We start from the raw sequence: 111278 nt of genomic DNA on the forward strand, positions 1-111278 counted from the left end.
CGCGCGCGAGGGCGGCGGAGGGTGCGGTCATTGCTCTCTCACTCGGTCGGGATGCGGTGGGCGGCGCAGGCGCCGAAGCCTGTCTACCGCACACCGCCTCCTGCGCACCCTCATGTTTCGGAGTGAGACGCGCTCGCTCTTCCCAGGGGTCTTTGCTAGCCTCGTGCGGGTATGCAGCCCGGAACCCCCGCACCTGAGCACGGCCGCCGCTCGGCGGTGCGTCGTGCTGCGGTCCCGCTGCCGATGATCCGGCTGTCCCTCCGGCAGCGCATCGCGGTCGGAGTCACGGCTCTGAGCCTGGTGGCCGGGCTGTCGATCGCCCCTACGCAGAGCGCCCAGGCGGCGGCCGCCCAGGACGCGCCGGCGCAGACATACCAGCTCGTCGACGGTCAGGCGTACACCGTCGACGCTGACGTCGTCGCACCGCCGGTGACCCGCGACCAGCTCGCCGCCACCGACGGCGTGCAGACGCTCGCCTCGAACGGCACGAACCAGGACTGGGCGAAGCTGGTCCTGCTCGACGGCGGGTGGCCGCAGACTGAAGCGAACGTCACCGTGATGCTGCGCTGGATGCGTCAGGAGAACGGGCCGCCCGATTGGTGGAACCGCAACAACCCGCTGAACAACGGCTACGGCTCCGGCGGTGGCGCCGGTCTGGGCAGCTATCCCGACCTGAAGACGGCGGCAGAGTACGCCGCCGAGAACCTGCAGCGCGGGTACCCCGACATCGTGGCCGGCCTGGCCGCCGGCACCTCGGCCGATGTGACCGCCGCCGCGATCTGGGCGTCTCCGTGGTCGGCCAGCCACTATGCGAATGGGGCCCACTGGAGTACTGCGCCGGTAACGATCGTGACGGCCCCCGCCTCTGCGTGGTAGTCGCGCGATGCGGGCCGGAACAGCTCCGCCGGCGGGCCGGATGCGGGGTACGGTTTGACCATGGGCGAGAACTCGGCAGGGTGAACCGGTATGGCTGACGACTATGCCCAGACTCTCGCAGCGCTCGCGGGGCAACCGGGGCGCGAATCGGAACTCAGCGGACCGCTCAGCGAGCTGCTCGCGGTGAGCGGCGTCGCGATCTCCACGCTGGGTGCCGTGCTCGGCTCGGCGACGGTGTCGGCCAGCGACCGTCAAGCGGCGCGCATCGACGAGCTGCAGTTCGACCTCGGTGAAGGTCCGTGCTGGGATGCGCTCCGAACGGCCCGACCCGTGTTCGAACCGGATGTCCGCCACCGGCCGCAGCAGCTCTGGCCGGCCTTCTCGCCGGCCATCGCCGACGACGAGGTCGGCGCGATCTTCGCGTTCCCGCTGCTCCTCGGCCCGCTCCGACTGGGGGCGCTCGACCTTTACACGGTGAAGCCGTGCACGCTGAGCGAGGTGAGCATCCAACGGTCGCTCGTCTGCGCCGAGATCATCAGCCGCGCCCTGCTGCGACGCGCCCTGCGTGATCCCGATGCCGACGACGCGGACGAGACCGACCCGTTCTCGCGGCGCCTGGTGCACCAGGCGACCGGAATGGTGATCGCCCAGGCACGTGTCTCGCCGGAAGACGCCCATCTGCTCATCCAGGGGCGCGCATACGCGACCGGTCGAACGATGCGCGATGTGGCGGTCGACCTGGTGGAGAGGCGGTTCAGCTTCTCACTGGACAAAGACGGAATCGGGGACTCGCTATGACGGCGCTGACACGGCAGGAAAGACTCGTCGACACCTTCGCCACCCTCGCCGACACCCTCGTGGTCGGGTACGACGTGGTCGACCTGCTGCAGACCCTGGTGGAGCGGTGCCGGGAGGTGCTCGACGTGACCGCCGCCGGAATCTTGCTGGCGGACGGCAACGGAGAACTGGATGTCGTCGCCTCCACGAGCGAAGCGGTGCGGCTGGTCGAGCTGATGCAGCTGAGCGCCGCCGCCGGCCCCTGCGTCGACTGCTTCACCTCGGGGCAGATCGTGTCGCTGCCCGACATCGACGGCAGCCCGCCGCGGTGGGAGCGTTTTCGCGCGAGCGCGCTCGAACAGGGTTTCGCCTCGGCTTTCGCGGTGCCGCTGCGCCTGCGGGAGACCACCATCGGCACGTTGAACCTGCTGCGGGAGCAGCGGGGCGAGCTCGGCGAGGCGGATGTGCGCGCGGCCCAGGCGCTCGCCGATGTGGCGACCATCGGCATCCTGCACGAACGGATGCTGCGCGAAAGCGATGCGGTGCGCGAGCAGTTGCAGGGAGCATTGAACTCCCGAGTGGTGATCGAGCAGGCGAAGGGCGTTCTCGCGCATACGCACCGGATCTCGCTCGAGGAGGCGTTCGACATCCTGCGCTCGTACAGTCGCAGCCGGTCATTGCGGCTGGCCGATGTGGCGCGGGCCGTCGTGCAGCTCGAGTTGACGATCTGAGGGTGCGCGGCGGGCGCTTCTCCCCTCAGCCTGCGATCCGCCAGAATGGGAGCTGGCCCCGCCGCGGCGGGCAGCCGCACGCGGCAGATGGTGCCGCCCGGCGAACGACCGAGAACGGATGCGGATGGCAGAGGCAGGATGGTACCCGGATCCGGGCGTGACCGGCCGGGCGCGCTATTGGGACGGTTCGCAGTGGACCGAGCGGGTCTCGGTCGTGCAGACCCCGGTCGAGACCGAGGTCGTTCCGTTCGCTCCGCCGGCGTACGCCACCGACCCGACGCCGGGTCTCGACGCAGCCGCGTCGCCCAAGAACACCAAGGCGACCGTGGCCCTGGTGCTCGGTGCCGTCTCGTTGCTGATCAACCCGTTCTGCGCTCTCTCGATCCTGGCGATCGTGAACGGAGTATCTGCTCGGTCGCAGGCGGCGCGTCTGCGCGCGGCCGGATATCCGCCCGCGGGCGGGGTGGCGGCCGCCTGGGGGATCGCGCTCGGGGTCATCGGCACGATCGGGTTCGTCGTCATCGTGGCGAACTCGTTCAACCAGTTCAACTGACGCCGAAACGCTGAGCCGCGCCGCCGGCACGCACCGGATGTTCAGGGCGCGTTAACCTGGCCGTTACCCGTTTCGGCGGGTAACATCCGGGGAATGGGTGACAGTGTCGATCGCGCCCGAGCCTGGCGCGGAGTAGGAATGGGCGTCTTCTTCGCCGTGCTGGCGTTGCTCGCGACGGTGGCTCTCGCCGTCGCGATCCCGACCGAGGGCGAGAACCCGCGCGCGTGGGGTGTGATCGGCTGCGGACTGCTCACCGTGGGGATCTGCGTGCAACTCGTGCAGCGCAATTGGCGGAGACTCCGGCACTTCCGCGGGGATGATTTACCGAGAGTTCACTGAGTCGAAAAAAACCATGCGCCCGGTTAGTGCTAGCATCGCTGAGACGAGGCGCCGACGTTGGGTTCGCCGTCGGTACGGGGGTTCTGATGGCCCCGTCGGCGCCTCGCATCCCTTTTCGGTCCCTGCCGCGGCCTCCCTCTTCTGCCGTGTGCCTCTTCCGTTGACGGGCGGGCGGATCAAGGGATGAGGAGCGGTTTGCCCGCTGGGTGCGCGGTCTCGATGAGGCGGTGGGCGTCGGCGGCCTCCGCAAGCGGGAAGGTGCGCCCGATGTCGACCTGGAACTCGCCCTTCGCCAGGAGGTCGAGCACCACCTCGTAGGACTCCGTGCGCAGCGACTGCTGTTCGGTGGTGAGCGGCACGGGTTTCCGCCCGCCCACGCCTGAATGCCGAGGTCGGCGGCCCGGGCGCCGACTACGATCGTGCCGATGTGCGAGCGGTCGGCGACCAGCTCGAAAGACGATTCGAGCGCTTCGTCGGTGCCGATCGCATCCAGCACCCGATCGACGCCGTTCGGGGCGGCCGCGCGCACGCGGTCGGTGAGGCCCGGGCCGTATGCGACCGGAACGGCGCCGAGCTCTCGCAGCCGTTCATGGTTCGCATCGCTCGCGGTGGCGATCACGGTCGCACCCCAGCGGTGGGCGAACTGGATGGCTGCGCGCCCGACGCTGCCGGAACCCCCGTGGATGAGGAGGACTGTCCCCTCCTGCACGCCGAGGGAGCGTAGCGCCTGGTAGGCGGTGCTGACCGGGACGCCGATGGCGGCGGCCGCCTCCCAGGTGACGCCGGCGGGCTTGCGGACGAGCTGCTCCGCGGCGGCGACGAGATGGGTCGCGTAGGCCCCGTATGCGCCGCGCACCACGACCTCGTCGCCGACGGCCCGATCGTCGACGCCGGGGCCGACCTCCGTCACCACGCCCGCGGCGTCGGAGCCGACGCGGCGCGGCTCGGTGATCGGAGCGCTCGGCCGGATGTTGGCGCGGAGCTTGGCGTCGATCGGGTTGACGCCGGCCGCCTTCACGGCAACCACGACGCCGCCCTCGGGCGCGTGCGGGGTGGGCACCTCCCGAAGGGTCAACACCTCGGGGCCGCCGAACTCCTCGTACTGCACAATCGTCGCCACGGGGCTTCCTCTCGTCGTGTCTCCCTTGTGAACGGCGATCGGGGGGTGCGGATTCCCGATCGCGCCACGTTAACGAGTTGTGAACAGTTGTTTCACAACCAAGATTTTCATGAACGAAGCGTTCATCAACGCATAAGCTGCACTCGTGAACGACGCACGTGCCCCGAAGAAGCCCCTCCTCGTCCTCGACTTCGACGGGACGGTGTGCATCGGCGATGCCCCGGTGTGGGCGTATGCGGAGGCCGTGATCGCGAGCATCCTCGACGACGCGTCCGGCTCATCCGTCGACCTCGACGCGCCGCTGCGGGCACGCCTGGGCGCCTTCCTCGACGGCGAGCCAGGATCTCCCGCCTACATCGACGGGTATGCGGCCGTCGCGGCGCTCGCCGCCGGCCACGCCAGCGAAGAGCTGCTGCAGCGGGCGTATCGAACGAGCCGACGGGCGCTCGCCGACGGGACGGTCGCCGTCTCGGCCCCCGACGGACTCGCCGCTTTTCTGAACGCGCTGGGGGAGCGGGTCGAACGCGTGCTCGTCACCAACGCTCCGCTCGACGGCGTGCAGGAGACACTGTCGGCGATCGGGCTCGCCGACAGCATCGACCGCATCGTGACAGACGCGGGAAAGCCCGCCGGATGGGCCACCGCGCTGCCCGAATTGCTTGCCGGCCGCCTGCCCGCCGAGCTGCTCTCCGTCGGCGACATCTGGGGCAACGACCTCGAGCAGCCACTGGCGGCCGGATGCGTCACCGCCCTGATCGACCGGTTCGGCCACCGCGCGGGGCCCGCCCACCTGACCGCGTCGGACTTCCCCGGGCTGTACGACGGCATCCGCGCCTGGTCTGCCGACCCGGTCGGCTTCGCCGAGGCCCACCGGCCGACGGCCTCCTCCACACTGACCGCTTGACCTGACCTCGTCACCGAACGCACCACCCACCTTTTCCACAAGCTCGACCCGCACAGAATGGGAACGTCATGAAACTCAGAAAGATCGCCGTCGCGGGCGCCTCCGGCGTCGCGCTCCTCACCTCGCTCGCTCTCAGCGGCTGCGGTGTGCAGCAGCAGACCGACGCCGGCTCCACCAGCACCGCCGGTGCCGGCTCCTCGGTGTGCACGGGCACCTCCGACGAATCCGCCAAAGCCCCGACGCAGCTCACCCTCGCGCTCGTCCCCTCGGGCGACGCGAGCAAGCTCGTCGAGACGGTCAAGCCGCTCGAAGACGCGCTCACCAAGCGACTGGGCATCCCGGTCAAGGGCGTCATCACGCAGGACTACCAGGCCGCGGTCGAGGCCATCGGTAGCAACCAGGCGCAGATCGGCATGCTGCCGAGCCTGCAGATGAGCCAGGCCTGCGACAAGTACGGCGCGGTTCCCGCCTTGCAGACCCAGCGCGCGGGCAAGAGCTCGTATGCGGCCCAGTTCTTCACCAACGACCCCAAGAAGTACTGCTCCGACACCCCGGTCGCCGGCGCCAACGGCATGCTCTACTGCAACGGCACCGAGAAGGGCGCCGGCCCCGCCGGGCTCGACAGCATCAAGAAGATCAAGGGCGCGACCGTCTCGCTGCTGCAGGCGGCCTCGCCGGCCGGCTACATCTTCCCCGTCGCCGCGATGAAGAAGGCCGGCATCAACGTCGACTCCGACATCAAGACCGTGCAGGTCACCGCGAACGACGCCAGCGTGCTCGCCGTCTACAACGGCGACGCCGAGGTCGGCACGAGCTACTGGGATGCGCGCAGCGTCGTGAAAGCCGACACTCCCGACGTGGGCGAGAAAGTCGTCGTGTTCGCCCTGACCGACGAGATCCCGAACGATGGCGCCTCCATCAGCAGCAAGCTGAGCAAGGCATGGCAGACCAAGATCGCGGATGCCATGAAGGACTACGCCGGCACACCGGAGGGCGTGAAAGCGCTCACCGCCATCTACCAGATCACCGGTCTCGTCGACGCGAACCCGGAGAGCCTGAAGAAGACGCAGGAGGCCGCCGCCTCCATCGGGCTCGGCTGATCCCGACCCGCTGAGACAGAGCGGTCCGCGGCTTTCGTCGCGGGCCGCTCCCCGGCATCCAGCGCACCACAGGGCGCACCGAACCACACGAGGCTGAGAGAAGAGACGAGATGACGCAGAACACGAGGGCGCGGTCGGCAGGGGCGGGCATCCGCTTCGACGGCGTCGGGGTGACATACCCCAACGGCTTCTCCGGCCTGCGCGACGTGAGCCTGACGATCGAGCCGGGTGAGATGGTGGCGGTGGTCGGGCTGTCGGGCGCCGGCAAGTCCACGCTCATCCGCACCATCAACGGTCTCGTGCCGATCACCTCGGGGGAGATCACGGTCGGCGACTACCAGCTCTCGGGCCTGCGCGGCCGTCGCCTGCGCACGCTGCGCAGCGAGGTCGGCATGGTCTTCCAGAGCTTCAACCTCGCCAAGCGCACCACCGTGATCAACAATGTGCTGATGGGCCGGCTGCACCACACCTCCGCATGGCGCACACTGCTCGCCGCCTGGTCGAAAGACGACGTCGAGCTGGCCATGCAGGCGCTCGAACGGGTGGAGATCGTGTCGAAGGCTTACTCCAGTGCGGCCGAGCTCTCGGGCGGGCAGCAGCAGCGGGTGGCCATCGCACGCACGCTCGCCCAGCGCCCGAAGGTCATCCTGGCCGACGAGCCGGTCGCCTCGCTCGACCCGCCCACCTCCCATGTGGTGATGCGCGACCTGCAGCGCATCAACGCCGAACTCGGCATCACGGTCGTGGTCAATCTGCACTTCCTCGACCTGGCGCGGCGGTACGGCACGCGACTGATCGGCCTGCGCAACGGCGAGGTCGTCTTCGACGGCCCGGGGGCCGACGCCGACGAGTCCGTGTTCGAATCCATCTATGGCCGCTCGCTCACCGCCGAAGACGTACTCGACGCCCCGGCGGTGCTGCCGTGACCAGCGTCGCCGACCGGCTCGGCGCGCCGGCCGCCGTCAGCCGACCGAGCAAACCGCGCTCGGGGTGGAAGATCGCGATCGTGCTCGTGGTGATCGCGGGCATCACGGTCTGGTCGGCCGTCGCCGTCCAGGTGGATGTCGGGGCACTGTTCGCCAACGCGCAGAACGCCTCGAACACCCTCGTGCAGCTCTTCCAACCCGACTACAGCTTCTTCCCCCAGACTCTCCCGGCGCTGCTGCAGACCGTGCAGATGGCAGTGATCGCCACCGCGGTCAGCGTGATCATCGCCCTTCCGCTCTCGTTCCTCGCCTCCCGCGCGACGAACCCGAACAGCGCCGTGCTGCTCGTGGTGCGGTTCGTGATGAACATCGTGCGCAGTGTGCCCGACCTGCTCTACGCCTCCCTGTTCGTGACCGTCGTGGGAACGGGTGCCCTGTCCGGCATCCTGGCGCTGGTGCTGTTCAATGTCGGCATCCTGGTCAAGCTCGTCTCCGAAGCGCTCGACGGTCTCGACCGCGGCGGTCAGGAGGCCGCGCTCGCCGCGGGCGGAACGTGGTTCAAGGCCAATCGGGCGGCCATGGTCCCAGAGGTCGCTCCCACCTACCTGTCGCAGGCGATCTACGTGCTGGAGCTGAACATCCGCGCGTCCACCGTGATCGGTCTGGTTGGCGCCGGCGGTCTCGGCATGCTCATCGACAAGGTGCGCACCTTCTACCAGTATCACTACCTCAGCATGATCATCTTCGAGATCCTCATCCTCGTGGTGCTGCTCGAACTGCTCAGCTCGTACACCCGGCGGAGGCTGCTCCGATGAGCGCGATGCTCGTGCGCGAGGCTCCGGTCGACCGCGGAACCCCCGCGCAGCAGCGACCGCGCAGACCGCTGCGCGTCACCCGCACGGTGGTGTGGGTCGTCGTGACGGCGATCGTCGTCGTCGCGTTCTGGGGCGTCGACATCTCGTGGGATGCGCTGCTGCAGCTGCCCCAGAAGCTCGCCCACTACCTGGGGCTGATGTTCCTTCCTCCGGCCTGGGACAAGCTCCCGGATGCGCTCGGCGCCACCATGCTCTCGGTCGCGATGGCCTGGTTCGGCACGGTGCTCGGTGTCATCGTTTCGTTCCCGCTCAGCCTGCTCGCCACCCGCGGGCTCACCCCGGCGGTGGTGCGCTGGCCGTTGCGGGCCGTGTTCGCCGTGCTGCGCGCGGTGCCAGAGGTGGTGATCGCGGTGCTGATGCTCTCGGTCACCGGTCTGACGGCCTACACCGGCGCGCTCGCGATCGCCATCGGCTCCATCGGCACCCTGGGTAAATGGGGGTACGAGAGCTTCGAGTCCGTCGACCGTGGCGCGATCGAGGCGGCGACGGCCGCCGGAGGCTCCCGCGTGCAGATCATGCGCTGGGGGGTCTGGCCGAACGCCAAACCGGATGTGCTCGCTTTCTGGCTCTACCGGTTCGAGATCAACGTGCGCGCCTCGGCGATCCTCGGGCTCATCGGCGCGGGCGGCATCGGCAAGATGCTCATCGACAACATCCAGTTCCGGGTGTGGGATGTGGTCGGCATGCTGATGCTCGTCGTCGTGGTGGTGACGATGATCATCGATCAGCTCTCCGGCCTGGTGCGCCATCGCATCATTGCGGGGCAGTGGGAGCTGCCCATCGTCACGGCCGTCCGCCGGCGATCGGCGCGTCGGGCGCGTGCCGAGAGCGTCGAGCTGAAGGCGAGCGAATAGGGTGGGCGCGTGACCTTCCTGACCGCGCCGGCCGAGCGTGGTCTGCGCATCCTGCACCTCTCCGACACCCACCTCTTCGGTGACGGGAGCCTGCACTACGGCATCGTCGACACCCTCGCCGCACTCGACCGCGTGCTCGACCGGGCCGGTGAGCTCGCCGCGGTGGATGTCGTCGTCGTCTCGGGGGATCTCTCCGACGACGGAAGCGAGGAGTCGTACCGGCTGCTCGCCCGCCGCATCGTCTCGTGGGCGAACGCCCGGGGCGCTGCCGTCGTCTACGCGATGGGCAATCACGACCTCCGCGCCGGATTCGAGACCGTGCTCGGCGCGCGCGAAAGCGCCGTCGAGGTGGCCGGGTTCCGTATCGTCACGGTCGACTCCTCGGTGCCTGGCGCCGGCTACGGTGCGGTGGACGCCGCGCAGCTGCAGATCCTCAGCGGCATCCTGCGCGAGCCGGCGCCGCACGGCACCGTCGTCGTGCTGCATCATCCCCCGGTTCCGGCCGCGAGTGCGCTGCTCGCCGCCCTCGAACTTCAGAACCCGGCCGAACTGCTCGCGGCCTGTTCCGCCGGCGATGTGCGGCTGGTCCTCGCGGGGCACTATCACCACGCGCTGGCGACCGTGGCCGACGGGATCCCGGTAGTGGTCGCCCCCGGTGTCGCGAACACGGCCGACGCCATCGCCCCCGCGGGAACGGAACGGGCGACCGTCGGTTCGGGGTTCGCCGTGATCGACCTGCCGCTGAGCGGTGAGCCGCGCGCACTCTTCATTCCGGCGCCGAGCGTCGACGACGGCACCGAGATCTTCGACCTCTCCGCCGCCGAAGTGGAGCGCATCGCCGCGGCGGCCGGGCCGGCCGCATGACCGACCGCCGCCCGGGCGAGGTCATCGCCACCATCCGCTCCCTCCTCCCTTCCCTCCTGCCCACCGAGCAGGCGGTCGCAACCGTGCTCCTCGAACGATCAAGCGAGATCGTCGAGCTGAGCTCACAGCAGGTGGCCGAGTTGGCCGGTGCTTCGCGCGCAACAGTCGTGCGAACGTGCCAGAGCCTCGGTTTCACCGGATACCAGCAGCTTCGGGTGCTGCTGGCGCGCGATGCCGGTTACCGCCCCGTCGAGCCGGCGCCGGCTCCGGACGGGGCGGCCGGCATCGTCGCGCAGACGTTCACACACATCGCCGGCCGAGCGAGCGACATGCTCGCCCTGCTCGACGCCGATGCCGTTCTGCGGGCCGTCGAGACGCTCGCGACCGCTCGGCGCGTGGTCGTGGTGGGCAACGGGCTCTCGGCCCCGCTGGCCCTGGACGCCGCCGCGCGCCTCACGAGCATCGGCCGCGCCGCCGAATCCCCGCTCGACGTCATCGGCCAGCAGATCACCGCACGGCTGCTCGCGCCGGAGGATGCGGTGCTCATCGTGAGCGGCAGCGGATCCAACGCCTCAACGCTGCGCACCCTCCACGCCGCCACCGCGGCCGGCGCCACGGTGATCGCGCTCACCGCTTTCGCCCGTAGCCCCATCGCCCAGGCCGCGGGCATCAGCCTGGTGGTCACCATGCCCGATCTGACCTTCGCCGACGAGATCACGCTGACCTCGCGGCTGCCCCAGGCCATCCTCATCGAGGGTCTGGTGGCCGCGATCACGCACCGTCTCGGCGACGCGGCCTCGCGGGCGCGCAGTCTCGCCCTGGATGCGATCAGCGACAACCTCGCCGAGTAGCCCCGCGCCTCGGAGCTGCGCCGATCGGAGCCAGTCGATCGGAGCCAGTCGATCAGAGCCAGTCGCGCCACTTGAAGGTGGCGTAGAGGCCGAGCGAGATCACCACGATCAGAGCGCTCGACCACCAGAACCCCCACTCGGTGGCGAAGCCGGGGTAGGGGAGGTTCTGGCCGTAGAAGCCGGTGATCGCGGTCGGGACGGCGATGATCGCAGCCCAGCTGGTCACCTTCTTCATCACCAGGTTCATCCGGTTGCCCTGCAGCCCGATGTTGGTGTCGAGGATCGTGGTGACGAGGTCGCGCAACGACTCGGTCCACTCGGTGGCCCGAAGCACGTGGTCGTAGACGTCTTGGAAGTAGGGCACCATCGTCGTGTCGATGGTCTCCAGGTCGCGGCGCATGAGCGTGTTCACCACTTCGCGCATCGGCAGGACCACGCGCCGCAGCATCACCAGCGATTTGCGCAGTTCGAAGGAGTGACGCTGCACCTGCGGAGTCTTCGGTTTCGGGTCGAAGAGCTCGTCTTCGAGCTGCTCGATCTCGGCATCCATCTGCTGCACGGCGACGAAGTGGCCGTCGACCACGCTGTCGAGCAGCCCCCACAACAGGAAGGAGACGCCGTGACCGGCCAGGTCGGATTGGTTGTCCCAGTGTTTGACGACTGGCGCGATGTCGAAGTCTGACTTGTGCACGGTGACGAGGGCGCGTCTGGTGATGAACGCCTTGATCTCGTGGGAGCTGAGCTCGCCGCTCGCCTCGTCGAGCGAGACCGCGTATGCGGCGAGGAAGAGGTGGGAGTCGTAGCGGTCGAGCTTGGGGCGCTGGTAGGCGTGCACAGCATCCTCGACGGCGAGCCGGTGCAGGCCGAGCTCTTCCTCCAGAGCGGCGAGGTCGGCCATCGTCGGGTCGGTGAAGTCGACCCAGACCGTGGCGTTCTCTTCGGCGATGTGGTCGGACACATCGGCGAGCGGGAAGTCCTCGAGTTCGAGCTCGCCGTTGCGGTAGAGGCGCGTGTGGATCATCCGCTCATGCTAGGCGGTTGGCCCTCCTGTCGCCCGGATCGCCGAGACCGCGGCGCTCACTCCGCCGTTCCAGGGAGCCCCGTGACCGGGGAGGACCCAGGTCGCCTTCACCTCGTCGAGACGGCTCAGCGAGTCGAGTGCCTCGCCCGGTTCGTCCGTGAACGGTGCCGGCTGGGGGCCGGTCTTGCCGGTGAGGACGTTGCGGGTCGTCAGCGCGTCGCCGACGAAGACTGCGTCGACGGAGGGCACGAACACGGCGATGCTTCCGGGGGAGTGGCCGGGCATGCCGACGATGCGGGGGCGACCCGGCAGGCCGAGTTCGTCTCCGTCTTTCACGGTGCGCACCTCGGTGAGATAGTGGTTGCGCATCCCGCCTTTGCGGATCGTGTAGGCGAGGAAGCCGATGGTCGCGCCCAGCGAGTATTTGCCGAACGAGCCGCTCGACTTCTCTTTGCCCTGCGCACGGGCGGCATCCGCCTCGTGGATGTAGAGGGGCACGCCGAACTCGTCGTGCAGCTTCTGGGCAAAGCCGATGTGGTCGGTGTCTCCGTGGGTGAGGATGAGGCCGCGGATGTCGGCCGGCGTGCGGCCCATGGTCTCCAGTTCGCGGGTGAGGTCGTGCCAGTGGCCGGTCAGCCCGGCGTCGATCACGGTCACCCCCGTCTCGTCTTCGACCAGATAGGCCGCGACGATGTCGTTACCGACGCGGTGGAGCGATGGCCCCAGCTTCATGTGATTCCCTTCCGTCTGCTTCGGATGTTCCCACTCCCTGAAGTGTGGCCGCGGATCGCGACGAAATCGAGAGCAATTATTGACACTAGCCTATCAGCTAATTACATTAGCCACTATGACCACCACGAAGAACTCCCTCAGCGCCGCACTCCGCGGGGCGAACAGCGTGCTGCGCTTCCTCCTCGAACTCGCCGCTCTCGCGTCGCTGGGCGTGTGGGGCTATCAGGCGACGAGCATCCTCGCCGCGCAGCTGCTGCTCGCGATCGCTGCTCCGCTGGCCGCAGCCGTTCTGTGGGGCGCATTCATCGCGCCCCGCGCCCCGATCGTCCTACCCGCGGCAGGCCGCACGGCGCTCGAAGTCGTCGTGTTCGGCTCCGCGACGCTGGCCCTCGTCGCGCTCGGCGAGCCGGTGCTCGCGACCGTGCTCGCCGCACTCGCGGTCGTGAACATCGTCTTGCTCACGGTCTGGGGGCAGTGGGCCGCGGCACGTGCCGCCCTGGTGCGGCCCCCGGTCGGCGCGTCGCCGGCCGCCCGCCGACGCGCCGCCTAGGGCTACGAGCTCAGAGCGGAGGTGGGCGGCGTGGCGGAGGCGCGCATCGCCGGATACAGGCCGGCCGCCGCCCCGATGACCAGCGTCGACACCAGTCCGATGCCGATCGCCGCCGGAGGGATCGCCACCGGCCAGCCGTTGAGGATCGCGATGACGGCCGTGACCGCCGAGCCGAGGAACGCCCCCAGCACGCCGCCCAACGCGGACAGCACGAGGGCCTCGGCGAGGAACTGGGCCCGGATGTGCCCTCGAGTCGCGCCGAGCGCCCGGCGGAGCCCGATCTCGCGTCTGCGTTCGATGACCGAGATGATCATCGTGTTCGCGACGCCGATACCGCCGACGAGCAGGGCGATCGAGCCGAGCCCGACGAGCAAACCGGTGAAGGCCTGGTCGGCCGCGTTCTTGGCGGCCAGGGCGTCCGAGGGGCGGGAGACGGCGACGTCGCCGGGCGATTGGGGGCTGACCGTTCCGGGAAGGAGCCGGCGCACCGAGCCGACCGCCGCATCCGCCGACCGTTCATAGACCGTCGTCGGATTGCCGGCGAACTCGAAGGCCGATGCCGCCAGCGGGAGGCCGACCAGCGCCGATGTGTCCAGTTCGGGTGCGAGGGGCACGGGGTCGAGGATGCCGACGACGGTGAAGTACCGTCCGCCGAGCCACACTTGGGCACCCGGCGCGACGACCCCGAGACGGGAGGCCGCCGTCGAGCCGAGCACGACGACCGGGAACGTCCCGGTGGCCTTGTTCAGCCAGACGCCCGACCTGACGGTTCCGCCGACGACGTGGAGGAGGTCGAGGTCGGCCGCGGCCACCTGGATGCCCCCGGTCGCGGACGGGTCGACGAGCTCGCTCCGGAACACGTTCACGCCCACGAGCAGGCCGATGGAGCTGGCGCTCTCGACCCCCTCGACCAGCCGGATCTTGCCGACCGTGTCGGGCGGAAGTATGGTCTGTTCGCCGAACATGGACATGCCGGCCCGGGCGGTGAGGAGGTTGGTGCCGAGGCTCGCGAGCTGGTCATTGAGCCGGGCCTGACCGGATGCGGAGATGCCGACCACCGCGAGCATGGCGGCGATCCCGATGGCGATGCCCAGCGCGGAGAGCACCGCCCGCACCGGCCGTGCCCGGAGACCGGTGGTGCCGAGCCGCAGGAGGTCGGCGAAGCGAACGGTCGAGCGCTGCCGCGGAATCCGCCCCGCCCCGGCTGTCGTCGCGGTCATGAGACCACCGTCGCAACGGCGGAGTCGTAGACGACGCGGCCGTCTCGCACGGAGATCTGCCGCGGGAACTGTTCGGCGATCTCCACATCGTGGGTGATCAGCACGATCGTCGTTCCGCGCGCGTTGAGTTCGTGCAGCAGTTCGACGACGGCGGCGCCTGACTCGGAGTCGAGGTTGCCCGTCGGCTCGTCGGCGAGCAGCAGCGGCGGGTCGCCGATGACGGCTCGCGCGATGGCCACGCGCTGGCGTTCGCCGCCGGAGAGCTCGTGCGGCCTGTGCGTGTACCGGTGCGAGAGTCCGACCCTGTCGAGGGCGAGGCGCGCACGACGGCGGCGCTCGGCGCGCGGCACACCGCTGTAGAGCAGACCGTCGGCGACGTTGTCCACGGCGGTCACCCCGTCGGCGAGGTGGAACTGTTGGAAGACGAACCCGATCCGATGGGCGCGCAGGGCCGAGAGAGCCGCATCTGAAAGGGTGTGCACATCCACGCCGTCGATCAGGGCGCTGCCCGCCGTCGGCCGGTCGAGGGTGCCGATGAGGTTGAGCATGGTCGACTTGCCCGACCCGCTCGGCCCCACGATGGCGACGAGTTCACCGGTCTCGATCGTGAGGCTCACGCCGTCGCAGGCGCGCACCGGTGGCTGCCCGTAGGTCCGCTCCACATCTCGGAGCATGACGATTTCGCTCATAGTGACGGCACCACGACTTCCTGGCCCTCGGCGAGGCCGGTCGCGGAGACCTCGACCCGGCCGCCGGCGAACAGGCCGGTCGTCACGGGAATGCGTTCGGTTGTGCCGTTCTTCTGGACGACCTCGACGCCGAACCGGGAACCAGTGAGCGCCAGGAGGGCGCCGACGGGAACCGAGAGCACGTTCTTCCGGACATCGGAGGGGAAGTTCACGGTGACGCTCGCCTGCTGCAGCTCGCCCGCCGCCGCCGGGTCGTCGAGGATGATCACGACAGGGATGCTGACCGCGGATCCGCCCGTATTGTCCTTCTGCTCCTGGGGCGTGCCCACGGAGGTGACGGTGCCGGCGGTCTGCTTGCCGCCGGGCAGGTCGATCGTGACCCTGCCGCCGGTCTTGGCGAGCTGCTGGTCGGAGAGGCGCAGACCCACCGAGACCTGCTTCACGGTGTCGGTGACCGACACCATCGGCGCGCCCGGCGATGCGTTGTCCCCGATCGCGACCTTCAGCCCGGAGACACGCACATCCCCGCGCTGGAAGACGATCCTTCCCAGGTCGACGCTGCCGGTCTGCTCCTGTCCCGTCGCCTTCTGCCACGCCTTGATCGCGCTCAGGGTCCGCTGGCCGAAGGAGCCGTCCGGTTCGCCGGTGAAGTAGCCGAGCGCCTTCAGATTCTGTTGGAGCTGTTTCACATCCGGTCCGTCGTCCATGCCGGAGGAGAACCCGCGCCAGGCGGGCAGCCCGCCGTGGAACAGGTACACCGGAACGTTGTCGACTGCGAAGAGGGACGTGCCTGCTGTGATAGTCGTGCCGGGCTGCGGGAGCGCTGTCACCACCCCCGCCGAGCCCGAGGCGATGTCGTGCGGGTCGGCGAAGGCGAGCGAGCCGCTCGCCTTGCTGCTCCCGGTGAGCGTTCCGCGCTCGATGGGCGCCGTGGCCGGTCTGATCGGACTCCTCGCGGTCGGGCGGTCGGTGGCGGAGAACGCGTACGCGGCGGCCGCCCCGCCTCCGGCGACGAGCAGCGCGACGATCACCACGGCGGCGATCCAGCGTCCGCGGTGCTTCGGGCGTGCCGGCACGTCGACCGTGTCGTCTGCTTCCGGCATGATCACTGGGCCGGTGTCGTGACGGACAAGCCGCCGCCGCACTTCTGGACCACGTCGTCGGGTGCGCCGGTCGGCACAGCGACGCCCTCGCCCGGCCGGGGGTCGGGAACGTCGAAGCCGCTGTCGCGGTAGCACTTGGCGATCTTCAGCATCGCCTTCTGCGCGTCGGCCTGCATCTTCTTCTGCTCGTCCGGACTGAACGGTGGAGGGGTGCCGATTTTCTTCTCGCAGGTCGTCAAGGCGGCGGTCATCGCATCCTGATTTCCCGCGTCGAGCGAGATTCCGGGCGCGTTCGCGCCGCCGGGGTCGGGAAGGTCGACGCCGTTGTCGCGCATGCACTGGTTGAACTTCAACTGCCAGGACTCCCGCTCGCCCTGACCGGAGGCCGACGACCGACCCCCGTCGCCCGAGCCCGAACCCGAGCCGGAGCCGGGATTCGCCGCGCAGGCCGTGAACGCGAAGAGCAGAGCGGGGATGGCGAAGAGGGTGGCGGCGGCCTTGGCCCGCCGCGTTCTGAGCAGAGACATGACGTCGTCCTTTCGATCGGAGCGAGCCGGGGCCCGCTGAGACGAGTCCACCGGCACGGCCGTTATGAGGACGTTCAGGAAAACCTTTACGTTCTGGTGACAAGCTGCATGCTTGGCTTCATCCCGGGGGGAAGCCCGGTCGGCGTCGGTTCGGCTCGGCGCCGACCGGGCACCGGATGAGCAGTGAGGAGAGATGGATGCGCGCGCTCATCGTCGAAGACGAGGTGTACCTGGGCGAGGCCGTGCAGACGGGTTTGCGCCGCGAGACGATCGCGGTCGACCTGGTGAACGACGGCGGGACCGCCCTGGAGTTCCTGAGCGTGAACGACTACGACGTCGTCATCCTCGACCGGGACATCCCCGGGGTGCACGGCGACGATGTGTGCGCCTGGGTGACGGCGAACAAGCCGGAGTGCCGGGTGCTCATGCTGACGGCGGCCCGCACGCTCGACGACAAAGTCAGCGGGTTCGAACTGGGCGCCGACGACTACCTGTCGAAGCCGTTCGACTTCCCCGAACTCGTGGCGCGGCTGCGCGCGCTGGAGCGACGGCCCGCCGCCTCCCGGCCGCCCGTCATCGAGGCTGCCGGTGTCGCCCTCGACCCGTTCCGCCGCGAGGTGTATCGCAACGGCAGGCTCGTGCGGCTCAGCCGCAAAGAATTCGCGGTGCTCGACGTGCTGATGCAGGCCGAGGGCGGCGTGGTCAGCAGCGAGAGCCTGCTCGAGAAGGCCTGGGACGCCAACGCCGACCCGTTCACCAACACGATCAGGGTCACCATCTCGAACCTGCGGAAGCGGCTCGGCGAACCGTGGGTGATCCACACCGTTCCCGGCAGCGGCTACCGCTTCGAGGCGTCGCGGTGACCGCGGGCCAGGATGCCGTGGCCCTCCGCAGCAGACGGCACTTCACCATCCGCGCACGCCTCGCCCTGACCTACGCTGCCCTGCTCGGGGGCACGGGCGGGCTCATGCTCGGCGTCGTCTACGTGTTCATGCGCTTCGTTCCCACCTACGACCTCACGAGCGCGACGATGGCCGGAGTCGTCTCGCCGGCAGCATCGGCGGGCACACATTCGATCACCCTCCAGAAGAATCTGGAAGGCACCTCCCTGTCGTCGTCGGCACCCGTCGTGAGTAGCACCAATGAGCTGCTGAACCTGCTTCTCTTCGTGTCGATCGCCGCCTTCGTCGTGCTCGGCCTGGTCGGGGCGACGATCGGCTGGGTGGTCTCCGGTCGCGTGCTGAAACCCCTGAAGGCCATCAACGCGGTCGCCCAGCTGGCCGCCGCCGGCGACCTCGAACAGCGGGTGGCGGCCACCGGGCCGCGGGACGAGATCCGAGACCTCTCCGACACGATCGACGACATGCTCGCCCGGCTTGAGCGCTCGTTCAAGGAGCATCAACGGTTCTCCGCGAACGCCTCGCACGAACTGCGCACGCCCATCGCCACTACACAGACCCTGCTCGATGTCGCGCTGTCTGACCCCGATCTCGATCTGCCGACGCTGCGCACGGTCGCCGAGCGGGTCTACGCGACCAATAAGCGCAACATCGAGACCGTCGAATCGCTGCTCGACCTGGCGGAGGCCGGGCGGGCCCCCGAGTGCCGGGATGAGATCGAGCTCGACGAGCTGGTGCGCTCGGCGCTCGCCGAGGAGGCAACCGCCGTCGCCCACTCCGAGCTGACCGTGACCGACGGACTGTCTCCGGTCGCGCTCCGAGGCAACAGTGCCCTCGTGCGTCAGGCGGTGCGCAACCTGGTGCAGAACGCGGTGCGTCACAACGTCGAGGGCGGCACGATCGAACTGTCGACAGCTACCGTGCCGGGTGGCGCCCGGTTCGTCGTCACCAACAGCGGGCCGACGATCGGCCCGGCCATCGTCGAGTCCCTCGTGGAGCCCTTCGTCCGCGGATACGGCCGCACGACCGGACCGGGCGTTCCCCGCGGACACGGGCTCGGACTCGCCCTGGTGAAGAGTGTCGCCGACGCCCACCACGGCAGCCTTGTCGTGACCGGCCGGCCCGCCGGCGGCCTGCGAGTCGAACTGCTCCTTCCTGTCGACCCGGCCTGACCTCCCGTATCGTTGTCCTGACCGGAATCGACGGCCCCTTCGGCCGCCTCGGTCCGCCGATCAACCGGATCGAATGGGAGACCGACATGCCCGATCACAACCGACCTTCGCGATGGAGGGCCTTCTGGGACCACGGAACCTGGTGGAAGGCGCTCCTCGTCGTCGTCGTCTACCTGGCCCTGTACCTCGGCGCCGGCCAGCTGAGCGGGCTGATCGGCGGCTCGCTCGTCGACACCAAGAACATCTTCGCCACCCCGGGCAGCGTGTTCTTCGCACTGACGTTCCCCTTGGTCATCGGTGCGATCGTGCTCGCCGTCTTCGTGGCCTCACTCGGATGGTTCGCTCCGCTCTTCGAGCGGCAGCCGATTCGGGGGCGCTGGTGGATGTGGATCGCTGTCGCCATCCCGGTGATCGCGATCGTGCTGCGGCTGTTCGGGATCGACTATGCCGCATACACTCCCGGCGTCGTCGTCCTCACCATGGTGACCGGTCTGTTCGTCGGGTTCACTGAAGAAGTGATCTCCCGCGGGATCGCGGTCAAGCTCCTGCGCGACTCCGGCATGCGCGAGTGGGGGGTCGCCGTCATCTCGTCCGCGCTCTTCGCGCTGATGCACGCGACCAATCTGCTCTCCGGCATGAGCATCCTCACCGTCGCGACGACCGTCGGGTACACCTTCTGCTTCGGCATCCTGATGTACCTCGTGTTGCGGGTGACCGGCAGCCTGATCTGGCCGATCCTGATCCACGGTTTCACCGACCCCTCCCTGTTCCTGTCGACAGGCGGGATCGACCAGGCCGGCACCACCCAGAACGTGTTCCTCGCGCTGGCCGGGCCGGCCAACATCCTGACCATCGTGTTCGCGATCATCGCGCTGATCTTCATCCGCGGCCGCGTCGGCCGTGCAGGGACCGTCGATGGGCTCACGGCTCCCGAGGCCACGATCGGCTGATCCGTTCGCGTTTCACTCGACGAGCATGCCGCGCATCTCGATGTCGATCTGGGTGGCATCGAGGGTGGCCAGCGCGCTGGCGAGCACATCGGCGTCGAAGGTGCCGTTGTCGCGCGCATCCAGCAGCGCCGCACGCTGTGCTTCGATGACCGCGAGCCGGTGCTGCTTGGCGACGGCGAACGTCTCCAGGTTCGGCTGACCCTCGGGCTGCGGGGGTTCCGGAACCGTCTCGGCGCTCGCCTTCAGCAGCTCGAAGATGCGTTTCACCTCGGAGTTGGTCTGCTCTTTGGCGGCCGCCTCGTCGACCTCCGGCGCGATGGCGCGCAGCAGCGGCCCGATGGTTCCGCCCTGCACCAAGAGTGACAGGGCGGCGACGGCGAACGCGATGAGCACGAGCACCGAGCGCTGCGGCGTCTCGGTCGGCAGGGTCTGAGCGGCGGCCACGGTGACGGCACCGCGCATCCCGGCCCAGACGACAGCGGTTCCCTCGCGCCAACCGAGCGGTGCGCGGAGGAAGTATTCGGCGTCGGCGATGAGGCGTGTGATCCTCGTCGCGAACCGGTCGAGATCGCGTTCCGAGGTGCGCCGACCGCGCGCGGTGGCCTTTTCGAGCGTCTCCTGTTTGCCCTCCGGGGTGCTCATCTTCTCGTGCATGCTCTGCATGCGGGGCTGCATCCGTTGACGCAGCTTCGCGCGGCTGGAGAGGAAGCGGAGCAGCGGGGCCACGTAGGCCGCGCGCACCAGCACGGTCAGCACGAGGGCGCCGACGGCGACGAGCAACGCGGGCCAGACGCCCGCATGATCCTGCTCGACGTTGAGCACGATCGTCTTGATCTGGATGCCCATCGTCAGGAACACGACGCCCTCGAGAACGAGTTCGATCGTGCGCCAGTTCTGCGAATCGGACAGACGGTTCTGGGGCGAGAGCATGCGCGGCGCACGAACCCCCGTGACGAGGCCGGCGACCACGGCGGCGACGAGCCCGGACCCGCCGAGCAGGGTGGCCGGAACGGAGGCGAGAAACGGCACGGTGAATGAGATCACCGTGTTGACGGTCGAGTCGGTCACACGTTTGCGCACGGCGAGGTTGGCCCAGCCGACGGCCAGGCCGATCGCGATCGCGACGATCACGGAGTAGCCGAAGGTTCCGAGCGCACCCCAGAACGAGAACGATGCGGCGGCCGCGACGATCGCGGTGCGCAGCAGCACAAGCGCGGTCGCGTCGTTCAGCAGGCTCTCGCCGTCGAGGATCGCGACGACCCGCCGGGAGACCGAGGTGCGTTTGATGATCGACGTCGCCACGGCGTCGGTCGGACTGACGATCGCGCCGAGGGCGACGCCCCACGCGAACCCGAGCTCGGGGATGACGAGCATGAAGAACACGCCGAGCAGCAGCGCACTGCCGACGACGAGGAGCACCGACAGCCCGCTGATCGCCCCGAACTCGCGGCGGAAGTTCATGGTCGGCATCGAGACGGCCGAGGAGTAGAGCAAGGGCGGCAGGATGCCCTCCAGGATCCACTCCGGTTCGATCTCGATCGAGCCGAACATCGGCAGAAAGCTCGCCGCAACCCCGATCGCGACGAGCACGAGGGGAGCGGCGATGCCGAGTCGGGGCCCGAACACGGTCGCGGCGGCGATCACCACGAAGCCGACGACGATCACGACGAGGAGTTCGGTCATGTCTTCACCCTGGCAGCATCCGGTGCCGGACCGCCAGACGTAGATGCTCAAAAGAGCGGGCCGCCTGCCCGACTGTTCTACCCCCGTTCACCCGGCCTCAAACTGTCGGCTCCGTGCCCTTTCTACGGTGGCCGAGGACACATCCGTCCGAAGAATGAGGAGAACCATGTTGAAACGAATGGGCAGAGCGTGGCACGTCGCCACCGCCGCCATCGTGGGTGCCGGCCTCGCCGCCGGCCCCATCGCCGCGCTCCCCGCGCAGGCGAGTGCCGATGCCACCGGCGTCGTCATCAATGAGGCGTATCTCTCCGGTGGAAGCGCCGGAGCCGCATACAAGAACAAGTTCGTGGAGCTGTACAACCCGGGCGACGCGGCCGTGCCGCTGTCGGGCTGGTCGCTCCAGTACCGTCCGGCAACGCAGACCGGTGCCTCCAGCACGGTCATCGCACTCACGGGAACCATCGCCGCCCACGGCTACTACCTCGTGCAGGGCGGCTCGAACGGTGCCAACGGGGCCGCGCTTCCCACCGCCGACCTCGTCGCCGCCGGTCTGAACCCGAGCGGAACCACAGGGACGCTGCTGCTGGCCTCCACGGCCTCGGCCGTCACTGCACCGGTCGGATCGGTCACCGGCTTGGAGACCGCGGCCGGCATCGTCGACCTGCTCGGCTACGGCACCTCGAACACGTTCGAGACCGCCGTCGCGACCGCGCCGCTGAGCAACGCTGACGTGAAGTCCATCACGCGCACCGACTTCAGCGACACCGACGACAACCACACCGACTTCGCGCTCAGCCCCACGATCACCCCGCAGGGCGCGGCCGGAACGACCGACCCCACCGACCCGGGCACCGACCCCGGAACACCGACCGACCCGGGCACCGGTGGTGACCCCAGCCCACCCGCCGACAGCATCCCCATCTCCGAGATCCAGGGCGCCACCGACACCAGCCCCAAGGCGGGCACCACCGTCACCACGAGCGGAATCGTGACCGCGGTCTACGCGACCGGCGGCTTCAACGGCTTCTACATCCAGACCCCGAACACCGGCGGCGACATCGACCTGGCGACGCACACCGCATCCGACGCGCTCTACATCTACGGCAGCAGTGTCGCCGCGGCCGTCACAGCCGGCGACTACGTGCAGGTCACGGGCGCGGTCAGCGAGTTCAACGGCCTCACCGAGCTGACCCCCGCGAAGACCGCCGATGTGGTCAAGCTCGACGCGAAGACCGTCACCGCCCCCACCCCCGCTGCTGTGGCCCTTCCCGCCACGGATGCACAGCGCGAAAGCCTCGAAGGCATGCTGATCGCCCCGCAGGGCGCGTTCACCGTCACCGACACGTACTCGACCAACCAGTACGGCGAGATCGGGCTCGCGAGCGGATCGAAGCCGCTCGTGCAGGCCACTGAGACCGCCCGCCCCGGAACGCCGGAGTACACGGCCGCCCTCGCCGCCAACGCCGCTCGCGCCGTCATCCTCGACGACGGCGCCTCGACCAACTTCCTGAGCGCCGCCAACAAGTCGAAGCCGCTGCCGTACCTCACACCGACCTCCTCGATCCGGGTCGGCGCCGCCGTGACGTTCACGCGTCCGGTCATCCTCGACTACCGGAACGACGCGTGGAAGTTCCAGCCGACCACCGAGCTCACCGCGGCGAACGCCGCGACGGTGCAGCCGGCGACCTTCGCCCAGACCCGTCCCGCCGCCCCGGCCAATGTCGGCGGCGACCTTCGGCTCGCCACATTCAATGTGCTCAACTACTTCCCGACAACGGGCGACCAGCTGAGCGGATGCACATACTACAAAGACCGTGACGGCAACAACATCACGGTGAACACCGGATGCGACGCCCGCGGCGCCGCCGACGCCGCCAACCTGAAGCGCCAGCAAGACAAGATCGTCGCGGCGATCAACGGCCTCACCGCCGACGTCGTCTCGCTCGAAGAGATCGAGAACTCGGCCCGGTTCGGCAAGAACCGCGACGATGCGCTCTCGAAGCTGGTCGCGGCCCTCAACACGGCAGCCGGTACCGCGGTGTGGGCGTTCGTGCCGTCACCGGCGAGCCTTCCCGCCTCGGAAGACGTCATCCGCACCGCCTTCATCTACAAGAAGGCGAACGCGGCACCGGTCGGTGCAGCGCGCATCCTCGTCGGAAACACCGCGTTCGACAACGCCCGCCAACCGCTGGCGCAGGCGTTCAAGAAGGTCGGTGTGGCCGACTCGGCCGCGTTCATCGCCATCGTGAACCACTTCAAGTCGAAAGGCTCCGGCACGGGGGCCGACGCCGACCAGGGCGACGGGCAGGGCGCATCCAACGCCTCCCGGGTCGCGCAGGCCAACGCGCTCGTCTCCTTCGCCGACTCTCTGAAGGCGTCGCTCGGCCTCGACAAGGTGCTGCTGATCGGTGACTTCAACTCATACCTGAAAGAAGACCCGATCAAGGTGCTCACCGACGCCGGCTACGTCGACCAGGTGACCAGTCGCACGACCAAGTACACGTATGCGTTCGGCGGCACCGTCGGCTCGCTCGACCACGTTCTCGCCTCCCCGGCAGCCAACGCGGCGATCGCGGGCGCCGATGTGTGGAACATCAACTCGGGCGAGTCGATCGCCTACGAGTACAGCCGCTACAACTACAACGCGACGAACTTCTACGCCGCGGGACCGTACCGTTCCAGCGACCACGACCCGATCGTCGTCGGTCTCCACCTCGGCTCGGCGCCCACCACCGTCAACCTGCTGAACATCAACGACTTCCACGGTCGCATCGACAGCAACACGGTGAAGTTCGCCGGCACCGTCGAGAAGCTGCGGGCCGCGGCCGGTGAGGACAACACGCTGTTCCTCTCCGACGGCGACAACATCGGCGCCTCGCTGTTCGCCTCGGCGACGGCGGGCGACCTCCCCACCATCGAGGTGCTGAACGCGCTCGGCCTGAAGACGAGCGCGGTGGGCAACCACGAGTTCGACAAGGGACTCAGCGACCTCACCGGCCGGGTGACGGGTGCGGCCGACTTCAGCTACCTCGGCGCCAATGTCTACAAGAAGGGCACGACCACTCCGGCGCTCCCCGAGTACGCGGTGTTCACCGTGAACGGTGTGCGGGTCGGCGTCATCGGCGCCGTCACCGAGGAGACCCCGGCTCTCGTCTCCCCGGGCGGTATCGGTGCCCTCCAGTTCGGCGACCCCGTCGTCGCCGTCAACCGGGTCGCGGCCCAGCTGACCGATGGTGACCCGTCGAACGGCGAAGCGGATGTCCTCGTCGCCGAGTACCACGAGGGGGCCGGTTCCGGCGCGCCCGACGGTGCCACGCTGGCGAAGGAGATCGCCGCCGGCGGCGCCTTCGCCGACATCGTGACGAAGACCTCCCCGAAGGTCGCAGCGATCTTCACCGGCCACACCCACAAGCAGTACGCGTGGGATGCGCCCGTTCCGGGCGACGCCACCACGACGCGACCCGTCGTTCAGACCGGCAATTACGGCGAGAACATCGGGCAGGTCGTGCTGACGGTGGACGGCGACACCAAGAAGGTCACCGGCTACACCTCCGGCAATGTCGCGCGCACGACCGACGCCGACACGGCGCTCGTCTCGGCCTACCCGCGGGTCGCCCAGGTGAAGACGATCGTCGACAAGGCGCTCGCCGATGCCGCGATCATCGGCAATCAGCCGGTCGGCACGGTCACCGCGGACATCACCACGGCGTTCCTCGGTGCGAACCGCGACGACCGGATGTCCGAGTCGACTCTCGGCAACCTCGTGGCCGATTCGCTGCTGTCGACCCTGTCGCCGGCCGAGCTGGGCGGAGCCGAGATCGGCGTCGTCAACCCGGGCGGCCTGAGGGACGAGCTCCTGAAGGGCGCCGACGGCACCGTGACCTACGCCCAGGCCAACGCGGTGCTGCCGTTCGTGAACAACCTCTGGACGACGAGCCTCACCGGCGCGCAGTTCACGTCCGCTCTCGAGCAGCAGTGGCAGCGCAACGCCGACGGCACCGTGCCGTCGCGGGCCTTCCTCAACCTCGGTCTGTCGAAGAACGTCAGCTACACCTACGACGCGACGCGACCCGAGGGGAACCGCATCACGAGCATCCTGGTGAACGGCGCGCCCGTCGATCCGACCCGGTCGTACCGCATCGGATCCTTCAGCTTCCTCCTCCAGGGCGGAGACAACTTCCGCGCCTTCAGCACAGGGACGAAGACGAAGGATTCCGGCCTCATCGACCGCGACGCGTGGATCAGCTACATCACGAAGAACAGTCCACTGTCGCCGAGCTTCGAGCGCCGCGGAGTCGCCGTCTCGGGTGTTCCGACCGGAACGCTCGCCCGCGGTCAGCAGTTGACCTTCCAGGTCTCGAAGCTGAACCTCACCTCGTTGGGCACCCCGACCACCACCAAGCTGGCGCTCACCTGGCCCGGCAGCACGGCGGCGATCGCCGACGTGCCGGTGGATGCAACCGGGACGGCGACCGTGTCGCTCACGGTCCCGGCGGATGCGGCCGGCACGAGCACCCTCGTGCTGCGGGCCGCTGAGTCGGGCACGACCGTGCGGGTTCCGCTCAGGGTCGAGGCCGCGCCCGGGGGCAACCCCGAGCCGACCACCCCGCCGACCGCCGCCGACGAGTCGGCGTTCACCGGCGCGCTCGAGGGCCTTGCCTCGGTGGAAGACAAGGTCTTCCACCCGGGCGATGCGGTCACGGTGACCGTCGGAAGGCACCTCGCGGGTAAGTGGGTCTCGGTGTGGGTGCACTCCACGCCGCGGAACCTGGGCGGCTGGCTGCACGTTCCGGCCGACGGCACGCTGCGCGTGACGCTCCCGGCAGACCTTCCGGCCGGCGCCCATCGCATCGTGGTGCTCGATGCGAGCGGCGCGGTGCTCGGCTGGACGTCGATCACGGTCGCCGCGGCCACCGGCCCCGGAACCGGTGGCGGCACCGGTGGCGGCACCGGCGGAACTGGCGGCACCGGGGGCACCGGGGGCACCGGATCGTCTGCGGCCGGTACGGGCGACGGACTGTTCCAGCAGGGGCTCGCCAACACGGGCTCCGATCTGGCCCCGGCGTTCGGTCTCGCGGTGCTTGCGCTCCTGGCCGGCCTCGCCGCGGTCGTGCTCTTCGGGCGCCGGCGCGCTTCGCGGGCCTGATGGCGTAGTCGAGCAGAAGAACAACAGGGTGGGGCCGTCCGTCAGGGCGGCCCCACCCGCTGTCTCCCGTCGACCCCACTTTTTGGGGGTAGGGCCGAATCCCATGTAAATACCGGGCGCCCGGTCGTGTCACCCGTACCGGGTGAGACGTCCCCGCGCAGGCCGGTATATCCTCACCGAAAGCAGGTGTTCTACGCAGTGATGACGGTTGTGAGGACGAGCTGGCCGGAAGCGAGTACGACCTTCCCCGGTCCCACACCGACCTCGTGGACCGGCGCCGGCTCCGGCATGTCCTCGATGACGTCGCGGCCCGCGGCGGTGCGGTGGTGACCGTCACGGCCGGGGCCGGGTGGGGGAAGACGACCCTCCTCGAACAGTGGAGTGCGGGTGCGCGACGATCGTATCCCGTCGTCAGCGTCTCGGCCTCCGATCCCGAGGATTCGCACCGTTCGTTCGCCGCAGCGCTCGATCGCGCGTTCCACCGCGATGCCGGGGGAGCCCCGGGCTCGCAGTCGGGACCGTTGGCGATCGTGGTGGACGATGTGCATCTCCTCGAGTCGCACGCCGATCGGGAGACGCTGGAACGATTGGCGGTGTCGCTGGGTCGGCACGAGACGCTCATCCTGTGCGGTCGTTCGCAGCCGCTCAGTGCGAACGTCGTCGCCGCCGGCCGGCGCCTCACCCTTCTCGGATCCTCCGACCTCGCCCTGACCTTCCGGGAGGTCGACGACCTTCTGCGCCTGGCCGGCGTCGCGCTCGATCCGGCCGACCTCGGCGACCTGGTCGGCCACACGCAGGGGTGGGCGTTCTCACTCGCCCTGTTCCGGCACGTCGTCGCCGATGCGGCCGACCCGAGTGCCGAGGTCGCCCGATTCACCCGGGACTCCGGCCTGCTCGCCGACTACCTCGTCGGGGCGCTGCTGGAATCGCTTCCGACCGGAACCCAAAGTGCGCTGCTCGCGCTCGCGGTCGTGGACGAGGTCAGCATCCCGCTCGCCGTCGAGCTCACGGGGATGCCCGACATCGGCACGGTGCTCGAACGTCTCTGCGTCGCGACCTCGCTGCTGCGACGGAGGCCGGGGGCTGCCGACGGCCCGCACTACGACTACATCGATCTGCTGCGCGAGCATCTCGTCGCCGAACTCCGCCGCCGCGACGCGGCGCGGGTGCTGGAACTGCACGAGACCGCCGCAGGGTGGTTCGTCGAGAACGGGGAGTTCCGGCTCGGGCTCGAGCAGGCCGTGCGCGCCGAATCGGTCGAGCTCGTGCATCGGTTGCTGCGGCTGCACGGGCTCGGGCTCGTCTTCAGCGGTGACACCCCGACCGTGCACCAGGCGCTGGCGATGCTCGAGGACCGCGGCATCCTCACCCACACCACCGGAATGCTGGCCGTGCTGCTCAACGCCCCGTACCTGCTCGACTCCGTGCGGATCGACCATTTCGTGCGCCTGGCTGGGGAGGCGATCGAGAGCAACACGGCGACCTCCCGTGTGCTCTACCTGGCCGTGCTCGTCATGCGCGCCCACACCGAGCCCGAGATCCGCGAACGGATGCAGCAGCTCGCCGACACCGTCGCCGAGGCCGGTTCGTCGCCCGACGACTCGGCGAGCGCGGTCAATACTCTCGACGCGAGAATTTTCGCCGAGGCGGCGCGGGCGCTCGGCCTGCTGCGACTCGGCGAACCGGGTGAGTGCGTACAGGTCGCGGTCAGCGCAGCCGGGAGCGCCGACGCCACGGGGCGGCCCTGGCTGACGATGATGCTGCTCGACATCGCCGCCAACGCCGCCGCGCAGCAGGGTGCGTGGGCCTTGCAGCTCTCGCTCGAGAACCGTGTCGCCGCGCACACGCGCGAGGGGGCGACGCCACACGATCTCGTCTCCGCCCACTCCCAGTTCTCCGTCGCCTCAGCCGCGTACCAGGCTTGCGAACCGTATAGTGCCGCCCGGCTCACCGACATCGTGCAGACCGAGTGGCGTTCCCTCGACCCGGGGCTCTCGCTGCCTCCTCGGGTGCTGCAGGTGCTGTTCCAGCTCGACAGCGAACCAAACCCGCGCCCCCTCTACGACGAGATGGAGCGGCTGCTCGGCATCAGCCTGACGAAGCATCCCCGCACTCTCGCCGCCGGCGCCTTCCGGTACATCGACCTCACCCTGCGGTATCGGGGGAGGGCGAGTGCGCGCGAGGCCGTCGGCACACTGAGTGGAGTGCTCGGCGAGGCGGCGTTCGAGGTGCAGCTGGCGAACGCCCAGATCCGGGCCGGGAGCGCCCTGCAGGAGGCGGAGGAGGAGACGCTGCTGGCCGCACTCGTCGGACATCCGTTGGCCTGGCACGGCAGCAGTCTGGTCTTCGGCTGGACCCTGCTGGCCGGATGGGCGGCGGAGTCCGGCCGGGAGGAGCAGACGCTGTCGTGGCTGGGCAACGCCCTCGCGCTGGCCGAACGGATGAACGCCAGGCGGCCGTTCCTCGCCGCAGGAGGAGAAGCCGCTCGCCTCGTCGAAGAACGACTCGGCGCGTTCGGCGCGAGCGAAGGTTTCGCTGCATCGGTCGTGGAGGCCGCCCGGCGGGTGCTGCCCCCCGCCCCGGCGATCACGCTCACCCCGGTGCTTCTCACCCCGCGCGAGCACGACCTGCTGCGCGAGCTGCCCCTGCACCAGAGTGTCATCGACATCGCCCGCAAGCACAGTGTGAGCCCCAACACGGTCAAAACCCACCTGCGCTCCATTTACCAGAAACTCGGTGCCGGCGACCGCTCCTCCGCCGTCGAGAACGCGCGCAAGGTCGGCCTGCTCTAGAGAATCTCACCCCTTTCGGACGATGGCTTCGACTCTCGTGTCGCGACAGCATCGCAAGCACGTTCCTACTGGGGGTTGCGCTTATGTTCGTCGGTCTCGTCCGCCACTCGACTGCTCGTCACCGTGCGGGGGGTGAACATCCCAGGTTCGTCCGGTCTGCCGCGTTCGGAACCGCTCTCGCGCTCGCGCTGGTCGGCACCTCCGCCCTCTCGGCCCAGGCCGCGCCCGGCGACACGTCGAACGCCACAGGCCAGTACCTGAGCGGTTCGCTGCTCGGGCTCGATGCCGGCCTCCTGGTCTCCCTGGGTGGGGAGAGTGCGACGAGCGCGGGCTCCGCCGACCAGACCAAAGCGAACAATCTGAATGTGGGCGTGCTCGGCGCGGTGAACCTCACAGCGCCGGGCGGAATCCAGCTGCCGATCAACCTCGGCAACGTCGGCGTCGTCGAGCAGTACGCCTCGGCGCTGCAGAACGGATCGTCGGTCGGCGCCTCCGGGCTCACGTCCGCCAGTGGCGACATCGGCACGGGAATCACGCCGGCCCCCGGGGTGGCCCCCGGCCCGCTGAGCCTGAATCTCGCGCAAGCGGTCGGCTCCCTCGGGTTGCCGCCGGCCACGATCAACCAGATCGCCCAGCTCAGCCTCTCCGCCGGTGTCTTGGCCGCGCGGGCGGCGCAGACCGCTCCCGGAGTGCCTGCCGGATCCTATTCGCTCGCTAATGTCGGGCTCTCGTTCCAGAGCCCGACCCTCGCCGGGCTGACCACGGCCATCAACAACCAGGTGACGACCGTGCAGAACACGGTCAACGCGCTCGCCGGCCCGAGCGGGACCATCGCCGGTGCGCTGAACCTCCTGAACCTCGGCGGCCTCACGAGCACGACCGTGTCGGTGTCGGCCAACGATCTTCATGCCGCCGTGGCGCCATTGCTCGCCGGGCCGATCACCAGCGCGGCGTACCCGGGCGTCAGTATCGATCTGTCCACCGGAACGGTGACGATCGATCTCTCCGCCCTGACCGCGCTCGAAGGTCTCGGCGCGAACACCGATCTCCTGACCGACGCCGTCATCACGGCGATCGGCACCCGGATCTCGGGTGTCGTAGGCTCGCTGCTCACCCAGGTGCAGAACACGCTCACCTCTGTGACGAACGCGATCACAGTCTCGGCCACGACGCAAGTGCTCGGCTTGTCTGTGCTGACCATCAACGAGACGATCGCCCAGCTTCTCGCCGGCAACACCTCCGGCATCACCCTGCTCGGTGTCGGTCTGGGACTCCCCGGTGGCCTCACGACGGTCGTCTCGGCGCTCACGTCGCCGCTCGGCGCGCTCGGAACGGCGATCTCGGCGCTCGGCCCGGCGGTCATCGCGCCGGTGACGGGCACCCTCATCCCGGCGATCAAACCGGTGCTCAACGGTGCGTTGACGCTGACGGTCAACAACCAGTCCACGGCGGCCGGCGTCTTCAGCGAGACCGCGCTGCGCGCGACGGTTCTGCCCGCTGCGGCCGCTCTTCAGCTCAACGTCGCGAGCGCGACGGTGGGGGTCAACGCCCTGGCCGTCGCTCCAGTCGTCACCGGTCTGACGCCGACGCATGGCCCGGCTGCGGGTGGCACTGCGGTGACGATCACGGGCACCGGGTTCACCGGGGCCACGGGTGTGACGTTCGGTGGCACGGCCGGCACTTCGTTCACGGTCGTGAATGACACGACGATCACGGTCACGACCCCGGCCCACGCTGCCGGTGCGGCGGATGTGGTGGTGCAGTCGCCGAACGGCGATTCGGCTCCCGGCACGTTCACCTTCGACGCAGCGCCGGCGGTCACGAGCGTGAGCCCGACGCACGGCCCTGCGGCGGGTGGCACGGTGGTCACGATCACCGGCACCGGGTTCACCGGCGCGACGGGGGTCACCTTCGGTGGAACGGCCGGTACGACGTTCACCGTGGTGAACGACACCTCCATCACCGTCACGACGCCCGCGCACACACCCGGCCCCGTCGATGTGGTGGTCCAGTCGCCGAGCGGCGACTCTGCACCGGGCACGTTCACGTTCGACGCTTCGCCGACGGCCCCGGTCATCACGGGCTTGACACCGACGCATGGCCCGGCTGCGGGTGGCACTGCGGTGACGATCACGGGCACCGGGTTCACCGGGGCCACGGGTGTGACGTTCGGTGGCACGGCCGGTACGACGTTCACGGTCGTGAATGACACGACGATCACGGTCACGACCCCGGCTCATGCGGCGGGCGCGGCGGATGTGGTGGTGCAGTCGCCGAACGGCGATTCGGCTCCCGGCACGTTCACCTTCGACGCAGCGCCGGCCCCCGCCATCACCGGTCTCACGCCGACGAGCGGTCCTGCGATCGGCGGAACCGTGGTGACGATCACGGGCACCGGTTTCACCGGTGCGACCGGCGCCACGTTCGACGGGACCAGCGGCACGACGTTCACCGTGGTGAACGACACGACGATCACGGTCACGAGCCCGGCGCACGCGCCCGGACCGGTGGACGTCGTCGTGCAGTCGCCGAACGGCGATTCGGCTCCCGGCACCTTCACCTACGACGCGGCGGCCCCGACCATCACGGGCCTGAGCCCGACACACGGTCCGGCCGCGGGCGGAACGGTGGTGACGATCACGGGCACCGGCTTCACCGGGACCGTGGGCGTCACCTTCGGGGGCACCGCCGCCGCATCCTTCACCGTCGTGAACGACACGACGATCACCGCGACGACGCCGGCGCACGCGGCCGGCGCGACCGACGTGGTCGTCACGACGCCGAACGGAGCCTCGAACGCGGGCGCCTTCACCTTCGACCCGGCCCCGCCTGCGATCACGACGATCGTGCCCGACCACGGCCCGGAGACCGGTGGAACGGTGGTGACGATCACGGGCACCGGGTTCACCGGGGCCACAGGCGTGACCTTCGGCGGCACCCCGGGCACGGGCTTCACCGTCGTGAACGACACGACGATCACGGTCACGACCCCGGCCCATGCGGCCGGTGCGGCGGACGTGGTGGTGCAGTCACCGAACGGCGATTCTGCTCCCGGCACCTTCACCTTCGACGTGGTCGTGCCCCCGGTCATCACGGGGCTGACGCCCGTTCATGGGCCGGAGGCCGGCGGCACAGTGGTGACGATCACCGGAACCGGCTTCACCGGCGCCACCGGCGTGCTGTTCGGAGTGAGTGCCCCGGTGGCGCTGTTCCGGCTCGCGACGCCGAGTCTCGTCCTGCCGACGGGCAGTGTGCCGGGCACCCATTTCGCCGTGGTGAACGACACGACGATCACGGTCACCTCACCGGCTCACGCACCGGGACCCGTCGACGTGACGGTGCTCTCGCCGAAGGGCGACTCGGCTCCCGGCACCTTCGTCTTCGACCCGTCGACGACGATCGACACCGTGGATCCGGGCTCGGGCCCTGCGGCGGGGGGCACCACCGTCACGATCAGCGGCCACTGCTTCACGGGAGCCACCGGCGTGCTCTTCGGCACCACCCCGGCCACGAGCTTCACCGTGGTGGACGACACGACGATCACCGCCGTGAGTCCGGCCGGAACGGGCACCATCGGGATCACCGTGGTCGGCGCCCCCGCCTGTGGCACCGGCACCCTGCCGGACGCTTTCGCCTACACCACGTCGACCGCTCCCGCCGGGGCATCCGGAACGTCGGGCGGATTGGCGGCGACCGGATCGGATCTCGGCCCCTCGCTGGTGCTCGGCGGCTTCGCCGTGCTCCTGCTGATCGCCGGAGTCGGGGCGGTCGCGCGCCGCACGAAGAGCAACGCCTGATCGGGCCCCTGCCCGAACGGTTCGTCCAAACAGAAGGAGCTGTCATGACTGACACGGACGCGGTGCCCGCCGCCGGGCCGACCCGGTCGCGCAAACGCAGGACGATGTCGCGCAAGGTGAAGGCGATCCTCGCGGGAGGACTCGTGCTCGGTGTCGGGGCTGCCGTCACCCTGGCCGCCTGGAACGACTCGGAGTTCGCGCAGGGCACGTTCACCGCGGGCACGTTCAACCTCGTCGGCAGCACGGACGGCACGACCTTCACCGACCACGCGACGGCCGGTACCGCTGCGACGCTCGGGTTCACGGTCAATGCCGCTTCGCTCTCCCCGACGGCGGTGACCGCCGCACCGTTCGCCGTCGAACTCGCGGCCAACACGACGAACAACGCCGTGGTCACGGTCTCAAGCGCGGGCACGACCGGAACGGTCACCCAGATCACCTACGAGCTGCTGCAGACGACGACATTCGGCTGCACGGCCGCGACGACCGGAACAGATCTCGTCCCCGCGGGAACCGCCCTCACGACCGTGCCGGGGTCGGTGACGTTCCCGCTGGCCCAGGGCACGGGGGGAGCAGCCGGCGCGCCGGTGTTCCTCTGCTTCAAGATGACGGCGGGGGCCGGTCTCGTCCAAGGGCAGACCGGTTCGGCGACCTGGCAGTTCACCGCGGCATCCCAGTAGGCGAAGCCGTGTCTCAGGTGCGACCGCACCGCAGCCGGAGTGTTCGGGCCCTCCGGCTGCGGGCGGTCCTGGCCGGCGGGCTGGTCCTCGGCGTCGGAGCGACCGTCACCCTCGCGAGCTGGACCGACAACGAGTTCGCCACCGGCACTTTCTCGTCGTCGGTGTTCGACACCCAGTCGAGCGTCAACGGCGCCGCCTACGCGGACAACGCGACCGCCCCCGGAGCCACCTTCACCCTCGCCGGGCCGTTCGCGCCGGGCGTCTCGAGCTACTTCCCCGTCCTCATCCGCACCAAGGCGAACTCCGTGGCCGGGACTGTCGTGCTGAACGGTGCCACGCTGGGCGGCACGGATGCGGCGACCCTGGGCGCCGCGCTCGTGTACCGGGTCGTGCTCACCACCGGAACCTGCTCGGCCGCCGCGTTCACCGGATCGCCCTCGTTCGTCGTGGGCGCCGCCGGCGTCACGCGAGCGCTCACCGCCGGTCAGGAAAGCGGGGTGAACACGGCGCTCGCCGCTGCGACCGGCGCGGCGCCGGGCGCGGCGACCGGGTATTGCTTCGAGGTGACCCTGCCCGCCTCCGCGCCCAACTCCCTGCAGGGCAAGACCGCTACCGCGACCTGGCAGTTCGCCGCCACCAGCAGCTAGGAGCACCGAATGTCGAACGATCTCCGCCCACGGGCGACACCGGCGCGTGCCGACCCGGCCACCTCCTCCCGTCTCGCCTCGAAGGCGGGCAATGTGCTCCTGACCGTCGCGGCGATCGGCGGCGTGCTGTGCATCGTCGCGGTCATCGCCGCGACTGTGTTCCACGTGAGCCTCATCCTGTTCAAGACCGGATCGATGAGCCCCACGATCCCGACGGGCTCGGTGGCGGTGGTGCGCCAGGTGCCCGCTGCCGACGTCACGGTCGGCGACGTCGTCACGGTCGACCGCCCCGGCGAGCTCCCGATCACCCACCGCATCGTCGCGAGTGCTCCGGCCGCGCACGGGCTGACGTCGTTGACCCTGCGCGGGGATGCGAATCCGCAGAACGACCCGCAGCCCTACCTGGTCGAGCATGTGCGCCTCGTGATCGCGAGCGTGCCCGGCGGCGCCCGGGTGATCGTGTTCGCCTCTAACCCGGTGGTGCTCGGCGCCGTGACCGTCGGCGTTTCGCTGCTGGTCGGCTGGGCTTTCTGGCCGCGCCGTCGCGACGACGGCCCAGGCGGGGGCGCCGGCGGCGCCCCAAGCGACGAAACGTCGGGCGATGACCGCGACGACGGCCGTTCCGGCGATCGGGGGCCGGCCGATGCGACACGGTCACGCGGCCGACACGCGGCCGGTGGGTCGACTGATGCCGTATCCGGTGCGGCCGCATCCCGTGCTGGCACCCGGAACGCCGACATCGCGACCGGCCCGGCGCTGCCCCGGGTCTTCGGGCTGATCGCGCTCGCGGTCTTCCTGCCCCTCGCCGCCGCTCTCAGCGCCGCCGGTGTCGCGCAGGCGGCGACGGCCGAGACCGTCGTCGCGAGCAGGTACCTCACGCTCACGTCCCTCGGCGATCCGGAGCAGCTGACCGATCTGACGCCGGGGCGGCCGGCGCTCTGGGTGGTCGGTGTCGCCGCGCATCCGCCCGAGCCGGCCCCCGTGAGCATCGGGTTGAGTGCCACGGGTGCACTGGCCGGTGTGGGGGGTCTGCGGGTGGCCGTCGTCGAGTGCAGCGAGCGCTGGGCGAACACGGTGTGCCCGGGCCGGCGGCTGCCCGTGCTCGACGCTCAGCCGCTCTCCGCCGTGCTCACCGGTGCGGGCACCGACGGCGTGCGCACCCTCACGGTGATGCCGTCGACCGAGCAGCGCTGGCTTGCCGTGACCGTGACGTTGCCGGCTGGATGGGCGCCCGGCAGTAGCGCGGATCTGCGCGTGCACGCGTGGGGAGCGGGCGACGACGCAGCGACCGCGGGGGCGCCGGCCGGGCTGGCCGACACCGGCACCCGCGTTCCCGGTCTCGCGGTCGGTCTGGCGGCAGGCGCCCTCCTGCTGGGGATCGCGGCCGCGGCCGCGGAGCGCCGACGGCGCCGTCGCGCCGACCGCGTGCGGGAGAGCAGGGCGGCGCAATGAAGCGTGTGGCCGTCGCGCTGGGGGCCGTCGGCTTGCTCCTGCTGAGCCTCACCGCCCGGCCGGCGCCGACGCAGGCCGCCTGGACCCGCCCGGGATTCAGCACAGCGACGGCGGCCTCCGGTGTGCTCAACCCGGTGCCCACCCTCAGCTGCGGAGCGGCGTCCGGCCTTCTCGCCGTCAGCATCCCGGTCTCCTGGACCGCGCCGCCGACGACGGGGAATGGCGTCGCCCCGACCGGATACTTGGTGACCTACAGCGGAACGGCCGGCTCGGGTTCGACGACCACGACGGCGCCGACGACCTCGGTGGGCATTCCGGGTTCGGTGCTCACGATCGCCGGCTCGATGACGGTCACGGTCTACGCCACCTACGGCAACTGGGTTTCGCCGGCCTCGCTGCAGACGCGCACCATCACGACCACCCTCGGTGCCCTCGGCATCATCATCGGCTGGACCTGCGGCTGATCCCGGCGACCGTCAGGCGCTTTCGGCTGCGCAGGCGAACGTCTTGCGATAGCTCGTCGGGGGGACGCCGACCTCCTGGTCGAAATGGTGACGGAACAGCGTGGCGCTCCCGAACCCGCACCGCCGGGCCACTTCATCGATGGGTAGATCAGTCGTCTCCAGCAGCAGCCGGGCTTGAAGGATGCGCTGCCGGGTGAGCCACTGCATCGGCGGCACCCCGGTCTCTGCGACGAACCGGCGGGCGAAGCTGCGGGTCGACATGCGAGTGCGCTGTGCGAGCCCTGCGACCGTGTGCGTCTCGTCGAGCCGTTCGCTCAGGTCGTCGAGAAGCGCGCTGAACGTGTCGTCGGTGCATTCGGAGACCGGCCGTTCGATGTACTGCCGCTGCCCGCCGTCGCGCTGCGGGGGCACGACCATGTTGCGGGCGATCGTCGTGGCGACTGCGCTGCCGAGCTCGCGACGCACCAGGTGAAGGCTCGCATCCACACCGGCCACGGTTCCTGCGCTGGTGACGAGGTCGCCGTCATCGACGAAGAGCACATCCGGGTCCACCCGGGATTTCGGGTAGCGGGCGGCCAGCTCATCCGCATACCGCCAGTGGGTGGTGCACGCGCGGCCGTCGAGCAGGCCGGCGGCGCCCAGCACGAAGGCGCCCGAGCACACGCTGAGCAGAATCGCTCCGCGGTCGCTCGCCCGTCGCAACGCCGCGAGCAGTTCTGTCGGATAGTCGTCGCGGATGCGCGCGGCCGGCACGGCGATCAGGTCGGCGTCGTCCATCGCCTCCAGACCGAACGGCGGGGTCACGGTCACCCCCGTCGGATTGGCGAGCGGGACTCCCGTTTCGACGCCGCAGACGCGGAAGTCGAACCGGGGGAGCGCCGCATAACTGCGGTCCACTCCGAACACCTCGCAGACCACGCCGAACTCAAACATCGCGAAGTCGTCGATGAGGGGCACCGCCACGGAGTGCAACATCCTTCGAGTGTAGTGGCGGTATCTTTACGAAGATAGTCCTGGGGCCATCTCGTGGCCGGATATTTTCGTCCATAACGTTGGGGACATGGCAAACGACTTCTGGACCCTCGGCATCGAACACGGCTGGATCGCACGCCCGATCCGCGCAGAGCATGACGATCACCGCATCCCCCGCCGTCACCGCTTCACGCTGAGCGACTGGCTTCCCGCCTCGATGCTCACCCACCGTGCAACTGTGACCCGCGACGAGGAGCGTGCCGTGCCTGGTCTCCGGGCTGCGCGCGACGCCCGCGAATCCGGCCGCTGACTGTGCCGCCCGAAACGTCCGGACTCTAGAACGCGAACATCTGGCCGAGCACGATCACCAGGATCAGGAACACGACGACGACTCCGCCGATGACGGCGAGCGTGCGGCTCGAAAGCTTCGCGATACCGAACCCGACGATGAACGGGAGCGCGATGCACAGCAGCGCGAGGATCCACCAGAACGCCTGGTAGCCCGCCTGCGAAGCCGACTCCAGCCGGCCGCCGAACAGTTTCTGGGTGGCAGGATGCGTGGCGAACGCGATGCACGCCGAGAGCGGATAGGCGATCAGCACCGCCACGATCAGCCCGGCGAATGCGCCCCAGTGCCCCCGACCGACCCGGACATTGAGGGTGGTCTCCCGGTGCGGTCCCTGCTTGCTCTTTGTGCTCATGGCCACAGCATAGGGTGTGGCCGCGACGCTGCCCTAGGGTGGGCACATGCCGCAGACCGCCGCTCTGTCCCGTCGGCCGGCCGACCCCGTGCAACGTGCGCTGCGGGTGGTCGTGCCGGCGGCCGTCGCCGTGGTTGCGATGCTCGCGCTGCAGGCGGCGATCTCGCTCGGTTACGTGACTGCGTCGGTCGGCCTGCTGAGTTTCGCACTCAGCGGGGATGCCGGCGGCAACTTCGTGCTCGGCGTACTCGACAACGCGTTCGGTGCCGGCGGTGTGAGCGTCACCGTCGTGTTGCTGCTCGCGGTTCCGTTCTTCGTGGCCTGGCTGGTCTTCGCCGCCGTCGACCTGTGCTTCGGCCACCGCTGGTGGGCGCTCCTGCGGGCGCTGGCCCTCGCGCCGATCCCGGTCGTCTGCGGCGTGCTGCAGTTCGGCGGGTTCCTCGCCTCGATCGCCGGCGATGGGTTTCTGCCCGGCGCGCCCTGGAACGGGCCACTCACCATCGTGCTCGGCGCTGTGCTCACGGCGGCCATCGCCACCGCGCTGTATGGGATGCGCGGCTCGCCCGACTGGGTGCCGCGCCGCCGCGCCCGCCCCGCCGACGCTGCTGCTGTCGACCCGGCGGGCGCATCCGGGGCCGACGGCGATGCCCTGGGCGAGCTCTTCCCTGTCGAACCCGACTGATCCCCGCAGCTCAGCTCAGCACGCGCCCGGCCTCCACGAGGGAACGGAACCATTGGGTGCGTTCGGCAACCGCACGGGCCGACGCCGGAAGCGCGGCGAACCGCAGCTCCACCCCGCGGCCCGCGAGCTCGCGATCGAGATCTTCGAACGTGTCGAGGATGGTCACCGACACCTCTTGCAGGCGTGCGGCGTCGAGAGTCAGCACCCGCAGATCCGGCATCGTCTCGGCGAGCGCGAGCACGGCTTGCTCCGTCGAGAGCACGTTCGCCGTGTACAGGGGCCCGAGCAGGGTGACCGTCAGGTCGCCGTCCACCGCATCCGTCACCCCGATGCGCGGCTTGTTCAGCGCCGCCAGCACGAGGATGAGCGTGAGCACGACTCCGGCCGCCACGGCGACGAGCAGCCCGGCCGTCAACCCGATCGCCGTGGTGACCATCGCGATCCAGAAGTCGCGACGGCTGATGCGCCACAGGCGTCTCAAAGCACCCACATCGATGAGGCCGAACACCGCCACGAACACGAGGGAGGCGAGCGTGGCCTGGGGGAGCAGGCTCAGCACCGGCCCGAGGAACAGCCCGACGATCACCGCCAGCACCACCGTGACCAGACCGGCAAGCTGCGACCTCGCCCCCGCTCCCTTGTTGACGGCGCTCTGCGAGAACCCGCCCGCCGCCGGGAGGGTCTGGTAGAAGCCGCCGATCACGTTCGCGGCCGCGGTCGCCAGCAGCTCCTGGTTGCTGTCGATGGCCGTCTCGCCCGGCTCTCGGATGCCGCGGGCAACCGCCGTGGATTCCAGGAACGCCATCACGGCGATCGCGAAAGCGCCGGGAAGCAGCCCGAGCACGTGATCGAAGCTCGGCAGCACCGGGAGGGGGAACCCTTGGGCGACAGCCGGGATGAGCTTCACCCCGGCACCCGAGAACACGCCGAGCGCCACCAGCACGATGCTCACGGCCACGACCAGCAGCGGTCCGGGGACCTTCGGCAGGAACCGTTTGACGAGGAAGAGCGCTGCCACCGAGCAGACCGAGAGCACGACGGTCGTCACGTTCGCCCCCGGAATCGCGTGGACGACCGCGAGCAGGGAGCGGATGAAACCGCTACCGGTCGGCTCGTCGCTCTCGCCGAGGAGCTTCGGAAGCTGCCCGACCGCCACGGTCGCCCCCACCCCCACCTGGATGCCGACGAGCGTCGGCCGGTTGATGATCTCCACCAGCGATCCGAGCCGCAGCAGCCGCGCCAGCAGCAGGATGACCCCCACCAGCAGCGTCAGGGTCACGAGGTCGCTCGGGATGTCGTTCGAGTTCGCGACCACCCCCACCGACACGAGGGTGGTCGCGGTGAGCGTGGCGATCGTGGAGGTGGTCGACACGCTCATCGCCCGCGAGCCGCCCAGCAGCGCATAAACGAGCATCGGGACGATGCAGCTGTAGAGGCCCGCCTGCACTGGAAGGTTCGCGATGGTGGCGTAGGCCATCGCCTGCGGGATGACGACCGCACCGGCCGAAAGCCCGGCCAGGATGTCGGGGCCGAGCGACGTGCGGCGGTAGCCGCTGAGGGTCGGCAGCAGCCAGGATCGTCGAACGGGGGCGGTCGCGGTCACCGGGCGGCGCCGTCGGCCGGGGTGCGCCGCACCGTCGTGTCGAGGTGCGGCGGAAGCAGTTCGGCCACCGCTACTGCCTCGTCATCGCGATCTGCATCCGGTGTTCCGGATCGATCAGATGGTCGTGACTGTCGTCTCCCGCGTCGAGCTGCACCTGCTTGATCCTTCCCGTGAAGGCGTTGCCCGTCGCACCGTAGTCGCTCGACACCGGCGAGGCGAGGTCCTCCCCGATGTCGACGGTCTCATCCATCGAGAAGAAGAAGGGCAGGGTGCGCTCCACCGTGCCCGCGGCCACGACCGTCCCGCCGTCGGAGATCGTCACGTTCCCGCCCTTGCCGAGTCCGCCTCCGGCGTAGGCGAAATGGACGACCAGCTCGTGGTCGCCGGCCGCGAGTGCGCTGCCCGAACGGGTGAAGTCGGTCTTGATTCCCATGATGTTGTAGGCGAACGCGGGCTTGCCCTCGGTGAGATAGACCGACCAGCCGCCGTAGGAGCCGCCCTGCGCGATGATCACCCCGCTCGCGCCGCCCTCGGGAACGGTGATCGACGCCGTGACCGTGAACGACTTGTTCTTCACATTGACCACGGAGTTCTCGCTCAGCCGCTTCATCCCCGGGTAGAAGGTCTGTGAGGTCCCCCGCACCAATTCGGGCCGACCGGCGAGCTCGGCGTTGAAACGCTCCGCCGAACGGATGTCCATCGGCAGCACATTGAACCGCGCCGCCTGGATGAGGAACAGGCGTTGCAACTCGGCCAGCTTGGCGGGCTCCTGCGCGGCGAGATCGTGCGACTGCGTCCAGTCCTCCTCCACGTTGTACAGCTCCCACACATCGTCGTCGAGTCCCCGGTCGGAGGCCAGCCACGGCTTCTTGTGCAGTGCTACTGCCGTCCACCCTTTGTGGAAGATCGCCCGGTTGCCGAGCATCTCGAAGTACTGGGTGGTGTGCGCCTCGTCGGCGTCGGCCGAAGCGAACGTCGAGTTCATCGGCGTACCTTCGTACGGTCGCTGCGTCACGCCGTTCACCGTCGACGGTTCCGGGATGCCGGCGGCCGCGAGCACGGTCGGCGCCACATCGATCACATGAGCGAACTGGTTGCGGATCTCGCCGCGCGCCGCGATGCCGTTCGGCCAGCTCACGATCGTGCCGTTGCGGGTTCCGCCCCAGTGTGAGGCGACCTGCTTCGTCCACTGGTACGGCGTGTCCATCGCGTGAGCCCAGCCGATCGCGTAGTGGTTGTACGATTTCGGCGTTCCCAGGTCGTCTTTGTGGGCGATCTTGTAGGCGTCGTCTTCCATCTCGGTCATGTGGTTGATGGTGAACGCCTCGTTCGTCGTCCCGGTCATCGTGCCCTCGGCCGATGCGCCGTTGTCGCCGATGATCACGTAGACGAGGGTGTTGTCGAGCTCACCGATCTCTTCGAGAGCGTCGAGCAGCAGCCCGACGTGGTGGTCGGCGTACTCGAGGTAGCCGGCGTACACCTCCATCTGGCGGGCGAGCACCGGCTTGAGCTCGTCGCTCATCTCGTCCCAGGCGGGGATGCCATCGCTGCGAACCGTGAGTGTCGCGTTCTCGGGGATCACCCCGAGCTCCTTCTGGCGCGCGTACGTCTCGTCGCGGATAGCGTCCCATCCCTGGTCGAACCGGCCTGTGTACTTGTCGGACCACTCCGGCGGAACGTGATGGGGCGCGTGGGTGGCGCCCGGCGCGAAGTAGGTGAAGAACGGCTTGTCGGGCGCCAGCGATTTCTGCTGCTTCGTCCAGACGATGGCCTTCTCGGTCATGTCGGCCATGAAGTGGTAGCCCTGCTCGGGCGTTCCCCAGGGTTCGACCGGTGTCGTCCCCTCGTAGATCGCCGGGTACCACTGGTTCGTCTCGCCGCCGATGAAGCCGTAGAAGTACTCGAAGCCGCCGCCTGGCGTCGGCCAATGGTCGAACGGTCCGACGGCGCTCGACTCCCAGACGGGAACTTCGTGGCACTTGCCGAATTGGGCGGTGTTGTAACCGTTGAGGCGCAGGGTCTCGGCCAGCGGTGCGCAGTTGTTCGGCCGCAGCGAGTTGTATCCCGGTGCACTCGTCGCGATCTCGGTGATCCCACCCATGCCGACGGTGTGATGGTTGCGCCCGGAGAGCAGGGCGGCCCGGGTCGGCGAGCAGAGCGCGGTGGTGTGGAAGCGGGTGTACTTGAGTCCCTGCGCGGCGACCCGTTCGAAGTTCGGCGTGTGGACGGGACCGCCGAAGGCACTGGAGGCCCCGAACCCGGTGTCGTCGATCAGCACGACGAGGACATTCGGCGCACCCTCCGGTGGCAGCAGCCGTTTGATCGGCGGATAGTGCGTGTCCGGATCGGTGGCGTCGTATGTGACGGTTCCGGTATATGCCAGATCGGGAATAGGCAACGTCGACCGCTGCACTTCATCCTTCGCACTAGCCATGATTGACCCCTCCGTCGTTCGTCCGTGTGGCACGTTCGAAGCGAGGCGTGGTTCGGGAAGCGTGGCGGCGGCGCAAGGGTCACGTCGGGGCAACGCACCAGGTTTCCGCTTCGACCCCGACAGTAGCCCAGCGCCCCCCGTCCGCAATAGAGGGGGCTAGACGCGATACCGGCGACGCGATACATTCAGCCCACACCCAGGCTCACTCCGGGCTGGGGGTATGGAGGGGATTTTCGATATGAACTTTTGGGACAACTTCTGGAACATCATCTGGATCTTCTTCTGGAGCTTCGCGTTCATCGCCTACCTGTTCGCTCTGTTCGCGATCGTCGGCGACCTCTTCCGCGACCACAAGCTCAACGGCTGGTGGAAGGCGCTGTGGATCGTCTTCCTGGTCTTCGTCCCCTTCCTCACGGCGCTGGTCTACCTGATCGCGCGCGGACCGGGCATGGCGGAACGCAGCCAGAAGCAGGCCGAGCAGGCGCAGAAAGCCGCCACCTCCTACATCCAGCAGGTGGCCGGGTCGAGCCCGGCAGACGAGATCGCGAAAGCAAAGAGCCTGCTCGACAACGGGACGATCACGCAGCAGGAGTTCGACCACCTCAAAGCGCGGGCCCTCGCGCATGACGGCACCGCACCCTCGGCGGCCGCAGCTCCCAGCGCTCCGGCCGCACCCACCGCCTGACCACGCGCGTCGATCGACGTGACGTGACCGACCTCACGCAGACCGCGCCGACGCCGCCCGACCCGGCGGCGTCGGTGCGTCGCGCCGGCATACGCCCGCTGGCCGGGCTCACCGGCAAGAACGCCGTGCGGGAGGTGCTCGCAGGGATCACCCTCCTCGCGATCGCCGTGCCGCTCAACATCGGCTACGCACAGATAGCCGGGTTGCCGCCCACCGCCGGGCTCTACGCGCTGGTCATCCCGAGCATCGTCTACGCGCTGACCGTATCGTCGAGACAGTTGGTGGCGTCGCCGGATGCCGCCGCGGCCGCACTCGTCGCCTCCTCGCTCGGCGGCCTGGCCGTCGCCGGGGGCAAGGACTACATCACACTCGCGCTTGCGCAGGCGCTGATCTGTGGCGTGATGTTCCTGCTTTGTTCCTTCTTCAAGCTCGGCTTCCTCGCCAACTTCTTGTCGAAGCCCATCCTCATCGGCTTCGTCGGTGGACTGGCTCTGGACATCCTGGTCAGCCAGGCGGCGAAGATGCTCGGCGTCAAAATCGATAGCGGCGGCGAGTTCGTCGACAAGGTCACCGGCCTGATCTCCGGGCTCCCGAAGCTCAACGGCTGGTCGCTGGTGATCTCACTGGGCGCGCTCATCGTGCTCCTCGGGGGTCGCCGGCTCGCCCGCGCCGTACCGTGGGCGCTCATCGTACTCATCGTCGGAACGATCGTCGTGGTGCTGACCGATGCCGAGAAGGCCGGGGTGTCGGTGCTCGGGAAGGTGGATGCAGGGCCGCCCACCCTCACCTGGCCGGTGATCGACTGGACGACCTGGCTCACCCTCATCCCGTCGGCGATCGCGCTCACCCTCGTCACCATGGGAGAGGGCCTGCTCGTCTCCCGGTCCTACGGCGAGAAGCGCGGCTATCCCACCAAGCCGAACCGCGACCTGTTCGCGTTCGGGGTGGCAAACCTGGGCGCCGGGGTCTCCGGGGGGTTCTCGGTCGGCTCCTCCACCTCGCGCACGGCCGCGATGGACCAGGCGGGCTCGCGCACGCAGCTGCCCACCATCGTCACCGCCCTCGGAACGCTCGCTCTGCTCATCTTCGGCACAGCACTGCTCGAAGACATCCCCTCCCCGGCGATCGGCACGATCGTGGCCGTGGCCGTGGTGCCGTTGCTCGGCATCCCCGACCTGGTCGCGCTCTGGAAGCAGGACAAGTTCGAGTTCGTCATCGCCGCGGTGTGTTTTCTGGGTTCGCTGCTGCTCGGACCGATCGCGGGCATCGTGATCGCCTTCGTGCTCGCCGTGATCAACGTCACCCGCCGCGCGGCCAACCCGGCGATCGACACGCTAGCGGCCGACGGCGATCCGAGCAGCTCGCTGCTCGACGCGGCCGAGCCTGGCGCGCCGACCGCACCGGGCGTCGTCGTCATCCGGCTTGCAGCCCCGCTCTTCTTCGCCAACAGCGCCCCGTTCGAGGAAGCTGTGAAGCGCGCCGTCCGCGGGGCGTCGGCGCGGCACGTCGTGCTCGACATGGAGGCGGTGACGGATGTGGACGTCACCGGCGCCGACTCCTTCCGCAGCGTGCGTGCCTGGCTGGCCGACCGCGACGCCGATCTCGCGCTCAGTCGCCTGCGTCCGGGGCTGAAAGACCGGCTCGAGCATCTCGAGCTGATCGACGGCGTCGCCGTCTACGACACCAACCGCACTGCCCTGGTGGCGCTGGCGAACGCGGGAGGAGCCCCCCATGTCGACGCCGGTGCCTGACCCGGCTCCGCCCGCTGAACCCGCTCGGGCCGGCGGGATCCCCGGGGGTCGGCGGCAGGGCGTCTGGCTGCTCGTCGGGCTCGCCGCGGCTACCATCACTGCGTTCGGGATGGCCGGGATCGGCAGCATCCTCGCCCCGGTGCTGCTGGCGCTCGTGCTCACGATCTGTGTGCATCCGGTGCGGCGCTGGCTCGAGAAGCACGGGACTCCGCGCGGCCTCGCGACCGGCTCCGTGGTGCTCGTCGTGTTCGTGCTGCTCGCGGCGTTCGTTGTCGTGCTCGTCATCGCGTTCGCGCAGTTCGCGACGATGCTGCCCCGCTATGCCTCGCAGCTCGCGCAGCTGGGACAGCAGCTGGGCGACTGGCTGGCCGGCATCGGCATCGGCCAGCAGCAGGTGCAGCAGATCGTCAGCGGGTTCGATCCGTCGCAGCTGCTCACCGTGATCACCGGATTCCTGGGCGGCGCGTTCAGCATCGTCACCTCGCTGGTGATCGTGCTCACCATGCTGATCCTCATGGCCGCCGACGCCGGCTACGCTCCGACGGTGCTCCGGCAGCTGGGCGGCACCAAACCCGAATTGGTGCGCGCCCTCAACGGGTTCGCCGGCGGGGTGCGCCGATACATGGTCGTCACGACGGTTCTCGGGGTCGTGCAGGGCGTCATCAACGGCGTCGCCCTGTGGCTGCTCGGTGTTCCCGCTGCGCTGCTCTGGGCGATGCTGTCATTCCTCTGCAGTTTCATCCCGAACGTCGGCTACTTCATCGCGATCATTCCGCCCCTCGTGTTCGGCTACTTCACGGGCGGCTGGGGAACGGTGATCGCCATCATCGTGATCTACGGGCTGATCAACGCGGTGGTGCAGTCGATCATCCAGCCCAAGGTCGTCGGCAACGCCGTGGCGCTCAGCCAGACGCTCACGTTCTTCTCGGTGCTCTTCTGGGCGATCGTGATCGGACCGATCGGGGCGATCCTCGCGGTGCCGCTCACCCTGCTGGTGCGTGCCGTGCTCGTCGATGCCGACCCTGGCGCCAGCGCCTGGCGCCCGGCGATCGGCGACCTGGCCGGCACCAAGGCGATCATGAAAGAGGAGACGGCCGCGCGCAAAGCCGCCCGCCACCCCGATCCGGCACCGCCGGAGTGACTGGGCGTTCATCGACCGCTCGACCGCTCGGCGTCACGGCGCCGGGCATCCGCGACTGATCAGCCCGCCTGGCGTTGCAGCAGGCCGGACCGTTCCGGATGCGCGTCGAACCACTGCGCCACATACCAGCACATCGGCACGATCTTCAGGGATGTCGTGGCCCCGATGTCGTCCACCGCGAACTCGACGAGCCGGGCCGCCAGACCGCGTCCGCGCTGGGCTGGAACCGTGAACGCCCGCGTCAGCGAGATCGCCTCGCCCAGGATGCGGTAGTCGAGCACCCCCACGAGTTCGCCATCCACTCGCATGGTGTACCGATTCGCATCCGTCTCGTTGCCGAACTCCGTGACCATGGCCCAATGCTACGTCGGTCACGGGGCCGCGGGGTCGCGGAGTCGCGGGGTCGCCGGGTCGCGGGGCCGCCATCGCGGCAGAGTTCGACGAGCGGTAGGGTGAAGCCGTGGGATCCCGACCCGCACCCCGGGAACCCGCGCACCGCATCCGCTGACGCCACAGCAGGCCAGGCCGCGGCGACGACCGTCGCATCGCGAACCGAGAACCTGGAGCCGTTGTGACAATCGATTCCCCCTCGCCGTCCCTGTCGCCCGCGCACGAGGCGCTGCTCGCTCAGGTGCCCATCCGCGACCACACGGTCATCGAGGCCGAGACGCTCAGCTACGAGCACGAGGGGCTCGCGCTGGAAGGGTACCTCGCACGGGATGTGCAGGCCGACGATCGCAAACCGGCCGTCCTCCTGCTGCACGACTGGCTCGGCGTCGGCGACACCGTGCGGATGCGCGCCCAGATGCTCGCCCGCCTCGGCTACGTGGCGCTCGCGGCCGACCTGTACGGGGCGGATGTGCGGCCCACCCGCGAGACCGCCCCGGCCGAAGCCAACAAGTACTACAACGACCTCCCGCTGCTGCGCGCGCGGGTCGCGGCAGGGTTCACCTCGCTGCTGCAGCATCCCGCCGTCGACCCGGCCCGCCTCGCCGTCGTGGGCTACTGCTTCGGCGGAACCGCAGCGCTGGAGTTCGCCCGCACCGGTGCGCCGGCCCGCGGCGTGGTCTCGTTCCACGGCGGCCTCATCACCCACGACCCGAGCGACGCCGCGGCGATCGCCGCCTCCCTGCTCGTGCTCACCGGCGCCGACGACCCGGTCGTGCCCGACGAAGACGTCGTCGCCTTCGAGAACGAGCTGCGGGCCGCCCCCCACGTCGATTGGCAGGTCACCAGCTACTCGGGCGCGGCGCACGCCTTCACCATCCCCGGAACCGACCGCTACCGCCCGGTGGCCGACGCCCGCAGCTGGCGCGCCCTCGTCTGCTTCCTCGACGAACTCTTCAGCTGAGCGCCGCGCCGCGCTGCGCTGCCCCTCCCCTCCGGTTCGCGAGAGCTGCCGGATGCGCCCCATTCCACGCGAATGAGACACATTCGGTAGCTCTCGCAGAGCGGCCGCCGGCCAATTGGCGGTCCTCGACGGCATCATGTAGGCTCTAATCCGGCCCGAGAGCGTAGTGCTCATGTGTCATTGCGCCCGTAGCTCAACGGATAGAGCATCTGACTACGGATCAGAAGGTTGGGGGTTCGAATCCCTCCGGGCGCACTCTGGTTGAGACAGATGACACGACCCCCGCTTCGGCGGGGGTTTTGTCGTTAATGCCTTCGGCCAGCCATTCAAGCGGCTGACCAGTCACGTGCGCCCATCGCACGAAGTTCGTCGCGCTCGGCTCCGTTCTGCCAGTCTCCCAAGCGCTGACGGTGGTGCGTGCTACACCGAGCCTCGCCGCGATCTCTGCTTGCTCCATGCCTGCGAGGAGTCGCGCATACTTGAGGCGATCCAGCAGGGTCCATGCCGGGTTCTCGATCATCGTCATGCCGGTACTGTATCGCACCCCGTGATAAATAACGCGACACGCCGACCATCTTGCGCTCTTTCGTCGCGTCGCCCGGTTGCATGTCCACATGACAACAAACGCGACATCGATAGAGCCCCGGCTCATTCGTCGCCGCATGCGCTTCGAGAGCAACTTCACGCAGTTGCCGAACTCGTGGCTTCGAGACTCTGCCCTGTCGTTCCGTGCACGCGGACTGCTTGCACTACTCATGAGTCACGAGGACGGCTGGAACATCACCCTCAAGGGATTGGCCGATGAGACCACCGAGGGCATCGATGCAGTGCGAACAGCTACCAATGAGCTAGAGAGCTTGGGCTACCTCAAGCGCACACGGTTGCAGGGGCGTGGCGGCAAGTTCGAGGGTGACACGTGGGAAATCTGCGACCCTCACGATCTTGGCGGGGCAACGCTCTTCACCGCATTGGATAAGCCAACGCGGTCGCGCACCGCGTTGGATAAGCCAACGCGCACCGCATTGGATAAACCAACGCCTATAAGAACACCATCTAGAACATCTAAAGAGAGTTCTAGAGGTAACCACATAGCGCACCCGAATGACGCCGGCACCGAGTGCCACGGTGAGATGATCACCGAACGCCACTGCATCTTCGGTCACATCGTGATCCCGAGCGCTGAGCAGGTGACCGCATGAAGCCCTACGTCACCAAGCTCCTCGGGATCCAGTGGGTAGTCGTGACCGCATGGTCGGTCACCAACCACGACAGCCATGCGGAGGCGTTCGCCGCCGCCCTCGACCGCGCCATGATCAGTGAGGCAACAGCATGAGCACACCCGACTTCGACACACCCGTGTGGCAGCTATTCATCGCCGCCGCTATGCTCTGGACACTGTGGGGGCTCATCGTCCTCAGCGAGAGGAGACACCGCCGTGAGCGAACAGCAAGAACTCATCCGGACCTACTGGGGCAACAAGAAGACGCACGAGCAGATCATGCGCCGGCAGATCAACTGGATCGTGGGGTTGCTCTCGGCCATCCTCGTGGCAGTAGTCGGCTCGACTCTCGCGATCCTCTCGGCACTCCCGCACTAGACCGACCTCGACGGGCCGCAAGGTAGCGGCCATGTCACAGCACCACAAGAACCAGAAGTGGAGTACGCACAGCCCGAAGCTGCGCAAGCTCATTGAGCCGATGCTCCCGGCTCAGTGCCTGAACTGTCCTCACCCGGTCACGCCCGAGGACAAGTGGCAGGTTGGCCACCGTCGTGACGCCGCGCTCGGTGGCGAACCCACCATCGAGAACGCGGGCCCGACGCACGCATGGTGCCCGGCCTGCCGGCGGCGCTGCAACCAGCGAGCCGGCGGCCAGCTCGGCGCGCGCATCCGCACCGCGAACAACGTCAGCCGATCCCGAGCGCAGAAAGATATCCGCTCATGGTGACGGCGACGACGGTCGCGGCCCCGACTTCCTTTGAGAATCGCGTCGGAACCCCCGCCATAGGCAGTACGGAATTCTCTCTAAATCTGTGGAGTGCGGTGAGAAACCGCGGGATCAAGCCGACGTTCACCGGGCGTCTGTCGGAGGACGAGGAACTCCGCCGGGAGTTCCTTGCGGGGTCTCGTCGGATGGGCTACGAGCTGGTGGACCTGGACGACCGGGAGCACATCGCCGAGCTGAAAGCGATGACGCCGCCCCGCTACCCGATCCAGCCGCAGCAGCTCTGGATGGTAGACGCGCTCAACGCCGAGGACTACGACACGTTCACGGTCGAGGTAATGCGGCGAGCGTCCAAGACCACCACGATATTCTGCTGGCTCGTGGGCCGGTGCGAAAGCCGGCCCGGCTATGAGGTCACCTTCTCGGCGCAGTCCGGCGTGAAGTCGTCAGCGCGTTTGCGCGAGTGGAAGCTCCGCCTCGACGCGATCAATCCGCCCGATGACCTCGACCTTCCGCCGTGGCTGCGCAATCGGCCCCGAACCACGAAGCGCGCTGAGCGCGCGCTCGCCCTGTTCGACCTTGACATCACGACCGAGGCCGAACATCTGACCGCTGGCCGCGGGTTCAAGGTCATGATGGGGGAGGTCGGCAAGGGCATCTACTGGGACAACGGGTCCAAGTTCCTCGTGCTCAAGCCGTCGTCCGACGCCTACCGGGGCGAAGCGGGTGACATCTCGTGGTTGGACGAAGCCCAGGAACTCGACCCCGAGGAGGGAGCCGACCTGCTCGCCGGTCTCGCCCCGCTCCAGGACACCAAGGAGAACGCGGCCACCGTGATCAGCGGCACGGCCGGCGAGGCACGCGTTGGCCCGTTCTGGGAGGTCGTCGCCAAGCTCCGGGCCGGTGACCCAGATGTCGGTGGTGTGGACTACTGCGCATCCGACTCCACACCCTGGGAAATCATCGAGGACGAAGACCAAGCGATCGCACTGCTAGTGACTCTGCACCCGGGCATTGGGACGCTCACGACCGAGGAGAAGATGCGGAAGAACTGGCGCAAGCTCGACAAGCCCAAGTGGGCGCGCGAATATCTGTCACTCTGGCCGGAGTCGTTTGGGACCACCGCCGTCAACGCTCTGCTGTGGGAAGACGCAGCCCTGGCCCGCAAGAAGGCGAAGCCCGACCGTGTTGCGTTCGGGCTCGACATCCGCCCCGGCGGGTTCTCGGCCGCGATCGTCGTCGCCTGGCGCGACTCCCGCGGCGTCGCCTACGTCGAGGTCGTTGAGCACCGGCAAAGTACGTCGTGGATTCCCGAGCGCATGCAGGAGCTGACCCGCACGTATCGCGGCTCAACCATCGCGTTTGATGACATCTCGGAGGGCAAGGCCACCGCCACCGAGGCCGACCGGCTCAGCCCGAAACCACGACTGCGGATGCAGACCTATCGCGAGCACGCCGCCGGATGCGTCCAGTTCCTCCGCGACCTCGAACGCGGCAAGCTCAAACACTCCGGACAGGTCTCCCTAGACACCGCAGTTGCCGTCGCCGTGAAGCGCGACGTGCGCGGATCGCAAGGCGTCTGGATGTGGGGCGCACCCGTCGCCGGCGGCGACATCACCCCGCTCGTCGCCGCGACACGCGCGCTGCGCAATTGGGACCAATATTTCGCGCGAGGAACAGGAAGCACAGGAGTGGTGATCGCAGCATGAGCGTATTCGTGGATGGGTCGATTGAGACATACGTGTATGGATGCGACGAGTGCCCGTGGTGGCGGGGGATCGCGCTCAGTATCGACGCCGCCGACGAGGCCGCAATCCGCCATGAAGAGGCTCAACACGACACGCACAACCGTCGTCGCACCAGGGACGCTCGGATTGCTCGCCTAAAACGAAAACTGGTTCCGACACCGTAAATGTTCCTATGCCTCCCCGAGCATCTAATGCATGGGGTTCCGAAGTCAGATGAAGCTCGCCGCGGCCGGCGCGACCGTCGCCCGCGGCGAGCTTCTGCCGTTCCCGCGCAAGACGACCGCGATTAGCTCTCCGTGGGCGGACAGCTCCAACCTTGTCCCGATGCTCGTCGCGAAAGACGTCTTCGGTGTGGACAGCGCCGCGGTCTCGCGTCTCGAAGCGCTCAAGGTGCCAGTAATCGCGAAAGGCCGTGCGCTCCTGCACAGCCTCATCGCATCGAACCCGCTCGTCGCCCTCAACGCTGAAGGCAAGCTCCCCGACGAGAAGCAGCCGACCTGGCTGTATCGGTCCGACACGGGCGTGAGCCCGTACCAGCGCACCTGCGCAATCCTCGACGATCACCTGTTCGAGTGGGCGTCGCTGCTCGCCGTAAGCCGCGGCGCCAAGGGCGACATCCTCGATGCTGTGCACGTACCGTTCGAGCGTTGGAGCGTCAACGAGCACAACGCGATCATGGTTGACGGCGAGCTTGCCCGAGACGATCAAGTCTTGCTCATCCCCGGCCCCGGCCCGGGACTCCTCACGATCGCGGACGAAGCTATCCGGGCAGCTCGCGCCACCGAGCAAGCGTGGGTCTCTCGCGTTCGAAACCCGTTCCCAGCGATGGTGCTCCAGGAGACCGCCGACTACGGCATGAATCAGGACGAGGCAAAGCCGTACGTCGAAGCCGTCGCGAAGGCGCGCCGGAATCCCGATAGCGCCGTCATGTTCATCCCTTACACGATGTCGCTCACAGCACACAATGCCGACAAGACCGACCTGTTCGAGAACGGTCGCAACGCGCAGCGCCTCGACTTCGCGAACTACATGAACATGCCGGCATCGGTGCTGGAGGGCTCGCTCTCGACCGCCTCGCTGACCTACTCGACGCAGGACGGCAAATACAACGAGGTTTTCGCCTTCACCATCCCGTACTGGACGCAACCGCTGGAGCAGGCGCTCTCGATGGACAACGTGGTGCCCCGTGGCCAGCGCATCCGGTTCGACCTCACCAACCTTCGACCCGACCAGGCCTCGCCCACTGGCGCGGCAGAACAGGACTAGACCCATGACCACCGAACTTGGCACGTTCTCCGTCAATATCGAGGACCGCACCGTTGAGGGAATCCTTCTCCCGTTCGGCGAGACCTCGCGACTCTCGATGTCGAAGACCGAACCGATCTACTTCTCCGCCGATGCCGTATCGCTCCCGGCCGACGCGTCGGTCGTCACGCTGAACCGCGAGCACGACCAGTTCTCACCCGTTGGCCGGGCCATCGTCCTGGAGAAAAGAGACGAGGGCGTCTACGCCAAGTTCGCCATCGCCCGCACACCCGAAGGTGACGAGTTCCTCACCAAGGAATACCCGGCTGGGAGGTTTAAGAAGCTCTCTGCCGAGATCCTCGGCATCGTCCGCGACACCGCCGATAAGGCCAGAGCCGTTGCCGGCAAGATCACAGGCGCAGCGCTCACCACCGAAGGTGCGTTCGAGTCCGCGGCCCTGTTCTCGGCCGATGGATCGGGGGAGACAGTCAGCTCCTACGAGTCGAAATCGGCTTACGCGGATGGCTCCGAGTACTCGGACAAGACCGAGACGACCGAGGAAGAGGAAGACCTGGGGGATGGGCACAAGCGCATCACCCGCACGACCGTGACCGTCACGGAAGTTAAGCAGCCTGTCCAACAGGCCACAGAGAATGGAGACCCCGTGGGCGTCGCAACCGTACCCGCAACCCTGGCCGCGTCCGCGGCCAATCTCATCACCCCCGCCGGCGAGCTGAACGAGCCCGCCGCCCGTGACATTTTCGCGCTCATCACCAAGGTGCGAGAGGGCGACCGGGAGGCGGAGAACATGCTCGCCGCCCTGACCGACATCAAGCTCACCGGAGCTGGCGCACTCCCGGCCAACGGGCTGATCCAGCCCAAGTGGCTCGGAGAGGTGTACGCCGCAGCGGCGTACAACCGGCGGTACATCCCCCTCATCGCCACCGGCGACATCACGGCGATCACGGAGATGGGGTTCAGCGTCTCTACCAACAGCCCCGAGCCCGTGCAGGCGTGGGCCGGGAACAAGGCCGAGCTGCCGTCGTCGGGTGGTTCGACCGCGGCCATCAGCTCTGTGTTCCAGAAGTGGGGCTGGGCGGCCGACATCGCCCGCGAATTCTTCGACATCCCCGGCAACGAGCAGTTCGTCGCCGCGTTCCTCCGCCTCGTCGCCAACAGCTACAAGCGCGTCACCGACAAGTGGCTCCTCCAGCAGCTCGTCGGCGCATCTACGCTCGTCGCTCCCGACGCATACCCGACCGCGGGAAACCCCGCGTACCCGGCGGCAGTCGGCATGCTCATCCAGGGCATCGACACCGTTTCGTCGGACCCGATCGACGGCACGCCGACATTCGCCGTCGTGAACGCCGCGGCGTGGAAGCAGCTCATCTACTCGCCCAAGGACGCCCTGCCCGAGTACATCAACCTCAATTTCGGCATCCAGGACGGCACCGGCCTTGCCGGTAAGGTCCAGGTCGTCAAGGGCGACATCGGTATCGCGAGCACGCCCGCCGTGCTCGTTGGAGCCCGCGACGCCGCGCACTACAACGAGCTGGGCGGCGCATCTCCCCTGAACCTCGACGCTCTCGACATCGCCCGCGGCGGCATCGACAAGTCCGTCATCGGTTACTCGCAGTACATGACCGACTACGCGCCCGCCCTCGTCAAGATCGGCGTCGCGGACGCTTAGCCGACAGCTCGCCCCGCCGCAGCCCCCGCAGCGGCGGGGCGAGCCCCACCCACTCGAAAGGAGGCCGACATGGCACTCATCCCCGAAGCCACCGCCGGCCCCTACTGGGTAAGCGACATCCCGGCACCGATCCGCGTCACCTTGGTCGACGAGGACTACGAACCCGTACCCCTGGCCGGCGCGACCATCTCCGCAGCGCTCCGCGTGCTCGGCGTACACGGCACGATCCCGCTCACGGTGACCCTCGACGGCGACACCGCCCTGATCGGTTTTCCCGCCGGCCCGTCTCCGCTTGGGATGCCAAGCGTCTACGACATCGAGCTGCGCGTCACCACCGACACGTGGAGCCAGGAAGCCGAACCGCTCTCGTTCGTCGTACAGGCTCATGACGGCTGGCTCACCCTCTACCAAGCCCGCAAGCAGTGGGCCGACGCGAAAGACCTCGATGACGTGCTTCTCTGGGGTCTGCTCGACTCAGCGAAGCGCGCATGCACGATCTTCGCGCCCGCCATTCCTGTGGATGACGACGGCGACGTGATCCTTCCCCTGCCGGCCGGGTACACCCAAGCGCAGCTCCAGCAGGCCCGGAACACTTGGAACGCGACCAAAACCGATCCGTCGAACGCAGGCGACGACGCCTTGTTCGTCATCCGGCCGTACCCGCTCGACAACTCGATCAAACAACTGCTGCGCCCGCGCCGCGGAATCCCGGCGGTCGGCTGATGTCTGTTCGCTCCGAGCTCGCCGCCGCTCTCACCGCGGGTCTGCACAAGCAGCGGTACACGGTCATCGACGTACCCCGCACGCTCGATGAACTCTCGCCGTCGCGCCGCATCGTGCAGCTCTACCGCGAGGAAATACAGCCGAACTCGAACGCGATGGGGAACTACAAGGAGCAGTTCGTCGTCTGGGTGCTCAGCCCCAAGAAGGACCAGCCGGCCGCAGAGGACGACCTCGAAGAAGGCCTATATGCCGTTCTCGGCATTCTCGACAGCCTGGACTGGCTGACCTGGACGCGCGCCTCGCGAGCGAACCATGTCACCGGCGCTCAGGCGTACAAGATCGACCTCACCCTGTTCACCAAGAAGGAGTAACACCATGCCCGCACTCGACGTCAAGCCGCTGATCCTCAAGAACGTCATTCTGTCGCTGAAACTCACCGACGATGCCGGGGAGCCCCTGGAGTTCCAGAAGCACGTCTCAGCCGTGCAGTTCACCCCCAAGTCCGACACCAAGACGTGGAGTGGGCTCGGCGGCAACACGCACACCGACACCGGCCCGTCCACTTGGACGTGCGACCTCACCTACATTCAGGACTGGAAGAGCGCCGAAAGCCTCTCGCGATTCCTGTTCGAGAACGAGGGCAAGACTGCCGACGCATCGTTCACCCCGATCACGGCCGGCCCGGCGTTCACGTCCAACGTGTCCATCACCCCGGGCGCGATCGGCGGAAAGGTCGGGGAGTTCGCGGAGCAGAACGTCTCGCTTGGCTCCGACAAGCCGCAGCTGGTGAACGACTGAACCATGACGCAGCCCGGTCTCTTCACCATCGACAGCGACGAAGCCCGCGAGGCGGCGGCGCAGCTCCAGCGTGCCGGGACCGAAGCTAACGCCGCCATCATCGACGCCACCCGCGGAACGATGTCGCAAGCGTTCGGAGAGGAACTTGCCGCATCCGGCGGTACAACCCTCCAACACCAGATCATCGCGACCGGTGCCGAGTCCTACGGGTCGGGGTTCGGCATCACGATGCGGGCCGCGACCACCGCGACGCTCAGCGGCGGCCTCGTCGCCTCAGACGGGCCCGGGCGTGCGTTCGAGTTCGGTAAGTCCGTCGAGCGCACCCGCACCTACCTGACGCATTCGCGGAAGGGGACGCCGTACTCGATCACCCGTGTGACGACTCGGCAACTCCCAACACGTTCCCGGTCGGGGTGGGTCGCCTACCCAGCCGCCGGACGCACGTTCGATCGGCTCGTTCAGATGTACCTGCAAATTCTCGTCAAAAAGGCACACGACGCAATCGAAAGGAGCCTGTGATGGGCGGACCTATCGTCATCAACTACTCCGCGAACGTCAAAGACGCAGTATCGGGAACCGACCAGCTTTCAAAGGCCGTGGAGAAGACCGCGGACTCAGCCGACACCGCGCAGAAGGGCATCGGGAAGTCAGCGGACAAGACCCTCCAGGCGCAGAAGGACGCAGCGAAGGGCATCGTGCGCGCGTCGGCGGACGCTGCCAAAGAGCAGGTGACCGCATGGTCGAGTGCGGCAATAAAGCAGGGTAAGAGCGTCCACGACGTGCAGGAGGTTGTGGAGACCGTCTACAACAAGATCGACGCCGACGTGCAGCGCACCAACAGCACCATCGAGTCCAGCAGCGCGCAGAGCTGGGACAAGGCCGAGCAGGCCGTACGCGACTTTGGAGGCAACACGGAAGGTGTACTCCAAACCGCCGCTAGCGCTCTCGGATCGTTTGACGGGTCTATCGGCTCGCTCGGCACAACGATCTCCGGCCTTGCTGCTCTCATCCCCGGGGTCGGAGGCCTAATCGGTGGGGCACTCGGAGGGATCGCCTCGAAGCTGTTTCAGGACTGGGACGAGAACAGCAAAAAGTCAGCCAAGGCCGTAGCTGACATGTATGACGATATGACCGCGAGCGGAGACAAGTACCTGTCGGAAGACTTTCTCAAGACGAAGATTCACGACATCATCAAGGACGCCGAGCAGCTCAAAGTCGTGAAGAACAACGCCGATATCGCCGGCGTGAGCCTCCAGACCGCGCTGCGCGCCGAGGCGAACGACCCAAACGCTATTGCGGCCGTACTGAAAGCCGCGAACAAGGAACTCGACGCCCTGAAAGCGTCCACCCAAGACCCGAGTGCTCTAAGCGTGCGCTCGACGCAGAACCTGATCGACCACTACAAGGAACTGCAGAAGCAGTTTGGCAGTTCCTTGTCGGGAATCGACCTGTTCAACCAAGCGACATCGAAGACCGCCGAGGCTGCCGCCAAGGCGGGCGGCTCGGCGAGTACGGCGGCCGGCCAGGTGGACGGGTTGAACAAGAAGCTCAAGGAGACACCCGACTCGAAGACGATCAACGTCAAGCTCACCGGCCTCACCGACGCGGAGAGACAAGTCGGAAATCTGATCCGTGAGCGCAGCCTGACGGTGAACGTCAAAGCCCGCGTCGGCAACCAGGTGTTCTGATGGCGGAGACGATCAGCGACGGAACTACCACGATCACTCCGTATCTTGTTCTCAGCTACGAGGCGCAGCAGGCCGGCGGCAACGTACTTCACGACGTGATCGGGCGAGGCGACCCGGATGTGACGCTACGGCCGGCCGGCACACGCGCGGGCTCGCATGAATTCTTCTTCCTCACCGCAGCGCCGGCCGAAGCGTGCCGTGTGCTGCACGCTCGGGCCGGCGTCTTCTCGTTCAGCTCAGACGCGGAACCGACAACATCCATGACCTACGTCCTTGACGAAGGTGGGGTTACCACGGCACTGGACGACAGGAAAAAGCGATGGGTCGTCACAGTGGCCTACCGCGAGGTGTCGCGATGACGATCAGCATGCATGCGGCCTCAGCGACGATCGCCGTCGCTGGAGTTCCGACCGCGCTTGACATCAAGTCTGGGTCGATCACGCTCGATGAGGGTTGGGCACCGTACGCCCAATCGAGCCTGACCGTTGCCATGCCGTCGCAGGCCGTGTTCGACGCGATCGACCCGCGTGTCACCCCGCGTCCGCGTGTGGTCGTCGTCGCGACCCGTGACGTGCCGGCGCTCGGCATCCACCAGACACGGACGTTTGATCTTGCTCTGACCGACCGGCGGCTAAGCCACCGTGAGGCGACGATCGATATTGCTCTTGCCAGTGATGAGGCGTTGCTCCAATCAGGTGGACTCGTCGCAACCGCCCCGAACACGTCTGCGCTGGCGAGGCAGACGAGCGTCCGAGCGATCGTCAACAGCAATGTGCTCGCAACGATCGGAGCTGCGCTAGAGCCCGGGACGATCGACGCCGACTTCACAACCCTCACGAGCCTGACGAACATGGTTGTCAATCCGTCCGCTGAGGTGGACGTTGCCAATTGGCTGGCGCAGTCGTCCACGCTCGCCCGCACGACGGCGCAGCACCAGAGCGGGGTCGCAGCGTTCCAGATCACGGGTACGGGCTCGGGCATATCCGTGTTCGCGTGCCCGAACACAACGGGCTATCCGGCCACGCCGGGCGTGACGTACACGTTCAGCGTGTACATGCGCACCGCAGCGGCGGCTCGGCTCTTCGCCGCTCGGCTAATCTTCCGCAACGCGACCGGCGTGTCGATTCAGGACACACAGCAAGCACCGGTCGCGCTCAACACGGGCGGCTGGACTCGGCTAGCGTGGACGGCCGTAGCGCCGGCACTCGCCGTAATGATTGCCCCTCTCATTACGACGGCCACCAGCGCGAACGGGGAAGTCTTCTTCGCGGACTCGGCCATGCTCACGGCCGGCAACGGGCTGGAGACAGATGGGGTAGCGCCGCTCGCCTACTTCGACGGTTCGACCCTCCACACTGACCTGTACAACTATCAGTGGTCTGGCATCGCGCACGCCTCGACGAGCTCGCGCACGCCGGTCTTCCAGCGCGACCCCCAGACGCTCTCGTGGGCGCCGGGAGAGTCCGCCTACGATTTCATCCAGCCGGTGCTGGAGCAGGCCGGGTTGCGCCTGTTCTGTGACGAACACCGGGTCTGGCGGCTTGTGGACTCGTCCTACTCGGTCGAGGGGCTCGTGACGGTGGCGACGGGATACAACGTCTACGACGCATCCGACACGATCAGCCGCAGCGCCACGTCGGACGATGGTGTGCCGCTTTGGTTCGACGCGGTTGTCCTCAAGTACGTCTGGAACGACACCGAGAACATCGAGCAAGTGCGCTACGACATCGCCGGTCCGCTCAACGCGTCGCAGGTGTACACACGCGAGATTGCACGACCGTACCCCGGGCCAGGGGCAGCCTCCTACATCCTCAGCCGTGTGAACGGTCGCGGCCGGATGCTCGACCTCACCGCGGCGATCGACTATCTGGCCACTCCCGGGATGGAAGTCTCGGCCTCACTGCCGGGGACCCTCGCGCAGACCGGGTATACGAGTTCGGTCACTTGGGACTTCGACGACGACACCATGAAGGTCGGCTCGCGCGGCCTCACCGATACGCCCGCGAACAGTTGGTATTTCACCTCCGGATCGTGGGCGAGCCAATCGTCCACCTGGGCAACGGCAACAACCTAGGAAGGAACGGAAATGGCAATTGGAGACAAGGCAGCGTCCAAAGGCCTGGCGGTCTTTCCCAGCACGCAAAACCACGGGCTCGGATACCAGAACGACAACCAGCGCGGCGACGACATCGCCGACGTGATCGACCTCATCGAACGTCGCTTCACAGTGCAGAACGCCACACCATCGGGGACCGGGCACGTCATCGGTGACGTGTGGATCAAAAGCGCGACGTAGGGCTGAATCATGGCATCCGTTCATACCGCGCACGCGACCTACAACCTTGACGTTTCTCTGGTCAGCCAGAATCGGGCGGGCAACTACTCGACGCTGAGTGTCCACGTGTATGCCGTCGCGGACGCAGGTTGGTCGGGCTCCGCGTCGGGCATCGGGTTCAGCGCGACCGGATACGGCAACGGCACGTTCGGTTTCAGCGGCACCAGGGCGGAGGTCGTCACATACACCTTCAACGTCGGCCACGACGCGGCCGGCAACCTCACGGGCTATGCCGTCTCGGCGCACACGAACGACACCGGAACGAGCACCTACGGCGGCCCGGTCGATATCTCTCAGGCCGTCATCGTGCCACGCATCCCGAAAGTGCCGAGCGTGCCGGCCGCGATCACGGCGACGGCGCAGCCCGGCTTGAAGGTCGCCGTGACGATCACTGGAAGCGCGGACAACGGCGGCAGCGCCGTCACCGCCTACACGGTGCAGTACAGCGCAGACGGCGGCGCGACGTGGACCGGAAACCAGAACATCAACAGCGGAAGCTACACCTACGCCGGCCTCGCCCCGGGCAATTACATCTTCCGTGTGTGGGCGACTAACGCGATCGGTAACAGCGGCTACCGCGTCTCGGGCACCGTCACCGTGCTCGCTGGCGGCTACGTCTGGAACGGCACGAGCTGGGTCGCGTCGCTCGGCGTGTACGTCTGGAACGGCACCGGTTGGGTGCTCTGCCAGGGCGTCTACGTCTGGAACGGCACGAGCTGGGCGGCGGCACTATGACCACTCAATCGAAAGGAATCCGACATGCAGCTCGTTGATCCGTTCCCCGGCAAGTACGACGCATCCGACCCGTTCGGCTCGCACGGTTACGGCCGCACGAACGGCCACACCGGCTCCGACTGGATCGTGGGCGCCGGCTCGCCTATCCCCGCCATCGGAGACGGCGAGGTCGTCGCGGTCGGCTGGCATCCCGGCAACGGCAATTACCTCGCCGTCCGCCTCGAGGACGGCCACGTCTACGCCTACCTCCACATGGACCGCCCCGCGCCGGTCACGGTCGGCCAGAAGGTCACTCGTGGGCAGACCATCGGTTACGTCGGCAACACCGGTACGAACAGCCAGGGCAGCCACCTGCACATCACGATCAGCGATGCCGTCACGGCCTACATCGGCCTCGGGCATCTGATCGACCCGTGGCAGTTCATCCAAGACCACCTCACCACCGCACCCCTATTCGAAGGAGACACCGTGTTGTTCATCCGCATCCAGTCCACCGCCCGGGGAATTGCCCTCATCGGTCCCGGGTACTTCCGACAGCTCAAGACCGACGAGGAGGTGCAGCAGTCCGACCCGCTCATCTCCAAACACCTGACCGGGAACGATCGCCAGTTCGACTTGTGGCGCAGCATGGCGGTAGCCGGCCAGGAGGCGAAGAGTGCGTAGCTGGCTCCGCACCCGGTGGCGAGGCTGGCTGTGTGCCATCGGTCGCTGCCCACGTGGCCGGGCCGGCTACTGGTGCAACGGAGGGGCGGGGGAGTGCGGGTGGTCGGATGCCTGAATGGCTCCTTGCCCTCGGCGTCGCAATCGTCGCCGCATCCGGGGGCGTGCTCGCGTCCCGCTATGGCCGGGTGGCCGCGCTGGAAAAGCGGGTCGCCCGGCTCGACGCCCTCAACCGCAAGCTTTGGGTGTACCTCCGGGCCCAGATCGACCACTCATACCGCAGCGGAGTGCAACCGCTACCGCTCCCCGATGACCTCTTTGGAGACGATGAATCATGAGCCACGCAGCGCCTGAAAGCACCGAAACGAAGCCGACCCTACCCAGGGTCGCCCGCATCGTGATCTACGCGATAGGTACACCCCTGGCCGCGTCCGCCGCGTTCCTGGCCGGAACCGACGTGTTCGGCCCGGTCGTGTCCACGGTGGCCGGCGCGATCGCTGCCGGCGCGGTCGCCGCCGTGGGGACGACCGCGCTCGGCAACCTCAACCGTTAGCCGGCGGCAGCGAGTACAGCCCGCCGCAGCGACTCGTCGGCCACTTGCACGTACAAGCGTGTGGTGGCCGGCGAGGCGTGCCCGAGCAGCGATTGCACAACGAAAACGTCGGAGTGCTGATAGGTGCGGGTGCCGAACGAGTGCCGCAGCGTGTGCAGCGTCCATTCGTCGGGCAGCACGACGGTCGCCAGCTTGCCGACCCACCGCGGCGAGAGGTGCCCACCATCCGAGCCGGGGAACGCCCATCCGGGTGGAAGCGTGCGCAGCTCCAGCGCGAGCCGGGGCGTCAGCGGCACGTCGCGCTCCTTGCTCCCCTTGCCGTGGACGCGCAGCGACCAGCCGTGCAGGTCCTCGAACAGGTCGGACGAGTTCACCTGAGCGATCTCCGAGCGGCGGAGACCTGCGTCGTGCGCCAGGCGCAGAATCAGTTTCAGGCGGGCATCAGAACGGGCAAGGGCGTGCTCGTAGACCCGCTCGGGTGTCGGGCGTGCTTTCGCCTGTCCCGGCTTCACACGGGGCAGCGCAAGCGCCGTGTTCGCCTCGGCGCGGCGGACCGTGACAGCCCACCCCCAGAACGAACGAAACGTGGTGCGCCGGCCTCGCCGGGTCTCGGGTTTCCACGCCTGATCGCCGGCATAACTCACGAGCTGATCGCCCGTGAGAGACCAAGGCCCGGCGTCTACACGCCGGGCCAGGTGTTCGAGGTGCTGCCGCCTCGTGCTGCAAGTGGTGTCTGGGAAGCCGGCGGCGCGCTGCGCTGTGAGGTAGTCGCGGATAGCCTCGGCCCACGACTCTGAGTGAACGTTCATGCTTCGACTTTGCCGAAATCAGACCGAGCGGTATGGACGCGACTCACGCCCCCAAGCGGGTGTCGTCCGTAGCGCTCCTGTGCGCTCTGCCGCTTGATACCGAGCGCCGCGCCGATGTACGCCCACGAACGCCCGATCGAGCGCTGACCGTGCACGGCCGCCGTGATCGCCCGTTCGATGTCATCCCGGAGACTCACCAACTCGGCAAGCTCGAACTCATCACCGTCGCCCACACGCTCGCCACCCTTCCGGATAATGCGCCGCGCGAAGTCGATGTAGTCGAGCGTTTCGACCTCTCGACGGGCGCTCATACCGACCCCGCTGGGTTCGCGATTTCGGTGTCAGGATCTTCCTGACGGCCACCGATCAGGTGGTCTGGTGTCGCAGGCATCGGGTCCGCCTCGGTCACGCTCACGAGGGAGAAACTGTGCGACCAGAACTTGCGGAAGTCGTCGTAGGTGGCGCTGTGCGCGACGCGCCCCTTCGTGACGGCCTCGCTGAGGTTGTCTGCGAGGATGCTCGCCGCCGAGGTGCTATCGACGCGATCCCCGTACACGTTCAGCTTCTGGACAGTCAGCTCGAATCGGAACATCAGGCGCTCACCAGCTCTCGATTCGTCGGGCACGCGAGGTTGAGACACCCGTCCGCGCCGAACGTGTACGAGCGGCACGTGATGCAGATCGCCTCGACGTGGAACATGTGCGACTGGAACGCGCAGTAGTCCACGCCGTCGCGGTAGACGTAGCCGCGCGGGTTATGGTGCAGCCACACGTCGTACGCGCCGGCCGCTGACTCGCAGCACGGGCACACCCCGGCGAGGCATTCCAGCTCGTGGGCCGGCCCGTCGCCGCCGTCGATGTGGTGGCCGCACGGCAGGGTCGCGACGACCTCGCCGCGCTGGTCGAGGTCGAATAGGGCGTCCATCACGCCCCCTCGGTGAACTTGTCGCCGCACTCGGTGCAGCGGAACACGGCCAGCTCGTAGCCCTCGGCGTCGGTGGCCGGGTACAGGTACACGGCGTCCGGGTGCGGGCACTCGGTGCGCGCGTTCATGCGGGCACCAGCTCGTCGGAGGCGTACGGCAGCCGCTTGACTTCCTGTGGCCCGTTCGGGGCGAGGATGAACTGAGGTCCGGTGAACTCGACGGTGAGCGCCGGACCACGGCTCCCGATGACGACGCCGGTTCGCCCGCCCCAGATGCCGCTCATGATGCGCACGGCGTCGCCTACGCGGATCATCGGGTGGCCCGCTCTCGCATCAGCGCGAGCAGCGCAACGACCAGCAGGCTAGGCGCGGAGGCTACAGACCAGAAGGTTGGGGGTTCGAATCCCTCCGGGCGCACTCTGGTTGAGACAGATGACACGACCCCCGCTTCGGCGGGGGTTTTGTCGTTAATGCCTTCGGCCAGCCATTCAAGCGGCTGACCAGTCACGTGCGCCCATCGCACGAAGTTCGTCGCGCTCGGCTCCGTTCTGCCAGTCTCCCAAGCGCTGACGGTGGTGCGTGCTACACCGAGCCTCGCCGCGATCTCTGCTTGCTCCATGCCTGCGAGGAGTCGCGCATACTTGAGGCGATCCAGCAGGGTCCATGCCGGGTTCTCGATCATCGTCATGCCGGTACTGTATCGCACCCCGTGATAAATAACGCGACACGCCGACCATCTTGCGCTCTTTCGTCGCGTCGCCCGGTTGCATGTCCACATGACAACAAACGCGACATCGATAGAGCCCCGGCTCATTCGTCGCCGCATGCGCTTCGAGAGCAACTTCACGCAGTTGCCGAACTCGTGGCTTCGAGACTCTGCCCTGTCGTTCCGTGCACGCGGACTGCTTGCACTACTCATGAGTCACGAGGACGGCTGGAACATCACCCTCAAGGGATTGGCCGATGAGACCACCGAGGGCATCGATGCAGTGCGAACAGCTACCAATGAGCTAGAGAGCTTGGGCTACCTCAAGCGCACACGGTTGCAGGGGCGTGGCGGCAAGTTCGAGGGTGACACGTGGGAAATCTGCGACCCTCACGATCTTGGCGGGGCAACGCTCTTCACCGCATTGGATAAGCCAACGCGGTCGCGCACCGCGTTGGATAAGCCAACGCGCACCGCATTGGATAAACCAACGCCTATAAGAACACCATCTAGAACATCTAAAGAGAGTTCTAGAGGTAACCACATAGCGCACCCGAATGACGCCGGCACCGAGTGCCACGGTGAGATGATCACCGAACGCCACTGCATCTTCGGTCACATCGTGATCCCGAGCGCTGAGCAGGTGACCGCATGAAGCCCTACGTCACCAAGCTCCTCGGGATCCAGTGGGTAGTCGTGACCGCATGGTCGGTCACCAACCACGACAGCCATGCGGAGGCGTTCGCCGCCGCCCTCGACCGCGCCATGATCAGTGAGGCAACAGCATGAGCACACCCGACTTCGACACACCCGTGTGGCAGCTATTCATCGCCGCCGCTATGCTCTGGACACTGTGGGGGCTCATCGTCCTCAGCGAGAGGAGACACCGCCGTGAGCGAACAGCAAGAACTCATCCGGACCTACTGGGGCAACAAGAAGACGCACGAGCAGATCATGCGCCGGCAGATCAACTGGATCGTGGGGTTGCTCTCGGCCATCCTCGTGGCAGTAGTCGGCTCGACTCTCGCGATCCTCTCGGCACTCCCGCACTAGACCGACCTCGACGGGCCGCAAGGTAGCGGCCATGTCACAGCACCACAAGAACCAGAAGTGGAGTACGCACAGCCCGAAGCTGCGCAAGCTCATTGAGCCGATGCTCCCGGCTCAGTGCCTGAACTGTCCTCACCCGGTCACGCCCGAGGACAAGTGGCAGGTTGGCCACCGTCGTGACGCCGCGCTCGGTGGCGAACCCACCATCGAGAACGCGGGCCCGACGCACGCATGGTGCCCGGCCTGCCGGCGGCGCTGCAACCAGCGAGCCGGCGGCCAGCTCGGCGCGCGCATCCGCACCGCGAACAACGTCAGCCGATCCCGAGCGCAGAAAGATATCCGCTCATGGTGACGGCGACGACGGTCGCGGCCCCGACTTCCTTTGAGAATCGCGTCGGAACCCCCGCCATAGGCAGTACGGAATTCTCTCTAAATCTGTGGAGTGCGGTGAGAAACCGCGGGATCAAGCCGACGTTCACCGGGCGTCTGTCGGAGGACGAGGAACTCCGCCGGGAGTTCCTTGCGGGGTCTCGTCGGATGGGCTACGAGCTGGTGGACCTGGACGACCGGGAGCACATCGCCGAGCTGAAAGCGATGACGCCGCCCCGCTACCCGATCCAGCCGCAGCAGCTCTGGATGGTAGACGCGCTCAACGCCGAGGACTACGACACGTTCACGGTCGAGGTAATGCGGCGAGCGTCCAAGACCACCACGATATTCTGCTGGCTCGTGGGCCGGTGCGAAAGCCGGCCCGGCTATGAGGTCACCTTCTCGGCGCAGTCCGGCGTGAGTCGTCAGCGCGTTTGCGCGAGTGGAAGCTCCGCCTCGACGCGATCAATCCGCCCGATGACCTCGACCTTCCGCCGTGGCTGCGCAATCGGCCCCGAACCACGAAGCGCGCTGAGCGCGCGCTCGCCCTGTTCGACCTTGACATCACGACCGAGGCCGAACATCTGACCGCTGGCCGCGGGTTCAAGGTCATGATGGGGGAGGTCGGCAAGGGCATCTACTGGGACAACGGGTCCAAGTTCCTCGTGCTCAAGCCGTCGTCCGACGCCTACCGGGGCGAAGCGGGTGACATCTCGTGGTTGGACGAAGCCCAGGAACTCGACCCCGAGGAGGGAGCCGACCTGCTCGCCGGTCTCGCCCCGCTCCAGGACACCAAGGAGAACGCGGCCACCGTGATCAGCGGCACGGCCGGCGAGGCACGCGTTGGCCCGTTCTGGGAGGTCGTCGCCAAGCTCCGGGCCGGTGACCCAGATGTCGGTGGTGTGGACTACTGCGCATCCGACTCCACACCCTGGGAAATCATCGAGGACGAAGACCAAGCGATCGCACTGCTAGTGACTCTGCACCCGGGCATTGGGACGCTCACGACCGAGGAGAAGATGCGGAAGAACTGGCGCAAGCTCGACAAGCCCAAGTGGGCGCGCGAATATCTGTCACTCTGGCCGGAGTCGTTTGGGACCACCGCCGTCAACGCTCTGCTGTGGGAAGACGCAGCCCTGGCCCGCAAGAAGGCGAAGCCCGACCGTGTTGCGTTCGGGCTCGACATCCGCCCCGGCGGGTTCTCGGCCGCGATCGTCGTCGCCTGGCGCGACTCCCGCGGCGTCGCCTACGTCGAGGTCGTTGAGCACCGGCAAAGTACGTCGTGGATTCCCGAGCGCATGCAGGAGCTGACCCGCACGTATCGCGGCTCAACCATCGCGTTTGATGACATCTCGGAGGGCAAGGCCACCGCCACCGAGGCCGACCGGCTCAGCCCGAAACCACGACTGCGGATGCAGACCTATCGCGAGCACGCCGCCGGATGCGTCCAGTTCCTCCGCGACCTCGAACGCGGCAAGCTCAAACACTCCGGACAGGTCTCCCTAGACACCGCAGTTGCCGTCGCCGTGAAGCGCGACGTGCGCGGATCGCAAGGCGTCTGGATGTGGGGCGCACCCGTCGCCGGCGGCGACATCACCCCGCTCGTCGCCGCGACACGCGCGCTGCGCAATTGGGACCAATATTTCGCGCGAGGAACAGGAAGCACAGGAGTGGTGATCGCAGCATGAGCGTATTCGTGGATGGGTCGATTGAGACATACGTGTATGGATGCGACGAGTGCCCGTGGTGGCGGGGGATCGCGCTCAGTATCGACGCCGCCGACGAGGCCGCAATCCGCCATGAAGAGGCTCAACACGACACGCACAACCGTCGTCGCACCAGGGACGCTCGGATTGCTCGCCTAAAACGAAAACTGGTTCCGACACCGTAAATGTTCCTATGCCTCCCCGAGCATCTAATGCATGGGGTTCCGAAGTCAGATGAAGCTCGCCGCGGCCGGCGCGACCGTCGCCCGCGGCGAGCTTCTGCCGTTCCCGCGCAAGACGACCGCGATTAGCTCTCCGTGGGCGGACAGCTCCAACCTTGTCCCGATGCTCGTCGCGAAAGACGTCTTCGGTGTGGACAGCGCCGCGGTCTCGCGTCTCGAAGCGCTCAAGGTGCCAGTAATCGCGAAAGGCCGTGCGCTCCTGCACAGCCTCATCGCATCGAACCCGCTCGTCGCCCTCAACGCTGAAGGCAAGCTCCCCGACGAGAAGCAGCCGACCTGGCTGTATCGGTCCGACACGGGCGTGAGCCCGTACCAGCGCACCTGCGCAATCCTCGACGATCACCTGTTCGAGTGGGCGTCGCTGCTCGCCGTAAGCCGCGGCGCCAAGGGCGACATCCTCGATGCTGTGCACGTACCGTTCGAGCGTTGGAGCGTCAACGAGCACAACGCGATCATGGTTGACGGCGAGCTTGCCCGAGACGATCAAGTCTTGCTCATCCCCGGCCCCGCCCCGGGACTCCTCACGATCGCGGACGAAGCTATCCGGGCAGCTCGCGCCACCGAGCAAGCGTGGGTCTCTCGCGTTCGAAACCCGTTCCCAGCGATGGTGCTCCAGGAGACCGCCGACTACGGCATGAATCAGGACGAGGCAAAGCCGTACGTCGAAGCCGTCGCGAAGGCGCGCCGGAATCCCGATAGCGCCGTCATGTTCATCCCTTACACGATGTCGCTCACAGCACACAATGCCGACAAGACCGACCTGTTCGAGAACGGTCGCAACGCGCAGCGCCTCGACTTCGCGAACTACATGAACATGCCGGCATCGGTGCTGGAGGGCTCGCTCTCGACCGCCTCGCTGACCTACTCGACGCAGGACGGCAAATACAACGAGGTTTTCGCCTTCACCATCCCGTACTGGACGCAACCGCTGGAGCAGGCGCTCTCGATGGACAACGTGGTGCCCCGTGGCCAGCGCATCCGGTTCGACCTCACCAACCTTCGACCCGACCAGGCCTCGCCCACTGGCGCGGCAGAACAGGACTAGACCCATGACCACCGAACTTGGCACGTTCTCCGTCAATATCGAGGACCGCACCGTTGAGGGAATCCTTCTCCCGTTCGGCGAGACCTCGCGACTCTCGATGTCGAAGACCGAACCGATCTACTTCTCCGCCGATGCCGTATCGCTCCCGGCCGACGCGTCGGTCGTCACGCTGAACCGCGAGCACGACCAGTTCTCACCCGTTGGCCGGGCCATCGTCCTGGAGAAAAGAGACGAGGGCGTCTACGCCAAGTTCGCCATCGCCCGCACACCCGAAGGTGACGAGTTCCTCACCAAGGAATACCCGGCTGGGAGGTTTAAGAAGCTCTCTGCCGAGATCCTCGGCATCGTCCGCGACACCGCCGATAAGGCCAGAGCCGTTGCCGGCAAGATCACAGGCGCAGCGCTCACCACCGAAGGTGCGTTCGAGTCCGCGGCCCTGTTCTCGGCCGATGATCGGGGGAGACAGTCAGCTCCTACGAGTCGAAATCGGCTTACGCGGATGGCTCCGAGTACTCGGACAAGACCGAGACGACCGAGGAAGAGGAAGACCTGGGGGATGGGCACAAGCGCATCACCCGCACGACCGTGACCGTCACGGAAGTTAAGCAGCCTGTCCAACAGGCCACAGAGAATGGAGACCCCGTGGGCGTCGCAACCGTACCCGCAACCCTGGCCGCGTCCGCGGCCAATCTCATCACCCCCGCCGGCGAGCTGAACGAGCCCGCCGCCCGTGACATTTTCGCGCTCATCACCAAGGTGCGAGAGGGCGACCGGGAGGCGGAGAACATGCTCGCCGCCCTGACCGACATCAAGCTCACCGGAGCTGGCGCACTCCCGGCCAACGGGCTGATCCAGCCCAAGTGGCTCGGAGAGGTGTACGCCGCAGCGGCGTACAACCGGCGGTACATCCCCCTCATCGCCACCGGCGACATCACGGCGATCACGGAGATGGGGTTCAGCGTCTCTACCAACAGCCCCGAGCCCGTGCAGGCGTGGGCCGGGAACAAGGCCGAGCTGCCGTCGTCGGGTGGTTCGACCGCGGCCATCAGCTCTGTGTTCCAGAAGTGGGGCTGGGCGGCCGACATCGCCCGCGAATTCTTCGACATCCCCGGCAACGAGCAGTTCGTCGCCGCGTTCCTCCGCCTCGTCGCCAACAGCTACAAGCGCGTCACCGACAAGTGGCTCCTCCAGCAGCTCGTCGGCGCATCTACGCTCGTCGCTCCCGACGCATACCCGACCGCGGGAAACCCCGCGTACCCGGCGGCAGTCGGCATGCTCATCCAGGGCATCGACACCGTTTCGTCGGACCCGATCGACGGCACGCCGACATTCGCCGTCGTGAACGCCGCGGCGTGGAAGCAGCTCATCTACTCGCCCAAGGACGCCCTGCCCGAGTACATCAACCTCAATTTCGGCATCCAGGACGGCACCGGCCTTGCCGGTAAGGTCCAGGTCGTCAAGGGCGACATCGGTATCGCGAGCACGCCCGCCGTGCTCGTTGGAGCCCGCGACGCCGCGCACTACAACGAGCTGGGCGGCGCATCTCCCCTGAACCTCGACGCTCTCGACATCGCCCGCGGCGGCATCGACAAGTCCGTCATCGGTTACTCGCAGTACATGACCGACTACGCGCCCGCCCTCGTCAAGATCGGCGTCGCGGACGCTTAGCCGACAGCTCGCCCCGCCGCAGCCCCCGCAGCGGCGGGGCGAGCCCCACCCACTCGAAAGGAGGCCGACATGGCACTCATCCCCGAAGCCACCGCCGGCCCCTACTGGGTAAGCGACATCCCGGCACCGATCCGCGTCACCTTGGTCGACGAGGACTACGAACCCGTACCCCTGGCCGGCGCGACCATCTCCGCAGCGCTCCGCGTGCTCGGCGTACACGGCACGATCCCGCTCACGGTGACCCTCGACGGCGACACCGCCCTGATCGGTTTTCCCGCCGGCCCGTCTCTTGGGATGCCAAGCGTCTACGACATCGAGCTGCGCGTCACCACCGACACGTGGAGCCAGGAAGCCGAACCGCTCTCGTTCGTCGTACAGGCTCATGACGGCTGGCTCACCCTCTACCAAGCCCGCAAGCAGTGGGCCGACGCGAAAGACCTCGATGACGTGCTTCTCTGGGGTCTGCTCGACTCAGCGAAGCGCGCATGCACGATCTTCGCGCCCGCCATTCCTGTGGATGACGACGGCGACGTGATCCTTCCCCTGCCGGCCGGGTACACCCAAGCGCAGCTCCAGCAGGCCCGGAACACTTGGAACGCGACCAAAACCGATCCGTCGAACGCAGGCGACGACGCCTTGTTCGTCATCCGGCCGTACCCGCTCGACAACTCGATCAAACAACTGCTGCGCCCGCGCCGCGGAATCCCGGCGGTCGGCTGATGTCTGTTCGCTCCGAGCTCGCCGCCGCTCTCACCGCGGGTCTGCACAAGCAGCGGTACACGGTCATCGACGTACCCCGCACGCTCGATGAACTCTCGCCGTCGCGCCGCATCGTGCAGCTCTACCGCGAGGAAATACAGCCGAACTCGAACGCGATGGGGAACTACAAGGAGCAGTTCGTCGTCTGGGTGCTCAGCCCCAAGAAGGACCAGCCGGCCGCAGAGGACGACCTCGAAGAAGGCCTATATGCCGTTCTCGGCATTCTCGACAGCCTGGACTGGCTGACCTGGACGCGCGCCTCGCGAGCGAACCATGTCACCGGCGCTCAGGCGTACAAGATCGACCTCACCCTGTTCACCAAGAAGGAGTAACACCATGCCCGCACTCGACGTCAAGCCGCTGATCCTCAAGAACGTCATTCTGTCGCTGAAACTCACCGACGATGCCGGGGAGCCCCTGGAGTTCCAGAAGCACGTCTCAGCCGTGCAGTTCACCCCCAAGTCCGACACCAAGACGTGGAGTGGGCTCGGCGGCAACACGCACACCGACACCGGCCCGTCCACTTGGACGTGCGACCTCACCTACATTCAGGACTGGAAGAGCGCCGAAAGCCTCTCGCGATTCCTGTTCGAGAACGAGGGCAAGACTGCCGACGCATCGTTCACCCCGATCACGGCCGGCCCGGCGTTCACGTCCAACGTGTCCATCACCCCGGGCGCGATCGGCGGAAAGGTCGGGGAGTTCGCGGAGCAGAACGTCTCGCTTGGCTCCGACAAGCCGCAGCTGGTGAACGACTGAACCATGACGCAGCCCGGTCTCTTCACCATCGACAGCGACGAAGCCCGCGAGGCGGCGGCGCAGCTCCAGCGTGCCGGGACCGAAGCTAACGCCGCCATCATCGACGCCACCCGCGGAACGATGTCGCAAGCGTTCGGAGAGGAACTTGCCGCATCCGGCGGTACAACCCTCCAACACCAGATCATCGCGACCGGTGCCGAGTCCTACGGGTCGGGGTTCGGCATCACGATGCGGGCCGCGACCACCGCGACGCTCAGCGGCGGCCTCGTCGCCTCAGACGGGCCCGGGCGTGCGTTCGAGTTCGGTAAGTCCGTCGAGCGCACCCGCACCTACCTGACGCATTCGCGGAAGGGGACGCCGTACTCGATCACCCGTGTGACGACTCGGCAACTCCCAACACGTTCCCGGTCGGGGTGGGTCGCCTACCCAGCCGCCGGACGCACGTTCGATCGGCTCGTTCAGATGTACCTGCAAATTCTCGTCAAAAAGGCACACGACGCAATCGAAAGGAGCCTGTGATGGGCGGACCTATCGTCATCAACTACTCCGCGAACGTCAAAGACGCAGTATCGGGAACCGACCAGCTTTCAAAGGCCGTGGAGAAGACCGCGGACTCAGCCGACACCGCGCAGAAGGGCATCGGGAAGTCAGCGGACAAGACCCTCCAGGCGCAGAAGGACGCAGCGAAGGGCATCGTGCGCGCGTCGGCGGACGCTGCCAAAGAGCAGGTGACCGCATGGTCGAGTGCGGCAATAAAGCAGGGTAAGAGCGTCCACGACGTGCAGGAGGTTGTGGAGACCGTCTACAACAAGATCGACGCCGACGTGCAGCGCACCAACAGCACCATCGAGTCCAGCAGCGCGCAGAGCTGGGACAAGGCCGAGCAGGCCGTACGCGACTTTGGAGGCAACACGGAAGGTGTACTCCAAACCGCCGCTAGCGCTCTCGGATCGTTTGACGGGTCTATCGGCTCGCTCGGCACAACGATCTCCGGCCTTGCTGCTCTCATCCCCGGGGTCGGAGGCCTAATCGGTGGGGCACTCGGAGGGATCGCCTCGAAGCTGTTTCAGGACTGGGACGAGAACAGCAAAAAGTCAGCCAAGGCCGTAGCTGACATGTATGACGATATGACCGCGAGCGGAGACAAGTACCTGTCGGAAGACTTTCTCAAGACGAAGATTCACGACATCATCAAGGACGCCGAGCAGCTCAAAGTCGTGAAGAACAACGCCGATATCGCCGGCGTGAGCCTCCAGACCGCGCTGCGCGCCGAGGCGAACGACCCAAACGCTATTGCGGCCGTACTGAAAGCCGCGAACAAGGAACTCGACGCCCTGAAAGCGTCCACCCAAGACCCGAGTGCTCTAAGCGTGCGCTCGACGCAGAACCTGATCGACCACTACAAGGAACTGCAGAAGCAGTTTGGCAGTTCCTTGTCGGGAATCGACCTGTTCAACCAAGCGACATCGAAGACCGCCGAGGCTGCCGCCAAGGCGGGCGGCTCGGCGAGTACGGCGGCCGGCCAGGTGGACGGGTTGAACAAGAAGCTCAAGGAGACACCCGACTCGAAGACGATCAACGTCAAGCTCACCGGCCTCACCGACGCGGAGAGACAAGTCGGAAATCTGATCCGTGAGCGCAGCCTGACGGTGAACGTCAAAGCCCGCGTCGGCAACCAGGTGTTCTGATGGCGGAGACGATCAGCGACGGAACTACCACGATCACTCCGTATCTTGTTCTCAGCTACGAGGCGCAGCAGGCCGGCGGCAACGTACTTCACGACGTGATCGGGCGAGGCGACCCGGATGTGACGCTACGGCCGGCCGGCACACGCGCGGGCTCGCATGAATTCTTCTTCCTCACCGCAGCGCCGGCCGAAGCGTGCCGTGTGCTGCACGCTCGGGCCGGCGTCTTCTCGTTCAGCTCAGACGCGGAACCGACAACATCCATGACCTACGTCCTTGACGAAGGTGGGGTTACCACGGCACTGGACGACAGGAAAAAGCGATGGGTCGTCACAGTGGCCTACCGCGAGGTGTCGCGATGACGATCAGCATGCATGCGGCCTCAGCGACGATCGCCGTCGCTGGAGTTCCGACCGCGCTTGACATCAAGTCTGGGTCGATCACGCTCGATGAGGGTTGGGCACCGTACGCCCAATCGAGCCTGACCGTTGCCATGCCGTCGCAGGCCGTGTTCGACGCGATCGACCCGCGTGTCACCCCGCGTCCGCGTGTGGTCGTCGTCGCGACCCGTGACGTGCCGGCGCTCGGCATCCACCAGACACGGACGTTTGATCTTGCTCTGACCGACCGGCGGCTAAGCCACCGTGAGGCGACGATCGATATTGCTCTTGCCAGTGATGAGGCGTTGCTCCAATCAGGTGGACTCGTCGCAACCGCCCCGAACACGTCTGCGCTGGCGAGGCAGACGAGCGTCCGAGCGATCGTCAACAGCAATGTGCTCGCAACGATCGGAGCTGCGCTAGAGCCCGGGACGATCGACGCCGACTTCACAACCCTCACGAGCCTGACGAACATGGTTGTCAATCCGTCCGCTGAGGTGGACGTTGCCAATTGGCTGGCGCAGTCGTCCACGCTCGCCCGCACGACGGCGCAGCACCAGAGCGGGGTCGCAGCGTTCCAGATCACGGGTACGGGCTCGGGCATATCCGTGTTCGCGTGCCCGAACACAACGGGCTATCCGGCCACGCCGGGCGTGACGTACACGTTCAGCGTGTACATGCGCACCGCAGCGGCGGCTCGGCTCTTCGCCGCTCGGCTAATCTTCCGCAACGCGACCGGCGTGTCGATTCAGGACACACAGCAAGCACCGGTCGCGCTCAACACGGGCGGCTGGACTCGGCTAGCGTGGACGGCCGTAGCGCCGGCACTCGCCGTAATGATTGCCCCTCTCATTACGACGGCCACCAGCGCGAACGGGGAAGTCTTCTTCGCGGACTCGGCCATGCTCACGGCCGGCAACGGGCTGGAGACAGATGGGGTAGCGCCGCTCGCCTACTTCGACGGTTCGACCCTCCACACTGACCTGTACAACTATCAGTGGTCTGGCATCGCGCACGCCTCGACGAGCTCGCGCACGCCGGTCTTCCAGCGCGACCCCCAGACGCTCTCGTGGGCGCCGGGAGAGTCCGCCTACGATTTCATCCAGCCGGTGCTGGAGCAGGCCGGGTTGCGCCTGTTCTGTGACGAACACCGGGTCTGGCGGCTTGTGGACTCGTCCTACTCGGTCGAGGGGCTCGTGACGGTGGCGACGGGATACAACGTCTACGACGCATCCGACACGATCAGCCGCAGCGCCACGTCGGACGATGGTGTGCCGCTTTGGTTCGACGCGGTTGTCCTCAAGTACGTCTGGAACGACACCGAGAACATCGAGCAAGTGCGCTACGACATCGCCGGTCCGCTCAACGCGTCGCAGGTGTACACACGCGAGATTGCACGACCGTACCCCGGGCCAGGGGCAGCCTCCTACATCCTCAGCCGTGTGAACGGTCGCGGCCGGATGCTCGACCTCACCGCGGCGATCGACTATCTGGCCACTCCCGGGATGGAAGTCTCGGCCTCACTGCCGGGGACCCTCGCGCAGACCGGGTATACGAGTTCGGTCACTTGGGACTTCGACGACGACACCATGAAGGTCGGCTCGCGCGGCCTCACCGATACGCCCGCGAACAGTTGGTATTTCACCTCCGGATCGTGGGCGAGCCAATCGTCCACCTGGGCAACGGCAACAACCTAGGAAGGAACGGAAATGGCAATTGGAGACAAGGCAGCGTCCAAAGGCCTGGCGGTCTTTCCCAGCACGCAAAACCACGGGCTCGGATACCAGAACGACAACCAGCGCGGCGACGACATCGCCGACGTGATCGACCTCATCGAACGTCGCTTCACAGTGCAGAACGCCACACCATCGGGGACCGGGCACGTCATCGGTGACGTGTGGATCAAAAGCGCGACGTAGGGCTGAATCATGGCATCCGTTCATACCGCGCACGCGACCTACAACCTTGACGTTTCTCTGGTCAGCCAGAATCGGGCGGGCAACTACTCGACGCTGAGTGTCCACGTGTATGCCGTCGCGGACGCAGGTTGGTCGGGCTCCGCGTCGGGCATCGGGTTCAGCGCGACCGGATACGGCAACGGCACGTTCGGTTTCAGCGGCACCAGGGCGGAGGTCGTCACATACACCTTCAACGTCGGCCACGACGCGGCCGGCAACCTCACGGGCTATGCCGTCTCGGCGCACACGAACGACACCGGAACGAGCACCTACGGCGGCCCGGTCGATATCTCTCAGGCCGTCATCGTGCCACGCATCCCGAAAGTGCCGAGCGTGCCGGCCGCGATCACGGCGACGGCGCAGCCCGGCTTGAAGGTCGCCGTGACGATCACTGGAAGCGCGGACAACGGCGGCAGCGCCGTCACCGCCTACACGGTGCAGTACAGCGCAGACGGCGGCGCGACGTGGACCGGAAACCAGAACATCAACAGCGGAAGCTACACCTACGCCGGCCTCGCCCCGGGCAATTACATCTTCCGTGTGTGGGCGACTAACGCGATCGGTAACAGCGGCTACCGCGTCTCGGGCACCGTCACCGTGCTCGCTGGCGGCTACGTCTGGAACGGCACGAGCTGGGTCGCGTCGCTCGGCGTGTACGTCTGGAACGGCACCGGTTGGGTGCTCTGCCAGGGCGTCTACGTCTGGAACGGCACGAGCTGGGCGGCGGCACTATGACCACTCAATCGAAAGGAATCCGACATGCAGCTCGTTGATCCGTTCCCCGGCAAGTACGACGCATCCGACCCGTTCGGCTCGCACGGTTACGGCCGCACGAACGGCCACACCGGCTCCGACTGGATCGTGGGCGCCGGCTCGCCTATCCCCGCCATCGGAGACGGCGAGGTCGTCGCGGTCGGCTGGCATCCCGGCAACGGCAATTACCTCGCCGTCCGCCTCGAGGACGGCCACGTCTACGCCTACCTCCACATGGACCGCCCCGCGCCGGTCACGGTCGGCCAGAAGGTCACTCGTGGGCAGACCATCGGTTACGTCGGCAACACCGGTACGAACAGCCAGGGCAGCCACCTGCACATCACGATCAGCGATGCCGTCACGGCCTACATCGGCCTCGGGCATCTGATCGACCCGTGGCAGTTCATCCAAGACCACCTCACCACCGCACCCCTATTCGAAGGAGACACCGTGTTGTTCATCCGCATCCAGTCCACCGCCCGGGGAATTGCCCTCATCGGTCCCGGGTACTTCCGACAGCTCAAGACCGACGAGGAGGTGCAGCAGTCCGACCCGCTCATCTCCAAACACCTGACCGGGAACGATCGCCAGTTCGACTTGTGGCGCAGCATGGCGGTAGCCGGCCAGGAGGCGAAGAGTGCGTAGCTGGCTCCGCACCCGGTGGCGAGGCTGGCTGTGTGCCATCGGTCGCTGCCCACGTGGCCGGGCCGGCTACTGGTGCAACGGAGGGGCGGGGGAGTGCGGGTGGTCGGATGCCTGAATGGCTCCTTGCCCTCGGCGTCGCAATCGTCGCCGCATCCGGGGGCGTGCTCGCGTCCCGCTATGGCCGGGTGGCCGCGCTGGAAAAGCGGGTCGCCCGGCTCGACGCCCTCAACCGCAAGCTTTGGGTGTACCTCCGGGCCCAGATCGACCACTCATACCGCAGCGGAGTGCAACCGCTACCGCTCCCCGATGACCTCTTTGGAGACGATGAATCATGAGCCACGCAGCGCCTGAAAGCACCGAAACGAAGCCGACCCTACCCAGGGTCGCCCGCATCGTGATCTACGCGATAGGTACACCCCTGGCCGCGTCCGCCGCGTTCCTGGCCGGAACCGACGTGTTCGGCCCGGTCGTGTCCACGGTGGCCGGCGCGATCGCTGCCGGCGCGGTCGCCGCCGTGGGGACGACCGCGCTCGGCAACCTCAACCGTTAGCCGGCGGCAGCGAGTACAGCCCGCCGCAGCGACTCGTCGGCCACTTGCACGTACAAGCGTGTGGTGGCCGGCGAGGCGTGCCCGAGCAGCGATTGCACAACGAAAACGTCGGAGTGCTGATAGGTGCGGGTGCCGAACGAGTGCCGCAGCGTGTGCAGCGTCCATTCGTCGGGCAGCACGACGGTCGCCAGCTTGCCGACCCACCGCGGCGAGAGGTGCCCACCATCCGAGCCGGGGAACGCCCATCCGGGTGGAAGCGTGCGCAGCTCCAGCGCGAGCCGGGGCGTCAGCGGCACGTCGCGCTCCTTGCTCCCCTTGCCGTGGACGCGCAGCGACCAGCCGTGCAGGTCCTCGAACAGGTCGGACGAGTTCACCTGAGCGATCTCCGAGCGGCGGAGACCTGCGTCGTGCGCCAGGCGCAGAATCAGTTTCAGGCGGGCATCAGAACGGGCAAGGGCGTGCTCGTAGACCCGCTCGGGTGTCGGGCGTGCTTTCGCCTGTCCCGGCTTCACACGGGGCAGCGCAAGCGCCGTGTTCGCCTCGGCGCGGCGGACCGTGACAGCCCACCCCCAGAACGAACGAAACGTGGTGCGCCGGCCTCGCCGGGTCTCGGGTTTCCACGCCTGATCGCCGGCATAACTCACGAGCTGATCGCCCGTGAGAGACCAAGGCCCGGCGTCTACACGCCGGGCCAGGTGTTCGAGGTGCTGCCGCCTCGTGCTGCAAGTGGTGTCTGGGAAGCCGGCGGCGCGCTGCGCTGTGAGGTAGTCGCGGATAGCCTCGGCCCACGACTCTGAGTGAACGTTCATGCTTCGACTTTGCCGAAATCAGACCGAGCGGTATGGACGCGACTCACGCCCCCAAGCGGGTGTCGTCCGTAGCGCTCCTGTGCGCTCTGCCGCTTGATACCGAGCGCCGCGCCGATGTACGCCCACGAACGCCCGATCGAGCGCTGACCGTGCACGGCCGCCGTGATCGCCCGTTCGATGTCATCCCGGAGACTCACCAACTCGGCAAGCTCGAACTCATCACCGTCGCCCACACGCTCGCCACCCTTCCGGATAATGCGCCGCGCGAAGTCGATGTAGTCGAGCGTTTCGACCTCTCGACGGGCGCTCATACCGACCCCGCTGGGTTCGCGATTTCGGTGTCAGGATCTTCCTGACGGCCACCGATCAGGTGGTCTGGTGTCGCAGGCATCGGGTCCGCCTCGGTCACGCTCACGAGGGAGAAACTGTGCGACCAGAACTTGCGGAAGTCGTCGTAGGTGGCGCTGTGCGCGACGCGCCCCTTCGTGACGGCCTCGCTGAGGTTGTCTGCGAGGATGCTCGCCGCCGAGGTGCTATCGACGCGATCCCCGTACACGTTCAGCTTCTGGACAGTCAGCTCGAATCGGAACATCAGGCGCTCACCAGCTCTCGATTCGTCGGGCACGCGAGGTTGAGACACCCGTCCGCGCCGAACGTGTACGAGCGGCACGTGATGCAGATCGCCTCGACGTGGAACATGTGCGACTGGAACGCGCAGTAGTCCACGCCGTCGCGGTAGACGTAGCCGCGCGGGTTATGGTGCAGCCACACGTCGTACGCGCCGGCCGCTGACTCGCAGCACGGGCACACCCCGGCGAGGCATTCCAGCTCGTGGGCCGGCCCGTCGCCGCCGTCGATGTGGTGGCCGCACGGCAGGGTCGCGACGACCTCGCCGCGCTGGTCGAGGTCGAATAGGGCGTCCATCACGCCCCCTCGGTGAACTTGTCGCCGCACTCGGTGCAGCGGAACACGGCCAGCTCGTAGCCCTCGGCGTCGGTGGCCGGGTACAGGTACACGGCGTCCGGGTGCGGGCACTCGGTGCGCGCGTTCATGCGGGCACCAGCTCGTCGGAGGCGTACGGCAGCCGCTTGACTTCCTGTGGCCCGTTCGGGGCGAGGATGAACTGAGGTCCGGTGAACTCGACGGTGAGCGCCGGACCACGGCTCCCGATGACGACGCCGGTTCGCCCGCCCCAGATGCCGCTCATGATGCGCACGGCGTCGCCTACGCGGATCATCGGGTGGCCCGCTCTCGCATCAGCGCGAGCAGCGCAACGACCAGCAGGCTAGGCGCGGAGGCTACAGACCAGAAGGTTGGGGGTTCGAATCCCTCCGGGCGCACTCTGTGATGAGTCGGGACATCGTTGATAGATGTGTCGAGACATCGTTGATATTAGGAAGAGCCCGGCCATCGGCCGGGCTCTTTTGTTTGGTCGCGCCAGTATTTTCTGTCGGGTTCGATGTGGTGGATGCTGAGGATCTCGCCGGTGTCGAGGTGAGTGACTGTGGCGCTGGTTTCGTCGACGAGGATGAGCACGGCTGTGCCGGCGTGGTTGTGGCCGATGCCGAGGTGGTGGAGGTTCCCGGCTCGGCGGAGGGTGAGTTTGCCGAATCGGTCGACGGTGTCGAAGCGGACGCGGTAGTGGGCGCTGAGGGTGTTCGGGTTCGGGTGGGCTTTGATGGTGGCGGCGTAGGCCTGGGCTGGGGTTAGCCGGTCGAGAGCGCGGTGCGGGCGGCGCTCGTTATAGATGACCCGGAACTGGTCGAGCTGAGTTTGCAGTTCGGCGATCGTCGCTGCCGGAGGCTGGCTGGCGAGCCAGCGTTTGAGGGTTTGGTGGAAACGTTCGATCTTGCCTTGGGTTTGCGGGTGATAAGGGTGCCCGTTCTTCTGCTGGATGCCGAGGGCGGCGAGGAGGTATTCGAATGCGTTCTTTCCGCCGGTGAAGCGGGCAGTGTAGACGGTGCCGTTGTCGGTCAGTGTGGAGGCGGGCAGCCCGTGGGTGTTCGTCGTGGCGGTGAAGGTGCTGACGACGTCGGGACCGGTGACCCGGTCGTGGGCGGTGCAGGACAGCAGCATGCGGGAGTGGTCGTCCAGCCAGTTCAGGATCTCGACATCGGTGCCGTCGGCGAGAGGCCAGTGGGTGAAGTCGGACTGCCAGGTCTCGTTGGGTTGGTGCGCTTCGAACCGGAGGTAGGAGGACTTCGGGCGCTTCTTCGGTTCCGGGGTGATCAACCCTGCAGTGTGGAGGATGCGGCGGATCGTGGAGGTGGAGGGGACCGGGAGATGTTCCTGGTCGAGGTGCCAGGCGATCGTGACCGGTCCGGCATCCAGCCCGTCCGTGGTCAGCTGCTGGCGCAGCGCGATGATCCGCGTCCGGACGTGCTCGGGCGTGCTCGTCGAGGAGGCGTGCGGGCGGCGGCTGCGCGGTTCGAGTGCGTCGAGCCCACCGGTCTCGTAGCGGGTGACGAGGGTGTGCACCCATTGCCAGGAGACGTCGAACTTGCGGGCGGCCTCAGCCTTGGTGAGCCCCTGGTGGACCACGGACAGGACGATCACGCGCGCCTTCGACATGCCTCATCGTCGACCGCGGACCACTATCAACGATGTCGCGACTCATCTATCAACGATGTCCTGAACCCCAACACCTCCGGGCGCACTCTGGTTGAGACAGATGACACGACCCCCGCTTCGGCGGGGGTTTTGTCGTTAATGCCTTCGGCGAATTCGAGCGACTGGCCGGTGATCTTCGCCCACCTGACGACGAGCGAGAACGTCGGCTCGGAGTAGCCGCGTTTCCTGGGCCGAGGGGTCACCGCCTCGATCGAGGACCGAACGATCACCGGTTCGTGTTCCACGCCGGATCGATCACCCCGGGAGCGTGACGTCCGAGGATGGAGCGGGTGCCGCCGATGGTGAAACCGGTGTGGTTCGTGAGCTCCTTCTCGTCGTAGTCGTTGCCTGCAGCCTTGGCCTGAGTCTCAGCTCCGTGAGTACGTCCCTGCGCTACATGAGTTGGGTCAAGTGCGGGCTCGATATTCAAGTCACGTCCCCACTGGATCTCATTTCGTTTACGGCAGAACGCGACGAGTTCGCGGACGGAGCCCGCGGTCGCGAGCCAGGTCAGCCGCAGATCCGCGCCGAATCGGTGGAGCGCTCGCCGAAGAAGCACAGCCACCTCACTCGATGTGTACGGATTGTACGTACAGCCGGTACAGTAGACCTGAAGGTGTGAGTTGGGGTGCCGAAGCCCGAGTGATCGCCTTCGTGCGGCAAGAAACTACCGAAAGGACATTGCATGCCCCTCGTCAGCGGTCTCGACGTCATCAGCGAATGCACTTCGCGCGGGTTCGTGGCGGGAGCGTTCAACACCACCAACATCGAGACGACGATGGGAATCATCGCCGCGGTCGAGCGCGTGGGGGTCCCGACGTTCATCCAAGTCGCGCCGACCAATGTCGCGCTCTCCGGTTACGAGTACATCTACGACATGGTCAGTCGCCGCCTCGCGGACACGGATGTCGCGGTGGCGCTCCACCTCGACCACGGCAAGTCGATCGAGGCGGTGGAAGGGGCGCTGGCAGCCCGATTCACGTCGATCATGATCGACGCCTCCGAGGCGCCGTACGACGAGAATGTCGCGACCTCGCAGCACGCCCGCGAGCTCTGCGGGGCCGGCATCGCGCTCGAGGCGGAGCTCGGCAGCATCGGCGGCAAAGAAGACGATGTGTCTCCCGAGTTCGCGAGCACGACCGACCCGACGCAGGTCGCGCCGTTCGTCGATGCGGTGGGCTGCGACATGCTCGCCGTCTCGGTCGGAAACGTGCACGGCTACGCGCCGAACGCGCGAATCGACTTCGAGCTTCTCGACCGTGTTCGCGCGGCGAGCCCGGTTCCTCTCGTCATCCACGGCGGCTCCGGTCTGCCGGCCGAACAGTTCGGACGGCTGCACGCGTTCGGCGTCGTGAAGGTCAACATCGCGAGCGATCTTCGCAACGCGATGATCCGCACCTTCGGCGAGGCCTACGTCGCCAACCAGAACGAGGACTCCCTGATCCGTGTTTCGAAAGACGCTGTGGCTGCGATCGCCGAGGTCGTCGAGGAACGCATCCGCGTCTTCAACCCGTCCGTCGCCTAGCGGAGGCATCCGGTGCTACCAACGCTCACGATCGATATCGGAACCACCAGCGTCAAACTCCGCCTGTTCGGTGTCGACGGCGACACGCTCGCAGCGACCCTATTCGCGACGCCGACGCGCAGTGACGCGTTCGGGGAGATTTACGATGTCGAGTCCCTGAAACGGCTGATCGGGGATTTCGTCCGGGCGCTCGACCCTCGACACCGTGAGCTGACCGAGCGCATCGCGATCGCCGGCGTCGGCGAGTCCGGCGGGCTCGTACGCTCGGACGGGTCGCTGGCATCGCCCATGATCCTTTGGCACGACCATCGTGGCGCAGACCGGCTCGCGGCACTGGACACGGTCGATCGCGCGCTCGTCTACCGGGTGACCGGGCTGCCGGTCAACGCGAACTACGGCCTGTCGAAAGTGGCCTGGGCCGTCGACAATGCGGGCGGGGACGCGGCCGGCGCGCAGTGGCTCAACATCGCGGAATACCTGGCGGCCTGGATGAGCGGTGTGCGCTGGTCGGAGTATTCGCTCGCCAGCCGAACGATGGCGCTCGACCTCGCGACGCGAACGTGGTCGCGCGAGGTCTGCGCACTCGTCGGGCTCGATCCGTCCGTCTTCCCCGAACTGAGACATGCGGTCGACGGTGAGCCGCTGCGCCGGGCGTTCGCCCGAGAGCTCGGTCTCGGCCCGGAGGTGCGGGTGCATGTCGCCGGACACGACCACATGGTCGGCGCCATTGCTGCCGACCTCCGCCGAGGCGAGCTCCTCAATTCCACAGGGACGACAGAGGGCCTGCTCGTCGTGGCGGGCGCACCGAGCACGGGGGAGAACACCGCGCAGGCGCGACTCGCCAACGGTGTCTCGTGCACGGGCGCCGACTTCACCTTGTTCGCATCGATCCCCACCGGAGGCTCGGCCTTCGCGACGCTGCAGGAACTGCTCGGCATCGACTCCGCGGCGCTCACGGCGTGTGTCGAGGGGCTGGCGGAGCGTTACGTGGCCGGGGGCATCGACCTCGGGCGTATCCCGCTCGTGCTTCCGCAGTTCCGCGGCAGCCCGCCCCCGGAGAAGCGCGCATCGGCTCGCGGGGCGATCGCCGGACTCTCGACCGACACCACCGCCGACGAGGTCGTGTTCGGCTGCTTTCTCGGGTTGGCACTGCAGTTCCTCGATGTGCTGGAGCTGTTCCCCGACCGGGCCGAACGGATCAAGGTGATCGGCCCGGCCAGTCGCAATCCGCTCTGGCTGCACCTGAAGGCGGACCTGCTCGGTACGCCGCTCAGCGTGTCGCGGGTTCCCGAGGTCGTTTCGCTGGGCGCGCAGGCGCTCGCTTCGGGGGAGCAGGCCGGATGGGATCTCTGCGATCCGCACGAGGTCGCCGTCGATCGCGGTCGACACGAACGGCTGGTGGAGTGGCGTGACCGGGAGCGCGCGCGCTGGGAACACCTCAAAGGCATGCCCGCGTGAGCGCGACACACGCGCTGTGGGGCGGCGCTCACGACTTCACGGATTCGAAAGGCGGGGCGATGACGCTCGTCGCTGGCATAGATTCATCCACCCAGGCGTGCAAAGTCACGGTGCGAGACCTCGCGACGGGCCGGCCTGTCCGGGAGGGGAAGGCGTCCCACCCCCAGGGCACGGTCGTCGATCCGAACGCGTGGTGGGATGCGCTGCTCGTCGCGGCGCGTCGCGCGGGGGGTCTCGACGATGTCGTCGCCGTCTCGGTGAGCGGTCAGCAGCACACGCCGGTCTTCCTCGACCGTGCCGGCGCGGTCGTCTGCGCCTCACCACAGTGGAACGACACCGGATCGCACCCGCACATGGTCCAGCTGAACGACGAACTCGGCCGCGACGAATGGATCCGCCGCACCGGTCTGCCGTTGACGCTCTCTGACACCGCGACGAAGCTCCGGTGGCTGCGCGAACTGCATCCGGAGGCCGCCGCCCGAACGGCGGCGGTTGCTATCGTGCACGACTGGCTCACCTGGAGGCTTCGCGGGTTCGGGCCCGCCGTCGGCGGGATCGACCAGCTTGTCACCGATCGGTCCGAGGCGAGTGGGACGGGGTACTGGACGGGGGAGACCGGTGAATACACCGTGGACCTTTTCGAACTCGCGTTCGGACGCCGCGTCTTGCTGCCCCGCGTGCTCGATCCGCTCGATCGGGCGGGTCTGACCGGTGACGGCATCCCCGGCATCCCCGCGGGCATCCCGATCGGGGTCGGCAGTGGCGACAACGCGGCCGCGGCCCTCGCTCTCGGGCTCGCCGCCGGAGATGCGGTGCTCTCGCTCGGGACCTCAGGAGTCGTGTATGCGCGGTCGACGCACCCCGTTCACGACTACGCCGGATATGTGTGCAGCTATGCCGACGCGACCGGCGACCATCTGCCTTTGGTCGCGACACTGAATGCGGCGCGCAATCTCGATGTCGCCGTCGAACTGCTGGGGTGCTCGTACGACGAGCTCTCGGCTCTCGCCCTCACCGCCGCGCCTGGTGCTGACGGCTTGACGCTGCTGCCGTATTTCGAAGGCGAGCGCACACCGGATCTTCCGGACGCACGTGGGTCGCTCCACGGCGTTTCCCTCGCCAACTTCACGCGGTCGAACTTCGCGCGCGCCGTCATCGAGGGCACGCTGGCCAGCCAGGTGGACATGCTCGACGCGCTGCACGCCTGCGATGTGCCCACTAACCGTCTGCTGCTGATCGGCGGGGCCGCCCAGAGCGCAGCGGTGCAGGTCGTTCTCGCCGAACTCGTCGACATCCCCGTCGCCGTGCCGGCGCCGGACGAGTACGTGACGATGGGGGCAGCCATGCAGGCGGCTTCCACCGTGCTCGGATCGTTCCCGGAGTGGCATGTGGACATGACCGAACTGCCGGCGACCCCGCTGGAATCGCAGATCCGCGACCAGCATGCGGCCGCGAAGGAAGCACTCGGCTATGGTGCTCCGCTTCCGGGCGAGGCGACCGGACGGGCGTAGCGGATCCGCTCCTGGGCGCCATGAGGGCACCGTGTGTATAGTGCACCGGGGGTATCGCGGAGGTCGTCACGGCAATGGGCAACTCGAAACGCATCGCTGTCGCGGCCGGCGTCGACGTCGGGTCGAGCAACACCAAGGTTGTGATCCTCGATTCAGACGGTGCCGTTGTCGCCCGGGTCATCCGACCGACCCCGCGCGACGGCCTGCTCATCGACGCTCTCGCGTTGTTCCTGGCCATCGAAGAGATGATCGCCACCGCGTGTGGCGGCCTCTTCGAGGTGCACGCGATCTGCTCCGCCGGAATCGGCGAGGATGGTGTCCTGGTCGACGGCAACCTTAGACCGCTCACCCGGGGTTTGGCCTGGTTCGATCCCCGAAGGCACAGTGTGTTCGACGAACTGCGCCCGCACCTCGAAGACGGTGAGCCGTTCGATGCAAGCAGTGACGCCGGACGGACCTTCGTCGGCTGGGCCTGGGCTCGCGATCAACCCGGCGCGTCGTCCGCTGTGGCGTGGGTGGCGATCACCGATCTCGTGAGCGTCCACTGGACGGGTAGACCGTTCCTCAGCGAGACACTCGCCTCCCGCACATCGGCCTGGCGCACATCCCGTCGCGCCTGGGACGAGAGCCGGGTTCAGCTCGCGCTCGGATCACTCGGTCTCCTCCCGCCGGTGATGGCGACCGGGGAGGTCGTCGGGGCAATCGACTCTCCGAGACTGCGAGAGCTGGGTGTTGTCGCTGCGGACGCCGTCGCCGTCGTCGGCGGACACGACCACCCGATCGCGGGTTGGGGTGTCGACCGGATGTCGCCGGGTGTCGTTCTGGACTCGATGGGGACCGCCGAGGTCGTCGTTGCGCAGTCGCGGTCGCAACCCGGCGAACGCGTGCGCGACATCGACATCGCACCAGGCATCCGCTCCGGCGGGACCACGCTGTTGCGGGTCGAGGAGCTTGCGCGCAATGTGCAGTGGGCTTCGCGGGACGCCGAGGTGGCCGGGCACATCCGCTCAATGCTCGACGGCAGCGTGGCGGCACTGCCTGTGCTCGACTCGAAGTACTTCATCCCGGGACGACGTGGAGGCGGCACACCGGGCTACGCACCGGATACTCCCGCCGATCCCCGCGTGCGCGCGTCGGCCGTGCTCGGTGCCCTCGCACACGCCGGACGCGATGCCGTGAACGCCGTTCGTGCGGCCGGTGCTGATATGGGGGAGGTGTGTTTCGCCGGTGGGTGGGCGCGTTCGTCGGGGTGGCTCGAGATCAAGACCGCGGTGAACGGCTATCGGGCGGCGCCGATCCTTGAACCGCAGGTCACGGCGGTCGGTGCGGCACTTCTGGCCGCGGAGGCACGGGGCTGGCGGCCGGATCCTGTCCGCGCTTTCGCGGGGTTCGCAGCGCCGCTGCTGAGCTGACCGCTTTCGGGAAGTGCCCGCTGGTTCCTCAGCTCGCCGAGACGTTGACCTCGAGAGGAATGATGTCGGTCAGTACCCAGGTCTCGTAGTAGTCGAAACGTCGTTCCTCGTGGTCCCACGAAAGGGATCGCACGCGCAGGGCCGGCTGGTCGGCGCCGATCTGCAGTCGGGTGGCGATGCTTTCCGGAGTGCGGATGGCACGCAGCTCTCGGCGTGCACCGCTCGTCACATGGCCGGCTGCGCGTAGCGTTTCGTTCACCGAACCGGATCCGTCGAGCACGTCCGGCGCCGCCGCGATCATCCTGCCGATATCGGCGGGGAACCAGTTCGTGCTGAACATGGCGATCCGCCCGTCGAGCGAGCGAACGCGCTGCAGCGCGAACACGTCGTCGCCGGGATCGATGCCGAGCGCTTCGGACACGTGCTGTGGTGCCGCCACGAATCGGGCGTCGACGACTTTCGTGTCGATGTCGGTGCGGCCGTGCCGCACCTGCGACTCCAGGAAGCCCTCATGAACCGTCCACACCGTCGATTGGTCCGGCGACGAGGCGAAGACGCCACGCCGAGGGATGCGGTGCGCGTACCCCTCGGACTCCAGCTTCGACATGGTCTGCCGCACGGTCGCACGCGAGAGCCCGAACTCGCGGCACAATTCCATCTCGCTCGGAAGCCGCTCGTCAGGCCGGATGTCACCTGCGGCGATCCGGTCCCTGAGGATGCCGAACAGCTGCTCGTAGTAGGCGACCGGCGAGTCCCGTTCGATGGTCTGTGACACGATTGTTCCTCCCATTCGACTGATCGTACAGCCAGATGTGTGCATACAGTCGTTGCAGAAGAAGGCGAATGTACGTACCGTCCGTACATGGTGTAATGTATGGGCATGCTCCCGATTCGAGGAGTGGACAAGGGTGTTCATGAAAGGTCCCGAAATCATGCGTCTGAAAGTGTCCGCGACCATCGTCGCCGCCATCGGCACAGTGGCCATCCTCACCGGGTGCGCCGCCGGCAGCCCCGGCAGTGGTGGTCAGAAGTTCTCCTACTCCCAGCCCGCGGTCGACCCCTACCAGAGCGCGGAGTCCAAGGGTGTCATGGCCGAGTACGCGCGGCTCGGCCATGGCACCATCCCCGCTACCAACGCCAACGGAAGTGCATCGCAGCAGCTGGCCGATGTGCAGACCCTGGTGAATCAGGGAGCGAGCGGAATCGTGATGTCCGTGCTCGACGCCCAGGCGATCGTTCCGGCAATCCAGTACGCGAACAAGAAGAACGTTCCTGTCGTCGCCATCGACGAAGCGCCCAAGGGGGGCAAGGTCTCCATGATCGTGCGCGCCGACAACGTGAAGATGGGCGAGCTGGCCTGCGAGCAGATGGGCGCACTGGTCAAGGCCGGCCAGGGTGTCGTGACCCTCGACGGGGATCCGACCAGTTCGAATGGTCGCGACCGCACCGACGGCTTCAACGAATGCATGGCCGCGAAGTTCCCCGGGGTGAAGCTCTACCACGTGGCGACGAAGTGGAGTGCGGCTACCGCTGCCACCGGCCTCCAGACCGCCTTCAACCAGCATGACGACGTCGCTGGGGTCTATGTGCAGAGCGACACGACCTTCTACCCGACCGTGCTCGACACGCTCAAGAAACTGGGCAAGACCGCGAAGGTCGGCGAATCGGGTCACGTAGCACTCGTCTCCGTGGACGGTGGCCCGGCATCACTCGCCGCCATTCGCTCGGGCCAGCAAGACGCTGTGGTCGAGCAGCCGCTGTCGGACTACATCACGTTCGGGGTGCCGACGAAGTGTCAGAGCTCTGCGACAGCGCGACGGTGCTCCGGGACGGCAAAGTGCTGTGGAGCCGCCCTGCCTCTGAGATCGGACGCGACGATCTGGTGGAGGCCGTGCTCGCGGGCGCCGAGAAGGGCACAGCGCGCGTCCCCTCCCGCGCAGACCACTCGGCGCCCGCCGTGCTCGATGTCACCGGGCTCACCGACCGTGCCGGAGCGTTCCGCAACATCGGATTCCAGGCGCGTGGTGGCGAACTCGTCGCCATAGCCGGCCTTGCCGGTTCAGGGAAGAACGAGCTGGGCGATGTCATCGTCGGGGAGCGGAAACGCGGCGACGGTGAGATCACCGTGTCGGGCCGATCGCTGGACGGGCGCTCGATCAGGGCCGCACAGCGTGCCGGCATCGCCTCAGTGCCGCCGGATCGTCACCGTTCGGGCTATGTGCCGCAACTCGACGTGGCCGAGAACATGACGATGAGCATCGTGCAGCGCCTCGGCCGTGGCGGCTTTGTGCTGCCGCGCACCCGGCGCGAGGCGTCGACGTCGCTCATCCAGTCGGTGAGTCTCGTGCCGCCACGGCCGGAACTGCACGTCGCCGGCCTCTCCGGCGGGAACCAGCAGAAGGTGGTGTTCGCCCGCGCGCTGGCGCTGGACCCGTCGGTCCTGGTGCTCTCATCACCGACGGCAGGCGTCGACATCGCCGCGAAAGACATCATCTACGCCCTCATCCAGGAGGCTCTCGAGCGGGGGGTGGCGATCGTCTTGATCTCCGACGACCTCGACGAGATCCAGCTCGCGAGCCGTGTGCTCGTGATGTTCCGAGGAGAGATCGTCGCCGAACTGCACGAACCCGCGGAGTCGCAGGTCGTGCGCGCCATGGAAGGAATGGAACAGGAAGCATGACCACGACACCGAACACGACCTCGGCGGGACCGGAGGCACGCAGAGCCAGGGTCTGGCATTCACTCGGGCGCAGCGTGCGAGAACTCAGCGTGTTCCCCGGCCTTGTGGTGCTTGCGATCGTCGGTGCGGTAGTGAGCCCGATCTTCTTCCAGGGGACCAATATCTCGCTGATCTTCCAGCAATCGTCCGAGCTCGGGGTGATCGTCGTCGGTCTGGTCTTCATCGTGCTGACCGGTCGCATCGACATCTCGCTGGAGTCCACTGTCGGCTTCGCGCCGATGGTGGCTGCACTGCTCATGGTCAGTCAGGGTGGCTGGGGGAGTCATCTTCCCGGCTGGGCAGGCATTCTCATCACTCTCGGGATCGGCGCTCTGATCGGCCTCATCAACGGCCTTCTTGTCGTCAAGCTCGGCCTTGACTCGTTCATCGTCAGCCTCGCCATGCTCATCCTGCTCCGCGGAGTCACCACCGGCCTCAGCCAAGGGCAGACCCTCGCGAGCCTGCCTGAGAGCTACACGTTCCTCGGTTCTGAGAGCGTGTTCGGCATCCCCCTCGACATCGTTGTGACCGTCGTGCTGTTCGTGGCGGCTGGTCTCTTCCTCAAGTTCCACTCGTGGGGGCGCGCGCTCTATGCGATCGGCGGCAATGAGAACGCCGCCCATGCCGCGGGTGTGCCCGTCGACCGAGTGCTCATCACAGCGTTCGTCGCCGCGAGCACGCTTGCAGCGCTGGCGGGAATGCTGCTGGCCGGCCGGCTGAGCGCCGTCACCGCCGACGCCGGGCAGAACATGATCTTCAGCGCATTGGCGGCCACCGTGATCGGCGGCATCGCCCTGATCGGCGGGCAGGGTCGCATTCTCGGCGCCGCGCTCGGCGTGCTGTTGCTCGGTGTGCTGACCAACGTGCTCACGCTCGCCGGTGTCAGCACATTCTGGATCGATGCGGTCTACGGTGCTGTCATCGTGCTGGCTCTGCTGGTCGGCCGTTTCACTGGCAGCCGACGCTCCTGAACCGTCAGGAACGCCGGTACGGAACCTACCCGAGAGGACACCTGTAATGGAGTATCAGGAACTGCGCGGCGCGGTGATCGCCGAACTCGACGACGCCCTTGGACGTGTAGATGGCGACAGCCTCACCGCCGCGCTCGACGCCATCGACGATGCCCCGCGCATCTTCGTGATGGGCATCGGCCGCGAAGGACTTGCGAGCAAAGCATTCGCCATGCGGCTCACGCACTACGGCAAGACCGTGCACTGGGGTTGGGACGACACCACCCCGAACGTCTCAGCCGGTGATCTGTTCATCCTCGCCTCCGGGCCGGGGAACATTCCGCACCTGCACTACATCGCCGAGCAGGTGAAGAAGACCGGTGCGACGCTCCTGGTGGTCACGGCCTACCCGGACAGCCCGACTCCCCTCCTGGCCGACCTCGTCCTCAGGGTTCCGGCGCACACCTACGGAGCCCCCGACGGGGATGTGGCAGCGTCCATCCAACCGATGGGCACGCTCTTCGAGCAGTCTCTCTTCGTGTTCTGGGATCTCCTCTACGGACTTCTCGTGCGAAGGGCCGGAGTCGACTTCTCCGACCTCGCCGCACGGCACCGCAACTTCGAATGACCGGCGACCCGCGGTCGGCATGGTCGTGAGCCTCGGCGGGCAGCGATGATAGACGGCATGGATGCATCGATCGCGATCGTCGGGCCTGGCTCTATCGGCACGACCGTGGCCGCCGCGCTGTATGAGGCGGGGCACGCCCTGTTGCTCTGCGGACGGACAGCACGCGAACAGCTCGTCCTCGAGCACCCGGACGGCACAGTGGTCGTGCCCGGGCCCGTCCTGACGGATCCGGGCGCGGTCGACTCGCCCGTCGACCTGGTCTTCCTCGCCGTCAAGGCGACTCAGACGAACGCAGCCACTCCCTGGTTGCGCGCTCTTTGCGGGCCCGGCACGACCGTGTGCGTTCTGCAGAACGGCGTCGAGCAGGTCGCCTCGGTCGCGCCCCTCGTGCCGGAATCCTCTGTGGTACCCGCTGTGGTCTGGTTTCCCTCCGAAGCCCGAGACGACGGCTCGGTTCTGTTGCGAGCTCCCGCCCGTCTGACCGTCCCCGACACTGACGCGGCGCACCGCATTCGCGACGCATTCGACGGGACTCGATGCGCGGTCGAGACGACCGACGACTTCACATCGGTCGCCTGGCGCAAACTGCTGCAGAATGCCCTCGCGGGATTCATGGTGCTCACCCGCCGCCGAGCCGGCATGTTCAGCCGAGACGACATCAGCGTGCTTTCTTTGGCCTACGCCGAGGAGTGCCTGCAGGTCGCACGCGCAGACGGAGCCGTACTCGGCGGCGAGGTCCCGCAAACGATCCTCGACGGTTTCCGGTCGTCACCGGCCGACCTCGGCACCTCGATCCTGGCCGACCGCGAAGCAGGCAGACCCCTCGAATGGGATGTCCGTAACGGAGTCGTTCAACGACGAGGCCGAGCCCACGGCATCCCCACTCCCCTCAGCGACATCCTCGTGCCACTTCTCGCCGCCGCAAGCGAAGGACCGGGCTAGAAGGATCGGCACCGGTCCACGGCAGATCGTACGCGTGGGGGAATCCGGGTCGAGCTGTGCATTAGGGTGGTTCGCTGTGATGCCGCGCCTGATTGCCTTTGACCTCGACGACACGCTCGCACCGTCCAAGTCTCCGCTCCATCCACGCATGGCGGCGCTGCTTGGCCGGCTGCTGGAAGTGACGGAGGTGTGCGTCATCTCCGGTGGGCGATTCGAGCAGTTCCGGGACCAGGTGATCGTGCCGATGCCGGAATCGGCGCGCTTCGATCGGCTCCATCTGATGCCCACCTGCGGCACGCAGTACTTCCGCTGGGACGGCACGGAATGGGTGCAGCAGTACGCGGAGAATCTCGCCGATGACGAGAAGGTCGCGGCGCTGACCGCCGTCGAGGAGGAGGCGCGTCGCCTCGGACTCTGGGAGTCGGACACCTGGGGCCCGGTGCTCGAGGATCGCGGCTCGCAGATCACGTTCTCGGCACTCGGCCAGTCGGCCCCCGTGGCCGCCAAGGTCGCCTGGGACCCGGCGGGCGAGCGCAAGAACGCGCTGCGCGCGGCGGTGCAGCAACGGCTGCCCGAGCTGGAGGTGCGCTCGGGTGGATCGACGAGCGTCGACATCACGCGCCGCGGCATCGACAAGGCCTACGGGATGACAAGGCTCGCCGCGATCACCAGCATCCCCTTCGGTGAGATGCTGTTCGTCGGCGACCGGCTCGACCCGAACGGGAACGACTTCCCGGTGATCGCGTTGGGTATCCCGACCCGCGCTGTGGAGGGCTGGGAGCAGACGGCGGAACTGGTCGAAACGCTGCTCGTGGGCTGAGCGGCTGGGACGCGGGGTGTGTGGGCTGGGTACAGTTGCCGCATCCGTTCGAGCGAGGGGAGTGGGGAGGATTCGTGGCCGATCATCGAGTGACCATTATCGACGTGGCGAACAGGGCCGGAGTCGCGATCAGCTCGGTTTCCAGTGCGCTCAACGGCAGACCCGGCGTGTCGGAGGCCACCCGCGAGCGCATCGTCCAAGTGGCGAACGAGCTCGGTTTCGTTCCCTCGCTGCACGGGAAGAGCCTTTCCGGCAAGCGCTCGTACACCGTCGGTCTCGTGGTGCAGCGAGACCCTGAAGTCCTCGAGCTCGACCCGTTCTTCGGTGGATTCATCGCGGGGGTCGAGGAGGCGATCGATCCGCGCGGGTATGCACTGGTGCTGCAGGTCGGCGCGCGTCCGGCGGAGATCCTGCAGCGTTACCGCAAGCTCACAGCCGACCGCCGTGTCGACGGCATCTTCATGCTCGACCTCGAAGTCGACGATCCGAGGATCCCTCTCGTGCAGGAGCTCGAGCTGCCGGCCGTCGCGGTGAACCCCGACGATGACTTCCCGCTGCCCGCTGTGCGACAGGATGCCGATGGAGGGGTCCGGGCGACCGTTCAGCACCTCGTCGGGCTCGGTCACCGGCGGATCGGCTATGTCGGCGGACGCGCGCAGCTGATCCACTCCGTGCAGCGTGAACGGGCCTGGCGTGGTGCGTTGCTCGAGGTCGGGCTGGAGCCCGGGCCCGTCATCCCGGGCGATTTCAGCTACATCGGTGGTGCCGCAGCAGCGACGGCGATGCTCGCCCTCGATGAGCCTCCCACGGCGGTGATGTGCGCGAACGACCTCTCCGCAATGGGTTTCATCGCCCGGGCCGAGGATCTCGGTATCGATGTGCCCGGAGGCCTCTCCGTCGCCGGATTCGACGACATCCGGCTCGGCACCTACGTGCGGCCGGCCCTCACCACCGTCCGCACCGCTCCGCGCGAGATCGGCCGTGAATCGGGCCGTCTGCTGATCAATCTGATCGAAGGCCATGACGTCGGCGATACGCGGATCGCGGATGCCGAACTCGTGGTGCGCGATTCCACCTCCGTCGTGCCGCCGGGACGCTGACCGCCGGGATTCCCGCTTGCGCAGAGGTCGGCTGCATGTCATACTCCGTTTACCGAAACGTTTCGGTAATCCCGATGCACTCAAAGAGGAGACCACAGATGGCAACAATGAGGTTGCGGGGCAACGCCGCGATCCGACGACTATTCGCAGGCGTCGCCGTGGTGGCGACGATCGGCGTCCTCGCCGCCTGCTCGAGCACGGACGCAGGGTCGTCGAACGGTGAACCGAGCGGGAAGCTGCAACTGCTGGTCTCCAGCAGCGATGCGACCGACGCGGGCTTCCGTGCGGTCAACGACGCCTTCAAGAAGAAGTATCCGGCGGTCGACGTGGTCTTCTCCACCGTGTCCAACGACAACTACCCGGCCACCAAGTCCTCGCGCTTGACCGCCGGAAACCTCGACCTGTTCGTCGTCAAGGGCATGACCGAAACGCCAACGTACGCGAAAGACTCCGCCACCGACGACGCCCGTCTCGCAGCGGCCGGTGGACTCGTCGATCTCACCAAGGAGAGCTTCCTGAAGAAGTTCACTCCGACTCTGCTGGCGTCCCAGGCGATCGACGGCAAACAGTATGCGGTCCCGACCGGCGTGAGCTACTACACCGGGGTCTTCTACAACAAGAAGATCTTCGCCGACAACGGCCTGGCCGTGCCGACGACGTGGAGTCAGTTCACGACCGTGGTCGACGCGCTCAAGGCCAAAGGAGTGACGCCGTTCGGTCTCGGCGGCAAGGACAGCTGGCCGGCCGGCCTGCCGATGCTCGCCTCGGTGGCCTCGCTCTATCCGACCGCCGCCGACAAGCAGCAGTTGGCAGAGAACCTCTGGACGAACACGGCGAAACTCACCGACCCGACCGAGGTGAAGGTGCTCCAGCAGACCGAGTACGTGCTGCAGAACTCGCAGCAGGGCGCTGCCGGCGCGGACTACACGACGATCCCGTCCGGATTCGCGGCCGGCGATTTCGCGATGACGGTCGACGGCACGTGGGACCAGCCGACCATCGCCGCCGCGGTCGCGGGCAAGTTCGACTACGGCTACTTCCCGTTCCCCGGTTCGGACAAGGCCGCGGACAACGCGCTCCTGAACGGAAAGACCGAACTGCAGCTGGCCATTCCGAGCTCGGCCAAGAACAAGACGGCCGCCCTCGCCTGGCTCGACTTCTTCTCGCAGAAGCAGAACTACGAACTGTTCCTCGGAAAGTCGGGCTTCTCGCCGGCGCAGCCGGACATCTCGACCAGTGACTTCCTGCAGTCCATCGGCCAGTACACCGCGACGTACCAGCCGGCGTGGGATCAGATCTGGTTCGCCAACAACAAGGCCGGTCAGGATGCGGTGTTCCCGTTCAACTATCCGGCACTGACCCCGCTGGGCTCCGACACCCCGGAGCAGGCCGCCCAGGCCGCCCAGAAGGCGTGGACGGCGGCGGGCTGACCGATATCCGCCCGGGGTGGGCTGCGACGCCCGGCGATGCGGCCCACCCCGACGTGAATCGAACGAGACATGGCTGACACTTTTCCCTTCCCCCGCCGCACGCCGATGCGGATCACTTTCGGCATCGCGATGCTTCTGCTCGGCGTGTTCGGGTTCATCCCGGCGATCGGCGTGCTGGTCGCGTCGTTCACCGACCTGCGCGGCCTCCCCGGCCTGCCGATCAACTTCGTCGGCGTCCAGAACTACGTCGACTTCTTCTCACCCGCCAAATGGGCGGACAGCGCGAACGCGCTCACGAACACGGTCGTCTTCGCCTTCGCCAGCACGGTCATCCAGATCGTGGTCGCACTCGCGATCGCCATCCTGCTGAACCGCAAGCTCAAAGGCCGCAACTTCTACCGCGCCGTCGTCTTCATGCCGACGATCCTCGGCGTCACCGTCACCGGTCTGGTCTGGTCGCTGATCTTCAACGTCAGCGGTGGCCCGGCCGCCTCCGTGCTCGGCCTCTTCGGCAAGCACTCGGCGTTCTTCGGCGACCCCCATCTCGCGCTCGCGCTGGTCATCCTGGTGCAGGTGTGGATGGTGCTCGGCGTCTCGGTGATCATCTTCCTGTCTGGTTTGCAGGCGGTTCCGGAAGAGCTCCACGAGGCAGCCGAGATCGACGGGGCGAGCGCCTGGCAGCGCTTCCGCAATGTCACCGTCCCCTTGCTGGCACCCGCGATCACTGCGAATGTGCTCCTGGGCATCGTCAACGCGCTGCAGAGCTACCAGCTCATCTACGTGCTCAGCGGCCCGAACAACCGGTCGACCCAGGTGCTCTCACTGCTGGTCTACGTGCAGGGCTTCGGAGGCGCATCCGGCACGACCCTTTCACAATCCCAGGGCTATGCGGCCGCGGTCTCGATGGTCCAGTTCGTGCTGGTCGCGATCATCTCCATCACCGCCCTGGTCATCCTCCGCCGACGGGAAGCCAAGCTGTGACGACGACAAACACGAGCACCGGAACCGACGCCACCACAGCGCCCATGCCGGATTCGCGCGCGGAATCCGTGCCGCCACGGGAACCGGGCCGCCCCCGACGTATCCGGCGGATCCCGATCGGCGCATACCTGTGTGCGCTGATACTGCTGGTGCTGTTCCTCTTCCCGCTGCTGTACCTGCTGAACACCGCGCTCAAGTCGCAGGCCGAGTTCGTCTCCGACCCCGTCGGTCTCGTCAGCGACCCGCAGTGGGGCAACTTCGCCGCAGCCTGGAACAAGGGCAACTTCGGCGCGTACATCCTCAACAGTGTTCTCTACACGGCAGCGGGCTCGGCCATCGGCACCGTGCTGACCCTACTGCTGGCCTTCCCCGTCGCTCGCGGCTACATCCGCGGCGCCAGGGTCTGGTCGATCGTGTTCGTGCTCGTGCTCTTCCTGCCGAATGCGCTGATCACCCAATTCCAATTGCTGCTCCGTCTCGGGCTCTACGACACGCAGCTCGGCTACATTCTGCTGGTCGGCGTCGGGGTGGGGGTCGGCCCGCTGCTGCTGAGCGGTTTCGTCAAGTCCATCCCGCGCGAGCTCGATGAGGCGGCCGCGATGGACGGCGTCGGCTACTGGCGCTACCTCTTCGGCTTCGTCTTCCCCCTGGCGCGACCCGCCCTGGTGACCATCTTTATTCTTCAGGCCGTCTGGATCTGGAACGAGATCATCCTCGCGACCGTTCTGCTGGCCGACCCCACCAAGTTCCCTGTGACGGTCGGCCTTTACGCCTTCAAAGGCACCTACGGCAACCAGTGGCCCCTGCTGGCCGCCGCGACATTCATCGTGGCGGCGCCGCTGATCGTCGGTTACATCTTCATCCAGCGCTACCTCGTCAACGGCGTGGTGGGCGCCATCAAGGGCTGATCCGCCCGCCGCCATCCACTCAACATCCATAAGAAGGGTCTCGTGTCCACGACCACCACCACCTCGACCACCATCAGCACCGACATCCCCTACGCTCTCGAGCGCGTCGGCATCGTGATGGAGCCGGACCCCCGGGATCCGCGCCAGGTCGAGGGTGTCCTGAACCCGGCAACGGTTCAGACGCCCGACGGGGCCGTGCACCTGTTCCCGCGGCTCGTCGCCGAACGGAATGTCTCCCGGATCGGGCGGGCTCCGATCGTCATCGCCGACGGAGTTCCGGCCGGTGTGGGCGAGGTGGCGATCGTGCTCGAAGCAGACCGCGGGTGGGAGCACGGCACCGACCACGGCGGCGTCGAGGACCCGCGGATCACGCCGCTGAAAGACCTCGGCGTGTACGTGATGTCGTACGTTGCATTCGGCCCGCTCGGGCCGAAGCCGGCCCTCGCGATCTCGACCGATGGGATCGACTGGCGGCGCATCGGGCCGATCCAGTTCCAGTACGATGACGACCTCGACACCGACCTGAACCTCTTTCCCAACAAAGACGTCGTCTTCTTCCCCGAGATCGTTCCCGGGCCCGACGGAGTGCCGAGCTTCGCGCTCCTGCACCGGCCGATGTGGGATCTGTCGTTCACCCGGCCGAACGAGAACCCGCCGCTTCCGGCCGGGATGCTGGACGACCGCGCCGGCATCTGGATCTCCTACGTGCCCGTCGACGAGGCCGAGCGCGACCTGTCCGCCCTCGTTCGGCCGCGTGGACACCGCTTCGTCGCCGGACCGGTTCACGACTGGGAGGCTCTCAAGATCGGTGCGGGACCCGCTCCGCTGCGCGTGCCAGAGGGCTGGCTGCTTCTGCACCACGGCGTCACCGGCTCGCTCGGCGCCGGGGCTTTTGTGCCGCATGCCTTCGACGTGCACTACGTGGTCGGCGCGATCCTGCTCGACGCCGACGACCCCTCGCGCGTGCTCGCCCGGACGAGCGAGCCACTCATGACGCCGGAGACGGCCGAGGAGACCGCGGGCACGGTGGCCAACGTCATCTTCCCCACCGCCATCGAAGAGATCAACGGCGAGCACTTCGTCTTCTTCGGCGCCGCCGACACCCGAATCTCGGTGGCCCGCCTGATTCGCACCGCCGACTGACCAACACCCGACCGAATCGCTCCACTCACCCGAATAAAGGAGTCTGCGCAATGACGCGTGACAGAGAAACACGGAACATTCCGGCGCCACCCGACGAGCGCCGCGTCCAAGGCGGGCGAACGCGAAGCCGAGTGGCGCGCGTCCGCTCCCGTCTCGCCTCGGCGACAGCCATGATCGTCGTCGCCGTGCTCGGCGCCGTGGGCCTCGCCGCGGCTCCTGCCGCCGCTGCGGCGAATCTCGACGCTGATGTCTCCACGATCGTCTCCCGTCTGCAGGACTACTTCCTCGGCCAGGGCGACGAGGTGCAGATCGCCAACGGCATCTACCTTGCGCAGACCTCGAACGCGCTGGAGTACGTCGCCTCGCAGAACGCGGACGGCTCGTGGTCCGACGTCAACTATCAAGACACCACGAGCTCGGCGAACGGCAAGACGTGGGATGCGTACAAGGCGCTCTACCGCATGGTGGCGATCGCCCAGGCCTACCAGGACACGAGCGCGAAGGGCTACCACGATGCCGCGCTGGTCGCCGCCGAAGAACGTGCCCTCGCCTACTGGGACAAGGTCGACCCCGGCAACACCAATTGGTGGGAGACCGAGATCGGGGAGTCGATCGCCATGGGGCGGATCTCCATCTTCCTCGGCGATGTGCTGAGCCCGGACGCGGCCGCGCTCGCGATCAAACACAACCAGGGGAAGCTCGACCCGGCGGGCGCGAACGGGGCCTGGCGCACCGCCGACTACCTGTACAAGGCCATCGCGACCCGAAACGCAGACCAGATCACGGCCGGCTTCGCGACGATGGTTCAGACCGTGGCCGTCGACGACTCCGGAACGGTGCAGGAGGCGGTGCAGCCCGACGCGAGCTTCTGGGCGCACGGAGCACAGCTCTACAGCGAGGGCTACGGAATGGCCCTGTTCACGACCGTGGCCATGTGGGCCGACTCGGCGCGCGGCACGAGCCTCGCGTTCACCCGCGATCAGCTGGACACGATCGCCTTTTACATCATCGACGGCACCCGCTGGATGATCCGCGGCGAGATCGGGATGCTCTACCTCCTCTACCGTCCGGCGACGACCGTCGACGGCGTCACCAGTTACAGCGATGTGTTCCTCGACCCGCTGGACATGATGGCGCGCACCGACCCGCTCTACGCCACCGACTACCGCGAGCTCGCCGACAACATCCGCGGGAAGACCGCCGGAAGCGGGCAGCTCGGCGACAAGTACTTCTGGCGCTCCGAGTTCTCGTCGCACCAGCGGGCGGACTACGGGATCTTCACCAGCCTGAACTCAAGCCGCACCGTCGGAAGCGAGTACCGCTCGACCCTCCGCAGCGATGTCGGCAACGAGATCGTCTGGAGCAAGGCGGGGGCCACGGCGATCCAGGTCACCAATAAGGAGTACACCGCCCTCGGCCCGGCCTTCGACTGGTACCACTATCCCGGGACGACGGCGCCGTATGTGAAGGAGACCACGCTCGGGCCGAGCGGCCGATCGAGCAACGGTGGCAGCTTCACCGGCGGCGTCTCGGATGGCACCTATGGCGCCAGTGTCGAGAGCCTCGACCGGGTGGGAACGCAGGCGCAGAAGAGCTACTACTACTTCGACAATGAGATGGTCGCCCTCGGATCGGGCATCCAGTCCACCTCGCCGGCGTCGATCCACACGACCGTGAACCAGGTCGACGCCAAGAGCAACGCCTCCGTCAACGGCAAGCCCGTCGCGGCCGGCACCGACTCGAAGGTCGTCACCGACCCGAGCTGGGCCTACAACGACAAAGTCGGTTACGTGTTCCCGTCGGGCGACCCGGTGGTGGTCTCCGACAAGACGCAGACCGGCAGCTACTACGGTGACAAGCCGCAGAGCCACGACGCCTTCACGCTGTACTTCGACCACGGCGTCAAACCCAGTGCTGCGAGCTACGAGTACATCGTGCTTCCCGCGGCCACGCCCGCGCAGACCGCCGCATACGCGGCCAAGCCGGCCGTGACGATCCTGCGCAACGACACCGCCGTGCAGGCCGTGCAGAACCCGGCACTGAAACGCACGATGGCGACGTTCTATCAGGCGGGATCGCTGGCGCTGGGCGACGGCCGGACCCTCACGTTGAGCCAGCCGGGCATCGTCATGCTCGACGAGTCGAGCGGGATCCCGGTCGTGAGCCTCTCCAATCCCGGACAGCCGGGACTCCTGGTGACGGTGTCGCTGAGCGGGCCAGGTTCCGCCTCCACGGGGACGTTCGTTCTCGGATCCGGCGCGAACCTGGGCAAGACGGTGACCGCGCCGCTGGCCGCCGACGACTCGAACGGTTCGCCGTACACGGCGAGCGGCTCCGCGGCCGGGCACGGCCCCGACCTCGCCGGCGACTCCGACCAGAGCACGACCTGGCAGTCGACCGGCGGATCGCCGTGGCTGCGCAAGCAGCTGTCGGCCGGATCGTTCGCCACGGGAGTGGACATCGACTGGGGTACGGACTTCGCCACGCGCTACCTGGTGCAGACCTCCACCGACGGCACGACCTGGACGGACCAGAAGCTGGTCCAGAACGGGGCGGGAGGTCACGAGCACGTGAGCTTCCCGGCGACTGCCGCGAACTATGCGCGGATCCTGCTGCTCGACGGCGCATCCGGAACCTACTCCGTGAGGGAGTTCGACGTCGACGCCGGAGTGAACCTCGCGCTCGGCGCCCCCACCACGGCGTCTGACGGCGTCGGCCCGGGCAGCGCCACCGACGGGAACCTCACCACGCGATGGATCGCGGACAGAGCGGCCGCCAACCCGGACAGCTCCTGGATCCAGGTCGATCTCGGAAAGTCGCAGCCGATCGGTGCCGTGCGGCTGTGGTGGGAGGCCTCGTATGCGAGCCAGTACAAGATCCAGGTCTCGGACGACGGGATCACCTGGCGCGACGTCTACGCCACCAGCGGCGCCGGAAGTTCCGGAGGCACCGATGTCGTGAAGCTCAGTGCGACCGGCCGCTACGTGCGGATGCAGACGGTCAAGCGGGCGCTGACGGCGTACGGTGTTTCGCTCTGGGAGTTCGAGGTCTTCGGGAATGACACCGTCGCCACGGCGCCGACGGCCGCGGGACGGGTGAACCTTGCCCTGAACAAGCCGACAACGGGCGACAGCACCTACAACAACCTCACCACTGTCGCGCCCCAGATGGCGACCGACGGATCGCTCGCGACCAAATGGTCGTCGGCGCGGCCGACGGGTTCTGCACCGTATACGAACACCAACTGGCTCCGAGTCGATCTCGGAACCGTGCGGTCCGTCTCACAAGTGGTCGTCGACTGGGAGACCGGTAACTCGACCGACTACCGGGTCGAGGGCTCTACCGACGGTTCGACCTGGTCGCCGCTCGCTCACGTTCAGAACACGGGGACGGCGGACCATCGCCGAGACACCGTCGACTTCCCGACGGCGGAGGTGCGCTACATCCGTGTCATCGGCTCGCCGGCGACGAAGTACGGCCTCAACATCTGGGAGTTCGAGGTCTACGGCGGCTACAGCCTGAGCTGCCCGGCGACTGTCACCGCCGAGCGCGACAGCACCGTGGCGATGTCCGCCGACATCTCGCCCGCGGACGCCGGAGACAGTGTGTCCGCGTACCCGCTCGACAGCAGTGTCGCGACCGTCGTCGGTTCGCCGAGTCTGAGCGCAGACGGGAAGATCCAATTCGAGCTGAAGACCGGCAACGCCGGGTCGACGACCGTGTTGGTCACGCACGCGAACGGTGACGAGTTCGCCTGGTGCTCCGTGGCGATCGCGGTCGACCTGAGCATCCTGCAGGGGCTCGTGAACCAGGGGAACGGGCTCGACAGCACCCGGTACACACCCGCGAGCTGGGCGCCGCTGCTACCGGCTCTTGAAGCGGCCAAGACGGCGCTGAAGACCCCCGGTGTCTCCCAGTCGCTTGTCGACGCGAGAGCGGAGACGCTCCGTGGAGCGCTCGCCGGATTGCTCGAACCGGCCGATCCGACGCTCACCCTGAGCGGTGATCCCGTGGTCGGCGGCGCGGTCACCATCGACGGCGGCGGCTTCGATCCCGGGGCGGTGCTCACCATCGAACTGCACTCGACCCCGGTAACGTTGGCCACCGTCACCGCGGGGAGCGGCGGCAACTTCAGGTCGACCGTGCGCATCCCCACCGACACCGCGCCAGGACAGCACACGATCGCAGTGCTCGAGAACGGCGTCCAACTCGCCTCCATTCCGGTCGTGGTCCGCGCAGCGGACTCCACCGGTGGAGGTGGGACCGGCACGGGATCGGGCACAGACCCGGCGGCGTCTGCCCCGGGCGACCTCGCGAACACGGGCGGTGATTCCTCCGCCCTCGGGCTGGGCGGCGGAATCGCACTGCTCCTGCTCCTCTGCGGTGTCGGTCTGGTCATCATCCGCCGCCGACGCGCGGAGGGATGACCGGTGGGGCTCGGCGGAGGACGCGCCGCCGAGCCCCGTTCCCGCCGACCGTTCCCGCCTACCGTAAGCGTCGTGCAGCTCAGCGGCGGTCATCGGTGGTGAGGGCGACGAGAGGGTTCACGCCCCCGCCCGGAGCAGCTCCTTCTTGCGGTCGTCGCTGAGGAAAGACGCCTCGATGGAGGTGCGGGCGAGCAGGGCGAGTTCGTCGGCGGTCAGGGAGAAGGCCCGGCGGGCGGCCTCGACGTTGTCGTCGAGGTAGCCGCCGAAGTAGGCGGGGTCGTCGGAGTTGAGGGTGACGCGCAGGCCTGCGTCGAGCATCTGCCGCAACGGCAGCTCGGCGAGATCGTCGACCACCCGCAAGCGTTCGCTCGACAGTGGGCAGACGGTGAGCGGGATGCGGTCGGCGACCAGACGCTGCACCAGCCTCGGGTCGTCGAGTGCGCGGATGCCGTGGTCGATGCGTTCCGCGCCGAGAAGGTCGAGGGCTTCCCAGATGTATTCGGCGGGGCCCTCCTCGCCGGCGTGCGCCACGCGGTGCAGGCCGGCCTCGCCTGCCCGTTCGAAGACGGAGCGGAACAGGCTCGGTGGGTAGCCGACCTCGGCGCTGTCGAGCCCGAGCCCGATCACCGGGACCCCGGAGTCGAGCACGGCGTCGAGCATCCGTTCGGCGGAGTCGACGGGTTGGTCGCGCACGACGCAGGCGATGATCGAGGCGGAGATGCCGTGCCGTTCGGCGGCCTCGTCGATGGCGCGCTGGAGCCCGCGGAGCACAACCCGTTCGGCGATGCCGCGCTCGGAGTGGGCCTGCGGGTCGACGAACATCTCGACGTGCGCGATCCCGGCCGCGGCCGCCCGGTCGAGGTAGGCCTGGGCGAGGAGGGAGAAGTCGTCTTCGGTCCGCAGCACGACCATGTTGGCGTAGTACAGGTCGAGGAAGGATTGCAGATCGGTGAACCGGTATTTCGCCGCGAGTTCGGCTTCGTCGGCGTACGGCAGTTGCAGCCGTTGCCGCCGCGCGAGGTCGAAGATCGTCGCGGGTTCCAGCGTTCCCTCGATGTGGAGGTGCAGTTCGCAGAACTGCGGGCGCGGGGCGGTCACGAGGCGAGCTCCCGGGTTACGAGGTCGAGGAACCGACCGTAGTCGAGGTCGGCGGCGACGGTGATCTCGGGCAGGTCGGTCCACTGGTGGTGCATCCGCCGGTCGACGACCGTCATTCCGCGGGTGAGGCGGTCTTCGGTCGCCACATCGCAGCGCAGGGTGGTCGTGGTGACGAGGCTGTCGTCGATCGCGGCCGCCACAGCGACGCTGTCGATCAGGGAGCAGTACGACTGGTATCCGCGACCGTTGACGAACTCGACGACGCGCACGGCGAGGGCGGCCTCCGGCGTTGTCGAGGCCCGGAGGGCGTCGAGGTGTCCGGGGGTGAAGTTGATGCTCGGATGCGTCGCCACGTCGAGCCCGATGGCCAGCAGGTCGAAGCCGGCATTGAAGACGAGGTGGGCCGCCTCCGGGTCGACGAAGATGTTCCATTCGCTCACCGGGTTGTCGCCGGTCGCCTGCGACCAGGCGTACGGTGTCTCGCCGAAGGAGCCTCCGATGATGATCAGGCGGTCGACTTTGCTCGGCAGCTCGGGGTCGATCGCCAGCGCCTCCGCGATGTTGGTCAGCGGGCCGAGCGCGCAGATGGTGATGTCGCCGGCGTGTTCCGCCACGGTGTCGACGATCAGCTGGGCGGCCCCGCGGCCGTCGAGGATGCGTTCCGAGGTGGGGAGGTTCGACTCGGCGAGTCCGTCCGAGCCGTGGGAGAAGGGGTCGGACGGGTAGGAGCCGCCCGACGGCATGAGCGGTCCGCGGGCGACGGGGATGGCGGGCGCGGCGAGCAGGTCGAGGACGCGGAGCGCGTTGGCCGCGGTGCGGTCGGCCGGCAGGTTGCCGGTGACGGCGGTGATCGCCCGCACGGTGAGGGCGCTCGACTTGAAGGCGAGGGCGATGGCCAGGGCGTCGTCCATGCCGGGGTCGGTGTCGATGAGCACGTTCTTCATGCCTTCTCCTTCGAGTGCTGGTGCCGGCTCGCTATCCGAGCAGGTCTATGGGTAATGTAAGCATAACAATAAGAGGACTAGCCAAAGGAGGCTCATGGGCACGACGGCGATCCTGTCCCATATCGTGATCGACGAGATCCGCACCCCGGCCTCCGAAGAGCCTGTGGTGGAGGTCGGCGGCGCCGGTGCCTATGCGGCCGTCGGCGCCAGCCTCGCAGGGTCGCCGGGGAGCTCGGCTCTGGTCGCCGGCATCGGGCGCGACGACCAGGAATCCCTCTCGGCCTGGTGCCGTGACCGCGAGATCGATCCGGCGGGCCTGTTCGTCGTCTCGGAGGCCAGTCCGCGCACACGGATCGAGTACTTCGCCGACGGGGAGCGCGTCGAGACCCCGGTGTACGGCCTCGAGCACTTCCACGCCCACACCCCGTTGCCGCGGCACATCCCGTACGAACCCGACAGGATCGCCGCCGTCTACCTTTTCCACGCGCACGAGGATGCGTACTGGGCCGAGGTCGCGGACTATCGCCCCGCATTCGGAGGTCCGCTGCTGTGGGAGATCTCGAGCGACTCCTGTCTTCCCGAGCATCTGGCGACGGTCCGCGAGCGTCTCGCTTTCGTGGATGTGCTCTCCCTCAATCGCACGGAGGCGCTGTCTCTCTTCGGTGTCGCGACCGTCGATGAGGTGACGCGGTTGCTCGGCGGCCTCGGCATCCCTGTTCTCCTGCGCCTGGGCTCCGAGGGCTCGCTCGTCATCGACGGCGACGATGTGCACCGCGTCTCGCCGGTGACAGTGACGGTCGCCGACCCGACCGGCGGAGGCAACAGCTATTCGGGAGCCTTCCTCGCCTCCTATGCGTCCTCCGGAGATCTCGGAGCCGCGGCGTCGGTGGCGGCTGCCGCCGCGAGCCTCGTGATCTCCCAGCCCGGCGCCCCGCTCGTTTCCGACCGTGCGCGCTCGTGGGTCGCCGAGGCGGCCCGGAGCAATCCCGCCACGTCCATTCGATGAAAGGAACCACATGACCGACACCTGGGACCCCTCCGCCCTCTACGACTCGTACGCTTACGCGGCGAACCTGCCCAAGCGGGGCCTCCTGGTCGAGGGGCGGCCGGCCCTCTCGCAGTTCGACCCCGCCCGGGTGGCGCGGTATGTCCTGCTGCTCGTTCGCGACCCGCTGTGCGCCTACGACGACGACCCGGCGACCCAATTGGCTCACCGGCTGGATGACGCCGAGCAGATCGGCCGCTCCGGGATGTTCACCAGCTGGACCGGAACCTACCGCGGCGTGCCCGTCACCGCCATCTCCGGGGGAAGCGGCTCGCCGGAGGCGGAGCTGATCATGCATGAGCTCTTGGAGTTCACCGAAGCGGACACGTTCCTCCGTGTCGGCGGCTCGGGCGGCATCCATCCCGCCGTCGTTCCGGGGGAAGTGGTGATCACCTCCGGCGTCGTGCGCGACGAGGGGATGACGCGTGCCTACGTGCCGGCGTCGTATCCGGCGGTCTCCTCGTATGAGGTCGTCGTCGCCCTGTCGCGGGCTGCGGAGCGCACCGAGCGTCCGTACCGGGTCGGTGTGACCCGGTCGAGCGACAGCGACTTCTGCGGGGTCGGCCGGCCTTCCGTCGGCGGCTACTTCCAGCCGTGGCACACCGACATCCTCGACACCTGGGCGCGGGCGGGGGTGTTGAACGGTGACCGGGAGTCGGCTGCCGTGGTCACTCTGGCCGCCCTGTTCGGCAAGCGCGGTGGCTCGGTGTGCTCGGTCGCCGACAATGTCATCGCCGCTGCGCCGTTCGTGGCGGGTGCCGGCCACGCGGCCGCCACCGAGATCGCACTCGAGGGCATCGTCGAGCTGGCGGCGATGGATGCGGCGGTTGCGGCTCAGGGGCGTGCGCGCTGGGTCCGCGACGGCGATTGACACATAGGTATGAAGGTTATAGAGTCCATACAACCAAACCAATGTGACGCAGCGACGCGTCGCATCGGACCCGAGTGGAGGAGCTTGGCAATGAAACGAAAGAGGCTCGTCATCGCTGCGGTGAGTATCGCAGCCGCAGTGGCCATGACCCTGGGAGGATGCGCCGGAGGCGGCGCAGCGGGAGGCCGTCAGACCCTTCAGCTGTGGTTCTGGGGTGCACCGCCCCAGCAGCAGCAGACGATGAAGAAGGTTCTCGTCGACGACTTCAACGCGTCACAGGACAAGTACACCCTTCAGGTCACGTTCAACAACGCCGTTGACAAGAACGTCCAGGTCGCGCTCAGCGCAGGCAAAGGGCCCGACATCGTCTACGGCTCCGGTCCGGCCTTCGCCGCACAGTACGCCGCCCAGGGCAAACTCGCCGACATGACCCCGTACGCGAAGAAGTACGGCTGGGAGGATCGCATCCTCGCCCCGATGTACCAATCCGGCACCGTCGATGGAAAGCTCTACTCGCTGCCGAACTCGATCGAGGACATCGGCGTCTTCTACAACAAGAAGGTGCTCGACAAGCTCGGTGTCGCCGTGCCCAAGACCTACGACGAGTTCGTCAAGGTCATGGACAAAGCCGCTGCCGCGGGTCTGTACTCGTCGGTCACGGGCAACCAGGGCTGGAAGCCGGTGAACCAGAACTACATCTCGCTCTTCCTCTCGCAGGTCGCCGGAGGCAAGGCCATGTACGAGGCCCTCCAGGGGACGATCCCGTGGACCGACCCGCAGTTCGAGAAGGCCGTGCAGGATTCGGCCGACTTCTACCAGAAGGGCTACCTGGGCGGCAAGGACTACCCGACGCTCAACTTCGACCAGTCGATGCAGCTGCTCAGCCAGCAGAAGTCGCCGTTCTTCATCGGCCCGAGCCTGGCGTTCCAGTTCGCCTCGAACTACTTCAACGACAAGACCGGGAATACCGGAGACCTCGGATACATGGCATTCCCGACCATCAACCCGAGCCTCCCCACGCCCTACTACACGCTCGGCACGACGGCGTCGCTCTCGATCAACGCGGCATCCAAGAACAAGGACGGCGCGGCCGAGGTCATCGACTACATGATGACCGACACGTTCGCGAAAGAGATGAACAAGACCTGGCCGGGCTACTGGGCCGTTCCGCTGAAGAACTTCGACCTCGACGCGAACGACTACAGCGGACTCTCCAAGCCGTTCGTCGACTCCATCAAGAACACCATCCAGGGCGTCAACGCAGGCGACTACGGGTTCTTCGCCGGCACGTTCTTCCCGCCGGCGACCGCGACGGCTTTCACGGACATCGACTCGGTGTGGCTCGGAAAGGAGTCGGCCGCCGACTTCCTGAAGGGCATCGAGAAGGTCTTCAAAGAGGAGCAGGCGAAGGGTCTCGTTCCGCCGCTGCCTCAGCCGGCCCACTAGAACAGACGCAGACGGGGGCGTGCCGGCCGACACGCGCGGCGCGCCCCCTTCATCGAAGGACACTCTCATGGTCACCACCCTCGCGCCCGCACCCGTGCGGGCGCCGGCGCGGCCCGCTCCGACCGAGCGCCGCAACAGCCACATCCGGCGTCGGAACACGATCAACTACCTCCTGATCGCCCCTGCGCTCGTGCTCTCGATCGTCGTCGTCGTCGTTCCCGGGCTCCTCACCCTCCTGTTCGCGTTCACGAACTGGAGCGGCATCGGGTTCACCTTCGACTTCGTCGGCCTCGACAACTTCCGCGACATCCTGGCCGATCCGGTCTTCGCGACCTCCCTGACGAACAACATCAAATGGCTCGTCCTGTTCCTCACCCTTCCGGCGATCATCGGGTTGCTCACGGCTGCTCTCCTCCTGCGTCGGAAGAGGATGCGCACCTTCTACCAGGTGATCTACCTGATGCCGTATGTGCTGGCCCCGGTCGTGAACGCGCTGATCTGGCAGACCATCATCTACAACCCCAACGGCGGGATCTTCGGCCTGCTGCACATCCAGCCGCCCACCGGCTCGACAGCGACGTCGCTGTACGCCGCCGCGGCCGTGGACATGTGGCACTACTGGGGGTTCCTCACGGTCGTGTACCTCGGTGCGATGCGGCAGACGCCGATCGACCAGGTGGAGGCCGCCATCGTCGACGGGGCGAATAGCTGGGGCGTCTTCCGTCACGTCTATCTGCCGAGCATCCGCCCGACGCTGCTGCTGATGGGCGTGATGACCGTGATCTTCTCCTTCCTCGCCTTCGACTATGTCTTCCTGCTCACCCAGGGCGGACCGGCCCACTCGAGCGAGGTGATGGGGACGTACGCATACGCGTTCGCGTTCTCCTCCTTCGAGTTCGGCAAGGCTGCGGCCGTCGGCTTGATCATGAGCTTCTTCGGCCTGATCGCCTCCGTCGTCTATACGCGGATCAGCAGAAAGGAACTGGCACGATGAACCGGATCTTCAAGAGCGTGACCGGAAACCTGGTGCTCGCGGTCTTCGCGATCATCGCGCTCATCCCTCTGCTGCTCGTGCTCGTCAACAGCTTCAAGACGAATGCGGAGGTGCTCGCGAACCCGTTCCAGCTGCCCACATCGTTGAGCATCGAGAACTTCATCACGGCCTGGACGTATGGACAGTTCGGCCAGGGGTTCGTCAACAGCATCCTGCTGACGGCCACCACGGTCATCGTCGTGCTGATCTGCTCCGGACTCGCCGGCTACGTGCTCGCGGGTCAGAAGGTCAAGCGGTGGCCCGCGATCATGGTCTACCTCACGATGGCCATGACCGTGCCGATCCAGCTGTTCATCTTCCCCCTCTACTCGGCCGTCGCGGCCATGAACCTCACCGACAATGTGTTCGTGGTCGGGGTGATCCTCGCCGCCATCAACATGCCGTTCGCCACCTTCCTCATGCGCACCTTCTTCCTGAACGTGCCGGCCGAGATCGAGGAGGCGGCCCTGATGGACGGCGTCAACACGTTCCAGCTGGTGCGCCGGGTGCTCCTGCCCATGGTTCGACCGGGGCTCATCACCGTCGGGGTCATCGTGGGGCTGAACGCCTGGAACGAGTTCCTGATCTCCTCGACCTTCCTGCAGAACCCGTCCGACCAGACACTCACCCTCGGCTTCCTCACGATGAACGGCACATTCAGTACCGACATCGGCACGATGATGGCCGGCGCGCTCATCCTCATTGTTCCGATCCTCGCTGTCTTCATCGCCCTCCAGCGGTTCGTTGTCGACGGTATGGCCAACGGCGCGGTGAAGGGCTGAGATGACGATCGAACTCAACGAGGACTACGCGGCGCGCGTGTACGCCGGCGTGCTCGGCAAACTCATCGGGGTCTACCTGGGGCGCCCGGTCGAGGGATGGCCCTACGACGAGATCCGGTCGCGGTTCGGCGTGGTCGACCACTACGTCAACGACGACCTCGGCATCCCGCTCATCGTCGCCGACGACGACATCTCCGGAACGTTGGCCTTCGGGCGGTCCGTCGAAGATGCGCGCGGCGCCGACATCACGCCGGCGCTGGTCGGCGAGACCTGGCTCAACTACATCATCGAAGACCGCACGATCCTGTGGTGGGGCGGCTACGGTCGCTCGACCGAGCACACGGCGTTCCTCAACCTGAAGCGGGGTGTTCCCGCACCGCAGAGCGGTTCGATCGCGCACAACGGCTCGACTCTCGCCGAACAGATCGGCGCCCAGATCTTCTCCGACGCCTTTGCGATGATGGTGCCGGGAGACCCGGATCAGGCGGTCGCCATGACCGCGGCCGCGGCCAGTGTCAGCCATGACGGCGTGGCGGTGGAGTCGGCCGGGTTCCTCGCTGCGATGCGCGCAGCCGCGTTCGAGGAGCGCGGGCTCGATCGGCTGATCGAGCTCGGCCGCGGCTATGTGACCGATGCCCGCCTGCTGCGGATCATCGACTCCGTCGTCGAGCGGGTCGGCGCGACCGACGATTGGCGCGAGGTCCGCGACTGGGTCGACCACCACTACGGTTATGCCGTCTACCCGGGCCCGTGTCACGCGCTCTCGAACATCGCGATGTCGCTCGCGGCTCTCCGTCTCGGCGGCGACGACTTCCGCACGGTGGTCGCCGTGGCGTCCTCGGTCGGATTCGACACCGACTCGAACGCGGGCACTGTGGGCGCTTTGACCGGCATCCGGCTGGGCTTGGATGCGTTCGCCGCGGTCCCCGACCTGCGCACTCCAGTGG

At 67.3% G+C, this 111278-nt stretch carries 124 protein-coding genes, 1 tRNA gene and 1 pseudogene (2 of these 126 running past the window's edge); 92 read left to right on the forward strand and 34 right to left on the reverse strand.

The window, feature by feature from the left end:
• Positions 1-31 carry the 5' end (the start) of an SfnB family sulfur acquisition oxidoreductase gene (locus K5L49_RS14140; RefSeq protein ID WP_223693704.1) on the reverse strand. Its footprint begins 1181 nt before the window's first position, so the window shows 31 of its 1212 coding nt (coding positions 1-31); its start codon is at positions 29-31; its stop codon lies off the left edge, out of view.
• Positions 32-171: 140 nt separating this feature from the next.
• Here K5L49_RS14140 and K5L49_RS14145 point away from each other — a divergent pair, with 140 nt between their 5' ends.
• The 5 genes from K5L49_RS14145 (at position 172) to K5L49_RS14165 (ending at position 3276) form a co-directional block, all read left to right on the forward strand.
• Complete coding sequence (locus K5L49_RS14145; RefSeq protein WP_223693705.1) at positions 172-876, forward strand: hypothetical protein; 705 nt, start codon at positions 172-174, stop codon at positions 874-876.
• A 90-nt stretch (positions 877-966) separates the two neighbouring features.
• Positions 967-1674: a GAF and ANTAR domain-containing protein gene (locus K5L49_RS14150; protein WP_223693707.1), complete on the forward strand. Its 708-nt coding sequence runs from the start codon at positions 967-969 to the stop codon at positions 1672-1674.
• On the forward strand, positions 1671-2384 hold the full coding sequence (locus K5L49_RS14155) for a GAF and ANTAR domain-containing protein (RefSeq protein ID WP_223693709.1): 714 nt from the start codon (positions 1671-1673) through the stop codon (positions 2382-2384). Before K5L49_RS14150 ends, K5L49_RS14155 begins: the two co-directional genes overlap by 4 nt.
• Positions 2385-2508: 124 nt before the next feature.
• On the forward strand, positions 2509-2937 hold the full coding sequence (locus K5L49_RS14160; RefSeq protein ID WP_223693710.1) for a DUF2510 domain-containing protein: 429 nt from the start codon (positions 2509-2511) through the stop codon (positions 2935-2937).
• 93 nt (positions 2938-3030) lie between these two features.
• Positions 3031-3276 carry a hypothetical protein gene (locus tag K5L49_RS14165; RefSeq protein ID WP_223693712.1) on the forward strand — a complete coding sequence of 82 codons (246 nt, stop codon included), beginning with the start codon at positions 3031-3033 and terminating at the stop codon, positions 3274-3276.
• Between the two features lie 176 nt (positions 3277-3452).
• Here K5L49_RS14165 and K5L49_RS14170 read toward each other — a convergent pair whose 3' ends face one another.
• Together K5L49_RS14170 and K5L49_RS14175 are read right to left on the reverse strand one after the other, a co-directional pair.
• A complete protein-coding gene (locus tag K5L49_RS14170) occupies positions 3453-3653 on the reverse strand; it encodes a zinc-binding dehydrogenase (protein ID WP_374107690.1) in 201 nt (66 codons plus the stop codon).
• A 95-nt stretch (positions 3654-3748) separates the two neighbouring features.
• Positions 3749-4396 (reverse strand): annotated as a pseudogene (locus K5L49_RS14175) (quinone oxidoreductase family protein); the annotation flags it as partial.
• Between the two features lie 145 nt (positions 4397-4541).
• Between K5L49_RS14175 and K5L49_RS14180 the strand changes: the two are divergent.
• From K5L49_RS14180 to K5L49_RS14210, 7 genes are all read left to right on the forward strand, one after another.
• On the forward strand, positions 4542-5300 hold the full coding sequence (locus K5L49_RS14180; protein WP_223693715.1) for an HAD family hydrolase: 759 nt from the start codon (positions 4542-4544) through the stop codon (positions 5298-5300).
• A 68-nt stretch (positions 5301-5368) separates the two neighbouring features.
• Entirely contained in the window at positions 5369-6400 is a 1032-nt protein-coding gene (phnD, locus tag K5L49_RS14185) for a phosphate/phosphite/phosphonate ABC transporter substrate-binding protein (protein ID WP_223693717.1), read from the forward strand.
• A gap of 110 nt (positions 6401-6510) precedes the next feature.
• Complete coding sequence (gene phnC / locus K5L49_RS14190) at positions 6511-7326, forward strand: phosphonate ABC transporter ATP-binding protein (RefSeq protein WP_223693718.1); 816 nt, start codon at positions 6511-6513, stop codon at positions 7324-7326.
• Positions 7323-8141 (forward strand): phosphonate ABC transporter, permease protein PhnE, encoded by an 819-nt coding sequence (gene phnE / locus K5L49_RS14195; RefSeq protein ID WP_223693720.1) that lies wholly within the window; start codon positions 7323-7325, stop codon positions 8139-8141. Before phnC ends, phnE (K5L49_RS14195) begins: the two co-directional genes overlap by 4 nt.
• Complete coding sequence (gene phnE / locus K5L49_RS14200) at positions 8138-9055, forward strand: phosphonate ABC transporter, permease protein PhnE (RefSeq protein ID WP_223693721.1); 918 nt, start codon at positions 8138-8140, stop codon at positions 9053-9055. Before phnE (K5L49_RS14195) ends, phnE (K5L49_RS14200) begins: the two co-directional genes overlap by 4 nt.
• A 9-nt stretch (positions 9056-9064) precedes the next feature.
• Positions 9065-9919 (forward strand): metallophosphoesterase family protein, encoded by an 855-nt coding sequence (locus tag K5L49_RS14205; protein WP_223693723.1) that lies wholly within the window; start codon positions 9065-9067, stop codon positions 9917-9919.
• On the forward strand, positions 9916-10770 hold the full coding sequence (locus K5L49_RS14210; RefSeq protein WP_223693724.1) for a MurR/RpiR family transcriptional regulator: 855 nt from the start codon (positions 9916-9918) through the stop codon (positions 10768-10770). Before K5L49_RS14205 ends, K5L49_RS14210 begins: the two co-directional genes overlap by 4 nt.
• Positions 10771-10822: 52 nt before the next feature.
• Here the strand turns inward: K5L49_RS14210 and K5L49_RS14215 are convergent, their stop codons facing one another.
• Positions 10823-11791 (reverse strand): magnesium transporter CorA family protein, encoded by a 969-nt coding sequence (locus K5L49_RS14215; protein WP_223693726.1) that lies wholly within the window; start codon positions 11789-11791, stop codon positions 10823-10825.
• Between the two features lie 9 nt (positions 11792-11800).
• A complete protein-coding gene (locus K5L49_RS14220; protein ID WP_223693728.1) occupies positions 11801-12523 on the reverse strand; it encodes an MBL fold metallo-hydrolase in 723 nt (240 codons plus the stop codon).
• 115 nt (positions 12524-12638) lie between these two features.
• Here K5L49_RS14220 and K5L49_RS14225 point away from each other — a divergent pair, with 115 nt between their 5' ends.
• Positions 12639-13073 (forward strand): DUF2568 domain-containing protein, encoded by a 435-nt coding sequence (locus K5L49_RS14225; RefSeq protein WP_223693730.1) that lies wholly within the window; start codon positions 12639-12641, stop codon positions 13071-13073.
• A 2-nt stretch (positions 13074-13075) separates the two neighbouring features.
• On the opposite strand, the gene K5L49_RS14230 is transcribed toward K5L49_RS14225, so the two are convergent.
• The 4 genes from K5L49_RS14230 to K5L49_RS14245 are packed head-to-tail and all read right to left on the reverse strand — an operon-like array spanning position 13076 to position 16612.
• Positions 13076-14293: an ABC transporter permease gene (locus K5L49_RS14230; protein ID WP_223693731.1), complete on the reverse strand. Its 1218-nt coding sequence runs from the start codon at positions 14291-14293 to the stop codon at positions 13076-13078.
• Entirely contained in the window at positions 14290-14982 is a 693-nt protein-coding gene (locus K5L49_RS14235; RefSeq protein WP_223693733.1) for an ABC transporter ATP-binding protein, read from the reverse strand. Before K5L49_RS14235 ends, K5L49_RS14230 begins: the two co-directional genes overlap by 4 nt.
• Positions 14979-16085 carry an efflux RND transporter periplasmic adaptor subunit gene (locus tag K5L49_RS14240; RefSeq protein ID WP_223695310.1) on the reverse strand — a complete coding sequence of 369 codons (1107 nt, stop codon included), beginning with the start codon at positions 16083-16085 and terminating at the stop codon, positions 14979-14981. The genes K5L49_RS14235 and K5L49_RS14240 overlap by 4 nt, the downstream gene beginning before the upstream one ends.
• A gap of 2 nt (positions 16086-16087) precedes the next feature.
• A complete protein-coding gene (locus K5L49_RS14245; protein WP_223693734.1) occupies positions 16088-16612 on the reverse strand; it encodes a hypothetical protein in 525 nt (174 codons plus the stop codon).
• A gap of 197 nt (positions 16613-16809) precedes the next feature.
• Between K5L49_RS14245 and K5L49_RS14250 the strand changes: the two genes are divergently transcribed.
• The 3 genes from K5L49_RS14250 to K5L49_RS14260 all read left to right on the forward strand — a co-directional run bounded on the left by K5L49_RS14250 (position 16810) and on the right by K5L49_RS14260 (position 19633).
• Positions 16810-17475, forward strand: coding sequence for a response regulator transcription factor (locus tag K5L49_RS14250; protein ID WP_223693736.1), 666 nt, complete (start codon positions 16810-16812; stop codon positions 17473-17475).
• The gene (locus K5L49_RS14255; protein ID WP_223693737.1) at positions 17472-18683 is read left to right on the forward strand and encodes a sensor histidine kinase; all 1212 of its coding nucleotides are present in this window, start codon (positions 17472-17474) and stop codon (positions 18681-18683) included. Before K5L49_RS14250 ends, K5L49_RS14255 begins: the two co-directional genes overlap by 4 nt.
• An 86-nt stretch (positions 18684-18769) precedes the next feature.
• Positions 18770-19633, forward strand: coding sequence for a CPBP family intramembrane glutamic endopeptidase (locus K5L49_RS14260; RefSeq protein WP_223693738.1), 864 nt, complete (start codon positions 18770-18772; stop codon positions 19631-19633).
• Positions 19634-19645: 12 nt separating this feature from the next.
• Here K5L49_RS14260 and K5L49_RS14265 read toward each other — a convergent pair whose 3' ends face one another.
• Positions 19646-21316 carry a cation:proton antiporter gene (locus tag K5L49_RS14265; RefSeq protein ID WP_223693740.1) on the reverse strand — a complete coding sequence of 557 codons (1671 nt, stop codon included), beginning with the start codon at positions 21314-21316 and terminating at the stop codon, positions 19646-19648.
• A 166-nt stretch (positions 21317-21482) separates the two neighbouring features.
• On the opposite strand from K5L49_RS14265, the gene K5L49_RS14270 reads away from it, so the two are divergent.
• The 7 genes from K5L49_RS14270 (at position 21483) to K5L49_RS14300 (ending at position 36294) form a co-directional block, all read left to right on the forward strand.
• Entirely contained in the window at positions 21483-26462 is a 4980-nt protein-coding gene (locus K5L49_RS14270; protein ID WP_223693742.1) for an ExeM/NucH family extracellular endonuclease, read from the forward strand.
• 266 nt (positions 26463-26728) lie between these two features.
• Positions 26729-29254 carry a helix-turn-helix transcriptional regulator gene (locus K5L49_RS20520; RefSeq protein ID WP_223693743.1) on the forward strand — a complete coding sequence of 842 codons (2526 nt, stop codon included), beginning with the start codon at positions 26729-26731 and terminating at the stop codon, positions 29252-29254.
• Positions 29255-29337: 83 nt separating this feature from the next.
• Positions 29338-33051 (forward strand): IPT/TIG domain-containing protein, encoded by a 3714-nt coding sequence (locus K5L49_RS14280; protein ID WP_223693745.1) that lies wholly within the window; start codon positions 29338-29340, stop codon positions 33049-33051.
• A 44-nt stretch (positions 33052-33095) separates the two neighbouring features.
• Positions 33096-33731 (forward strand): SipW-dependent-type signal peptide-containing protein, encoded by a 636-nt coding sequence (locus tag K5L49_RS14285; RefSeq protein ID WP_223693746.1) that lies wholly within the window; start codon positions 33096-33098, stop codon positions 33729-33731.
• An 8-nt stretch (positions 33732-33739) separates the two neighbouring features.
• The gene (locus K5L49_RS14290; RefSeq protein WP_223693748.1) at positions 33740-34378 is read left to right on the forward strand and encodes a SipW-dependent-type signal peptide-containing protein; all 639 of its coding nucleotides are present in this window, start codon (positions 33740-33742) and stop codon (positions 34376-34378) included.
• 9 nt (positions 34379-34387) lie between these two features.
• Positions 34388-35830, forward strand: a complete 1443-nt coding sequence (locus K5L49_RS14295; protein WP_223693750.1) for a signal peptidase I — start codon at positions 34388-34390, stop codon at positions 35828-35830.
• Positions 35827-36294: a hypothetical protein gene (locus K5L49_RS14300; protein ID WP_223693751.1), complete on the forward strand. Its 468-nt coding sequence runs from the start codon at positions 35827-35829 to the stop codon at positions 36292-36294. The genes K5L49_RS14295 and K5L49_RS14300 overlap by 4 nt, the downstream gene beginning before the upstream one ends.
• A gap of 12 nt (positions 36295-36306) precedes the next feature.
• On the opposite strand, the gene K5L49_RS14305 is transcribed toward K5L49_RS14300, so the two are convergent.
• On the reverse strand, positions 36307-37269 hold the full coding sequence (locus K5L49_RS14305; protein WP_223693753.1) for a helix-turn-helix domain-containing protein: 963 nt from the start codon (positions 37267-37269) through the stop codon (positions 36307-36309).
• Positions 37270-37354: 85 nt separating this feature from the next.
• Between K5L49_RS14305 and K5L49_RS14310 the strand changes: the two genes are divergently transcribed.
• Entirely contained in the window at positions 37355-37576 is a 222-nt protein-coding gene (locus K5L49_RS14310; protein ID WP_223693755.1) for a hypothetical protein, read from the forward strand.
• Positions 37577-37601: 25 nt separating this feature from the next.
• Here K5L49_RS14310 and K5L49_RS14315 read toward each other — a convergent pair whose 3' ends face one another.
• Positions 37602-37967 carry a hypothetical protein gene (locus K5L49_RS14315; RefSeq protein WP_223693757.1) on the reverse strand — a complete coding sequence of 122 codons (366 nt, stop codon included), beginning with the start codon at positions 37965-37967 and terminating at the stop codon, positions 37602-37604.
• Between the two features lie 46 nt (positions 37968-38013).
• Here K5L49_RS14315 and K5L49_RS14320 point away from each other — a divergent pair, with 46 nt between their 5' ends.
• A complete protein-coding gene (locus K5L49_RS14320) occupies positions 38014-38649 on the forward strand; it encodes a hypothetical protein (protein ID WP_223693759.1) in 636 nt (211 codons plus the stop codon).
• A 10-nt stretch (positions 38650-38659) separates the two neighbouring features.
• On the opposite strand, the gene K5L49_RS14325 is transcribed toward K5L49_RS14320, so the two are convergent.
• Both K5L49_RS14325 and K5L49_RS14330 read right to left on the reverse strand, forming a co-directional pair.
• Positions 38660-40252, reverse strand: a complete 1593-nt coding sequence (locus K5L49_RS14325) for a SulP family inorganic anion transporter (protein ID WP_223693760.1) — start codon at positions 40250-40252, stop codon at positions 38660-38662.
• Between the two features lie 70 nt (positions 40253-40322).
• Positions 40323-42686 (reverse strand): arylsulfatase, encoded by a 2364-nt coding sequence (locus tag K5L49_RS14330; RefSeq protein ID WP_223693762.1) that lies wholly within the window; start codon positions 42684-42686, stop codon positions 40323-40325.
• A gap of 238 nt (positions 42687-42924) precedes the next feature.
• On the opposite strand from K5L49_RS14330, the gene K5L49_RS14335 reads away from it, so the two are divergent.
• The 3 genes from K5L49_RS14335 to K5L49_RS14345 are packed head-to-tail and all read left to right on the forward strand — an operon-like array spanning position 42925 to position 46263.
• A complete protein-coding gene (locus tag K5L49_RS14335) occupies positions 42925-43371 on the forward strand; it encodes an SHOCT domain-containing protein (RefSeq protein ID WP_223693763.1) in 447 nt (148 codons plus the stop codon).
• Between the two features lie 23 nt (positions 43372-43394).
• A complete protein-coding gene (locus K5L49_RS14340) occupies positions 43395-45122 on the forward strand; it encodes a SulP family inorganic anion transporter (RefSeq protein WP_223693765.1) in 1728 nt (575 codons plus the stop codon).
• Positions 45103-46263 (forward strand): AI-2E family transporter, encoded by a 1161-nt coding sequence (locus K5L49_RS14345; RefSeq protein WP_223693767.1) that lies wholly within the window; start codon positions 45103-45105, stop codon positions 46261-46263. Before K5L49_RS14340 ends, K5L49_RS14345 begins: the two co-directional genes overlap by 20 nt.
• Positions 46264-46322: 59 nt before the next feature.
• Here K5L49_RS14345 and K5L49_RS14350 read toward each other — a convergent pair whose 3' ends face one another.
• Complete coding sequence (locus K5L49_RS14350) at positions 46323-46616, reverse strand: GNAT family N-acetyltransferase (RefSeq protein ID WP_223693769.1); 294 nt, start codon at positions 46614-46616, stop codon at positions 46323-46325.
• 99 nt (positions 46617-46715) lie between these two features.
• Between K5L49_RS14350 and K5L49_RS20185 the strand changes: the two genes are divergently transcribed.
• The 3 genes from K5L49_RS20185 (at position 46716) to K5L49_RS14360 (ending at position 47869) form a co-directional block, all read left to right on the forward strand.
• Positions 46716-46838, forward strand: coding sequence for a hypothetical protein (locus tag K5L49_RS20185; RefSeq protein WP_263298876.1), 123 nt, complete (start codon positions 46716-46718; stop codon positions 46836-46838).
• On the forward strand, positions 46835-47614 hold the full coding sequence (locus tag K5L49_RS14355; RefSeq protein ID WP_223693771.1) for a dienelactone hydrolase family protein: 780 nt from the start codon (positions 46835-46837) through the stop codon (positions 47612-47614). Before K5L49_RS20185 ends, K5L49_RS14355 begins: the two co-directional genes overlap by 4 nt.
• Before the next feature lie 182 nt (positions 47615-47796).
• Positions 47797-47869 (forward strand) — tRNA-Arg (locus K5L49_RS14360).
• On the opposite strand, the gene K5L49_RS14365 is transcribed toward K5L49_RS14360, so the two are convergent.
• Positions 47835-48140 (reverse strand): helix-turn-helix domain-containing protein, encoded by a 306-nt coding sequence (locus tag K5L49_RS14365; protein ID WP_223693772.1) that lies wholly within the window; start codon positions 48138-48140, stop codon positions 47835-47837. The genes K5L49_RS14360 and K5L49_RS14365 overlap by 35 nt on opposite strands.
• Before the next feature lie 88 nt (positions 48141-48228).
• Here K5L49_RS14365 and K5L49_RS14370 point away from each other — a divergent pair, with 88 nt between their 5' ends.
• From K5L49_RS14370 to K5L49_RS14460, 19 genes are all read left to right on the forward strand, one after another.
• Positions 48229-48813, forward strand: coding sequence for a helix-turn-helix domain-containing protein (locus tag K5L49_RS14370; protein ID WP_223693774.1), 585 nt, complete (start codon positions 48229-48231; stop codon positions 48811-48813).
• Entirely contained in the window at positions 48810-48947 is a 138-nt protein-coding gene (locus tag K5L49_RS14375) for a hypothetical protein (RefSeq protein ID WP_223693776.1), read from the forward strand. Before K5L49_RS14370 ends, K5L49_RS14375 begins: the two co-directional genes overlap by 4 nt.
• A gap of 102 nt (positions 48948-49049) precedes the next feature.
• Positions 49050-49211, forward strand: coding sequence for a hypothetical protein (locus K5L49_RS14380; RefSeq protein WP_223693777.1), 162 nt, complete (start codon positions 49050-49052; stop codon positions 49209-49211).
• A gap of 31 nt (positions 49212-49242) precedes the next feature.
• Complete coding sequence (locus K5L49_RS14385) at positions 49243-49560, forward strand: hypothetical protein (RefSeq protein ID WP_223693779.1); 318 nt, start codon at positions 49243-49245, stop codon at positions 49558-49560.
• 95 nt (positions 49561-49655) lie between these two features.
• On the forward strand, positions 49656-51266 hold the full coding sequence (locus tag K5L49_RS14390) for a hypothetical protein (protein ID WP_223693780.1): 1611 nt from the start codon (positions 49656-49658) through the stop codon (positions 51264-51266).
• A gap of 234 nt (positions 51267-51500) precedes the next feature.
• A complete protein-coding gene (locus tag K5L49_RS14395; protein WP_223693782.1) occupies positions 51501-52571 on the forward strand; it encodes a phage portal protein in 1071 nt (356 codons plus the stop codon).
• Positions 52572-52575: 4 nt separating this feature from the next.
• Positions 52576-54240 carry a hypothetical protein gene (locus K5L49_RS14400; RefSeq protein WP_223693784.1) on the forward strand — a complete coding sequence of 555 codons (1665 nt, stop codon included), beginning with the start codon at positions 52576-52578 and terminating at the stop codon, positions 54238-54240.
• A gap of 69 nt (positions 54241-54309) precedes the next feature.
• A complete protein-coding gene (locus K5L49_RS14405; RefSeq protein WP_223693785.1) occupies positions 54310-54963 on the forward strand; it encodes a hypothetical protein in 654 nt (217 codons plus the stop codon).
• Positions 54963-55334, forward strand: coding sequence for a hypothetical protein (locus K5L49_RS14410; RefSeq protein WP_223693787.1), 372 nt, complete (start codon positions 54963-54965; stop codon positions 55332-55334). The genes K5L49_RS14405 and K5L49_RS14410 overlap by 1 nt, the downstream gene beginning before the upstream one ends.
• Positions 55335-55338: 4 nt before the next feature.
• Positions 55339-55761: a hypothetical protein gene (locus K5L49_RS14415; RefSeq protein ID WP_223693789.1), complete on the forward strand. Its 423-nt coding sequence runs from the start codon at positions 55339-55341 to the stop codon at positions 55759-55761.
• A gap of 3 nt (positions 55762-55764) precedes the next feature.
• Positions 55765-56280: a hypothetical protein gene (locus K5L49_RS14420; protein ID WP_223693791.1), complete on the forward strand. Its 516-nt coding sequence runs from the start codon at positions 55765-55767 to the stop codon at positions 56278-56280.
• Positions 56280-57449 carry a hypothetical protein gene (locus K5L49_RS14425; protein ID WP_223693792.1) on the forward strand — a complete coding sequence of 390 codons (1170 nt, stop codon included), beginning with the start codon at positions 56280-56282 and terminating at the stop codon, positions 57447-57449. Before K5L49_RS14420 ends, K5L49_RS14425 begins: the two co-directional genes overlap by 1 nt.
• Entirely contained in the window at positions 57449-57808 is a 360-nt protein-coding gene (locus K5L49_RS14430) for a hypothetical protein (protein ID WP_223693794.1), read from the forward strand. Before K5L49_RS14425 ends, K5L49_RS14430 begins: the two co-directional genes overlap by 1 nt.
• On the forward strand, positions 57805-59523 hold the full coding sequence (locus K5L49_RS14435) for a hypothetical protein (RefSeq protein WP_223693796.1): 1719 nt from the start codon (positions 57805-57807) through the stop codon (positions 59521-59523). The genes K5L49_RS14430 and K5L49_RS14435 overlap by 4 nt, the downstream gene beginning before the upstream one ends.
• A 12-nt stretch (positions 59524-59535) precedes the next feature.
• A complete protein-coding gene (locus K5L49_RS14440) occupies positions 59536-59745 on the forward strand; it encodes a hypothetical protein (protein WP_223693797.1) in 210 nt (69 codons plus the stop codon).
• Between the two features lie 9 nt (positions 59746-59754).
• Entirely contained in the window at positions 59755-60519 is a 765-nt protein-coding gene (locus K5L49_RS14445; protein WP_223693799.1) for a fibronectin type III domain-containing protein, read from the forward strand.
• A 24-nt stretch (positions 60520-60543) separates the two neighbouring features.
• Positions 60544-61182 carry a M23 family metallopeptidase gene (locus K5L49_RS14450; protein WP_223693801.1) on the forward strand — a complete coding sequence of 213 codons (639 nt, stop codon included), beginning with the start codon at positions 60544-60546 and terminating at the stop codon, positions 61180-61182.
• Between the two features lie 107 nt (positions 61183-61289).
• Positions 61290-61517, forward strand: a complete 228-nt coding sequence (locus tag K5L49_RS14455; RefSeq protein ID WP_223693803.1) for a hypothetical protein — start codon at positions 61290-61292, stop codon at positions 61515-61517.
• Complete coding sequence (locus tag K5L49_RS14460; protein ID WP_223693805.1) at positions 61514-61732, forward strand: hypothetical protein; 219 nt, start codon at positions 61514-61516, stop codon at positions 61730-61732. Before K5L49_RS14455 ends, K5L49_RS14460 begins: the two co-directional genes overlap by 4 nt.
• Here K5L49_RS14460 and K5L49_RS14465 read toward each other — a convergent pair.
• From K5L49_RS14465 to K5L49_RS14490, 7 genes are read right to left on the reverse strand one after another with little or no spacing between them, the layout of a single operon-like run.
• The gene (locus K5L49_RS14465; protein WP_223693807.1) at positions 61729-62541 is read right to left on the reverse strand and encodes a tyrosine-type recombinase/integrase; all 813 of its coding nucleotides are present in this window, start codon (positions 62539-62541) and stop codon (positions 61729-61731) included. The genes K5L49_RS14460 and K5L49_RS14465 overlap by 4 nt on opposite strands.
• Positions 62538-62852 carry a hypothetical protein gene (locus tag K5L49_RS14470; RefSeq protein ID WP_223693809.1) on the reverse strand — a complete coding sequence of 105 codons (315 nt, stop codon included), beginning with the start codon at positions 62850-62852 and terminating at the stop codon, positions 62538-62540. The genes K5L49_RS14465 and K5L49_RS14470 overlap by 4 nt, the downstream gene beginning before the upstream one ends.
• Entirely contained in the window at positions 62849-63133 is a 285-nt protein-coding gene (locus K5L49_RS14475) for a hypothetical protein (RefSeq protein ID WP_223693811.1), read from the reverse strand. The genes K5L49_RS14470 and K5L49_RS14475 overlap by 4 nt, the downstream gene beginning before the upstream one ends.
• Positions 63133-63465 (reverse strand): hypothetical protein, encoded by a 333-nt coding sequence (locus tag K5L49_RS14480; protein ID WP_223693812.1) that lies wholly within the window; start codon positions 63463-63465, stop codon positions 63133-63135. Before K5L49_RS14480 ends, K5L49_RS14475 begins: the two co-directional genes overlap by 1 nt.
• Positions 63465-63593, reverse strand: a complete 129-nt coding sequence (locus K5L49_RS20190; RefSeq protein ID WP_263298877.1) for a hypothetical protein — start codon at positions 63591-63593, stop codon at positions 63465-63467. The genes K5L49_RS14480 and K5L49_RS20190 overlap by 1 nt, the downstream gene beginning before the upstream one ends.
• Complete coding sequence (locus K5L49_RS14485; RefSeq protein ID WP_223693814.1) at positions 63590-63778, reverse strand: hypothetical protein; 189 nt, start codon at positions 63776-63778, stop codon at positions 63590-63592. The genes K5L49_RS20190 and K5L49_RS14485 overlap by 4 nt, the downstream gene beginning before the upstream one ends.
• Positions 63775-64152 (reverse strand): helix-turn-helix domain-containing protein, encoded by a 378-nt coding sequence (locus K5L49_RS14490; protein ID WP_223693815.1) that lies wholly within the window; start codon positions 64150-64152, stop codon positions 63775-63777. The genes K5L49_RS14485 and K5L49_RS14490 overlap by 4 nt, the downstream gene beginning before the upstream one ends.
• A gap of 88 nt (positions 64153-64240) precedes the next feature.
• Here K5L49_RS14490 and K5L49_RS14495 point away from each other — a divergent pair, with 88 nt between their 5' ends.
• The 20 genes from K5L49_RS14495 to K5L49_RS14590 all read left to right on the forward strand — a co-directional run bounded on the left by K5L49_RS14495 (position 64241) and on the right by K5L49_RS14590 (position 77739).
• On the forward strand, positions 64241-64825 hold the full coding sequence (locus K5L49_RS14495; RefSeq protein ID WP_223693774.1) for a helix-turn-helix domain-containing protein: 585 nt from the start codon (positions 64241-64243) through the stop codon (positions 64823-64825).
• Positions 64822-64959: a hypothetical protein gene (locus K5L49_RS14500; protein ID WP_223693776.1), complete on the forward strand. Its 138-nt coding sequence runs from the start codon at positions 64822-64824 to the stop codon at positions 64957-64959. Before K5L49_RS14495 ends, K5L49_RS14500 begins: the two co-directional genes overlap by 4 nt.
• A gap of 102 nt (positions 64960-65061) precedes the next feature.
• The gene (locus K5L49_RS14505) at positions 65062-65223 is read left to right on the forward strand and encodes a hypothetical protein (protein WP_223693777.1); all 162 of its coding nucleotides are present in this window, start codon (positions 65062-65064) and stop codon (positions 65221-65223) included.
• Positions 65224-65254: 31 nt separating this feature from the next.
• Positions 65255-65572, forward strand: a complete 318-nt coding sequence (locus K5L49_RS14510; protein WP_223693779.1) for a hypothetical protein — start codon at positions 65255-65257, stop codon at positions 65570-65572.
• 451 nt (positions 65573-66023) lie between these two features.
• Complete coding sequence (locus tag K5L49_RS14515; RefSeq protein WP_223693817.1) at positions 66024-67277, forward strand: hypothetical protein; 1254 nt, start codon at positions 66024-66026, stop codon at positions 67275-67277.
• Positions 67278-67511: 234 nt separating this feature from the next.
• Positions 67512-68582: a phage portal protein gene (locus K5L49_RS14520; protein ID WP_223693819.1), complete on the forward strand. Its 1071-nt coding sequence runs from the start codon at positions 67512-67514 to the stop codon at positions 68580-68582.
• A 4-nt stretch (positions 68583-68586) separates the two neighbouring features.
• The gene (locus K5L49_RS14525; RefSeq protein WP_223693821.1) at positions 68587-69171 is read left to right on the forward strand and encodes a hypothetical protein; all 585 of its coding nucleotides are present in this window, start codon (positions 68587-68589) and stop codon (positions 69169-69171) included.
• A 53-nt stretch (positions 69172-69224) separates the two neighbouring features.
• Complete coding sequence (locus K5L49_RS14530) at positions 69225-70250, forward strand: hypothetical protein (protein WP_223693822.1); 1026 nt, start codon at positions 69225-69227, stop codon at positions 70248-70250.
• 69 nt (positions 70251-70319) lie between these two features.
• Positions 70320-70970: a hypothetical protein gene (locus K5L49_RS14535; RefSeq protein WP_223693824.1), complete on the forward strand. Its 651-nt coding sequence runs from the start codon at positions 70320-70322 to the stop codon at positions 70968-70970.
• Positions 70970-71341 carry a hypothetical protein gene (locus tag K5L49_RS14540; protein ID WP_223693787.1) on the forward strand — a complete coding sequence of 124 codons (372 nt, stop codon included), beginning with the start codon at positions 70970-70972 and terminating at the stop codon, positions 71339-71341. The genes K5L49_RS14535 and K5L49_RS14540 overlap by 1 nt, the downstream gene beginning before the upstream one ends.
• Before the next feature lie 4 nt (positions 71342-71345).
• Complete coding sequence (locus K5L49_RS14545; RefSeq protein WP_223693789.1) at positions 71346-71768, forward strand: hypothetical protein; 423 nt, start codon at positions 71346-71348, stop codon at positions 71766-71768.
• Positions 71769-71771: 3 nt separating this feature from the next.
• Positions 71772-72287 carry a hypothetical protein gene (locus tag K5L49_RS14550; RefSeq protein ID WP_223693791.1) on the forward strand — a complete coding sequence of 172 codons (516 nt, stop codon included), beginning with the start codon at positions 71772-71774 and terminating at the stop codon, positions 72285-72287.
• The gene (locus K5L49_RS14555; RefSeq protein WP_223693792.1) at positions 72287-73456 is read left to right on the forward strand and encodes a hypothetical protein; all 1170 of its coding nucleotides are present in this window, start codon (positions 72287-72289) and stop codon (positions 73454-73456) included. The genes K5L49_RS14550 and K5L49_RS14555 overlap by 1 nt, the downstream gene beginning before the upstream one ends.
• Positions 73456-73815, forward strand: a complete 360-nt coding sequence (locus tag K5L49_RS14560; protein ID WP_223693794.1) for a hypothetical protein — start codon at positions 73456-73458, stop codon at positions 73813-73815. The genes K5L49_RS14555 and K5L49_RS14560 overlap by 1 nt, the downstream gene beginning before the upstream one ends.
• Positions 73812-75530, forward strand: a complete 1719-nt coding sequence (locus K5L49_RS14565; RefSeq protein WP_223693796.1) for a hypothetical protein — start codon at positions 73812-73814, stop codon at positions 75528-75530. Before K5L49_RS14560 ends, K5L49_RS14565 begins: the two co-directional genes overlap by 4 nt.
• Positions 75531-75542: 12 nt before the next feature.
• Positions 75543-75752 carry a hypothetical protein gene (locus tag K5L49_RS14570; RefSeq protein ID WP_223693797.1) on the forward strand — a complete coding sequence of 70 codons (210 nt, stop codon included), beginning with the start codon at positions 75543-75545 and terminating at the stop codon, positions 75750-75752.
• A 9-nt stretch (positions 75753-75761) separates the two neighbouring features.
• Positions 75762-76526, forward strand: coding sequence for a fibronectin type III domain-containing protein (locus K5L49_RS14575; protein ID WP_223693799.1), 765 nt, complete (start codon positions 75762-75764; stop codon positions 76524-76526).
• Between the two features lie 24 nt (positions 76527-76550).
• Complete coding sequence (locus tag K5L49_RS14580; protein ID WP_223693801.1) at positions 76551-77189, forward strand: M23 family metallopeptidase; 639 nt, start codon at positions 76551-76553, stop codon at positions 77187-77189.
• Between the two features lie 107 nt (positions 77190-77296).
• Positions 77297-77524, forward strand: coding sequence for a hypothetical protein (locus K5L49_RS14585; RefSeq protein ID WP_223693803.1), 228 nt, complete (start codon positions 77297-77299; stop codon positions 77522-77524).
• On the forward strand, positions 77521-77739 hold the full coding sequence (locus K5L49_RS14590; protein ID WP_223693805.1) for a hypothetical protein: 219 nt from the start codon (positions 77521-77523) through the stop codon (positions 77737-77739). The genes K5L49_RS14585 and K5L49_RS14590 overlap by 4 nt, the downstream gene beginning before the upstream one ends.
• On the opposite strand, the gene K5L49_RS14595 is transcribed toward K5L49_RS14590, so the two are convergent.
• The 8 genes from K5L49_RS14595 to K5L49_RS14625 form a co-directional block, all read right to left on the reverse strand.
• On the reverse strand, positions 77736-78548 hold the full coding sequence (locus K5L49_RS14595) for a tyrosine-type recombinase/integrase (protein WP_223693807.1): 813 nt from the start codon (positions 78546-78548) through the stop codon (positions 77736-77738). The two genes, K5L49_RS14590 and K5L49_RS14595, sit on opposite strands and share 4 nt — an antisense overlap.
• Positions 78545-78859, reverse strand: coding sequence for a hypothetical protein (locus tag K5L49_RS14600; protein WP_223693809.1), 315 nt, complete (start codon positions 78857-78859; stop codon positions 78545-78547). Before K5L49_RS14600 ends, K5L49_RS14595 begins: the two co-directional genes overlap by 4 nt.
• Positions 78856-79140, reverse strand: coding sequence for a hypothetical protein (locus K5L49_RS14605; protein ID WP_223693811.1), 285 nt, complete (start codon positions 79138-79140; stop codon positions 78856-78858). Before K5L49_RS14605 ends, K5L49_RS14600 begins: the two co-directional genes overlap by 4 nt.
• Complete coding sequence (locus K5L49_RS14610; protein WP_223693812.1) at positions 79140-79472, reverse strand: hypothetical protein; 333 nt, start codon at positions 79470-79472, stop codon at positions 79140-79142. Before K5L49_RS14610 ends, K5L49_RS14605 begins: the two co-directional genes overlap by 1 nt.
• Positions 79472-79600: a hypothetical protein gene (locus K5L49_RS20195; RefSeq protein WP_263298877.1), complete on the reverse strand. Its 129-nt coding sequence runs from the start codon at positions 79598-79600 to the stop codon at positions 79472-79474. The genes K5L49_RS14610 and K5L49_RS20195 overlap by 1 nt, the downstream gene beginning before the upstream one ends.
• On the reverse strand, positions 79597-79785 hold the full coding sequence (locus K5L49_RS14615) for a hypothetical protein (RefSeq protein ID WP_223693814.1): 189 nt from the start codon (positions 79783-79785) through the stop codon (positions 79597-79599). Before K5L49_RS14615 ends, K5L49_RS20195 begins: the two co-directional genes overlap by 4 nt.
• Positions 79786-79940: 155 nt before the next feature.
• The gene (locus K5L49_RS14620; RefSeq protein WP_223693826.1) at positions 79941-81119 is read right to left on the reverse strand and encodes an IS481 family transposase; all 1179 of its coding nucleotides are present in this window, start codon (positions 81117-81119) and stop codon (positions 79941-79943) included.
• A gap of 265 nt (positions 81120-81384) precedes the next feature.
• Positions 81385-81723, reverse strand: a complete 339-nt coding sequence (locus tag K5L49_RS14625) for a hypothetical protein (RefSeq protein WP_223693828.1) — start codon at positions 81721-81723, stop codon at positions 81385-81387.
• Between the two features lie 120 nt (positions 81724-81843).
• Between K5L49_RS14625 and K5L49_RS14630 the strand changes: the two genes are divergently transcribed.
• From K5L49_RS14630 to K5L49_RS14645, 4 genes are all read left to right on the forward strand, one after another.
• Positions 81844-82683: a class II fructose-bisphosphate aldolase gene (locus K5L49_RS14630; protein ID WP_223693829.1), complete on the forward strand. Its 840-nt coding sequence runs from the start codon at positions 81844-81846 to the stop codon at positions 82681-82683.
• A gap of 12 nt (positions 82684-82695) precedes the next feature.
• Positions 82696-84141 carry an FGGY-family carbohydrate kinase gene (locus K5L49_RS20525; RefSeq protein WP_223693831.1) on the forward strand — a complete coding sequence of 482 codons (1446 nt, stop codon included), beginning with the start codon at positions 82696-82698 and terminating at the stop codon, positions 84139-84141.
• A gap of 59 nt (positions 84142-84200) precedes the next feature.
• Complete coding sequence (locus tag K5L49_RS14640) at positions 84201-85652, forward strand: FGGY family carbohydrate kinase (RefSeq protein WP_263299375.1); 1452 nt, start codon at positions 84201-84203, stop codon at positions 85650-85652.
• Between the two features lie 74 nt (positions 85653-85726).
• Complete coding sequence (locus K5L49_RS14645) at positions 85727-87064, forward strand: FGGY family carbohydrate kinase (protein ID WP_223693834.1); 1338 nt, start codon at positions 85727-85729, stop codon at positions 87062-87064.
• 28 nt (positions 87065-87092) lie between these two features.
• Here K5L49_RS14645 and K5L49_RS14650 read toward each other — a convergent pair whose 3' ends face one another.
• Positions 87093-87839, reverse strand: a complete 747-nt coding sequence (locus K5L49_RS14650; RefSeq protein ID WP_223693835.1) for a GntR family transcriptional regulator — start codon at positions 87837-87839, stop codon at positions 87093-87095.
• Positions 87840-87978: 139 nt separating this feature from the next.
• On the opposite strand from K5L49_RS14650, the gene K5L49_RS14655 reads away from it, so the two are divergent.
• From K5L49_RS14655 to K5L49_RS14710, 12 genes are all read left to right on the forward strand, one after another.
• Positions 87979-89109: a sugar ABC transporter substrate-binding protein gene (locus tag K5L49_RS14655; protein WP_223693837.1), complete on the forward strand. Its 1131-nt coding sequence runs from the start codon at positions 87979-87981 to the stop codon at positions 89107-89109.
• Positions 89022-89744, forward strand: a complete 723-nt coding sequence (locus K5L49_RS14660; protein WP_223693839.1) for an ATP-binding cassette domain-containing protein — start codon at positions 89022-89024, stop codon at positions 89742-89744. Before K5L49_RS14655 ends, K5L49_RS14660 begins: the two co-directional genes overlap by 88 nt.
• Complete coding sequence (locus tag K5L49_RS14665) at positions 89741-90754, forward strand: ABC transporter permease (RefSeq protein WP_223693841.1); 1014 nt, start codon at positions 89741-89743, stop codon at positions 90752-90754. Before K5L49_RS14660 ends, K5L49_RS14665 begins: the two co-directional genes overlap by 4 nt.
• A gap of 46 nt (positions 90755-90800) precedes the next feature.
• Positions 90801-91361, forward strand: coding sequence for an SIS domain-containing protein (locus tag K5L49_RS14670; protein WP_223693842.1), 561 nt, complete (start codon positions 90801-90803; stop codon positions 91359-91361).
• Positions 91362-91418: 57 nt separating this feature from the next.
• Positions 91419-92303, forward strand: coding sequence for an oxidoreductase (locus K5L49_RS14675; RefSeq protein WP_223693844.1), 885 nt, complete (start codon positions 91419-91421; stop codon positions 92301-92303).
• Positions 92304-92382: 79 nt separating this feature from the next.
• Positions 92383-93123, forward strand: a complete 741-nt coding sequence (locus tag K5L49_RS14680) for an HAD-IIB family hydrolase (RefSeq protein WP_223693846.1) — start codon at positions 92383-92385, stop codon at positions 93121-93123.
• Between the two features lie 89 nt (positions 93124-93212).
• Complete coding sequence (locus K5L49_RS14685; protein ID WP_223693848.1) at positions 93213-94223, forward strand: LacI family DNA-binding transcriptional regulator; 1011 nt, start codon at positions 93213-93215, stop codon at positions 94221-94223.
• Between the two features lie 98 nt (positions 94224-94321).
• Positions 94322-95653 carry an ABC transporter substrate-binding protein gene (locus K5L49_RS14690; RefSeq protein WP_223693850.1) on the forward strand — a complete coding sequence of 444 codons (1332 nt, stop codon included), beginning with the start codon at positions 94322-94324 and terminating at the stop codon, positions 95651-95653.
• Positions 95654-95722: 69 nt separating this feature from the next.
• Positions 95723-96634 carry a carbohydrate ABC transporter permease gene (locus K5L49_RS14695; protein WP_223693852.1) on the forward strand — a complete coding sequence of 304 codons (912 nt, stop codon included), beginning with the start codon at positions 95723-95725 and terminating at the stop codon, positions 96632-96634.
• Entirely contained in the window at positions 96631-97542 is a 912-nt protein-coding gene (locus K5L49_RS14700) for a carbohydrate ABC transporter permease (RefSeq protein ID WP_223693853.1), read from the forward strand. Before K5L49_RS14695 ends, K5L49_RS14700 begins: the two co-directional genes overlap by 4 nt.
• A 42-nt stretch (positions 97543-97584) precedes the next feature.
• Positions 97585-98685 (forward strand): glycoside hydrolase family 130 protein, encoded by a 1101-nt coding sequence (locus K5L49_RS14705; RefSeq protein ID WP_223693855.1) that lies wholly within the window; start codon positions 97585-97587, stop codon positions 98683-98685.
• A gap of 131 nt (positions 98686-98816) precedes the next feature.
• On the forward strand, positions 98817-103112 hold the full coding sequence (locus K5L49_RS14710) for a polysaccharide lyase family 8 super-sandwich domain-containing protein (protein ID WP_223693857.1): 4296 nt from the start codon (positions 98817-98819) through the stop codon (positions 103110-103112).
• Between the two features lie 117 nt (positions 103113-103229).
• Here the strand turns inward: K5L49_RS14710 and K5L49_RS14715 are convergent, their stop codons facing one another.
• Positions 103230-104210 carry an adenosine deaminase gene (locus tag K5L49_RS14715; protein ID WP_223693858.1) on the reverse strand — a complete coding sequence of 327 codons (981 nt, stop codon included), beginning with the start codon at positions 104208-104210 and terminating at the stop codon, positions 103230-103232.
• Complete coding sequence (locus K5L49_RS14720; protein WP_223693860.1) at positions 104207-105154, reverse strand: nucleoside hydrolase; 948 nt, start codon at positions 105152-105154, stop codon at positions 104207-104209. The genes K5L49_RS14715 and K5L49_RS14720 overlap by 4 nt, the downstream gene beginning before the upstream one ends.
• Before the next feature lie 94 nt (positions 105155-105248).
• Between K5L49_RS14720 and K5L49_RS14725 the strand changes: the two genes are divergently transcribed.
• The 6 genes from K5L49_RS14725 to K5L49_RS14750 all read left to right on the forward strand — a co-directional run.
• The gene (locus K5L49_RS14725) at positions 105249-106160 is read left to right on the forward strand and encodes a carbohydrate kinase family protein (protein ID WP_223693862.1); all 912 of its coding nucleotides are present in this window, start codon (positions 105249-105251) and stop codon (positions 106158-106160) included.
• Positions 106161-106170: 10 nt separating this feature from the next.
• The gene (locus tag K5L49_RS14730) at positions 106171-107070 is read left to right on the forward strand and encodes a nucleoside phosphorylase (RefSeq protein ID WP_223693863.1); all 900 of its coding nucleotides are present in this window, start codon (positions 106171-106173) and stop codon (positions 107068-107070) included.
• Positions 107071-107160: 90 nt separating this feature from the next.
• Positions 107161-108516 carry an ABC transporter substrate-binding protein gene (locus K5L49_RS14735; RefSeq protein WP_223693865.1) on the forward strand — a complete coding sequence of 452 codons (1356 nt, stop codon included), beginning with the start codon at positions 107161-107163 and terminating at the stop codon, positions 108514-108516.
• 67 nt (positions 108517-108583) lie between these two features.
• Entirely contained in the window at positions 108584-109510 is a 927-nt protein-coding gene (locus tag K5L49_RS14740) for a carbohydrate ABC transporter permease (protein ID WP_223693867.1), read from the forward strand.
• A complete protein-coding gene (locus K5L49_RS14745) occupies positions 109507-110331 on the forward strand; it encodes a carbohydrate ABC transporter permease (protein WP_223693869.1) in 825 nt (274 codons plus the stop codon). Before K5L49_RS14740 ends, K5L49_RS14745 begins: the two co-directional genes overlap by 4 nt.
• Before the next feature lies 1 nt (position 110332).
• On the forward strand, positions 110333-111278 hold the 5' end (the start) of the coding sequence (locus K5L49_RS14750; RefSeq protein WP_223693870.1) for an ADP-ribosylglycohydrolase family protein. The gene runs 1142 nt beyond the window's last position; 946 of the gene's 2088 nt are visible here — the first part of the coding sequence; its start codon is at positions 110333-110335; its stop codon lies beyond the right edge, outside the window.

The sequence above is a fragment of the Leifsonia poae genome (assembly GCF_020009625.1).
In the GTDB taxonomy this organism is placed as follows: Bacteria; Actinomycetota; Actinomycetes; order Actinomycetales; family Microbacteriaceae; genus Leifsonia; species Leifsonia poae_A.

Coding starts and splice junctions, on each gene's coding strand:
- K5L49_RS14610 (WP_223693812.1), bottom strand. CDS start 79,472: ATGGACGCCCTATTCGACCTCGACCAGCGCGGCGAGGTCGTCGCGACC.
- K5L49_RS14400 (WP_223693784.1), top strand. CDS start 52,576: ATGACCACCGAACTTGGCACGTTCTCCGTCAATATCGAGGACCGCACC.
- K5L49_RS14240 (WP_223695310.1), bottom strand. CDS start 16,085: ATGCCGGAAGCAGACGACACGGTCGACGTGCCGGCACGCCCGAAGCAC.
- K5L49_RS14525 (WP_223693821.1), top strand. CDS start 68,587: ATGACCACCGAACTTGGCACGTTCTCCGTCAATATCGAGGACCGCACC.
- K5L49_RS14475 (WP_223693811.1), bottom strand. CDS start 63,133: ATGTTCCGATTCGAGCTGACTGTCCAGAAGCTGAACGTGTACGGGGAT.
- K5L49_RS14570 (WP_223693797.1), top strand. CDS start 75,543: ATGGCAATTGGAGACAAGGCAGCGTCCAAAGGCCTGGCGGTCTTTCCC.
- K5L49_RS14335 (WP_223693763.1), top strand. CDS start 42,925: ATGAACTTTTGGGACAACTTCTGGAACATCATCTGGATCTTCTTCTGG.
- K5L49_RS14630 (WP_223693829.1), top strand. CDS start 81,844: ATGCCCCTCGTCAGCGGTCTCGACGTCATCAGCGAATGCACTTCGCGC.
- K5L49_RS14500 (WP_223693776.1), top strand. CDS start 64,822: ATGAAGCCCTACGTCACCAAGCTCCTCGGGATCCAGTGGGTAGTCGTG.
- K5L49_RS20195 (WP_263298877.1), bottom strand. CDS start 79,600: ATGAACGCGCGCACCGAGTGCCCGCACCCGGACGCCGTGTACCTGTAC.
- K5L49_RS14145 (WP_223693705.1), top strand. CDS start 172: ATGCAGCCCGGAACCCCCGCACCTGAGCACGGCCGCCGCTCGGCGGTG.
- K5L49_RS14720 (WP_223693860.1), bottom strand. CDS start 105,154: ATGAAGAACGTGCTCATCGACACCGACCCCGGCATGGACGACGCCCTG.
- K5L49_RS14345 (WP_223693767.1), top strand. CDS start 45,103: ATGTCGACGCCGGTGCCTGACCCGGCTCCGCCCGCTGAACCCGCTCGG.
- K5L49_RS14580 (WP_223693801.1), top strand. CDS start 76,551: ATGCAGCTCGTTGATCCGTTCCCCGGCAAGTACGACGCATCCGACCCG.
- K5L49_RS14725 (WP_223693862.1), top strand. CDS start 105,249: ATGGGCACGACGGCGATCCTGTCCCATATCGTGATCGACGAGATCCGC.
- K5L49_RS14655 (WP_223693837.1), top strand. CDS start 87,979: ATGAAAGGTCCCGAAATCATGCGTCTGAAAGTGTCCGCGACCATCGTC.
- K5L49_RS14620 (WP_223693826.1), bottom strand. CDS start 81,119: ATGTCGAAGGCGCGCGTGATCGTCCTGTCCGTGGTCCACCAGGGGCTC.
- K5L49_RS14575 (WP_223693799.1), top strand. CDS start 75,762: ATGGCATCCGTTCATACCGCGCACGCGACCTACAACCTTGACGTTTCT.
- K5L49_RS14490 (WP_223693815.1), bottom strand. CDS start 64,152: ATGACGATGATCGAGAACCCGGCATGGACCCTGCTGGATCGCCTCAAG.
- K5L49_RS14510 (WP_223693779.1), top strand. CDS start 65,255: ATGTCACAGCACCACAAGAACCAGAAGTGGAGTACGCACAGCCCGAAG.
- K5L49_RS14465 (WP_223693807.1), bottom strand. CDS start 62,541: ATGAACGTTCACTCAGAGTCGTGGGCCGAGGCTATCCGCGACTACCTC.
- K5L49_RS14600 (WP_223693809.1), bottom strand. CDS start 78,859: ATGAGCGCCCGTCGAGAGGTCGAAACGCTCGACTACATCGACTTCGCG.
- K5L49_RS14280 (WP_223693745.1), top strand. CDS start 29,338: ATGTTCGTCGGTCTCGTCCGCCACTCGACTGCTCGTCACCGTGCGGGG.
- K5L49_RS14260 (WP_223693738.1), top strand. CDS start 18,770: ATGCCCGATCACAACCGACCTTCGCGATGGAGGGCCTTCTGGGACCAC.
- K5L49_RS14585 (WP_223693803.1), top strand. CDS start 77,297: ATGCCTGAATGGCTCCTTGCCCTCGGCGTCGCAATCGTCGCCGCATCC.
- K5L49_RS14410 (WP_223693787.1), top strand. CDS start 54,963: ATGTCTGTTCGCTCCGAGCTCGCCGCCGCTCTCACCGCGGGTCTGCAC.
- K5L49_RS14730 (WP_223693863.1), top strand. CDS start 106,171: ATGACCGACACCTGGGACCCCTCCGCCCTCTACGACTCGTACGCTTAC.
- K5L49_RS14245 (WP_223693734.1), bottom strand. CDS start 16,612: ATGTCTCTGCTCAGAACGCGGCGGGCCAAGGCCGCCGCCACCCTCTTC.
- K5L49_RS14225 (WP_223693730.1), top strand. CDS start 12,639: ATGACCACCACGAAGAACTCCCTCAGCGCCGCACTCCGCGGGGCGAAC.
- K5L49_RS14375 (WP_223693776.1), top strand. CDS start 48,810: ATGAAGCCCTACGTCACCAAGCTCCTCGGGATCCAGTGGGTAGTCGTG.
- K5L49_RS14420 (WP_223693791.1), top strand. CDS start 55,765: ATGACGCAGCCCGGTCTCTTCACCATCGACAGCGACGAAGCCCGCGAG.
- K5L49_RS14665 (WP_223693841.1), top strand. CDS start 89,741: ATGACCACGACACCGAACACGACCTCGGCGGGACCGGAGGCACGCAGA.
- K5L49_RS14485 (WP_223693814.1), bottom strand. CDS start 63,778: ATGATCCGCGTAGGCGACGCCGTGCGCATCATGAGCGGCATCTGGGGC.
- K5L49_RS14315 (WP_223693757.1), bottom strand. CDS start 37,967: ATGAGCACAAAGAGCAAGCAGGGACCGCACCGGGAGACCACCCTCAAT.
- K5L49_RS14640 (WP_263299375.1), top strand. CDS start 84,201: ATGACGCTCGTCGCTGGCATAGATTCATCCACCCAGGCGTGCAAAGTC.
- phnE (WP_223693721.1), top strand. CDS start 8,138: ATGAGCGCGATGCTCGTGCGCGAGGCTCCGGTCGACCGCGGAACCCCC.
- K5L49_RS14455 (WP_223693803.1), top strand. CDS start 61,290: ATGCCTGAATGGCTCCTTGCCCTCGGCGTCGCAATCGTCGCCGCATCC.
- K5L49_RS14595 (WP_223693807.1), bottom strand. CDS start 78,548: ATGAACGTTCACTCAGAGTCGTGGGCCGAGGCTATCCGCGACTACCTC.
- K5L49_RS14605 (WP_223693811.1), bottom strand. CDS start 79,140: ATGTTCCGATTCGAGCTGACTGTCCAGAAGCTGAACGTGTACGGGGAT.
- K5L49_RS14745 (WP_223693869.1), top strand. CDS start 109,507: ATGAACCGGATCTTCAAGAGCGTGACCGGAAACCTGGTGCTCGCGGTC.
- K5L49_RS14675 (WP_223693844.1), top strand. CDS start 91,419: ATGGATGCATCGATCGCGATCGTCGGGCCTGGCTCTATCGGCACGACC.
- K5L49_RS14285 (WP_223693746.1), top strand. CDS start 33,096: ATGACTGACACGGACGCGGTGCCCGCCGCCGGGCCGACCCGGTCGCGC.
- K5L49_RS14520 (WP_223693819.1), top strand. CDS start 67,512: ATGGGGTTCCGAAGTCAGATGAAGCTCGCCGCGGCCGGCGCGACCGTC.
- K5L49_RS14300 (WP_223693751.1), top strand. CDS start 35,827: ATGAAGCGTGTGGCCGTCGCGCTGGGGGCCGTCGGCTTGCTCCTGCTG.
- K5L49_RS14690 (WP_223693850.1), top strand. CDS start 94,322: ATGGCAACAATGAGGTTGCGGGGCAACGCCGCGATCCGACGACTATTC.
- phnC (WP_223693718.1), top strand. CDS start 6,511: ATGACGCAGAACACGAGGGCGCGGTCGGCAGGGGCGGGCATCCGCTTC.
- K5L49_RS14370 (WP_223693774.1), top strand. CDS start 48,229: ATGACAACAAACGCGACATCGATAGAGCCCCGGCTCATTCGTCGCCGC.
- K5L49_RS14645 (WP_223693834.1), top strand. CDS start 85,727: ATGGGCAACTCGAAACGCATCGCTGTCGCGGCCGGCGTCGACGTCGGG.
- K5L49_RS14310 (WP_223693755.1), top strand. CDS start 37,355: ATGGCAAACGACTTCTGGACCCTCGGCATCGAACACGGCTGGATCGCA.
- K5L49_RS14155 (WP_223693709.1), top strand. CDS start 1,671: ATGACGGCGCTGACACGGCAGGAAAGACTCGTCGACACCTTCGCCACC.
- K5L49_RS14740 (WP_223693867.1), top strand. CDS start 108,584: ATGGTCACCACCCTCGCGCCCGCACCCGTGCGGGCGCCGGCGCGGCCC.
- K5L49_RS14565 (WP_223693796.1), top strand. CDS start 73,812: ATGACGATCAGCATGCATGCGGCCTCAGCGACGATCGCCGTCGCTGGA.
- K5L49_RS14215 (WP_223693726.1), bottom strand. CDS start 11,791: ATGATCCACACGCGCCTCTACCGCAACGGCGAGCTCGAACTCGAGGAC.
- K5L49_RS14435 (WP_223693796.1), top strand. CDS start 57,805: ATGACGATCAGCATGCATGCGGCCTCAGCGACGATCGCCGTCGCTGGA.
- K5L49_RS14680 (WP_223693846.1), top strand. CDS start 92,383: ATGCCGCGCCTGATTGCCTTTGACCTCGACGACACGCTCGCACCGTCC.
- K5L49_RS14385 (WP_223693779.1), top strand. CDS start 49,243: ATGTCACAGCACCACAAGAACCAGAAGTGGAGTACGCACAGCCCGAAG.
- K5L49_RS20190 (WP_263298877.1), bottom strand. CDS start 63,593: ATGAACGCGCGCACCGAGTGCCCGCACCCGGACGCCGTGTACCTGTAC.
- K5L49_RS14560 (WP_223693794.1), top strand. CDS start 73,456: ATGGCGGAGACGATCAGCGACGGAACTACCACGATCACTCCGTATCTT.
- K5L49_RS14670 (WP_223693842.1), top strand. CDS start 90,801: ATGGAGTATCAGGAACTGCGCGGCGCGGTGATCGCCGAACTCGACGAC.
- K5L49_RS14220 (WP_223693728.1), bottom strand. CDS start 12,523: ATGAAGCTGGGGCCATCGCTCCACCGCGTCGGTAACGACATCGTCGCG.
- K5L49_RS14555 (WP_223693792.1), top strand. CDS start 72,287: ATGGGCGGACCTATCGTCATCAACTACTCCGCGAACGTCAAAGACGCA.
- K5L49_RS14330 (WP_223693762.1), bottom strand. CDS start 42,686: ATGGCTAGTGCGAAGGATGAAGTGCAGCGGTCGACGTTGCCTATTCCC.
- K5L49_RS14250 (WP_223693736.1), top strand. CDS start 16,810: ATGCGCGCGCTCATCGTCGAAGACGAGGTGTACCTGGGCGAGGCCGTG.
- K5L49_RS14165 (WP_223693712.1), top strand. CDS start 3,031: ATGGGTGACAGTGTCGATCGCGCCCGAGCCTGGCGCGGAGTAGGAATG.
- K5L49_RS14450 (WP_223693801.1), top strand. CDS start 60,544: ATGCAGCTCGTTGATCCGTTCCCCGGCAAGTACGACGCATCCGACCCG.
- K5L49_RS14470 (WP_223693809.1), bottom strand. CDS start 62,852: ATGAGCGCCCGTCGAGAGGTCGAAACGCTCGACTACATCGACTTCGCG.
- K5L49_RS14425 (WP_223693792.1), top strand. CDS start 56,280: ATGGGCGGACCTATCGTCATCAACTACTCCGCGAACGTCAAAGACGCA.
- K5L49_RS14615 (WP_223693814.1), bottom strand. CDS start 79,785: ATGATCCGCGTAGGCGACGCCGTGCGCATCATGAGCGGCATCTGGGGC.
- K5L49_RS14160 (WP_223693710.1), top strand. CDS start 2,509: ATGGCAGAGGCAGGATGGTACCCGGATCCGGGCGTGACCGGCCGGGCG.
- K5L49_RS14590 (WP_223693805.1), top strand. CDS start 77,521: ATGAGCCACGCAGCGCCTGAAAGCACCGAAACGAAGCCGACCCTACCC.
- K5L49_RS14270 (WP_223693742.1), top strand. CDS start 21,483: ATGTTGAAACGAATGGGCAGAGCGTGGCACGTCGCCACCGCCGCCATC.
- K5L49_RS14445 (WP_223693799.1), top strand. CDS start 59,755: ATGGCATCCGTTCATACCGCGCACGCGACCTACAACCTTGACGTTTCT.
- K5L49_RS14695 (WP_223693852.1), top strand. CDS start 95,723: ATGGCTGACACTTTTCCCTTCCCCCGCCGCACGCCGATGCGGATCACT.
- K5L49_RS14550 (WP_223693791.1), top strand. CDS start 71,772: ATGACGCAGCCCGGTCTCTTCACCATCGACAGCGACGAAGCCCGCGAG.
- K5L49_RS14480 (WP_223693812.1), bottom strand. CDS start 63,465: ATGGACGCCCTATTCGACCTCGACCAGCGCGGCGAGGTCGTCGCGACC.
- K5L49_RS14265 (WP_223693740.1), bottom strand. CDS start 21,316: ATGACCGAACTCCTCGTCGTGATCGTCGTCGGCTTCGTGGTGATCGCC.
- K5L49_RS14305 (WP_223693753.1), bottom strand. CDS start 37,269: ATGTTGCACTCCGTGGCGGTGCCCCTCATCGACGACTTCGCGATGTTT.
- K5L49_RS14430 (WP_223693794.1), top strand. CDS start 57,449: ATGGCGGAGACGATCAGCGACGGAACTACCACGATCACTCCGTATCTT.
- K5L49_RS14235 (WP_223693733.1), bottom strand. CDS start 14,982: ATGAGCGAAATCGTCATGCTCCGAGATGTGGAGCGGACCTACGGGCAG.
- K5L49_RS14150 (WP_223693707.1), top strand. CDS start 967: ATGGCTGACGACTATGCCCAGACTCTCGCAGCGCTCGCGGGGCAACCG.
- K5L49_RS14735 (WP_223693865.1), top strand. CDS start 107,161: ATGAAACGAAAGAGGCTCGTCATCGCTGCGGTGAGTATCGCAGCCGCA.
- K5L49_RS14210 (WP_223693724.1), top strand. CDS start 9,916: ATGACCGACCGCCGCCCGGGCGAGGTCATCGCCACCATCCGCTCCCTC.
- K5L49_RS14350 (WP_223693769.1), bottom strand. CDS start 46,616: ATGGTCACGGAGTTCGGCAACGAGACGGATGCGAATCGGTACACCATG.
- K5L49_RS14535 (WP_223693824.1), top strand. CDS start 70,320: ATGGCACTCATCCCCGAAGCCACCGCCGGCCCCTACTGGGTAAGCGAC.
- K5L49_RS14545 (WP_223693789.1), top strand. CDS start 71,346: ATGCCCGCACTCGACGTCAAGCCGCTGATCCTCAAGAACGTCATTCTG.
- K5L49_RS14415 (WP_223693789.1), top strand. CDS start 55,339: ATGCCCGCACTCGACGTCAAGCCGCTGATCCTCAAGAACGTCATTCTG.
- K5L49_RS14495 (WP_223693774.1), top strand. CDS start 64,241: ATGACAACAAACGCGACATCGATAGAGCCCCGGCTCATTCGTCGCCGC.
- phnD (WP_223693717.1), top strand. CDS start 5,369: ATGAAACTCAGAAAGATCGCCGTCGCGGGCGCCTCCGGCGTCGCGCTC.
- K5L49_RS14230 (WP_223693731.1), bottom strand. CDS start 14,293: ATGACCGCGACGACAGCCGGGGCGGGGCGGATTCCGCGGCAGCGCTCG.
- K5L49_RS14440 (WP_223693797.1), top strand. CDS start 59,536: ATGGCAATTGGAGACAAGGCAGCGTCCAAAGGCCTGGCGGTCTTTCCC.
- K5L49_RS14395 (WP_223693782.1), top strand. CDS start 51,501: ATGGGGTTCCGAAGTCAGATGAAGCTCGCCGCGGCCGGCGCGACCGTC.
- K5L49_RS14295 (WP_223693750.1), top strand. CDS start 34,388: ATGTCGAACGATCTCCGCCCACGGGCGACACCGGCGCGTGCCGACCCG.
- K5L49_RS14405 (WP_223693785.1), top strand. CDS start 54,310: ATGGCACTCATCCCCGAAGCCACCGCCGGCCCCTACTGGGTAAGCGAC.
- K5L49_RS14540 (WP_223693787.1), top strand. CDS start 70,970: ATGTCTGTTCGCTCCGAGCTCGCCGCCGCTCTCACCGCGGGTCTGCAC.
- K5L49_RS14365 (WP_223693772.1), bottom strand. CDS start 48,140: ATGACGATGATCGAGAACCCGGCATGGACCCTGCTGGATCGCCTCAAG.
- K5L49_RS14460 (WP_223693805.1), top strand. CDS start 61,514: ATGAGCCACGCAGCGCCTGAAAGCACCGAAACGAAGCCGACCCTACCC.
- K5L49_RS14320 (WP_223693759.1), top strand. CDS start 38,014: ATGCCGCAGACCGCCGCTCTGTCCCGTCGGCCGGCCGACCCCGTGCAA.